Source organism: Vibrio sp. VP6, from assembly GCF_028823755.1.
GTDB classification, from domain to species: Bacteria; Pseudomonadota; Gammaproteobacteria; order Enterobacterales; family Vibrionaceae; genus Vibrio; species Vibrio parahaemolyticus.
Genome location: NZ_JAPEID010000006.1, coordinates 1 through 115,343, shown reverse-complemented (window position 1 = coordinate 115,343; position 115,343 = coordinate 1). Strand labels below are relative to the sequence as shown.

The following is a 115,343-nucleotide window of genomic DNA, read 5'->3' as shown; positions in this document are numbered from 1 at the left end:
GGCGTGGATTATACGGGCTTTTGCAGCAGGATTAAATGTTTGTATTGAAGGATAAGAAAATAAGTGCGCTGAATTATCATCATAGAATAGAAAAAGAACCGCGAATGCGGCTCTTTAGTGGAGATAGTGCTATTTCTTTGCTTGGGGCAAATAAGGAAGCACTCTCATCGTTGGTTCCGGTAACGTTATTGTTCCACCTTCGCCAATTTCACTCAAAGCAACCTGCACTTTACCGTTAATTATCGCCTTCTCTTGTCCATTTGAAAAAACGATCTTACCGTTAAGTTCGTTGGCAAACTCCATTGTGACGCCTTGTACTTCAGGTGTGAACCATCCAGCAAACATCCCCCCTAAATCCTCTAACATGCTCTGCATTTGAGGCATTAATGGCTTCAGTTGCTCGTAAGAAACGCTACCCTGTAACGGTTCTTTCGTCATAACAACTAAAGAATAATCACATCGGCTATCTTTAGGAGTGTGTACGAATACCAAAGGATTTGCAGATTTTAGATTTTTGTCGATCGGCAATGGTAGCTCTTTCGACGCTGGAATCACAAACTCTTCGTAGTGTTCTTCCTTTTCCATCCACGCTTTTTCAATCGTACACAGCTGCTTAGTTCTGGCATCAATGAAGAACACACCGACTTTAACGTCATCGTGCCCTTCTTTAGTGTTATTTTTTAACTGAGTATACAGTTTGGAATACGTAAACATATACTCTTGAGCATGCGTTATCGGTGACGAGAGCAAGAGTGCTGCACTTCCTAAAATTAAGCTTAACTTTTTCATTCGATTATTATTTTATTGAGTCCAGTAGGCGTTATTGTGACGAATCATCGAGCGTAAGTCATTAACGTATGCAATGCCCCTCTCTGAGTAAGACAACAGTCCATGAGTGAGTTCTGATGCTGTCGCCACGGATAACAAGTTTTTGTGCTTATCCGCCAACATAGCTCGAATATCACGTAAGTCAGCGTAAGCTGGATTGCGATTCACATTCATAAAGTAGCCATGAATTGACTGCTGAACTGAATCGAATTTTTGAACTTCGTGAGTTTTTCCAGCAGCACGCTGAGCAGGCACAATTCCGCAGCCCTGTTTATAACACCATTGGCCGAACAAGTTGTTTGCTTGAGTAGCAAAACGAGAGGTACCCCACGCGGATTCATTGGCCGCTTGAGTTAGCACTAATGCTTCTGGTAAAACATTGACTCGCTTTAACATTTCAGTCAGCCAAGCTTCATCAACATGACCATCATGAAGAGGAAAACCATATAACTGCGCTAATCTTTCTGCGTAAGCTTCTTCGTCCGGCGACACTTCTCCAATCTCAAGAGAGCTTAGAAAAGCACGTTCTTTTTCAATCCTGTGATTTTCTAGTGCGATTTTAGGCCGTAAGAAATCGAAAAATGCCGCCTTTTTTTCTTTGGCGTCTTTGATAGAGTTAAAGTCTGGAATGTCCCCAATGTAGGGCAAGTGCGACAAATCAGGATGTTTCACCGGACCTTGAACAGCATTAGGATCATTCGCGCTTTTGAACTGGCGGTCGTAATGCAAATATGGACCTACCGAAATAAAAGTGGCGGCTATACAGGCAGCCGCCACTCGTAAAGTCATTAATTTTAAAGATTTAGGCATTAAACACCTGAGATTTACCATCGTGATCGTTATCATTTTTTTGTGTTGCTACGATCTTAAGTTTGATGCCAAACATTTCTCGATAAAGGATGCCCTTCAAATGGAAGAAGAATGGCAAGACAAAAATAAAGCCAATACCGTAGAACATAGCCGCAACAATAAACATCAACATAACGCCCATGTAAAGCCCTGCCACAACAAAAATCTTCTTATTGATCGCACGTAGTGATAATAATAACGATTGCATAGGTGGCACTCTTTTCTCGCAAATCAGTAAGATAGAGTGACTAAACGCCATTGCTAAATATAATGAAAGCGGTGGAAGGATCATTCCCGCGACACCTTGCAACGTTAAACTGAACAGCGTTGCAATAATAACAGGAACGGTAAATTGCAGACCTTTACCGACATGACGAACTTTGGTTTTTAGCCCTGCTACGTGACTCATTGCCATCAAACTGATCCCAGCATAAATGGGGGCGCTGATCACTTCATAACTAAAGTTAGCGATATAAATAGCAGAAACGATATTAGCGGTGAATGCTTCCGGATTTTCTATCGCATCGAGAATGACACTTGGGTCGCCCAATTGAAGTTGAAGTGCAATGTAGAAAATCCCCAACTGGACAAAAAGCAAAAGAATAATCGCTGGTGAGAACGATAAAAAGTGTTGAATGGTTGCGCGCCAAGCTTCACTAAATACAGCACTCGCTTTTAGTTCGTAGTCGCCAGACAAAGCTCGCTCTACACTCCCCCCAAGATTGAAATCTTTTTCAAAATCGTTATTCATATATTATCCAAGACTAACTTGTGAATTTTTTACTGGTATACCAGTCAATTAAAGTGGCCAACATTATAAAGAAATCTTTCCACGTCTAAAATCAGAACTGACGTTCTATCCTTGCAATATCTACTATTTGGTTGATAATTGACCACTCACAAAACTATGAAATTGAAAGCAATTGTTGCTAATGACAAAGCCCTACCAAACTGTGTTTAAAAGGCAAATAACCTCTTAAAAACAGTATGGTAAGGAATGATTACTTTTGCCTGCAAAATTTTTTCTGTTTCAAGATAAGAAAATGCTTTAATTTCACAATTTTGGTGATTATGATGCGCGCCTCAAAAGTGAATGACTTATGTCACACTAATTGGCGTAAACCCAATTTTAACGTGGGAGAAATACAGACGTTGAACGCTAAACAGCAAGCAGGAAAGCCAGTTATTCGTTTATCTGGTATCAGCAAAAGTTTCGATGGAAAGGAAATCATCGGCAATTTAAATCTTGATGTTAATCATGGTGAGTTTCTGACGATTCTTGGTCCATCTGGTTGTGGTAAAACGACGGTTTTACGCATGATCGCTGGTTTCGAAACGGCAGATAACGGTCAAATCGTATTAGATGACCAAGATGTAACGCAAGTTCCTGCAGAGCATAGGCACGTCAACACGGTATTTCAGAGTTACGCATTATTCCCTCACATGACCGTATTCGATAATGTGGCATTTGGTCTACGCATGCAAAAAACGCCTGCGGCAGAAATCGAACCACGCGTAATGGAAGCGCTACGTATGGTCCGTCTAGAAAAAATGGCGCAGCGTAAGCCGCACCAACTTTCTGGTGGTCAGCAACAACGTATCGCGATCGCGCGTGCGGTTGTAAATAAGCCAAAAGTACTGCTACTTGATGAGTCGCTTTCTGCTCTTGATTACAAACTTCGTAAACAAATGCAGATTGAGTTGAAACAACTTCAGCGTCAACTTGGTATTACCTTTATCTTTGTTACTCACGATCAGGAAGAAGCTCTATCGATGTCTGACCGCATTATCGTTATGCGCGATGGTGTTATCGAACAAGATGGCTCACCACGTGAAATTTACGAAGAACCTAAAAACTTGTTTGTTGCTCGCTTTATCGGCGAGATTAATGTCTTCAACGCAACAATGCTTGAACGCATTGATGAAAAACGCATCCGTGCGGAAATCGAAGGTGTTGAGTCTGTCGTTTACTACGACAAAGAAGCACAAGCAGGTGACAAACTACAAGTGCTGCTTCGCCCTGAAGACTTACGTATCGAAGAGATCAAAGAGTCTGAAGAAAAAGGCATTGTTGGTCACGTCACTGAACGTACCTATAAAGGTATGACGCTAGACTCTGTTGTCCAACTGGACTCAGGCATGCGCGTGATGGTTAGCGAGTTCTTTAACGAAGATGATCCAGATGTGGACCACTCTCTCGGCCAAAAAGTCGCTATCACTTGGGTTGAGAGCTGGGAGGTAGTACTCAATGATAAGCAAGAAGATTAATCTTCAGAACGCAATCATTACCCTAATTGTTGGTTGGCTAACACTTTTCGTGTTGGTTCCAAACCTAATGATTATCGGTACAAGTTTTTTAACGCGTGATGAAGCGAACTTAATTGAACTGACTTTTACTTTCGACAACTACCTTCGTTTACTTGATCCATTGTACGCAAAAGTGCTGATGCACTCTTTCTACATGGCAATCATTGCGACGTTGTTGTGTTTAATCATCGGCTACCCATTTGCTTACATCGTGGCAAAAATGCCTGAGAAATGGCGCCCGTTTATGCTGTTTCTTGTGATTGTACCGTTTTGGACAAACTCACTTATCCGTACTTACGGTTTGAAGATTGTTCTTGGCACACAGGGCATCTTGAACAAGTCATTAATGGCAATGGATATTATCGATAAGCCATTGCGTCTTATGTATACCGAAACAGCGGTAATGATTGGTCTTGTCTACATTTTGCTTCCGTTTATGATTCTGCCTCTGTATTCGGCAATCGAGAAGCTAGACAATACCTACATTGAGGCTGCAAAAGACTTAGGCGCAAGCAAACTGCAAACCATCACAAAAGTGATCTTGCCGTTAACGATGCCTGGCATTATTGGTGGCTGTTTGTTGGTACTTCTTCCTGCGTTAGGTATGTTCTACATCTCCGACCTTCTAGGCGGAGCAAAGAACCTATTAATTGGTAACGTAATTAAGAGCCAAGTATTAAACGCTCGTGATTGGCCATTCGGTGCGGCAACCAGTATCGCACTTACTATTGCAATGGCAATCATGCTGTACGCCTACTACAGAGCAGGCAAACTATTGAATAAGAAGGTGGAGCTAGACTAATGGGACGTACAGTTAGATTTAGCTTTATGGCGCTGGTATATGCATTTTTGTATCTACCAATCATCGTATTGATCGTAAACTCATTTAATGCCAACAAATTTGGTATGAAATGGGGCGGGTTTACAACCAAATGGTACGAAACCCTAGTTAACAATGACAGCCTTATGCAAGCAGCGTGGCATTCACTTAATGTCGCGGTGTTTTCTGCAACAGCTGCTACTATTATTGGTAGTTTGACGGCCGTTGCCCTATTCCGTTACTCCTTTAAAGGTAAAGGTGCAGTAAACGGCATGCTGTTTGTTGTAATGATGTCACCAGACATCGTGATGGCAATTTCATTGTTGGCGCTGTTTTTAGTTTTAGGCGCGCAGCTTGGTTTCTTTACTCTATTGATTGCACACATCACATTCTGTTTACCGTTTGTTGTGGTAACCGTTTACAGCCGCTTGAACGGCTTTGATGTGAAAATGTTGGAAGCAGCAAAAGACCTTGGTGCAAGTGAATGGGTTATCTTAAAACAGATCATCCTTCCTCTTGCGAAGCCAGCGGTTGCTGCAGGTTGGTTACTAAGCTTTACTCTGTCTTTAGACGACGTAATTATCAGCTCGTTTGTAACAGGCCCAACATACGAAATCCTACCATTGAAAATTTACTCGATGGTTAAGGTGGGTATTTCACCGGAAGTGAATGCCTTAGCAACGGTCATGTTGATTGTATCTTTGGTTCTTGTAGTAATTTCTCAGTTGCTAGCAAGAGAAAAAGTAAAGTAAAATCCGCATCCGTTAACATCACGAAACAGAATGGTTACATGCCATTCTGTTTTTCTATCTACCGTCCAAAATGATTTGGACAACGTTTGGTTTGGAGCTAACGTCAATGAAAAAATGGGCTACTCTATTAGCTGGTAGTGCATGTGCGCTTTCTCTGTTCTCAGGTTCAGCGGCAGCGGACGATAAAGAATTAGTATTTATGAACTGGGGTCCTTACATCAACAGTAATATCCTAGAGCAATTTACTAAAGAAACAGGTATCAAAGTGATCTACTCGACTTACGAGTCGAACGAAACTTTGTACGCAAAGCTAAAAACTCATAACCAAGGTTATGACCTAGTCGTACCTTCAACTTACTTCGTAGCAAAAATGCGCGATGAAGGTATGCTACAAAAAATCGATAAGACTAAGCTGAAAAACTTCGGCAACCTAGATAAGAACTACCTAGATAAGCCTTACGATCCAAATAACGACTACTCTATTCCACACGTTGTTGCGATTACAGGTCTAGCAGTTAACGCTGATATGTACGATCCAAACGACTTCCAAAGCTGGGCAGACCTATGGAAGCCTGAGCTTGAAGGTCAAGTAATGTTAATGGACGATACTCGTGAAGTATTCCACATTGCACTACGTAAATTGGGTTACTCAGGTAACTCTACAGATCCAAAGCAAATCGACGAAGCATACGCTGAATTGCAACAGCTGATGCCAAACGTTCTAGTATTTAACTCTGATAACCCGGGTGCACCATACATGTCTGGCGAAGTTGGCGTTGGTATGCTTTGGAACGGCAGTGCGGCAGCAGCGCAAAACGAAGGTCTAAACCTTAAGCTAGTCTTCCCTAAAGAAGGCGGTATTGGCTGGGTTGATAACTTCGCAATCTCTTCTGGCGCGAAAAACGTAGAAGCAGCGCACAAAATGATCGACTTCCTACTACGCCCTGAAATCGCAGAGCAAATTTCTCGTGACACTGGCTACCTAACCGCCGTTACAGAATCAAACTCGAAGTTTAAAGACGTAGCGCCGCTGTTCCCTTCTCAAGAAGATCTTGACCGTGTTGAATGGCAAGACTCGGTTGGTGATATGACAGTGAAATATGAAGACTACTTCTTGAAGTTGAAAGCGGGTCAATAATCTGATCTTGCCTACTAAGGCATCGACAAACTGAAAATAGGCAGCGATACGCTGCCTATTTTTGTAATTGACTGATATAATTATGCGTTGCTAGGTTTATTTAGCTCAGTTTCACAGAATTATCGCTTCCCTAAAAAGGCTCGGTATAAATTGATTTAAATAAACGGGATTGTGCTTATTGCGATTTGGCTCAACTTAATAACTGCGACTAGTATTGATTTGTCCAATCGCTAAACAAAACGGAAAACAAATGAAAAGTAAATTCTACGCAAGCGCTCTATGTGCAGCGACGCTAATCGCTACCCCTGCAATGGCGGCTGATCAAGAACTGTATTTCTACAACTGGTCGGAATACATTCCAAACGAAGTTCTTGAAGACTTTACAAAAGAAACTGGCATCAAAGTTATCTACTCTACATACGAATCTAACGAAAGTATGTACGCGAAGCTAAAAACGCAAGGTTCTGGTTACGATTTGGTAGTACCGTCTACCTACTTCGTTTCTAAAATGCGTAAAGAAGGTATGCTGCAAGAGATCGACAAAAAGAAACTTTCTCACTTTAGCGATCTTGACACCAACTTCCTAGATAAACCATTTGATCCAAACAACAACTACTCTATCCCTTACATTTGGGGTGCGACGGGCATTGGTATCAACGCAGATATGTTAGATAAATCGTCTGTTTCTAAATGGGACGATTTCTGGGATAGCAAGTGGGAAGGCCAACTAATGCTGATGGATGACTCTCGTGAAGTCTTCCACATTGCATTAACAAAACTTGGTTACTCGCCAAATACAACGAACCCAGATGAAATCAAAGCTGCTTATGAAGAGCTGAAAAAGCTAATGCCAAACGTATTGGTATTCAACTCTGATTTCCCAGCAAACCCTTACCTTGCAGGTGAAGTGTCTCTTGGTATGCTTTGGAACGGCTCTGCTTACATGGCTCGTCAAGAAGGTGCGAATATCGACATCATCTGGCCTGAAAAAGGCACCATTTTCTGGATGGACAGCTTAGCAATTCCAGCTGGCGCGAAAAACGTAGACGCTGGTCATAAGATGATCGACTTCCTACTACGCCCTGAGAACGCCGCTAAGATTGCACTAGAGATTGGTTACCCTACTCCAGTTAAGACGGCACATGAACTGCTACCAAAAGAGTTTGCTAACGACCCAAGCATCTTCCCTCCGCAAGAAGTAATGGACAGCGGAACATGGCAAGATGAAGTTGGCGAAGCGAGCGTAATGTACGATGAGTACTTCCAAAAGCTAAAAGTAAACAACTAAATCGTTAGTTTTAAAGATGTGAAAAAGCGGCTCATGAGCCGCTTTTTTTTATCTAATAGTTAGTTTATGCTTTCGTGTCCAAAGCAAGGATTTCATCAACAAGCTTCGGTACTTCAACGCTTGCTTTACCATAGCGTTTTTCTTCAAATTCACTTTCAACCGCACTTGGCTCAAGGTTAATTTCTATAGTATGAGCGCCATGCATTTTAGCATCATGCACAAACCCAGCGGCCGGATAGACGACGCCCGAAGTGCCGATAGAGACAAACAAATCAGCTTCTTCCAGTGCTGCGTATATCTCTCCCATTCTCAGTGGCATTTCGCCAAACCACACAATGTGTGGGCGCATTTGTGATGGAATTTGACAACAATGGCAAAGCTCACCAGTTTTTATATCTTCGGTATGTTCAATAACTTGGTTAGATTCACTACATCGCGCCTTAAGTAACTCACCATGCATGTGAATCACATTTTGGCTGCCACCTCTTTCATGCAAGTTATCAATATTCTGCGTAATAACCGTCACCTTTCCCTTTAATTCCGCTTCAAGACGGCCAAGAGCAAGATGCGCAGCATTCGGTTTGATCGTTTCATCTTGAAGCTTTTGACGGCGTTGATTATAAAAACTCTGAACAAGGTCTGGATCTCGAGCAAAACCTTCAGGTGTTGCTACATCTTCAATTCGGTGATTCTCCCACAGGCCATCTTGGGCTCGAAATGTTTGAATACCAGATTCAGCCGAGATACCTGCTCCAGTAAGTACTACAATATTTCTATAAGGGAAATTCATAACTTATCCTTGTTGTTCTTTTTCATTAGCTTAACACTGAAAGAATAGCAACTGTAGTAGTATGGATTAGACCATGGTCGTAATGGTCACTATTAGAATTACATTTTGAGAGGAATCGCAATGAGACAAGTATCTCTGGCGCTTATATTACTTACGACTTTAGCAGGCTGTCAGCTGACAAATGTGGAAGGTGAAATTGACGACGTAAAAGTAAAAGTCAGCACAAATGATGACAATCATGGGCCGCATGGCAATGGTAGCTTTTGCCCTCCTGGTCAAGCTAAAAAAGGCAACTGTTAAAACGGCTTGTATATCGGTTTGAAGCAAATAGTTTAAAAAAGAGCGGTTTGATGCCGCTCTTTTTTCGATTAATTTAATCTTCGTTAGTAGACGATATTTTATGAATCGCTAAATCCGCACCATTAAACTCGTCTTCTTCTGAAAGCCTTAAACCTGTTAGAGCGTTAATTGCGCCATAGACTACAAGAGCACCTAAAACCGCAATGGAAATGCCAAGAAATGTCCCTAAAACTTGAACCGCGAAGCTAACACCGCCCATTCCACCAAATCCACTTTGACCAAAAACTCCTGCAGCGATCCCGCCCCAAGCACCACATACTCCATGCAAAGGCCACACACCCAGTACGTCATCGATTTTGGTTCGGTTTTGCAGATACGTGAACAGATACACAAACAAAACCCCAGCAACGGCACCTGTCACTAATGCACCAAGCGGATGCATTAAATCTGACCCCGCGCAAACCGCAACCAAACCGGCCAAAGGGCCATTGTGAATAAAGCCAGGGTCATTTTTACCCGCAAGTAATGAAGCTACGATACCTCCAACCATTGCCATCAACGAGTTCATCGCCACTAAGCCACTGATTCCAGAAAGAGTTTGAGCGGACATAACGTTGAAACCAAACCAGCCAACACAGAGAATCCAAGCCCCAAGTGCCAAAAATGGGATATTAGATGGAGCGAAGTTCGTATGCTTTCCTGCGCGGATACGACCTCTACGCATCCCTAAAAAAATAACAGCCACCAGCGCAATCCATCCACCAACGCCGTGCACAACGACCGAACCTGCAAAATCGTGAAAACCATAACCAAAGGTACTTTCAAACCAAGCTTGAACACCAAAGTTTCCATTCCAGATAATTCCTTCAAATAGCGGATATACTATGCCGACAGTGAAAAATGTTGCGATTAGAATAGGATAAAAACGAGCTCGCTCCGCGATACCACCAGAAACAATAGCAGGAATCGCCGCAGCGAAGGTCAGTAAGAAAAAGAACTTAACCAACTCGTAGCCATTATCTTGAGATAAGGTTTGAGCATCGGAAAAGAACGTGCCGCCATAAGCAACCCAATAACCAATAAAAAAGTAAGCAATCGCAGAAATACCAAAATCGGCAATAATTTTAACGAGTGCGTTTACTTGGTTCTTTTGGCGCACGGTTCCCACTTCAAGAAAAGCAAAACCAGCATGCATCAAAAAAACCATGATGGCACCCAACAATAGAAAAAGTGTATCGGAACTTTGTGTGAGAGCTTGTACAACGCCATGTACCTGATCGGCAGTTACACTCATTATGTTTATCTCCGTTATTTGTAGTGCACTCATCCTGTGCATCAAAGTTAAAGTCATCACCAATTTGGTGAATGAAATTCACAAAGCGTCTAATACAGCAATTACCGTTCCATAATTTACTCTTCTAACAATTAGGATTTAATTCATTGTTTTATAAAGCCTTAAATGAAATCAAAAACATTTATTTGTATTGATTTTATCTATTCAAATGCACCAATGTAGGGTCTATGCACCAATATAATGCGCACAACATGTACGCGTTTAATTAGTAAACTCTGACCATAAACGCAAAAAAGCCACCTCATATAGAGATGGCCCATACATTAAATTTCTAACTAAATGATAATTTATCGTGTGATCTTGCCTGCTTTTACATCTTCTAGCCAACGTCCTTCAACGAGATATGGAGGAAGCCAACCGGTTTCAACAGATAAACGATGACCTTTGTCGTACCACATACAAGCCATGCCAAGCAGAGGGAAATTAATGAAAGTGCGGATGCCTATCCTATCTGGTCCTAATTCTCGAAGATGATATTTCTCTTGGAGCTGTAGATTTTTGACTAGCACTTCCTCAAAGTCATAGCCAATGTTAGTAGTTAGCGCAGCGAAGGTTTCTAGGATCCCCATCGCAATTTCCAACGCCCAGTTATCTCCTTGAGCTACCGCTGCGTCCATTGCTGCAACCAGCTTATCAGGATAATCCGATGTGCGGTTGTGGAACGACTGAATGACGTCTACTAGCATATAAGACAGCTCACCCGCTTTGGTAGAGCTCTGTCTCATCAAAGAAATCGGAAAGTTTGCCAATACATCCATACTGGGTTTGTCACGGACGATGACAGAGGTAAAATAAGCATCTAGCCACATTGAGGGACAAATGAAGCCTGTTTTTAAAATACCTTCACCTTTCCAGGTTACTACTGGATAATCAGGTAGTTGAATACGTTGGGGCTCACTTGGTTTGATGGCAAGTTGATGATAGAAGGCACGCATTAATGATGCTTCATAAAGACAGAGTGTTCCTATTTTTTCAGTTTCTATTGCAGATGGAAAGCAAGTATACCACCTCACTTGTTCTGAAGCATCGTCGCTAAGAGCAACTAAATTCTCTCTACGGATTACAATTAGCTCTTTGCGCTCATCTAAATCCTCATTGATATACATTTGGTAGTCAGCGACATCATTTAGTGTTAGATGAGGTTCCGCCTTTCTCTCTACGTGATTTTTCTTATTGTTCTCAGGCATTTATTTCACTCCTAATCCTACGTTAAATTCTTTTACATTAACTGAAGAAACATCTCCAGCATCAGAAATAGCAGTTTGAGTATGAATATATCTAACGGGAATTTTCTTTCTCAATGCTTTATTTATACTTCGGGCCGCTTTCCATTCGGTAGTATCTTTACCCTTTTGAGCCATCAAATCCGTAATTGCACTTGCATACTTACTTGTACCTTGCTGATACGCTTCGTCTCCAATCTTACGACTGCCTAGCGGGCTGTTCCCCCCTTTGGCCTCAACAATGATAATTTCACCTGGTGGAGGCTCTTCCACCTCGTAAACCATATCAAAGTCGCCCGGCTTCGAAATTGAGGTTCCAATATCTTTGGGATGAAGCAGCTTAGCATTAGGACGTTTACTCCGGACAAAGTCATCCGCGGCCAACTCACCAATTTTTGCAGACTGTTGGTTAATATTGCCGATTTGAGCGTTATATCCCTCTTCGCCAGTTCGAGCGTCCATAGCCTTTTGACGCTCTTTCAAACATTCATCAATTTTTGCTTTGTTTCTTTCTGTTAGCTCATAACCACTCGTATTGAGTTCTGAGTTTTCTTTATACTCAGCTTTATTCAACACAAGATCTTCAGTGAAGATCGTGCAACCTTCTTCCCCGCCAACTTTCTCTAAGTCAAAAACATGCGCATTTACAAATTCCTCAATCCCAACAACATACTGCACTTCGTGTCTGCTGCCATCTGAATGATTGATATGACGATAAAAAGTAATCTCGTTTCTTTCACAATCAATATGGTCTAAATCGTATTCATATCGAATATGATTTTTACCTTTGGGTTTGCGGATTTTGACTTGCGAGCGAACGCCATCTTCTCCGACGGATGACTCTTTTGCCGCCTCTAAAATCTGATCGCAAACCTCTTGGGGAACGTTGTTTTGCGCCTGATACTCAGCCAGCATTTGCTGTAAGCGTTTTAGCCCTTCTTCACAAAGGAAACCTGTTGGGTCAATCCACTGGATAGGATTGACTGCATATTGGTAATGGTTAATACCACCAGCAATAGATATCGGGTCTTGTTGGATAAAACGTCCTAGCTTAGGGTCGTAATACCGAGCGAGGTTGTAATGTAAGTTGGTTTCTTGGTCGAAATACTGTCCCTGAAAACGAAGTGGATTTCTCACCTCTTCAACGTCTATAGAAGCAAATCCATGGACATCATAACTTGCACTCCAAACGATATTTCCGGCACTGTCTTTTAGTCGTTCCGGTTTACCAACCTGATCACATTCATACAAATAAATTGAGCCATTTTCTAACACAGCCAATGGGATGTAGGTTTCTGGTTGATATAGGTACCAACGGAAGCCATTGGCAGTGCGTTCTCCGAGCAAACGCTCACCTTCCCAAAGAAACTCCGTGATACCATGTTGAGTAATTTTCTTTGTTCTTCGGCCTAATGCATCATATTCATAGTGACTAATACTCGAATCACCATGTACTTCTACCAGTTGATTTAATGCGTCAAACACACGTTTTTGAACCGCGCCATCGCCTTCTCGTTTAACTTGATTACCTTGTTGGTCGTATTTGTAACGAACACCTGCATAAGCTTCAATGCGGTCACTCATTACCTTAGAATCAGCCAAAGCGGGATTTCCAAAGCTATCTGATTCAAATGTTGAAGTCGAACCGGCTTCACTAACCTTTGTAACGTACCCGAGGGTATCGTATTGATAGTGAGTTGCCCCTGCAGTATTATCTAAAATTGAAGAGATTCGGTTCTGTGCATTGTATATGTATTTTTTTTCTCTACCTGACCATTGCTGCTCGACTAATCGACCGACACCGTCATAAAGTTTGCTCTCTCTGAAACTCTCAGTTTCAGTGACAGAAAGCCTCCCCATAACATCATATTGGAACTCAATTTTTGGTAATGAGTCATCGCTAAACCGGATTTCGGAAAGCCTACCATTGGTGTCGTATGAAAAGTTAAGTGACGTCTTGTCTGGTAAGGTTTGCGAAACACGCTGTCCGACTCGGTTAAACTCTTCACCGATTTCAAATTGACCTTGAATACGCTTAGTTAAATGTCCAAATGAGGAATATTGATACTGTAGAGTTTGATGACGATTAGAGGCTAAAGTCAGTCTTCCACCTAACGTATAGTTAAAGTGATTCTCAACAATATTTTTTCCATTTCCCGCTTTAATATGCTGAAGAAAGCCAGCATCGTCATAGCGGTATAAAACGGTCCTATCTGCAACATCTTTTCGGATGATTCTTCCCATAGAGTCGTATTTGAATTGGCTGTGTAGCCCATCAAATCCAACGGTACCTGATAGTAAACCTTCACTGTCGTACAAAAACTCAAACGCTAGACCATCACTTCGAACTAATTTCGTTAGGTTACGTTGTTGATCGTACTCGTAGGAAATATGGCTGCCATCAGGGAAGATTACCGCTTCTTGTTGAGCCAAAGCTCCCCATTGATAAGACGTGACACCTTCTGGTGTCTGTATCTGTGCAACACGACTAAACTCGTCATAAGCGTACTCTTCACTGTAAGCGACTTGGTCTTCGTCGTTGAAATATCTTATCGATGTGCGGCGTCCGTAATCATCATAGGAAATCTGGGCAACACATCCATCGGGATACGCAATCCCATTAACTAAATCGGTAGCGCCATAACTGTAGCGAAGTAAAGTGCCATCTACTTCATGAGCGACTAATCTTTGTTGTTTATCCCACCACCAACGGCTCTTCTTACCATCTTCAGACTCTCTCTTTACGACTTGACCATGTTTATCGTATTCATACTCCGTTACGCAGCCTAGAGCATCGATATCCCACACTCGTTGGCCAAGACTGTTGTAATAGGCCTTTTCAAGATCACCATCAGGAGATACCGTTTTTACAAGCTTACCTAAGCTGTCATAACCATATTGAATTTGAGCACCGGAAGAGTGCAGTTTGGAAATTAATTGGCCTTGCTGATTGTACTGGTACTGTGTTGTCGAGTTATCTGGGAATACCGCTTTCTCTTTACGCCCTAAATGATCATAGTGCCATTGCCACGTTCTTCCTGTCGGGCTCGATTTTTCAAGCAGATGACCTTGCTCATCATGAATGAAAGTCCACTCATTATCTAAAGAGTCAGAATAAGAGGACTTTGCGCCCTCATAATGGAATCGATAATCGTAAATACCTGAGTCGCCAAAGTTTCTAATGCACTTAGCACTCGAGCCTTCTCCCGACCATTCAAAGTGATGCGTAAACCCTGTTGGTCGAACACGTTTGGCTATCAAATGTTGGTCTTGATACTCATATCGCTCAGTCAAACCCAAATCATTCGTCGCACTAACAAGATCGTCTTGCTCGTCATAGATATATGTTGTTAATACTTGTTCTGTCTTTGTGTTCAACAATTCAACAAGGCGCCCTTGTTTATCATATTGACACTCAAGAACTGGTCGCTTGTTATGTGCAACTTCAATTAGACGATGGTTTCTCGAATAATGGAGTTGGAACGTCGAAAAGATTCCATTGCGGATTTGTTTTAATAGCCAAATGTCTTCTACCAACTCAAAACGATATTGATCACCACTAGAAAGAGTGACAATTCGTGTATTTGGGTTTAGGAAATGACAGCTTGCTCCGACATAGACTTGATAACTTGTTGAACGATGCTCAACTGGTTCAAATTCAATCTCGTCAGCAGAATCGCTTATAAATTCCCATGAGGTGACGTTGTGCTTTTCATCTGTGACTTCTTTCAGTTCAAATTGAAAAGCATGTCGCCAACCGTAACCAAGACCTTGATTTCGGGAAGCTTTGGATGAACGATAGGTTCTTGACCAAACGAAGCCATTGGGAAGCTCTACATCATTGAGTGTTAATATTTCTTCGCCCGTTACTAGAGAAACCGGATCTCCCGCTTTTTCATGACATTCGCTGCCCGTCTGTAAAGGCTTTGCAGAGGCTGAATTCTTAGCTTGGGTTTTAGAAGATGTATGTGCTTTGTTCTGCTTAGACTTTGCTTTTACTTGCTTAGGTACCGGTGTTGGTTCACTGGATATTGTCGCGTTTTTCTTTGTTTTAGGGAAACTAGCGACATAAAGAGAACCATTCACAAGTGCTTTTGCAAATACAGGCGCATAAAGCTCTGGTGTCAGTTCTTCATCCGGTACGTTTGGGGGAAACTGACCAAGTAGATGATACAACTCTTCAACACGGCTTGAGCTAAGCGGTACGAAGTCATCTAGAAACGCCTTCGCACTCTGTTCTGAGTCAAACTTTTTGTGTTCACCTTTTGGGATTGGCTGACTGGAAAAATGAAAGCTTTGACCAAGGCAGTTGGTGAGAGGGATAACAAATTGAGGAATCATAGTTGTAACGAGTGTGTCCTTTCCTATTGCCTACCACTGACTTCACAAGTTTGCTTTGTTTTCATCTAGCAGGTACTGAGAATACAAAGCAAACGTGTGAAAGCCGGATCCTTTTCAGAATTCGACTATTCCTTGACTTGAATGCACTAAGGCGAATTTGATGCTCTTTAAAAAAGAATTGCTGAGCGTCGCGTACTCTAGCGGCTAAAAATGCCTTGAGTAAATGAACAATAGTGTGAGTGAGACTGAGGTCTCAGCGATTTGCCTTTTAGAGAGCAATTTCTTTTGTTAATTTGACTCGCTCCCCAGATAACAAAATTCACCAAGAAAATTCACAATAGTCGCATGACTGAGATACCGTGTCTCACACGAGAGAAGTTGACTCAAACTATAGAACGTTATGCTCATGTCCAGCGTGTCACGACAAGCTTCTAGCTCTCCATTGCATAACCGAAGCAATAAAAAAGCCGCCCTAAATAAGGCGGCTTTTGATGTTGTTAAGGTTCTATAGGTTTGGACCTGTAGAGGGAGTATGAGGTTGATTGTTACGCAGTTGCTGCATGCCTTGGAACATACGGATGAACCAGACAAGAATAGCTAACGCAGCGAATACCATTCCGACCCAAGGTATGAAGTAAGCGATGTCTTCGATCAACGTACTTTTCACCCAATAGTCACTCACCCCGACTAGCACACCGTTAGAGGTCGCTACAGTGACAATCAACACCACAAAAAACGTTAGGTAGAGAAAGAAAGTACGAATCAGACCGTAGTAATGAGAAATCACTACGTCGCTGTCCTCCCCCTTATCCAAACGGTAACCCGCATAGATAATTGCGATAACGCCTGAGATCAAAAACGTAAACGGGGTAAAACAACTCAGGATATACGCAATCCAAATCCCGTTATGATGTTTGTTCATTCGCTTTCGCTCCTTTCTCTGTCGTTGGTTTTGATTCTGCTTCGCCCATCGCTTCTTTAGACTTCACTTCTTCATACCAAAGATCGTGATGCTCTTTCGCCCATGTTTCATCGACTTCACCAGTCACCATGCCTTCTAACGCACCTTCCATACCGAATAGACCGATATAGATGTGGAAAATAAAGCCACAGATCAGAATCAGGGCTGAAATGGCATGAACTAGGTTAGAAAGTTCCATATCTCGGCGAGTTTGCCCAAAGATTGGGAAATCCAAAACTAAACCACTTACCGCGACAATAGCGCCAAAGAAAATCAACAACCAGTAGATGGCTTTCTCACCACCGTTTGAGAACCCTGCCGATGGATGCGTTCCTTTGTGCTTACCAACCATGCCGCCCATTTTCATGAACCAACGAATATCTGTCATGTTTGGAATCGACTTGCGCCACCATTTCAAGAGTACAAACATCAGCAAAATGAAGAACAGTGGTCCCATGTAGTTGTGGTACTGCTTCGCCAACATGACGATAAAGCCCCAAAACTCGGTAGGAACATACGGTTTTAAAAAGTGCTTACCGTAAACCAGCATCAAACCACTGAATGCAAGCGTTAAGAATGTAAACGCCATACTCCAGTGGAGAGCGCGATCCAAGCGAGACCAGCGCTTCATCTTTTTGCCTGTACGAGGCTTACTTAGCATCAAAGGGCCAACAAATACGTAAGCCATGATAACCATCGCGATACTGCCGAAAATCGCGACAGCACCAGCAGGAGACATCCATTTCTCTTTTAGAATGTACCAAGTCTCACCAGGTTTACTGATTAATACGCCATGTTCTGGCGATTTAGACGTGGTATAACCTTCTTGCCCCTCTCTGACTTCACGCCAATAATCTGCACCTGCAAGTTGCGTTATCTCCTGTTGAACCACTTTAGAAGATTGCTCCTCTGCTGAAGCAGGCATTGCGAAAGTCAGCAGCAATGCCGTCATCATTGACAGCATTGCTAGAGACGCACGTTTAAGAGTGTTTAACATGTGCCTCTCCTTACTTAGCTTTTCGTCGCATCGTAAGAAAGATCGTTTCCGTCTGTCCAACCTGCGTTTTTCGCGCCGCGCTCTACCACACGTTGGCGGAAAATATCAGAGACTTTCTCTGCGTCACCCGCAAGTAGTGCTTTTGTTGAACATAGCGATGCACACATCGGTAGTTTGCCTTCTGCGATACGGTTCGCACCGTATTTTTGGCGTTCTTCTTCTGAACCAGGTTCAGTGTTTGGACCGCCTGCGCAGAACGTACATTTGTCCATTTTGCCACGTTCACCGAACGCTTCTTGTTTCGGGAACTGCGGAGCGCCAAACGGACAAGCAAACAAGCAGTAACCACAGCCGATGCACAGATCTTTATTGTGAAGTACGATACCGTCTTCTGTATGCTCGAAACAGTCAGCTGGACAAACCGCCATACAAGGCGCATCTGTACAGTGCATACAAGCAACAGAGATCGAGTTTTCACCCGGTTCACCGTCATTAAGTGTCACAACGCGACGACGTTGGATACCCCATTCAAGCGCATCGTCGTTTTCGTTCTTACATGCAGTAACACAGCCGTTACACTCGATACAGCGTTTGGTGTCACATAGGAATTTCATTCGTGCCATTGTCAGACTCCTTACGCTTTACGAATGTTACATAGGGTTACTTTGGTTTCCTGCATCAAAGTAACAGGGTCGTAACCGTAAGTGGTTGCCGTGTTGGCGGCTTCGCCAACAACATAAGGTTGAGTGCCTTCTGGATATTTAGGACGTAGGTCTTCACCTTCGAACTTACCGCCAAAGTGGAATGGAATGAACGCCAAGCCAGGTTTCACACGACGTGTAACCATCGCTTTCACCTTGATTCGTCCCTTCTCTGCACCTTCAACCCAAACATCATCACCATCTCTAAAGCCAAGATCGTTCGCGTCTTTCGGGTTTACTTCAACAAACATTTCTTGTTGAAGCTCGGCAAGCCAAGGGTTTGAACGCGTCTCTTCACCACCACCTTCGTATTCGACCAGACGGCCAGAAGTCAGAACGATTGGGTACTCGCCCGATTTGTCTTGCTCTTGAATTGATTTATACAACGTAGGAACACGGAAGATTGCATCTTTGTCATCCCAAGTTGGGTAATCCGTTACAAGGTCACGACGTGGTGTGTACAGTGGTTCACGATGCAGTGGTACGCGGTCTGGGAACGTCCAAACAATCGCACGTGCTTTCGCGTTACCAAATGGGATACAACCGTGCTTGATCGCGACACGCTGAATACCGCCAGAAAGGTCTGTCTTCCAGTTTTTACCCTCTGCTGCCGCTTTCTCTTCAGCGGTTAGATCGTCCCACCAACCAAGTTGTTTCAACAACTTGTCAGTGAATTCTGGGTAACCGTCTTTGATTTCACAGCCTTTCGAGTAGCTGTCTTCCGCAAGAAGGCTCTTGCCTTCGAATTCCACACCAAAGCGCGTACGGAAGTTACCGCCACCTTCTGCAACCGTCTTAGACGTATCGTACAGAATGTGTGTGCCTGGATGTTTCATTTCCGGTGTACCCCAACATGGCCAAGGTAGACCGTAGGTTTCACCGTTTACAGGGCCACCTTCCGCTTCCAATGTGGTTTTGTGGAACGTATGCCAGTTTTGTTGGTGCGCTTTCAAACGCTCTGGGCTTTGGCCTGTGTAACCAATCGTCCACATGCCTTTGTTGAATTCACGCGTTAGGTCTTCAATCACCGGCTGGTTGTTTTCAACACGGATGTTTTTGAACAGAAGATCTGAATAGCCCAGTTTCTTCGAAAGCAGGTACATGATTTCATGGTCAGGTTTTGATTCGAACAAAGGTTCAATCACCTGATCACGCCATTGTAGAGAGCGGTTAGAAGCGGTAACACTGCCGTATGTTTCAAACTGCGTTGTTGCAGGAAGCAAGTAAACGCCGTCGGTACGGTCGTTCATTACCGCAGCAACAGTTGGGTATGGGTCCACAATCACCATCATGTCCAACTTCTGCATCGCTTTTTTCATCTCAACACCACGTGTTTGAGAGTTCACTGCGTGACCCCAGTAGAACATTGCACGGATGTTTTCGCGTTGACGAATGTTGTCTTTGTTTTCCAGTACGCCATCCACCCAACGAGATACAGGAATACCTGCACTGTTCATTGGTTTTTGACCACCGTAAGCGTTGTCATCGAAACGACCTTTAATCCATTCGTAATCGATTTCCCACACTTTTGACCAGTGACGCCAAGCACCTTCAGAAAGGCCGTAGTAGCCCGGTAGCGTGTCAGAAAGTACGCCTAGGTCGGTCGCGCCTTGTACGTTATCGTGACCACGGAAGATGTTTGCGCCGCCGCCTGATTTACCAATGTTACCAAGCGCTAGCTCAAGCACACAGTAAGCACGTGTGTTGTTGTTACCAGTAGTATGCTGAGTACCACCCATACACCAAACAATACAGCCCGGGCGATTTTCAGAAAGCAGTTTTGCTGTTTGGTAAACGTCTTCTTCGCTTACGCCTGTTACACGCTCAACTTCTGCTGGCGTCCACTTCGCTACTTCAGCACGGATTTCATCCATACCGAATACACGTTGCCGGATGAATTCTTTATCTTCCCATTGGTTTTCGAAGATGTGCCACAACACACCCCAAATGAATGCTACGTCAGAACCAGGACGAAGTGAGACATAGTGATCCGATTTTGCTGCCGTACGTGTACGACGAGGATCCGCTACGACGATCTTACAGTTGTTCTTCTCTTTCGCGATCAGAATGTGCTGCATCGCTACTGGGTGTGCTTCAGCTGGGTTTGAACCAATGAACAGCATCGACTTACAGTTGTGCATGTCATTGAAAGAGTTGGTCATCGCACCGTAACCCCAAGTGTTCGCTACACCCGCCACGGTTGTTGAGTGACAAATACGCGCTTGGTGGTCAACGTTGTTAGTGCCCCAAAGTGATGCCATTTTGCGGAACAAGTACGCTTGTTCGTTGCTGTGCTTTGCGCTTCCCAAGAAGTAAACCGAATCAGGGCCAGACTCTTTGCGGATGTCCATCACCTTGTTACCGATTTCTTCGATCGCTTGATCCCAAGAAAGCTTTTTCCACATACCGTTTTCAAGCTTCATTGGGTATTTAAGACGGCGCTCACCGTGGCCATGTTCACGCAGTGCTGCGCCTTTTGCACAGTGACCACCGGCGTTAAATGGGTGGTCGAATGCAGGCTCTTGACCCGTCCAAACACCATTTTGAACTTCTGCGTAAATACCACAACCCACTGAACAGTGAGAACAGATAGTACGTTTTACTTCTGTTTTCGCTTCTGGATCGACTGATTTTGCTTGCGCTTTTTTCATCATTCCCGGAGCGAATAGACTAGCACCAACCACTGCGCCACCAGCGGCAAGCGAAGTGTTTTTCATGAATGCACGACGAGATACGCCAAGCTGGTTCGTTTCTTTGCTCACACTGTCGGAGCGTTTGACAAGTTTCATCCGTTATCTCCTAAAGTGTGTCGTAGTAATCGCGAATGTGTTGAGTTTCACGATACCCTTTCTTCTTCACGTCTTTTTCAGAAGGCTCAACCGTTTCTGAAGCAACGGCCACTTTCGTGGTTCCCGCAACAACAGCACCAGCAACGGCAGCGGTTGTGAAGCCTTTTAGGAGATCCCTACGGCTTGTGTTTATTTCTTTATTATCTTTCATCATTGCTTCCTTACCTTACGGTAGATCTTTGGAGACTCATGCCTCTCTATCGATATGACCAAGTACTGCTCGATTACTCGTAATCAGTGACGTTTTTCACATCAATTTTTAATTTGCTCTTACTGCTTTTGGTGTTCACGCTAAAGCGCACTTGCTCTAACGTTAAAAATGCATCGCAAAGCTGTGCAGCTGGCTTGTAGAAGTTCACGCTTTCTGCGTTCTCTAGTTGGCGCGTAAAAGATTGGAACCAAGGGGCGATGTGTTTGTTAAACACCGCTTGTTGAAGTTCTTCCTCTTCACCCGTCAGCATTGCCATCACTTCGCACAGTGCAGAAATATGGTCTTCAGGCTCTTTCACGTTCTCTTCTCGTTCGATGCCTAAAAGATCCAGATCGCGACGAATTTCCGCTAATGGTTTTTCCATCATCGAGCCCGTACGATGCCAAGATCCGAATGGCACGACTTCACCACGGCCGATGCCAATAAACAGATCTTGATATTCTTCTTCTAATGCTTCTCGTTGCGCTTCGTTCGCGGCTTGTTGCAGTGCGAGCCAAGCTTTTTGCATCGCGCTCTCAGACGGTTCAATTTCTAGCGATTTCAAGAACGCCAGCATTTCCTCACTTGGCGCACTACGAAAAAGCGCGGATAGAACGAGATAAATGTCCGTTCTCAGTGTTTGTTCTTGTTGTGTATCCACTGCGAGCTCCTAGTATTTCAATTGATTCATTGGATCAGCAGCCATCGACTCAAACATGTCGATCACACGACAGTCTTCACACATGGCGATGCGATTAATGGCGGCTTCATCAGAGAAATGAGAATGACCACGAAGCTTGTTTTGCAGCATGTCGATCATCGATTGCGGAGCAAAAGGCTTGTGACAGCGAATGCACTCGGCTGCCTTTTCTTCATGAATCACAACCGCTTTCTGGCGTTCTTCTTTCACCCAGTTCATACGAGGAGTAAGCGTCAGCACTTTCTCTGGACACGCTTTCTCGCACAGCCCACATTGAATGCAGTCTTGCTCGACGAATTTAAGTGACGGAGATTGGCCGTCCGTATGCAATGCACGTGTTGGACACACCGCCACACAGCTCATGCACAACGTACAATCTTTACTTTCACAAGAAACCGTGCCGTAAGGTGCGTTCGCTGGCAGTTCAACAATGTTCTCAACTGGAATACGTGATGCTGACAACGCATCCAACGCCGTAAATAGACGCTGACGTTTGTTACCTTGCAAATCACCTAATGCCAAATCAAAAGACTCAGTACAAAGTGTCGGAGCACCTTCACGTAGTGACTCTAGGTACAAAATGTCGATGGTTTCTTTGGCGATACCAAGTTGGTCGAGCAGCTCTTGAGCAATACCTACTTCGCTATTAAGCACACGAATAATGGTTTGAGGCATAAAACGCGAAGCCGCAAACAGCACCTGAGTGGCACCGTTCACAAGCGCGGCAAACCAAGTATCTATACCAACCGAAGGCAGTTCTTCCACCACAATTGGAATCACATTATCTGGCAATGCTTTTAGTGCCATCACGTTGTAGCTCTCGTGGCGAGAACTACAAATCAATACGATAGGATCTAAACCACCCGCTTGCTCATAGTTGGCTAGCGTACGTTCAATAAACTTTTGCGTATCTTCGGGGTTTGGTAATGCGTAATGAATAGCTTCTGTCGGACACGCTGTAGCACAAGTACCCACGCCTTGACATAGGTATGGGTTGATCTCGATGCGATGGCCCGTTTTGTCGCTGCCTTCACTCGATAGTGCCCCTGCCGGACAAGCATCCACACAACGTTCGCAACCTTTTACGCCACGAGAGCTGTGTGCACATAGATCGGTATCTAAACGGAAGAATTTCGGTTTATCGAACGTCCCCATCAAGGTTGGAATTTCTTCCAACGCTTCAGCCAGTTTCGGATAGCCACGACCAACTGGGTAGTAGCCCGGTACTGGTACTTCTTCCGACATGCAGCTGTTTAGGCAAAGATCGAGTACGATATCGAAACAATCGCTATTGATCGCGACCTTGGCAAGATTGTTGGTCGAACCATGATTTTCAATCAGAACTTCAAACGTACCTAAGAACCCTGAAACCTGAACCGAATTGGCGTAGTAAAGCTCGGGATTTGTTCCCTTTTCGCCATCGGTAGAAAGCAGCGTTAGGCTGTTCATTTGCGACAATTGCGCTGCCGCACTTTCGATGATTGCCGTTGGACCCACAATCAAAGTATTACCGCCGCTTTCATAGCTTACGGTTGGTGGAATAAGATTGGTCAACTCTACGGTATTTTCGAAAGCGTACAGCCTCGCTTTACCGTTATTGGAAGTTGCTTGTTCTAATAATTGTTTCAGCATTGCTCAATTCCATTTATGAACATGGATAGTCTTTTCCATCTCTTAGTGTAGTTAGCGCCGGAGATTCTGCTGATTAACTTATCAATGAGCATTCTTATTCCGCCATCTATAGGCGATGAATACTACGCAGTGCGTCCGTGCTAACTTCAACCAGATTGGTATTGAGCAACAAATAGCAAATGTCATGCCAATAAAATATCAATTAAAATTCAATCACTTAGATATTTTACCGACAAATAGTAGGGATAAAAAAACCGGTTGAGACATTTTGTCCCAGCCGGTTCATTGAGTGTTTAGTCAAAATGTACCTATTCTTTGTGTGGTATATTTTGTCTCACCTCGTTAGGCGGTGATTCCTCAGCAAAAGTATCATCTTCACCAGGCACTGTATTTATATACAGTTCATTTTCATCTTGGGTAATTCCGGCACTTTTTTCGGCGTTTGGTTCTGCGTCTTCAACCACTTCAGATGCGATATCGTCAGCGTTAAGTTCAGATCCTTGCGTCGTTGCAGCGTCTGGTTCTTCTTCCACTTTTTCTTTAACCCAATCACGTAGCGTCTCTGCGACGTCTTTAGAAAGTGACTTTAAGTTACTGTAATCATCATCGTAATCGTCTAGGCCATCACGCACGTTAAATTCTTCGGACAAGAACATTTTGCGCAGCGCGGCTTTCTTAACGCTTTCTGAAGCTTCAGAAACCAGCAGTTGCGCCACAGACATTTCTTCGGGCTTTTCAGTCTCTACATTCGCGGTAATGTCTGGAGCCTGACTAACCTCATTGACGTTCAAAGCGTCTGAGCTTTCGTCAGCGTTTGAAAGCGCTGTGACACTATCTTCGGATTGCTCCGTCTCTGCTACCGGTGTGATCTCTTCATCCTGTTGGGAAGATTCTTCTAATTTACGTTTCGACCAACGGCTTAAAAAACTAGTTGCCATTTGCTCTGCCCGCTCCTTTGCGTTTCTTACGTCTTACTTCTAACAACTCACCGTGGCGACCGATAAAGGCTTCCATCCAAGCCTGAACGGCTAACGGCATATCGTTGGATAGTACAAGGTTGTCGCCATCCATATATTGCGCCGCGACAGATTGTGAAGCCGTTAGTAGCTGTATCGCTGGTTTTTCACCAGACTCGACGTTATCCATCACTAAAAAAAGTTTAGGTTGCTGAGAGCTTAAGTTAAAGCGGTAGTCTGTACGCTCGTCTTTGTGCAATTGCAACAGACAAACATCTGGAGTCTCTTCCGTCGGATTTAGCGCAAATCCCGTCAACTGCCATTGGGTTGTCACCCAAATCCCTGTACTGATCTCATGCTCAACAAGCTCTACGCCAATTGGCCATGCGTCTTCAGTCTTCTCGTAATTGTTCTCGAAATCTTTCTTATCCGACATAACTCACCCAGTTTTTCTATTTTGGTCTGAAAACTTACAGGACATTTTGACCTTGGCTTTCATCCATTTCATCGCTACAAAGCAATAACCGCGCCAAATCAATCCTATACACAGCGCTATACTCAAGTACCAAAGTAGTTGAAACTCAAATTTATTGATGTGTCATTACTGCGATATCGCAGTTTTAATGCATTGTTGACATAAAACCTCGCAATTTTTATGGGAACCGCTATTTTGGAACGAGATTTGCTTTGCTAACCACTTAGCAAGCTAAATGCGTAGCAACCTAACGCTCTTAATCACTAGGACACGACTGTGCTGAAACCAAATATTATTAAAACCAGTGAAAATCCCCTGCAAACCATTGAAGTCGATGTGTACGACGAGTACGGCGAAAAGCTCACGAAGCAAATCGCTTGCGAGCGTCCTCTTACGGTCATGCTGAACTGGAAAGAAGTGGTCACGCTCATGACGCTAGGTTCGCGTCCAGAAGCGCTAGTACTGGGTTATTTAAAAAACCAAAGCTTCCTGTCTGATCCAGCAGCGATTGAATCCGTCATTATTGACTGGGAAACGCATTCCGCAGCGGTGATTACTAAAGAAAATACCGAACATTTAGAAGGCGCTCTGAAAAAGAAAACCGTCACATCTGGCTGTGGTCAAGGCACCATGTATGGCAACGTGATGAAACAACTTGAGAACTACCAAGTGCCTCAAGTTCCGCTTAAGCAATCAGAAATCTACTCCGCACTTGAAGCGTTGACTCATTACAACGACACCTACAAAAAAGCGGGCGCGGTGCATGGCTGTGCGGTTTGCAAAGGCAATGAGGTATTGTCATTTGTGGAAGATGTCGGCCGTCACAACGCAGTGGATACGCTTGCAGGTGAGATGTGGCTCAAAGAAGAGACAGGTGAAGATAAAATTTTCTACACAACAGGTCGCCTTACATCAGAGATGGTGATTAAAGTAGCTCAAATGGGCATTCCTGTTCTACTTTCTCGCTCTGGCGTTACTCAAATGGGGTTAGATCTAGCGAAGCAATTTGGCATTACGACCATTGCGCGTGCGAAAGGTTTGCGATTCCAAGTATTTACCGGAGCGGACAAGATTGAGTTTGATGTGAAAGGCGAAAGCGCATCTCGTTAACGAGAACACATTACAAAACCGCCGATTAGTGTAAACTTATAACGATTGGGATAAGTAAATCATCACGTTATGAAGGCTTAACTAAGCGATATAAGCCAGAAATAGCAACGTTTGTTGTAGCAATAACAACACTTGTTTTAATTGATGCTAACTACAGCTCATTCACAAAGGATGTGAACTATGGACAATGACCAACTGTGGAATTTTTTGCTCACGCCCAGTGGCATTATGCTCTCAATGATCATTACATTTGGTGTCGTCGGCATATATGCGTATCTAACTGGTCAGTTTAAGGATTAAGACCAATTAAAAAAGCCTCGCTAAATAGCGAGGCTTTTACTTTTCAAGCGCTGTATGAGTAATTACGCGTCAACGCCACGAGATTTCAAGAACTCAGAGTAAGTACCTTTGAAGTCTGAAATCTTGCCATCGCGAATTTCGATAATACGCGTTGCTAGCGAGTCTACGAACACACGGTCGTGAGATACAAAGAACAACGTGCCTTTGTATTGCTCAAGCGCGGTGTTCAAAGATTCGATCGATTCCATGTCCATGTGGTTGGTTGGTTCGTCCATTAGCAACATGTTTGGCTTGTGCATCATCAGCTTGCCAAGCAGCATACGACCTTGCTCACCACCAGACAGTACTTTTACTGACTTCTTAATGTCGTCTTGGCCAAACAGCATACGACCTAGGAAACCACGAACTACTTGCTCGTCGTCGCCCTCTTGACGCCATTGACCCATCCAATCCGTTAAGTTCATGTCTTCTGCAAACTCATGCGCGTGGTCTTGCGCGTAGTAACCGATGTTTGCATTTTCAGACCATTTGAACTCACCCGCACGAGGTTCAAGTACACCAGCAAGCGTGTTTAGAAGAGTTGTTTTACCCACACCGTTCTCACCGATGATCGCAACGCGCTCACCCACTTCAAAAATTGCATTGAAGTCTGAGAACAAGTCCTCTTCAAAACCTTGGCTTAGGTTTTCAACAATCAGAGCGTTACGGAACAGTTCTTTTGACTGTTCGAAACGAATGAATGGGTTTTGACGGCTAGACGCTTTAACTTCGTCCAGTTTAATCTTGTCAATTTGCTTCGCACGAGACGTAGCTTGTTTTGCTTTCGATGCGTTTGCAGAGAAACGCGCAACGAAAGTTTGTAGCTCAGCGATTTGAGCTTTCTTCTTCGCGTTGTCGCTAAGTAGACGTTCGCGAGCTTGAGAAGCCGCGGTCATGTACTCGTCGTAGTTACCAGGGTAAACACGTAGTTCACCGTAATCCAAGTCAGCCATGTGCGTACATACTGAGTTTAGGAAGTGACGGTCGTGCGAGATGATGATCATCGTGCAGTTACGCGCGTTTAGCGTGTTTTCCAACCAACGGATCGTATCCATGTCCAAGTTGTTGGTTGGTTCGTCAAGTAGCATGATGTCTGGGTCAGCAAACAGGATTTGCGCTAGAAGCACACGCAGTTTCCAACCTGGAGCCACTTCGCTCATCAAACCGAAGTGTTGTTCCATTGGGATGCCTACAGCAAGAAGCAGTTCACCCGCTTTTGCTTCTGCCATGTAGCCGTCCATTTCCGCGAACTGAACTTCAAGGTCAGCCACTTTCATGCCGTCTTCTTCGCTCATTTCTGGCAAAGAGTAAATACGGTCACGCTCTTGCTTCACTTCCCAAAGCTCTTTGTGACCCATGATTACCGTGTCGATAACCGTGAATTCTTCGTACGCGAACTGATCCTGGTTTAGCTTTGCAACACGCTCGTTTGGATCGTAGCTTACGTTACCGCCTGTTGGCTCAAGCTCACCGCTTAAGATCTTCATAAAGGTTGATTTACCACAACCGTTAGCCCCGATTAAGCCGTAGCGGTTACCTTCGCCAAACTTAACTGAGATGTTTTCAAATAACGGCTTAGCGCCAAATTGTTGAGTGATATTCGCTGTGGAGATCAAAACCTTTACCTTAGCAATTTAAGTGTATTGAGAAAAAACCGGGCAACGGTACTGCTTCAAGCTACATACTTCAAGTTTTGTTTTTATTAATTAATGGGAAATATGTTTCGTTACCTGTGTTTTTCTGTACGAAAAGGCGAAAAATCCATGTCATTTGTCGTACTTAAAGTGGCAACGAAGGATAAGATGAGTAGATAAGAAAAAGGCCAGTCTTCACTGACCTTTTTTGATGGAACTGGCGTTGGTTTACGTTACGCGATGTTCGTCACTTCCAGCAGTAGCTCGGCTTTCTTCGGTAAATAGATGCTGAATGTACTTCCTTTACCCCACTCCGATTCGGCTTTCAGCTCGCCACCGGTTTGACTAAGAATACTTTGCGAAACCGACAAGCCTAATCCGGTGCCGTCGCGTTTCGTCGTGTAAAACGGTGAGAAAATTCGATTTAAGTTTTCTGGTTTGATACCACAACCATCGTCGATAACATGAATCGCTGCGCCCTTTATTTCACCTTCTTCAATCCAATCTTCACTCATTACGATCAGTTTTCCTTTGCCGTTCATCGCATGAATGGCGTTCATTTGCAGGTTAACCAAAATTTGTAGCAAGTGATGGCGATTAATTTCAACTGGCGTATGCGCTTGTAAATCGGTAATAAATTCGACGTCGCGCTTCTTAGTACCGGTTTTGACCAATGTGATGCTCTCATCAATGATCGGGTTGACATGTTGCCAAGTGATTTCATCTTGAACACCGCCTTGGCGACTGTATTGCAATAAACTGCGAGTGATATTGCGGATACGGTCAATTTGCGCGTGAATTGCATCAATTTCTTCTTGAACTCGACTCGCATCTTCACCCAACTCAAAGTGAATCAACTCAACGTTACCAAGAATTACCGCAGTTGGATTATTGATTTCGTGTGCAATCCCGGCGGTCAGCTCACCGAGTGCCGCCAGTTTTTCATGCACTACCAATTTATCGCGGGTTTGGTTGAGCAACTGAATGTGAAGTTCGAGTTCCTCAGTTTTTTCTCGCAAGCTAGCCGTTCGCTCTTGAACTTTACACTCCAACTGCGCCGCAGCATTTTTGAGTTCGATTTTGCGGTCTTCTAAGGCGTCAAGCATATTGTCGAACTGCCTAGCCAGCTGCGCCAACTCATGATGATCATCCAGCCCCAGCGGACCAATACGTTTCTCTTTGCCAAGTTGAACGAGCTTAACGACTTTATGAATGCGCTCTATTGGTCGGAACAAATCACGCGAACCGCGATAGACCATCACGCCAGAGACCAGTAATAGCATTAAGGTAATAAGGCTGATTTCGGCGATGTTGGTCATGTACGCTTTCACAAATGGCCACATCAGGTAGCCGGTATAAAGCATGCCAATGACGTTATCGTACTGATCTCTGATTGGTTGATAAGCGGTGATGTACCACGCGTCGTACACATACGCGCGGTCGACCCATTGCTGACCTTGAGAGAGCACTTGGTTATACACTTCAGCACTCACTCGCGTACCAATAGCGCGCCCTAGCCTATGGTCGCTGTCTAGAGGAACGTTGGTGCTCACACGCAAATCATCAAGAAACACGGTCAACGTACCCACAGGGCGAAGGCGGTCATTATCACTGAGATAAATGAGATCGCGGATTTGATCCACCAGCACAGTACTGTTGTTGAGGAGCAAGCCACCATCAAGGAAACCGATCAAATCGTTCGCTTGGCTGTATACCGGAATAACGGTACGGCTCACCAAGCCGCGCGCTTCCATTCCACCATCAGCCAGAATGGGCACTTCGGCCCGTTTGGCGAGTTCCGGATCGAGCTGTTCGAGCTCTTCCCGATTGAGTACATCAAAAAACGATTCGCGTTTGGTGAGATCCATAAAACGGAATTTGTTTTCCATCGAATTAACGCGTTGGAAAGAGAGAAAGTCTAGGGAGTAACGTTTTTTCTGTTCAGTAACCCACTTTTGTAGCTCGTCTTGTGGTGTCCCTTGATTGATTCGGGTTCGGAAGTCGTAGGAGTCAGCAAACGCTCGCACGTAATTGGCTTGCTTTTGTTGTAACAACGTCACGCTGTTATTTGCTACACCCAAACGCTCTGACACATCCAGCAGCGCGTTTTGCCACGTGTAATGGATAGACCAATAAATCGTAATACCGATCAGCGCTATCAACGTAAGGAAGATCGGTGCAGAGGTTAAAATCAATAAGCGATAACGCACCATGGTTTTAAAACGGTGCGTCCATTTCGACAATCCTTTGTGCTGCTGCCAGTTAGTCGGCATATCCCTCATCCTCAGAATCCCATTCTTTGTATTTGCGTTCTAACGTCTTGCGGGCAACGCCTAAGTCGCGCGCCGCTGCCGATTTATTGCCTTCATGCAAATTAACGACTTGTTTGATATGCGCTTTCTCGACTTCTTTTAAAGTCCAATTGTTTGGGTAGCCTTCGCCAGTAAATTCTTTGCCTTCTCTAAAAGTTGGTAACTCGGCGGAGTGAGAAACGGTAATCGATACATTAGGCAGAGAATGACCACCGTTCAGCTCTCGCCAGTAATGCGCTGGTGGTTTACCAAGTAAAATGCAGCGCTCGATGAGGTTCTTCAGCTCACGAATGTTGCCCGGCCAATCGTACTCACTCATGGCCTCCATGTCTTCGTGCGCCCATTTTGGCGCAGGCATACCGAGCTCGCGCGTCAGCATGTTGCTAAAAAATGGCACTAACTCAAATAAGTCGGTTTTGCGCTCTCGCAGCGGACACACTTCAATTTTCAGAACGTTTAAACGGTAATACAGGTCACTGCGAAAATTGCCTTGGTTAACCTCTTCTTGCAGATTACGGTTGGTTGCCGCCACGATACGGACATCAATGCTGATCTCTCTTTCTGAACCGACAGGACGAATTGTACGCTGCTCTAACACACGCAATAATGATGCCTGCATGGAAAGCGGCATTTCTCCTATTTCATCAAGGAATAAAGTGCCGCCATTCGCTACGCGGAACAAACCTTCGCGTGACTTTTTCGCTCCAGTAAACGCACCTGATGTGTGACCAAATAACTCACTTTCGAGTAGCTCTGGCGCAATCGCCCCACAGTTGATAGGCACAAATGGGCCCGTTCGCCCACTTGCTTGATGAATACCTCGCGCGACCAACTCTTTGCCCGTGCCTGATTCGCCTTCAACCAATACTGAGGCACGTGATGGAGCAAACTGTGTGATAAGTTGTTTGAGCTGACGCGTTTTTTCTGAACCACCAATGATCTCGGAAGTATTGTGACGCTGATAATCACGCTTCATGGCGTACTGCATGCGCTCGTTCAAACGGCGATCCATACAGCGGCTGACCGCTTTTAACATCTGCTCAAGGTTGAATGGTTTGAGGATAAAGTCGGAAGCACCGAGCTGCAGCGCTCGAATGGCAATTTCTAGATCCGCATAACCCGTCATGAAAATCACATCGGCGCGTTTTTCATCATCTTCAAACGCTTCTTCCCACTCAATCCCAGAACGCCCCGGCAGATTAATATCCAGCAAAATCAAATCATAATGGCGAGAATTGCGCAGTTGTTCTGCTTCTTCGATGCTGCCAGCGGTGTCGACATGTGAGAAAAGCTTTCCCAATGCCTTTTTTAAAATGGCTTGCATGCCCAATTCATCATCAACGACCAGTACGGAAAAGGCGTTATATTGTTGGTTTGTACTAATATGGGATTGAGTAGACATATTTACCCCAGATGGATTCGGATGGGACAGAGTGTACCAAGTTTGAAACGATATACCCTACAAAAAGTGCGACATTTTGTACCAACGCAAACTTTTGTGCAAATAACTCCATGAATCCGCGCATAAATCAAACATTTTTGGCTTGTAAAATGTTGGCATCTTGTTTGCTATAAGGGGTATCCAAGTGATCTCAGGATGTTGGAGAACTTGCTATTCCAACACCCTAAGGCAACTTGTGATTTGAGCAATCAAGATCGCTCCGGAGACTTCGCTGTCACCTAGACGGATAGAAGCCAAAGAATCATTGGAAAGGAAACACATAAAAATGAAAAAAATTGCGCTAACATTGGCCGCAACGTCAATCACGCTTGTAAGCTACTCTGCATTTTCTGCTCAAGACGCTGAACACGTCCGCCTAGCAACTACAACCAGTACTTACCACTCGGGCTTGCTTGATTACCTACTTCCACAATTTGAAAAAGACACTGGCTACAAAGTCGATGTTATTGCTGCAGGTACTGGCAAAGCGCTAAAAATGGGCGAAAACGGTGACGTAGATTTGGTGATGACTCACGCACCAAAAGCCGAAGGCACATTCGTTGAGAAAGGCTACGGCGTTCTACCTCGTAAGCTGATGTACAACGACTTTGTGATTGTTGGCCCTAAAGCAGATCCAGCAAAAATCAAAGATGACGAAAGCGTGTTAGACGTGTTCAAAGAGATCGCGAACAAAAACGCAACGTTCATCTCTCGCGGCGATGATTCTGGTACGCACAAAAAAGAAATGGGCTTTTGGGCTCAAACTAAAATCGAACCAAACTTTGGTGGCTACCGCAGCGTAGGTCAAGGTATGGGCCCAACTCTGAACATGGCGTCTGAAATGCAAGGCTACACAATGTCAGACCGCGGTACATGGTTGGCTTACCAAAACAAGTTGGATCTAGAAATTCTGTTCCAAGGCGATGAAAAACTGTTTAACCCGTACCAAGTTATTCTTGTTAACCCTGAGCGCTACCCAACAATCAACTACCAAGGCGCGAAAGCTTTCAGTGATTGGTTGGTGAACCCTCGCGGTCAGGAACTTATCAATGGTTTCCGCCTGAACGGTAAACAACTGTTTGTTGCGAATGCTGAGAGCAAATAACGCAATATGAATCTTGCTGATACAACACTGGAAGCGCTTCGCTTACTGGTGAATTTTGATGCAGACCTATGGGAGATCGTTGCGGTCTCCTTTAGTGTTTCTATCACGGCAATATCCTTAGTGGTCTTGCCGGCTATTTTGATGTCCTTTGTACTAGCGTATACCGACTTTCGCGGCAAATGGTTTTTGCTGTCGATCGTGAATACGCTACAAGCGGTTCCTACCGTCGTGATTGGCCTTTTACTGTATATGTTGCTATCACGCGCTGGCCCTTGGGGAGACTGGCAAATGCTGTTCACTCAGAAGGCGATGATCTTCGGCCAAATGGTGATCTGCTTCCCTGTTTTGGTATCGATGATGCATGGTGCATTGCAATCTAGCGACCGTCGCGCAGTGGAAACCGCCATCACCCTAGGCGTCTCCATTCCGCGCGTTGCTGCTACGATGATTTGGGAAACCCGCTTTCCTCTACTTGCAGCTATCATTGCCGGGTTCTCACGTATCGTAACCGAGGTGGGCTGCTCAATGATGGTGGGCGGAAACATTATGGGCGTGACGCGCAATATTCCGACCGCTATCGCAATGGAAAGCAGCAAAGGTGCTTTTGCGCAAGGAGTTGCATTAGGAATTGTATTACTATCTTTAGCGTTGGCACTAAACTTCTTCTTATCAAGCATGAGAGGCAAAGGCTACCTCAGAACATAAAACATGAAGCAAACAAACGACTCACCATTAACCCCATGTAGAGGCGCATTATGACTATAAAAATCACCGCCGAGCAGTTATCCATGCGCTTTAAAGAGCGTGTGCTTTTCCACATCCCTGAGTTAGCCATCGGCCCAAATGATGCCATTTATCTCAAGGGTGACAATGGTGTGGGCAAAACTACCCTACTCAAAATCCTTGCTGGCTTGCTAAAACCTTCTACTGGCGATGTTGTAGCGCCAAAAGATACGTGGCTAAAAAGACTGACGCGCCGCAACGGCCGTGTCGATGTGATTTATCTCCATCAATCTCCTTACCTTTTTGACGGCACTGTTTATGAGAACGTAGTCTATGGAGTGAAATATCAACAAGACACACCAAAAGATAAGCGAGCTCAAGTTATTCACGCACTACGCATGGTAGGTTTAGAAACATTAGCGGACGAACATATCTCCGTGTTGTCCGGCGGTGAAAAACAGCGTGTTGCCATGGCAAGAGCTTGGATCTTAAAACCGTCGATTTTATTGATGGATGAGCCAAGTGCGTCTTTAGACCAAGAGTCCATTGAACGATTGGTGGTGATGGCGAAAGATCTTTTGGATCGTGGTTCCAGTATCGTGGTGACAAGCCATCAAACCAACGCACTGACCGACTTATGTAAAAAACAGTGGTGGATTAAAGACAAGACTTTGATAGAGTCTCCTCTGTTGTATGTCATACCAAAAGAAACATCCCAAGAGAATGCATATGCTTCAACCAACACAAACTAGTTGGGTCATTTTGGCTGGTGGCCAAGCCAGCCGTATGGGTGGAAAAGATAAAGGTCTGATTGAATTAAATCAGAAGCCACTCATCGAACACGTTATTGAACGTTTATCTCCACAAACACCACGCATTTTAATTAATGCCAATCGAAACCAAGATGCGTACAGCAAATTTGGTTTCGTATTTAGTGATCAATTCAAAGATTTCCCTGGACCTATGGGCGGTATTCACGCGGGTTTGATGCATGCTGAAACTGACTGGGTCGGATTTGTACCTTGCGATAGCCCTCAAATTAACACCGACCTTGTCGAGCGTTTCTGCCAGGCCGTCAAAGAAGACAGTGATATTTTAGTCGCGCATGATGGTGACCATCAGCAACCTGTTTTCACGCTCTACCACAAACGCGTACTGCCAAAACTCACCGCATTTTTAGAACGTGGCGACCGCAAAATCATTCTGCTCTACAAAGAGTGCAACACCAGTTACGTTGACTTTAGCGACTCACCAAACTGTTTCGTCAACTTGAACACTCCGGAAGAACTGGCGCAATTTGGACAATTAGAATCATGAAACACACGCTAAACATTCCTATTCTTGGTTTTGCAGCTTATTCAGGCACAGGCAAAACCACGCTACTTGAAGCCCTATTGCCAAAGCTGACTGAAGCAGGTTTACGCATTGGCATGCTAAAACATGCGCACCACAACTTCGATGTCGATAATCCGGGTAAAGACAGCTACCGTTTACGCAAAGCTGGCGCGTCTCAAATGCTGATTGCTTCTCGCAACCGTTTTGCGTTAATGACAGAAACGCCAGAAGCCGAAGCGGAGTTTGAATACCTCTTAACTCGTTTTGATGAAGACAAGCTCGATGTGGTTTTGGTTGAAGGCTGTAAAAACATCGCGTTTCCTAAAATTGAATTGCACCGTGAAGAAGTGGGTAAACCTTGGCTTTACCCTCACGATGAAAACATCATTGCCATCGCTTCCGACAGTGCGGAGTTAGATTCTGAGCTCCCTCAAATGAACATCAATGATTTGGATGCCATCGCTCAATTTGTTCTTCAATACGTTCAAGATGCAAAAGCACCAAAATCTAAAGAGAAAGACGCCGCATGTTGCGACACTCTTTCTCCGGCTTTCCTTTCTGTGGTTCAAGGCCAAGAAAAAATCCTTTCTTTGGTGAACACGGTTTCGGAAATAGAAGCATGCAAGATTGAAAACGCCTATGGCCGCGTTCTCGCGGAAGATATCATTTCACCAGTAAACGTGCCGCAGTACACCAACTCCGCGATGGACGGTTACGCCATCCGCAGTGATGATGTAGACCGCGATAGCTACCAAGTGGTTGCTGAAGTGATGGCAGGCCATGCTTACGATCAGCCTCTTCAAGTTGGTCAAGCGGTGAAAATCATGACAGGCGCACCAACACCACGTAACGGCGACACAGTGGTCATGCGTGAGCAAGCCTCTCAAGAAGGTGACAAGGTCACCTTTAACGGTGCGCATATCAAAGCAGGCCAAAACGTTCGTCAAGCAGGTGAAGATCTCGCTATCGGCAGTGACGTCTTTACCGCAGGCACTCGCCTAGCCTCTCCAGAAATGGGCATGATTGCTTCGCTTGGTTTTGGTGAAGCGAATGTGTTCCGCAAATTGAAAGTTGCCGTGTTCTCCACCGGTGACGAAGTACAAGCGCCGGGAACAGAGCAAAAAGCGAATTCTATCTACGATTCCAACCGTTTTACCATCATGGGCATGCTTGAAAAGCTCGGCTGCGAGATCTTGGATTTCGGTATTCTGGAAGACAACGAACAGTTAATGATTGAAGCGTTGGAAAACGCATCGGTGCAAGCAGACGTGGTTATGACTTCTGGTGGCGTATCCGTTGGTGATGCGGATTACATCAAACTTGCCTTGGATAAACTTGGTCAAATCGATTTTTGGCGAATCAACATGCGTCCGGGACGTCCACTAGCGTTTGGTCAAATCAACAACAAGCCGTTCTTTGGTCTGCCGGGCAACCCTGTTGCCGTGATGGTCTCTTTCATTAATTTTGTTGAGCCTGCACTGCGTAAGATGCAAGGCGAACAAGGCTGGAAGCCTCTGAAAGTGAATGCCATCGCGACTGAGAATCTTCGCTCTCGCCAAGGTCGTACCGAGTTTAGTCGAGGAATCTATGAACTGGATAACACTGGCCGTTTAACCGTTCGTACAACAGGCAAGCAAGGCTCTGGTATTTTGCGCTCAATGAGTGAAGCAAACTGTTTAATCGAAATCTCCCCAGCTATTGATACAGTAAAAGCGGGAGAAAGCGTGACAATTATCCCACTTCAAGGCAGAATCTAGCCCAAACTAGAAATTCAAAGGTCAGCGAGTCTGGCCTTTTGTTTAATACAGAAACCTTTTCAGAGAGACAGCTATGGCTCGCACCATTCTTTACACTTACAAAGACCAAGACAAAGAACTGACGTTCTCATACCAGCAGCACCGCAACATTCAAGAAGCGGTTGCAGAAGCAGAAGGTATCGATATCACTGAGTTCCTAAAGATGGAGCAACAAATCGAAGCAGTGTCTGACACTAAAGCAGTGCGCAACTACCGCGACAACTACTTCAGAAAATTAGGCTTTAGCAAAATCACCCTAGCTCAAAAAGAAAACCTAGGCGTAGGCAAAAAGAACAAATAAGCTTAGCTACAAACAGAAAACTCGCGATTCGTCGCGAGTTTTTTTATACATGCTATTTTTGTTCGTGCTCTATACCCGAGCATACCGAAATTACTTAGGTATATCAGTTACTTGGGTATATGAGTTACTTCGATATATAAGTAAAAAGCCCCGTTTTACCTTGATGGTCTAAACGGGGCTTTAAATTTCTTCTTACTTTATATCGAGTAAGGTTTCAGTCACTACTTGATGTTTAGGAACGCAGCGCCACGTACACCACCTGAATCACCGTGTTTTGCTTTGATGATCTTCGGACACTTAGCAACAGAAAGCAGGTACTTAGGAATACGTTTTGGCATCTCTTCGTAAATCAATTCGAAGTTGGAAAGACCACCACCCAGCACAACAACATGTGGGTCAGTCGCTGTAAAGATGTTTGCAAAACAGATAGCCAGCAACTCCATAAAACGCTCAACGTGCTCAACAGCTTTCGCCTCACCTTCTGCGTGCGCTTTAATGATGTCGATCGCTTTCTTCTCTTCACCGTAGTAATGGGCATAAAGAAGTTCGAAGCCTCGGCCAGAAAGGTAACTGTCTAAACAACCTTTCTTGTCACAACCACAGCCCAATAGAGGTGCGTTTTCGCCTAAGTGGAACCAAGCATCGATAGGTAAACGAGTATGGCCCACCTCACCTGCTACGTGGTTACGACCAGAGAAAACTTTACCATCGTAGATAAAACCGCCACCAAAACCAGTGCCTAGGATCAAACCAAGTACAGAAGGCTCATCTTGAAGCTCTTCGTCCCATGCTTCTGATAGCGCAAAACAGTTCGCATCGTTTTCAATCTTTACGCTGCGACCGATTTTCGCTTCAAGATCCGCGCGCAGTGGTTTGCCTTTCGCCGCAGGAACGTTAACTGTTAATACCGTTGCATCGTCTGCGTCTTCCATGCCTGGTAGACCAAGACCAATGGTGCCTTCGCAACCAAACTCTGCATCGTATTTGTTAACCAATTCCGCAATGGTATCAACCAGCAGTTCGTAGTTGTCTGTTGGTGTAGGTACACGTTCCGTCGCTACACGCTCAAGCTTCTCGTTAAATGCACCAAATTCAATTTTAGTGCCGCCGACATCAAAGCCGTAATACATGTATTTCTCTCCTAAAAAATGCTTAAACGACTCCAAAAATGGCTGGAGTCAAAAGTATAAACTAGTGGCATTATCCATATCTGTACGCCTGCAAACCGTGACCGAATGCAGATTTATCCCCTCGCTGAAGTCAGTTGAACAACATGCCATCAACAAAAGTTCATTCCTTAGAGTCAGCTCTCGGTTTTCACCCACTCTTTGAAACGTTTCAAATGCGGTCGATTAGGATCGTTTTTGACTCGGGTCTTGGTTAGCATGTAGGTTTCTCTAAAGGCTTCAAACCACAATTGAAGGCATTCCGATGCTTTGTTCTCACCGGCTTGTTTCAAAACTAAAGTCGCGACTTCAGCTGTCGAAAGATGCTGCTCGTTCTCAGAACGACGCATGATGTATTCTGATAAACACTCCGGCTCGATAGATAAGACTGGTAGAGACTGTAAAAACTCAGAGCGACGGAAGATTTTTCGCGCCTCACGCCAACTACCATCGATAAAAATCAACAACCACTTTTTGCTATTACCATCAGTGCGATGTAAGTACTCAGTGTTTAATCCATCTAGCAATCGCTCAGGTTGATCAACATAATCGGCAGGAAAAACAATGACCGGCTGGTAGTCATCGTTGGACAAAAGATCAAGCATCTCTTGTGAAGGTTCAGTGCGATTCCATTGATACACGTAAGTCTCTTTCACCGTATCAGCAATCAAACGGCCTGTATTGCTTGGCTTAAACACTTCGTTCTCAGACACAATCAGCATGCACGCGACATTGCTATCGATATCAGGTTGCAATTCACATAAACAATGCTGCTCTGAAACCTGACAGAATGGGCAGCGCTGAACTTTGCATCCACGAGCATTGAAAGGCTTCGTTGAGATGGATTGACGATACTGATATAAACGATGGAAAGCGTGGATTCTCATGAAGGAAATGCCAAATAAAAACGAGAGCGCGATTCTACTGGTATAACCGCTCGCTCACAAGGCGGCAGCGTTATTACTCTAAAGACCAAACATTGAAAGAATCTCACGTTAGTTAAGGTCTATTGCGACAAATGCGTAGAAGAAGGAAAGATCAGTGACTGAAAACACGTTTACCGACCCATCTTGGTTGCGACTTAGCTGTTTTATTGGCGTATTGTTGCTGTGTACTCTTTGGGAAAACAAGCTCCCAAGAAAGACGCTCACCGTCAAACGTTCCTTTCGCTGGTTAAACAACCTCTCTTTGGTCGCCCTAAACAGCGCGATCATTGCATTAGTGATGCCTATCGCTGCGTTTCAAGCTGCGGCCATTGCTCATGATCAGCAATGGGGACTATTCAATCTTCTGTCCCTGCCCGGTTGGTTAAATGTGTTGCTTGCTGTGATTGTTCTCGATCTCATCATCTATGTTCAGCACTTGGTTTTTCATCGCGTTAAACCGCTATGGAAAATTCATCGTATGCACCATGCCGATTTGGATATCGATGTCACAACTGGCGCGCGTTTTCATCCAATTGAAATCATCATATCGATGGTCGTCAAAATCGCCTCGGTATTCATTCTTGGTGTTTCACCTCTCGCGATTGTGGTTTTTGAGATCATTCTAAATGCGAGTGCGATGTTCAATCACAGTAACGCAAAGCTTGCGTTATCTATCGATAAAAAACTGCGAAAAGTCATTGTGACACCAGACATGCACCGCGTGCACCATTCGGTGATTGTGAAGGAAACCCATTCGAACTTAGGTTTTTTCCTTTCCGTTTGGGATAGATGGTTTGGAACGTATCGCGCACAACCAGCGCTTGGACATAACGATGTCGTGATTGGTGTGCCTGAGATCAGGGAAGCGAGCGAGCAAAGATTGGATAAGCTGCTGACACAGCCTTTTCGTTATCGCGAAGGCAAGGGCAAGAACGATGATTAAAAGAAAAACGTAGATGGAGTAACCAACAAAAACAAATCACAGAGTTCATTATAGAGTTTTGGAGACCCCATCCACCGAAAGACTTGCCGAATTAACTTTCGACTAATTGGCGTTTTTTATTTAATTGCGTAATGCCAACAACCAAGCCTATGACACCAAAAACAGCACAAATTAACGCGCTAGTGTTGACGTGTTGCTGCGTTTCGAAGGAGCTGTACACAAAAGCGAGACTGAAAAAAATGGTGCCAAAACTCAAACCTGTTAACGCACTAAAACCGGCAAAACTCGCCAAGTCTTTAAAATCGTTCATAACGAATCCCTGTTGATAATCCTTAAATGTGTGAGTAGATAAAGTTAACGAAATATCTGACGCGATTGCTGGTGCTTTCGCGCATTCCAAAGCCAGATGGAAACGCCCAACGAAAAGCCCAAGAACAGCGTTTTCATTTGCAGAGCCACATTGTTGTCCAATATTTCTAATGTATAGTGAGCGTGTGAACTAAAAATAACGTTTGTCATCAAAATCAATAGCATCAACACCAAGCCCACTCTGCGATGTTTCACTAATAAGTACACCGCTAACAAATCTAAAAGACCTAATGCGCTCCAATAAATGTTTAGCCAACGCGGAGCAAAATCGTAAGGCAAAAAGCCATCAACGATGTTGTCATACAGGTGAACCACGCCACCTATCATCATAAAAAGGCATAAGAGAAACACTACGAATTTATCCATTATCGTTTCCTTATCTGAAAGAATGCGCAAAGCATATAGAAGTCAGTTAAACATTTGTAATCCCATAGCCATTTTTGAGATCGACAGTGCCTTTAAACCGTACACGAGGCGTGCGAAAGAAAAGTAACGGATGCTCTTCCTTATCTATTCGCTTCTGATAGAAGCATAGTGTTTGCTTTGGCACTTCGCTCAAATCCGCTAGTTTTCCCTCGAGATTAGGTGAGAAAGGTTGTCGGGCTAGCGATGATAAAGATATGTCACACTCAACACTCTTTCTCTATTTCAGACACAAAAACAAACTTTTTCGACGGCGGAAAGATACAATCGTCCGAACATCTAAAGCCTCGTAGCCAGAATCCGTCGTCGAGATCCCGTAGATACAAACCACGTGGATAAGCTTTGTCATTCGAAAGCGGGGAAGACACCACAGTAAGGTACTCTCCCTTCACCAAGTCAATTTCTTGTAAACGGAGGTATGGCGCAACAACTAAAGGGCAAGGTGATAGATTTTGTGTCGACGCCGCTTCAATCATTTCTCCAAGGGTCGCACCAAAATAAAGCCCGAAGTCAAACGGTGTTTTTATCGTTAAAAAGAACGATTGAATGTCATCTGAGCACTCGACTTTGTCATCATCGAATAGTTGTTGGGCGAAGACATTCAATTGAACACCTTTTTGACTCAACTGCTTTAACAAGTTCTTCTTTGTTAAACCTCCAACTTGCAACCTCACTTACACCACCCCTTGGTCTATGAGTTTTCGAACTTTTTCCAGTGCGTTCTGAAAAACGGTATGCGACTGTGAGGAAATATCGCTCCCTATATCGTGCCAAAAAAACGCAAAATCATGTCCGCCATCGTCTTGCGTATGAAACGTCCATGAATCCTCTAGGTCTGCACACTCACACAAAACAAAATGCCATGCTTGATTTTGAAAGCCACTGTCCCATGAACATAAATACCGAGCGGAGATAACGTGCGTAATCCCAGATTCTTCAGCCAGCTCCCGTTTTGCAGCCGTGATGTAACTTTCATCAAACGTCTCAACCGTTCCCTTGACTAGTTGAATACCCGCTAAGGGGTGCTGAAAAAGTAGGATCTCTTGGTTTTGCTTACGCAGAACGACGGGACAGACTTTATCGATCATAAAACCACTCCTCGTTGTCTAAACAGAAGACTTTGGCTTGCTCTGGATATAAAGGAATCGTATGAAGTTGATCTAAACGCACCCACTTTAAATGATACTGGTTAACGTCTGACTGTCTGGTTTGTTCCGGCCCTACCCCCAGTTTCACTTTTGAGCTCCCTACATAAGAAAGAAAATAGGTTTCTAAGCGACCTTGGTTTTCGATCTCAAAAACCTTTTGGACTCGATTGAGTTCCAATGAGGTTTCTTCCAGCGCTTCTCTTTTCGCAGCTTCAACAGGCTGCTCTCCAACCTCAACACTACCGCCTGGAAAAGCCCAATAATGTCTATCGTTTTGAAAACGCTGGATAAGCAAAAGTTCTTGCTGATGATTAACCAGTATAAGGCTGGCTCTTTGTAATAGTTGCATGATTCATTCCTTTGAATTCGGACAACATTCTAGCCATCTTGTTTTACCGACATAGCATTAACACCACGTAGTGATAACTCAGCCCTTAAGAAATGAGCAAGATGCGATATAGCTCACTTTTGCGATTTGAATAGCAATGAGAAGGTACGTAGAAGCAACAAAAAAGCAGAACCGAAGTTCTGCTTATAGAAGATAAAAACATGTCACTTAGGCGGACTGATGTAGCTCGTATTTATGCAACATCGCTTGTTGATGCCCTGCAATTTCTGCCACTTGTTCAGAGCTTTCAACCATGGATTCAAGTTGTAGCTTTGTACGCTCTCCAAGCTCGGAAACATTATTGATGGATTGAGACACATCCGCCGTCGCACGTTCTTGCTCTTCCGTGGCAACAGAGATCTGCTCAACACGCTCTTGAATATGCTTAACCGCGAGGTTGATGTCAGAGAACGTCGATTTCACTTCATTGCTGGAATGCAGCGCGTGGGTCATTTCTTCTCGCGAATCGTTTACCGCTTGGCGAGAACGCTCTGCCGCAATAATAAGCTCACTCATCATTTCACGAATATTGGTCGTTTGCTGGGAGGTATCCTTTGCCAGTTTTCGGACTTCATCCGCGACAACCGCAAACCCGCGCCCTTGTTCACCTGCACGAGCAGCTTCGATGGCTGCATTCAGCGCAAGTAAATTGGTGTTTTCCGCGATACCACTGATCATATCGACCATTTCACGAATCTGCTTAACACGCTGGTCTAGCTCTAACATTGATTGTTCATTCATATCCAAAGAGCTTTCTAACGATTCCAACCGCTTGCGGTTTTGCTCGACAACTTGGACACCTTTTTCGGTATGTCGTGTAGCAAGTAATGAATCTTCTGACGAAGCATTCGTTACTGTCGCAATTTCACGTATGGACGCCTCTAGCTGAGTAATCGTAGTCACCATGCTCGCTAACGCTTCGTTTTGCGTCGTTAGACCGTCATTGGTTTGCTCAGCTGCATCGTGGCTGATTTCTGCGGTTTGATAAAGCGTCTCACAGTTACGTGTAACCGTTTGGATAGAGTCGTGTGTTGAATCGATCACCTGATTCAATTTGCGTGCGACCTCTTTTAGCTCAAAGGGGCCCATCTCATCTGCTTTGGCACGAAAATCGTGGTCAGTTAATGCGGATAAACGTACCAGCACATTCTTCAAGCCTCGGTTTGTCCACGTTTTTAGCCCGAACCAAGAGACCAAAATAACCAGAGAGATAACACACGCCGCGACAAGAACCATCATGCTGACGCTGCCTATGGTGTTATTGACCATGGCTTCGCGTTCATCAATCAAGTTCGATGCCGACTGCGAAATGCTATCCAAGAGCCTCATGGTTTCATCAGCTAATAACGACGCTTGATGAAACTCACGCTGTTGTTGTTCGCTTTGGGCCAACTTGGCAAGAATGAGTTGCAAAATGCCCTCTTCGTCAAAGCCTGATTTCACCATCTCATAAGGCGCTGTTAAGCTGGCGTAATCACTGACTTCAGGGTGTAGGGCTTTGAAATCTTCGTAAGCAAGGTTAATCCCCGCAATTCGATTTCGCATCTCCCGATATTCTTTCTCCGCTTTAGGTAAATCGGTATGCATCATCATTACAAGGAAAGTGCTTTCCATCGAACTCGCAGATGCAATAAAACGGTTTGCCGCGTCACTCGACTCAGGATCATCCAGGCTTAAAAATGAGCTAATTCTGTTCATCTCTGGGCCGATGGAACTCAGTCCATAGCGAAAACCACCAACATTCGCATCGATGTGCCCTTGCATCTGAATCACTGCGGATTGCTTGAGTAAAATGGAGTTTGTGATTTGGTGCAACGTCTCCACTTTATCTTTTAGCTCATTGGAAAGCTGTGGGGCGACTTCGGATGTTTTTTCGATCAGACCTTCTGTCTGTTTTGCCAGTGCTTCAATTTGCGCTTCTACAAGCGGTAACTCTTTCGCTTCCGTTACCTGCATTCCATAGTTGAGCAGTTTCACCATCTCCAACACATTTCTGGTCAGAGTCGCATTGGCCATCGCAATCGGTAATGCTTTTTGAGACAAATCTTCAAATTGTTCTCCAACCTGCCCCATTCCTTTGAAACTTGAGACAGAAAGGGCTATAACAAGTGCGATGATAGTTAAAAATGTTGCGCTGATAGTCTGAATCAGTGAAAGCGATGTGCGTGAGCGTTTGCGCGTTGCCATAATCAATTTTTATTCTTTCTTGAGGTTGAGTCGGCTTTATCGTGAATCCGTCACACATGTGAGACAAAACCGTGATTTTCAGCCCATACTATGGATTGGTTATGACATTAATATTTCAGTTATGAGTCATACAGATGACAGGTGAAGATTTGCGTCGTATATATTTTCCTTTGATAATCAGTGCTCTACTTTCAGCTTGTTCGTCTGGCCCAGAGCCGAGTGAGCAGGTTGAAGTAACTGTACCCACCAATCAGTTATTGTCTAATAACCCTGACTTGTTTCAGTTTTACAACGAGTGGCACGGCACGCCCTATCGACTTGGTGGAACGCAAAAATCGGGAATCGACTGTTCGGCGTTCGTTCAAAGAGCCTTTGTCGAAGCGTATCAACTCGCCCTACCAAGGACGACAAAGCAGCAATCCACACAAGGCGTTGAGCTGAGTTGGACGGATGCCAAACAAGGGGATTTGGTGTTTTTTAAAACTCGACGAAGCACCTATCACGTTGGAATCTACTTGGGGAACAAGCAGTTTATGCACGCATCAACGTCTAAAGGGGTAATTATTTCTAGAATAGACAACCCTTACTGGGCGTCCAAGTTTTGGCAAGTAAGAAGAGTTACCTTGTAACCCTTCTTATTGTTGGAATAGTGTTTAGCTGAATATTAGGGGGCATACTCGGCATTTGAACATTAGTCGTAAGTGGCGACTGCGGTATCAAATAGGTTTTTCACTAACGCAATGTATTCATCTAGAAAAGCAATCTGTTCGTTCGTTGCTTTCTTGCTCCACACACCCGCTAGCACTTCACCAAGGTCTTCTACAACGGCATCTGCTTCTTTTAGCAGTTTAAAACGTACGCTTGAGTGAAGCTCAGGGTTTTGCTCAAAGATCGCCATGATGTTTGAAGCAACCATGTCAGTAACCACATCTTCGATGCTTTCGGAACCTGTATCGCCAATTTCCGTTGTGAAAATATCTAGATTAAGCGACAAATGCTCAATGAGAGCGAGATACCCATCGGTTTCTACAACCACTGTTTTTCTCCGTTTATTGCAAGCCTTCGTAGCTGAAAGCGAATTAGTTTCAATAGTAAGACATGCCGAGAAAATTTCATTAACTTATTTCATATTAATAAACATTCATGCGCTAACTGGATGCTTTTCAACCAATTAGGTTAATCGCATTCATGCAAACAAGTTTGGTTTCGCCCATTTTCTTTTGCGCGGTATAACGCCGCATCAGCACTCTTTAACCATTGAGTGTGACTTTCAAAATAAGGCTTATACTCGCAAACACCAATACTTATCGTGTAATTAATCAAAAAATCTTCTACTTTCACGATCTCTTGCTCAATTCTCTTACGTAATCGCTCAGCAAAATAGCATGCTTGCTCTTGGTTGGTATGCGGTAATAGCACAGTAAACTCTTCGCCACCAAAGCGGCCACAAATGTCACTGCTGCGCGCGGTTTTACGAAGTAAAGCAGAAGTACGACGAATTACCTCGTCACCCGTTGGGTGGCCATAGGTGTCGTTTACTTTTTTAAAGTGGTCAATATCGAAGATAACCAGAGAACATGGTCCGTCGATCACTTTGAGGTGCGCAAACTCATCTTTTAATGATTGCTCCCAAAATGCTCGATTAAACAAACCTGTTAAACCATCCTTTCTGCTGATCTCAGACAAATGCTGATTGGTTTCTCGCAAATGGATTCGGTTTCTCGCCGTTTCGGAAACATCGTTCACTTGAATCGCAATATGGCTTACTTCGCCAGAAAGTGAACGCAATGGCGTGATAACGATGTCTTGAAACATAAAATCACAGCTGTTGGAAACCGGTGAAAAGTTGTTGAATTTAAAAAGGTATGGTCGGTTTTCCCAACTGGAGAAGGAACGAGTCTCAAGATCAGCAGAGGCCTTTAGTTTCGTTTCCAACCACGTTCGTGGTAGTTCGTCGAAATGATCGAACAAGCATTGACCTAAAATATCTTGAGACAGCACACCGCTGTAAGACTGCATAAAGCTGTTCCAGACACACACGTTATATTCTGGATCAAGAACAATGAGCCCAGAATCCATGGTATCTAAAATTTGTGTGACCCAATGAAAGTCTGCTATGTCCAGCGTGATATCGGACATCAGATTAACTCCATGATTTCATAAATAATTTCTACTGATGGTTTGTCTATTAGAAATAATACTTCACACTCAAAATCGAGCGCTTCCGCCATGTAGGTATATTCGATGGTAAAGAGTTCGCCTGATTCTCCTTGTTCTTCATTGTAAGGAGTGATTGTATCGACGATGCCCGGCTGACGAAGTGAAAACTGCTTATCAAGTTGGTTCCCTAAAGAGGTTAGGAATGACGAAACCAGCAAGTTAGAGACATTTAAAATAATTTCATTATGAGGCGTAAATTCGAGCAGATACCCCAACCTTTCGCCAATTTGATTGATATCTTTCCCACGTAGGCAAACCAACGCCTCTCCGTGTATACCGCCGCCAACAAAGCGCTGCGAAACCGCTACAGAGCTATCTCGCCCAATCACGTCCACCAGCGTCATATGCAATTCACCATAGGACAATGGCCCGACATGCGGAACTGGCAACTGGATAAACTCATGCAAGTGATCAGCCATAATGGCCGCCCCTTTGCCTAGCGCAATATTGGCAATTTCACGAAACTTGGCAAGGGATGAAAGCTCTTCTTGGCTTTGTGCAGAATTAAGCTCAATTGATGTTCGCTGTGCATAATGCAACCCAAGACGCTCGTACAGCGGGACGACTTGTTCTTCTGACAACGGCTTTGCGATAAAATCCATTGCCCCTAACTCTAGGCAGCGCTGCTTTGCTTCTTGTTGTACATCACCCGACACGATCACGATCTGAGTTGGATAATGACTGACGGGTAAAGACTCAAGAACCTCGAAACCGTCCATAATGGGCATCGTTAAATCGAGGAACAAAACGTCAATATTTTGTTCGGCTAAGATTTTCAGCGCCTCATTCCCGTCTTGGGCTTCGATAAGGTGCAATGAGGTATCTTGTACGATGGTTCGAGCGATAAGCTTACGAGCAACCGCCGAGTCATCACATATCAGTATTTTCATGCCACCAATGGAACTAAAGTCAAAAAAATAATCATACCTGTTGTAAACAAATTGCTCCATATGTTAAGCCGACAAATCATAGGCTTATAGGAGATTTGATTCACACTTATAAAAAATAGGTGTTTTTAATCAAAGTTTTCTTGCCGAAGTATGCTCAACTCCGCGCCAATCTCTTGTCGTTTATCCTAAACTATTGGTGGTCAAATAGATTCGCGAGGTTTTGTATGTGGCAAGCAATATCGCAACAACTTTCTGATACTTTACTGTTTGAATATCAGATCACCGAAAAAGTTCGACTATCCGGCGGAGACATTAGCGAAAGCTATATGATAAACGACGGTGAGCAACGCTATTTTGTCAAAATCAACGACCGAGAATTCTTGCACAAGTTTGAAGTTGAGGCCGAGAGCCTGCACTTGTTACGCGAAACTTCGACAATATTTGTCCCTGAAGTGGTATTGGTCGGTAAGACCAAAAACAACGCTTTCATTATTTTAAACTACCTTCCTACCAAACCCTTAGATGACCCTGAAAACAGCTTTAAATTTGGTCAGCAATTAGCTCAACTGCATCAATGGGGAGAACAGAAAGAGTTTGGTTTCGATACCGACAATTATCTCGGTTCCACCCTGCAGCCGAATCAATGGCACAAAAAATGGTGCATGTTCTTCGCTGAGCAACGTATTGGTTGGCAACTGCAGTTATTAAAAGAGAAAGGCGTGACGCTAGTTGATATCGACGACTTTATTGACGTTGTAAAACAGCTTCTTGCGAACCATACGCCAGAACCGTCTCTTCTACATGGTGATTTATGGAATGGTAATGTCGCTCTCACCGCGTTTGGCCCGATTTGTTTCGATCCTGCATGCTATTGGGGGGACCGAGAATGCGACATCGCGATGACTGAATTGTTTGGAGGGTTCCAACCTGAGTTCTATCAAGGGTATGAATCGGTGATGCCATTGCTGCCTGGCTATCATGAACGAAAAGATATCTACAACCTCTATCACATCCTCAATCATTGTAATTTGTTCGGTGGGCATTATTTGGAGCAAGCTCAGCTCACTATCAATAAAATTATTTCTTACTGATTTGGAAGGCACAAGCCACTGCTTTGTGTCAATTTTCGAGGCACATCACTCAAGCTACAGACCCCAGATTCAAGGTTGAGTTTGGGGTCAAGTTTTGTACTTATTTCGAATCAATTAGCAACAAGTCCACCTAATATCTAAGTAACTTATCTTTAGATTGTGCCTGAGCCGTTGGCATAAATGGCGTTTACGCGATTTGTGAATGGTCAGGCAAAGTAAGTGAAAGGGCTGTACTTCCTTAAATATCGAGTTTTAAAAGCCCTGCAATACTAGGAGTTGTTGTATGAAAAATTATACTGAAAGGCATGTTAAGTGCCCGCATTGTGGGCACTCAATAGGCATAACATTGGATGCAAGTAATGGGGATCAAGAGTTTTATGATGATTGCCCGGCTTGTTGCCATGCGATTCATTTAAATATGCGCGTGGACGAACTTCAAGATAAAGTCGAGTTGTTTATTGATGACAACTACGAGTAGCTACCCTCGGTATTGTTTCAAATCCATTTAAAATAGAAAAAGGAGCCTCTTTGCTCCTTTTTCTTCATCTATATGAGGCCAATCTATAAGGCCAAATCTGCGTTCCAACTACAACTGTTTAGCCGCCAGTACGCGCTCAACAGTATCCACGATCGCTTGAGTTTGGGGATCGAATTCAATGTTCACCTTGTCACCCACCTGTCGACTGCCAAACAAGGTTCTTTGTAAAGTTTCAGGAATCAAATGCACAGAGAAACGGTTTGCTTCAACTTCTCCAATGGTTAGCGAGCAACCGTCGATACCGATGTAACCTTTCGCAAGAACATATTTCATCGACTCTTGTGGCAACTCAAACCAAATTGTGCGGTTGTTCGGCGTATCAATCACATCCACAATGTTTGCCATTAAGCTAATGTGACCAGACATACTGTGCCCACCGATTTCGTCACCAAATTTAGCAGCGCGCTCAACGTTAACGGCGCTTCCTTCTTCGATAAGCCCCAAGTTGGTCAACGCAAGCGTAGCCTGCATCAAGTCAAAGCTGACTCGATTTCCATCGATGTTCGTCACAGTTAAACAGCAGCCATTGTGCGCTACAGACGCACCAATTTCTAACCCTTCGATTAACGCGCCATCAAGTTCAATGACGTGAGTTTGAAAACGCTCTTTCTTATCAATCTGAACAACCTTCGCTGTTCCTTGCACTATTCCTGTAAACATGTCTTTTACCTACTGATGCAATACAAACGTTGGCTATCCGCACAGACACTGAAGTCCCGCGGCATTTTGCCTGCTATACCTAAACAATCCTTCGAAGAAAGCCAAAATGAGAATCGCTTAGGTATAGCATATGCACATACAATTGTTTATCATTTGCGCGGAGTTTCTCCGAGGCATTTTTTCACCTTATCGTGACTAAAATCAACCATCAGATCAGTTCATCACATCTTTTGTCCTCGAGCACTCCCTTTCTTTCAATCTTATTGTTCCGCTCTGGAGTATTTTTCGTGCATCGCTATAAAGAAGAAGCATCGAGTCTAATTAAATTGGCTACCCCTGTATTGATCGCGTCTGTCGCTCAAACGGGCATGGGTTTTGTCGATACCGTAATGGCAGGTGGCGTTAGCGCAACTGACATGGCTGCGGTATCTGTCGCTTCAAGCATTTGGCTGCCATCTATTTTGTTTGGTATTGGCCTGCTTATGGCTTTGGTTCCTGTTGTGGCGCAGCTTAACGGATCTGCGCGTCGCGAAAAGATCCCATTTGAAATTCAGCAAGGTGTTGTCCTTGCGTTGTTAATCAGTATCCCGATCATTGGTGTGTTACTGCAAACACAGTTCATTCTACAATTGATGGACGTAGAAGCTGTGATGGCAGATAAAACCGTCGGCTACATTCATGCTGTGATTTTCGCTGTGCCAGCTTTTCTTCTCTTCCAAACTCTGCGCAGCTTCACTGATGGTATGTCATTAACCAAGCCAGCGATGGTGATTGGATTTATTGGTTTACTGCTGAACATCCCGCTTAACTGGATTTTCGTTTACGGTAAATTTGGTGCGCCTGAGTTGGGTGGCGTAGGCTGTGGCGTAGCAACCACCATCGTATATTGGGTTATGTTCGCGTTGCTGTTGGCGTATGTGATGACGTCATCACGACTAAAAAGCATCAATGTGTTTGGCGAATACCATAAACCACAATGGAAAGCGCAAGTTCGCCTGTTTAAACTGGGTTTCCCTGTTGCAGCGGCACTGTTCTTTGAAGTGACACTGTTTGCTGTAGTGGCGCTGTTGGTATCACCACTTGGCCCAATCATCGTTGCGGCGCACCAAGTTGCGATTAACTTCTCTTCGTTGGTATTTATGTTGCCAATGAGTGTAGGTGCTGCGGTAAGTATTCGCGTTGGCCACCGTTTGGGTGAAGAAAATGTCGACGGAGCACGCGTTGCATCTCGCGTCGGTATTATGGTTGGTCTTGCTTTAGCAACGATTACAGCGATCATCACAGTACTGTCTCGAGAACTGATTGCTGAGCTTTACACCAATAACCCAGAAGTAATCACACTAGCGATGCAGTTATTGCTGTTTGCCGCGGTTTACCAATGCACAGACGCCGTTCAAGTCATCGCAGCCGGTGCACTTCGTGGCTACAAAGACATGCGCGCGATCTTCAACCGCACGTTCATCGCGTATTGGATTCTTGGCCTTCCTACTGGTTACATTCTTGGTCGTACAGATTGGATTGTTGAACCAATGGGCGCGCAAGGTTTCTGGCTTGGCTTTATCATCGGCCTGACCGCAGCTGCGTTAATGCTTGGTGTTCGCCTTCGTTGGATGCACCGTCAAGAGCCCGATGTACAACTTAACTTTTCTCTGCAGTAATTCTGCTCACCATTGGTGACGGTTTACAACAGAACGTAAAAGCCAGCATTCGCTGGCTTTTTTGATCTTCATGGCAAGTTGTTAGGTATACTTTTTGACAACGTATTAATTGAGTAACACAAGCAAACAGACAAGGAAGTTCGTGAAAATCCTATTCTTCGCATTACTCGCTTTGCTCAGCGGTTGCAACGGTTGGATGAATCCAGAGCGCGCAATCTTTGAAAAGTACCATCAACGTTTAGCGAACGTACTCGACGTTCCCCCGAGAGAGCTTAACGAGGTTTCCGCTATCACGATTCCTGATAAAAGGGCTTTGTATCAAGAGTTACCAAGATTGTCGCTAGGGTTACTAGAGAGTTACCAGCTGCGTCAATGCGGCCTGTTCAACCTGATTGCGGAAAAGAACTCCCAATTGGGCAAAGTACAAGACCCTTTCCATGACCTGGATTACCAAACCACTTTGCTCAACACGCTCAATAGTTGTTTGACTGAATACCCCTTGAGCGAAGACGAACGCACGACGTTAACTCGCCTGTATGAACAAAAATGGCAGCATCTTCCCGTTCATCTTGATAACGTTCTCCTCACAAGCGAAACCATGCGCAAGCAACTCACTGCTTCAAGTTGGTTATCAGCCAAAAGCCGCAATCAAACTGCTCATGTCAGTAAAACCTTTCATGCGTTAAATGCCATGTATGAGACGCCTAAAGGGGTCATTTCGCGCTTACCCTCTTTCTCCTTCGTGCAATATCAAGAGGAAATGGAAAAGTCTCGCTTGATGGGTAAGGTTTACTTCACTTTGAACAGCACTTCTGAGTGGCTTGATGTCACCACAAAATTGCTAGAAGAAAATCAGGAGCGCATTGTGTGTGGAAAGAATCGAGACACCACACAATTTCGCTATTTGAAAAATGTTTTCCAGTCAATTTATGTTGAAGAAGTACAGCCATACCTCGCCTTTGTCGACAGTACATATCAGCAGTTGAATGATGGTGCAATACTCATTGAGCAGAGAATGGAACTTCATGGGGAAAGTTATGGCGTGATAAAAGCGCATGAGCAATTTAGAACAAAGACCCTCGAACATGTTAAGTTCTGGCAGGGTCTTTTTAAACGTTGTGGCGTGGTAGTGGGAAACTCACCTACTCCTTGAATCGTTCTCTCAAAAAGCGAGCAAATCTTGGTTTCCCCGTTTGGGTAAACCCGTTGTATCTAAACGTAATGGTAGAGCCGATTTTCGGCGGATGGCGACGAACTTCATCCGTAAAACCGCTGCCGATGTAAAACTCTGTACCATCTGGCAAACGCACGAGCATTGCGCCCATCATCCCAAGCAAACGCCCCGTTCCCGGTTTGTAGCCAACCACTTGAGCTTCCGTGTCGGCGTAGCGCTTTAGCTTAAGTAAGTCGCTTCCTCTGCCCGCTTGGTAACGGCTCGACACTTTACGCAGCATCACGCCTTCGCCATCGGACAAGGAAATTTTATCCAGTTGAGCAAACAAATGTTGCTCATTTTGGATGGCTCGGTGCTCAACATATTTGATGTGGTGCTCATCAATATCAAACACTAAATCCTGAATGTTGTAATAACGTTTTCGGTAATCTCCTGCGGAATACGGCATGTCAAACACCATAAAATCGATTTCGCGCCACGCGCTATCAATTGGTGTTTTATCAAGAACGGTTTGCTGAACAATGTGAAAATTTCCGCGTCCGGCCCAAAGCTCACCATCCAATGGATAGTTCGGAAGTGACTCAGTGAACCACTCGGGCGCATAAATTCGGTTTCCGTTTCGGGTCACGAGGTGTTGACCTGTCCAGTAGGCTCGAATTCCATCGAGTTTCTCACTGTACCAATACTCAGAAACATCTATTCCATCTTGATAGGTTTCAGCAAGAGAGACGGGCGGAGCTATAGGTGTATTCGCTTGGGGCTGCGCAGATGCCATAACGGCAAGGGCAATCAATGTCATTTTTAATGGCATGGGGGAACCTTGTACAAAAAAGCATCTTTATTGAAACGTAACTCCACCGATTTACCTATTTGTCAGTGTTAATTATTCGACTCAGAACAATCAACATAAGTAATGGTTTGCAATGTAAATCATAAAGTTTAGACAGGTATTGCATTTGTTTTTTCAGCTCACGTTAATGGCACGGTTATAAAGCCAAACTCTCCTCTTCAATTTTCAATCTGCATCTAAATCATCGTTCATTTTTGATTCTCAAATTGAGAACTGGGCGTTTCTCAATTTGAACATCACACTGCCATCACTTTAATTGATTGAAATTATTGAATTTAAATTTTGGCACGCTCCCTGCTCTACGAGATTAGGAAAGAACCTAAATGGAGATAGGATCATGGAACTACGCAAACTTGAAATCACCCAAGACAAACTAGCGATTGAGATTTTTGGTGACTTGGATGCAAACGGCTGTCGTCAAGCCCAACATCACATTGATGAAGTAATTCACAACAATCATCACAAAGAAGTCGAAATCAACCTCCAGCACGTCCAATTTCTTGATTCCTCAGGGATTGGTGCCATTGTTTACTTATATAAGCGCCTAGTTGAACGTGAACGAAGCATGAGTATTGAAAACGTATCAGGTCAGCCATTAGAAATCATGAGCTTGTTACGTATCAACCATGCCATTCCCGTCAATTCAAAAGGACACTAAAAATACCGGTTTAAACGGAGGTTGGCATGGTAAATCTAATACGACGAAGTGTAGTTAGCGGTCTCGTTGTCGGCATGTTTGGTTGTTCGTCATTTGATTATCCCGATCATGGTCAGGGTGGATTGGCGGAAAGCTATCAAGATATTTCGATTGAGAACTATCAGTTCTCGCCTGTGATGCCAGATGAACCATTGGGCCCAGAGCATGGATTGCGATTCGATTGGCAGTTGACCAAGCTTCATCTCGACGCTTTGATTCAAGAAGGCGCTCGTTGGTGCTTCCCTGCTGCAGTGGTGCAAGCACTCGAGAAGCAAAATCGCATTGCTCGTGAACTAGAAGGCGGTTTACTGCTTGATGCCGCCAATGATCTAGTCATCCAGCGTCGTCGATTAAACCAGCTTGAGCAGCAACTCGACTACGTACTTACGCAAACCACTTGCACGCCGCCGGACGACATCGATGCGCTAAGGAATGACTTAAACATCGTCGCCGATATTTATGCACTGCTCAACGTCGATAATCAGTTTGCCATTGATTCTGCGGAGATCAATCCGAAGTACATGGGACACTTGGCAGAAGCCGCTTATATTCTGCGCGACCACCCTGCTCTGTCTCTGGTTGTCACTGGCCATGCGGACGTCACGGGTACGCCTGAGCACAATAAAAAACTAGCACAGGAACGAGCCGAGCAAGTTAAACGATACTTAAGTGTGTTCGGAGTAACGTCAGACCGTGTACAAACCAAATCTGTTGGCGACACATTGCCTTTGTATGAGGGACAAACGCCAGCCGTGCGCCTAACCAACCGTCGTGTGAGCATCGAAGTTCTCAGCGCAAACTCTGATAGCAATGCGCCAAGTAATCACAATTTACCTAACAAAGGCAACATGCCAACGAGCGCGAGCGGTTCGATAGGAGGCGCGTTATGAGCATTTTCAAAACGTTTTTTGCCTTGTTCGCGATGTGCGTACTCGCTTGGGTAACCCCTCTGCATGCCGCAGATAACGACACAGTAAAAGTTGGTGACTTAGTACAGATCAACCTGCCCGGCGAAGCATCGCTAAACCAAGGTTTTCAAGTGGACCGCCGCGGACGAATCAACTTACCGGAAATTGGTCCGGTGTTTGTTGCTGGTTATAACGAGCAGCAATTGCAAGATGTCATTATTGAAACGCTGAAAACCGTCTATCGAGACGTGAATAACGCTCGCGTGTTCATTAAACAGCAACAACTGCTTGTCTCCGTGCAAGGCTACGTTGTTAAGCCGGGTGAATACACGTTGCCCGCAGGTTCTAACATCCAAATGTTTGTTTACGAAGCTGGCGGACTCCGTGCTGGCGCGCAGCTCGACAAAATGATCGTCAAACGTGGCAATCAGAACATCGAGTTCGATTACAAACGCTTTTTGGATACAGGCGACAACAGCCAGCTACCAAAACTGGAATCGTTAGACGTGTTATTTGTGCCTGCTTCCCCATTGGTCGGCAACATTGAGCAAGAGTTCGATGCAGCCAAACTCGCCAACTCTGGTGACAGTGCCGACTCCGCTCGCGCAATCAAAGTGTTCGGTGAAGTGAACGCCCCGGGCTCATTTACTTACAAGCCAAACACCACACTTGTCGATGTGGTCATGCGCGCTGGCGGTGTTACTCGCTACGCGAGCGTTGAGCAAATTCGCGTGATTACGAACAACACACCAACCATGTTCAACTTGAAAACCTACCTAGATACTGGCGATCAAAGCTTGCTGCCTGAGATATTGCCTGGTGCAACCATCTTTGTGCCTAAGCAGGAAGAAGAGATAAAAGCTGGCGCGAACGTAGTTTATATCATGGGTGAAGTTGCGCACCCGGGAGCTTACGAAGGTAAACAAGGCGCGAGCTTTATGGACATTCTGGCAAACGCAGGGGGCCCAACTCGTTACGCAGAATCACGCCAAATACGAGTGATAAAAGCCGACGGTCAGGTGATCAAATTCGACTTAACGGCGCATACTGAAGGGCTCTCTTCCGTGGCGCCACCAAAAGTGAGCGCCGGCGACGCGATATTCGTACCGGAAAAGACCGATTTTAATGAAAAGTCATGGTTGAAAGTCGCACCAAGTCGCGCCGTTGCCGTAATGGGTGAAGTCGTTCGTCCAGGCCGAATCGAATGGTCGGATGAAATGGACCTCATTGATTTGCTGGCTCACGTTGGCGGCCCGACTCGCCGTGCCGACACCTCCAAAATTGAAGTGGCCAACAACGGTCAAATGACGAATTTCGATTTAGACCAGTACATTTTAGATGGTTCGCCAGCGTCTAACTTGCCACGCGTTTCTGCTGGCACGGTCGTGCGCGTTCACGCACTGCCAGACGACCCTTCCGACAACAAATCTCAATGGGTCAGCCAAAGCTCAGACGCGTCCATTTACGTGTTTGGTCAAATCAACGCACCTGGTCGCTATCGCTTCACGGACGAAATGCACTTTCTCGATATTCTTTCGGCCGCCGACGGCCCGACGATGGATGCCGATATCCACAATATTCGCGTGACTCATCGCGGCTTAGGCTACGCAAAAGTGAGCAAACTAAATCTGTCGATGTATTTCGAAACGGGAGATGAATCTATCCTGCCAGACGTGCGCCCTGGCGACACTATTTACATTCCGGAGAAAAACAAAAACTGGCTCGACCGTTCTAAAGAATCCACCGTGCGCGTACTGGGTGAAGTACGAGATCCGGGACGCTACGTGTTCAACGACAACATGACGGTTTTAGACTTATTGGCAGAAGCTGGCGGCCCAACAAACAGCGCTTACCTTGAGAAAATTAGCATCGTCAATATGTCGTGCTGCCAAGGCCAAGCGAGAACGTTCGACCTCGTAAACTTCAGCAAAACCGCCAACATTTACGATCTGCCTGTCATTCGAGCTGGGGATACGATTTACATTCCTCATAAAGATGAAAGCTTTGCAGAAAAAGCGCGCGCTGGTTTGAGAGACATTCTTCAAATCACCACCACCATCGTGTTAATAGGAGCGCTGTAATGACCATTCCTGCGACTCATGCCGAAATCGAGCAAATCTATCTGCAAAGTGAACAAAAGGGTCACAGATCGATTTGCGTGGTGGGCTGTAAATCTGAAGAAGGCGTTACGTCTGTCGCCTCTTCTCTTGCCGAGCGCCTTATCTTGGCAGGTTACAGCACATTATATGTGGACTTGAACTTATTCAAACCCGCGTATCACACGGTGCACGAGTTTGATGATGACGCAAATGTCGGTCATTTAATTACGCGCGAAGATGCGCACCAAACGCTGGTGGGATTGCCTGCCCCGTCCTTGGCAAGCACCAAACTGGCGTATCGAGATCCAACCGCACTGAGGAAAAACATCGAGACATGGTTATCTCAGTATGATCGCATTGTCATCGACACCTCTCCGTTGCTCAGTGTGAATAAGAGTAACATTCCACCGCAAGTCATCGCGGGAGTTTGTGATGCAACGCTTCTGGTTGCTCATTACGGGTCTACGACGACCACGCAACTTGAGCAAGCCAAAAAGCTGCTTGAAGCAAGCGATGCCAATCTGATTGGCTCGGTACTAAACATGAAACACACTCCGAGCCTAAAAGACGAGCTGATTCGCCAAGTCGAAAAGCTGCGTTTTTTACCGAAAAAATGGAAAGACAAACTGGCCCAGCAGATTAAAAAAAGTGAACTGTTTATGTTATAGGGAGCGCTTATTATGAATTCCAATACTGCACAACACATTGAACAAGAGTTGGTTGATGAGCTCATTCTCCAGCAAATGATTAAAGACACCTGCGCGGAGATCATTCCCACGTTGATTGAACACTATATCGAAGAGTCTCGTGAACGGATGCAAAAAATTGAGCGGGCGTTGGGTGAGCATGACCTAGAAAAACTCGAGTTTGAAGTCCATACACTCGGCAGTTCTGCACTGGCATTAGGCAATCGCCCATTATCTCGTCAAGCCAGAAGCATCGAGAAACATTGCGTCGAAGGTAAAACCCAACAAGCATTGGAGCTGTGTGCAGCATTGCCTTTACTGGCTGAACGTTCGTTTGAAGCGCTCAACCTGCGCAAGGCTCAAGGTTTTGAGTAACAAGAAGAAAACCCGCAAAACCATATGAACCATCGCACTTATTCAAGTGCGATTTGGTCTTCATCTTTTAAAATCCATACCGTGCTTAATCAATTAAAAAGTAAAGAATTTTCGCAATATCCCTGCCCTGTGCTAATACTTAACTATAACTTTTCTCAAATTGAGAATCTTCTAGCGACTTGAGGATGCTTATCTATTTTTTCTTTCTCATTAATCTCCAAGTGAGCTGGCAGAATCATAACAATGAATCAGATTAAGTTGGGATAGGACTATGAGACCAAGGGTGTTACTGGTAGAAGACTCTACCTCATTAGCCATACTTTATAAGCAATATGTGAAAGATGAGCCTTACGACATTTTCCATGTCGAGACAGGTCGTGATGCCATTCAATTCATTGAACGCAGCAAGCCTCAACTGATCATTTTGGATTTAAAACTTCCAGACATGTCGGGTGAAGACGTGTTGGATTGGATCAATCAAAATGATATTCCCACTTCGGTCATCATCGCCACCGCACACGGCAGCGTCGACTTAGCTGTAAACTTGATACAAAAAGGCGCTGAAGACTTCTTAGAAAAACCCATCAATGCCGACCGTCTTAAAACCTCTGTGGCACTGCATCTAAAGCGAGCCAAATTGGAAGACTTGGTAGAAAACATTCAGTCTACCTTCGATCGCCACAACTATCATGGCTTCATTGGCTCAAGCCTACCGATGCAAGCGGTATACAAAACGATAGATGCCGTCGCACCAACCTCGGCCAGCGTCTTTATCGTCGGTGAAAGTGGCACGGGTAAAGAAGTGTGCGCCGAAGCCGTTCATCGCCAAAGTGATCGCAGAGACAAACCTTTCATCGCCATAAACTGTGGTGCGATACCACGAGATTTGATGGAAAGTGAGATTTTCGGTCACGTTAAAGGGGCGTTTACTGGCGCAACCACAGACAGAAAAGGCGCAGCAACATTGGCCCACGGTGGGACGCTATTTCTCGACGAGCTGTGTGAAATGGAACTGGAAATGCAGAAAAAGCTACTGCGCTTTTTACAAACGGGCACTTACACCCCACTTGGCGGCACGAAAGAGATGAAAGTCGATGTACGTATCATTTGCGCCACCAACCGAGATCCACTTACAGAAGTGGAAGAAGGACGCTTCCGCGAAGACTTGTATTACCGTGTTCACGTTGTGCCGATTGATATGCCACCTTTGAGAGAAAGAGGAAGTGACATCGTCACGTTAGCCAAGCATTTTCTCACGACTTACGCCAAAGAGGACAAGAAGAAATTCTCTAACATTGATACCGAAGCGCAGCACGTGATCAAACATTACGAATGGCCTGGCAACGTAAGGCAGCTACAAAACATCATTCGTAATATCGTGGTACTCAACAATGATGAAAAAGTCACGGTGGCTCACCTACCCGCTCAGTTAACTCAAAAGAAAACGCAGGCAAGAACCGTAACCCCTGTGCACGTCGAATCATCAAGCCCGAGCAACAATCTCAACGGACATAATGCTCCAGCGATGCAAACACCACCCATTGAACCAGTGCAACCTGTTCAAGAGGCGCCTGCGCAACAAACACAGCCTACTGTCGGCGTTGAAACACCGAGTCATTCCTTATCGCCGTACTTTAATGCAGACGGAAGTATCCGACCAATGTGGCAAGTCGAACGTGAAGCGATTCAAAACGCGATCGCTTATTGTGATGGTAACGTGCTCAATGCCGCGGTGATGCTGGAGCTAAGCCCTTCAACGGTCTATCGTAAAAAACAAGCGTGGGAAGCGGATGAAGTTAATCTCGAACAATCCTGATTTACCCATTGTGGGCGAAGTTTGGATTTTTGTTGATAGCCGCATTTTTGGCGGCATCGAAAGCCACATATTAGAGCTGGCAAAAGGCATTCTCGCGTTTGGACACTCAGTGCGTATTGTGTTGCCAACGGAGTACACACCTCAAGCGCACCTTGTAGAGAAAGCGCAAGCGGCAAACATTCCCACCAGCTATTTACCACAAATATCTGGCGTTCCGTTGAATACAATTGCGATCAAGCACCTCACCAGTGCTGTCGCGCATCACCAACCGAGTGTACTGCACACTCACGGCTACAAGGCGAGCTTACTGGCTCGCACCGCCAAACTGCTCACTCGCACTTTTCCGCGTTTGGTTTCAACTTATCATGCCGGTGAGTCGTCATCTGGCAAACTGTGGCTTTACGACGGGTTGGACAGATGCTCAGGCTATCTCTCCGATCACTGCTTTGCAGTAAGCAAAAGTATTCAAGATAAAGTGCTCTGCCCCTCGCAACTGCTCAACAACTTTGTCGCGCTACCAAGCATGAACAGCCACTATCAAGAGATCTCGTTTGTTGGTCGCTTAAGCCATGAAAAAGGCGCAGATCAATTTATCGAGTTAGCGAAAGCCTGCCCCGATTATCGCTTCTCTATCTATGGCGATGGGCCTGAGCGACAAACCTTAGAGACAACCGCACCAGCGAATGTCATTTTTCATGGTCATCAAACCGATATGAACGCGGTATGGGAAAATATCAGCGTATTGATCATCTCTTCTCGCTTCGAAGGACTACCCATGGCGGCACTTGAGGCAATGGCACGCGGCATTGTGGTGATCAGTCTAAAGGTCGGACGTTTACCCGACATCATTCAAACAGGCAACAATGGCTTTATTGCCGATGATGTCCCCGCTCTCGCGCTCAATCTGCAATACTGGATGGCGATGGAGAAAAGCCAACAAGAACGAATCCGTAAAAACGCACGCCAAACGATCGTAGAGCAGTTCTCAACAGAGAGCGTTATTCCCGTATTGCTAACGCAATATCAAATTGAGATGGATAACTAACCCATATTGGTTCTCAAATTGAGAATTTGTCTCGCTGCCTCTTTGTTTTCATTTCCTCATCTATACATTTCAATCACTTAAACCAATAGCATATTTTGGCATCTCGGTTGCAGTAGTCGAATTAGATTAACGATAAGACCGAGGTGACTTATGACTACTCCAAAACGCATTCTTTACGTTCATTATGGTGATAACTGGATTCGCGGCAGTGAAGTGGTACTACTCGATCTTATCTTGGGTATCGACCGAGACAAGTTCGAGCCAATTGTCTGGTCGAACTGCCAACCTCTGATTGAGAAATGCCAAGATCTTGGTATCAAAGCAGAGCACTCTACGTTCAATCTCGTCGGTGGCTGGTGTGCACCTCGTTGGGACATCACGGGTTGGAATAACCTAATCAAACAAGGTTCAGCGCTCATCGAGAAGCACAATATCGACCTCGTTCATGTCAACAGCGGTGGCCCTTGCCAATGGATGTCCTTAGCCGCGCGCATGAATCATGTACCTCTAGTCACGCAATTGCATTGTCACTACACGTTGCGCGATCGTTTTTCGCTTGGCTTGCACCTTTCGCCAAAATTGATCTGTGTGAGCAAAGATGTAGGCCGTGAAATTCTGCGCGATGGTTATCCAGAAGAGCAACTGCACGTAGTGCACAACGGCGTCTCTTTGGATGACTCTGAAGCGCCTATCGACATCAAAGCGCGCTTGGGGATTCCTGCTAATGCATTCACCTTCCTTTCGGTTGGTTCGCTGATCAAACGCAAAGGGTTTGACCGCCTCATTCATGCTATGCGAATGCACAACTACCATCAAACCAATCCACATCTCGTGATTGTCGGCGACGGTGAAGAGCGCGAAAACTTGAAGCAATTAGTTACCGTTCTTGGTATGCAAGACCGCGTGCACTTCGTCGGAGAACAGACCAATGCAGGCGCTTGGATGTCGGGCAATGCTGACGCTTTCATTAGCGGCGCATACGAAGAGGCTTTTGGTCTAGTCGTAGGAGAAGCGGCATTAGCAAAACTGCCAATCGTAGCACCTAAAACTGGCGGTATTCCCGAATTGTTCGAGCACAACCATAGCGCCCTTCTTTATCCAAACCAGGGCATGGCTGGACTGCTGAATGCGATTCAATTGGTCATGCAAGATGCCGACTTGCGAGAAAAACTGGCTGAAAATGCCTACCTACATGCTAGCCAAAACTTGACCACGACCGCTTCCGTCAAAGCGATTGAAACAATTTATGAAACCGAGCTGGAAAACAAAACTGTTGTACCGATGCCAATGGCGCAGTGCATGAAACCCATTTCCCGCTGGTTGAGCATCAACTGAGGAACAGATCATGAAACGTGTATTGATGTTCGATGCGATTCCAATGCAAGGCGGCTCAAAAATCGCCAATGCAGAGCTACTCAAACAGTGCAATAAGCTCAACGTTGTTGGTTATTTGGTGACAACAAAGCCCGAGCATTGGACGCCACTTTTGGAAGACACGCCGCGTATTCAGATTCTCAACATAAAAGCAGCGCCATTTTGCTCCACTCACGGTCTCATCTATTGGTTGATGAACGCGTTTTATCTAATTCAACTGCTCAAGGTGTGCATGAAGCTGCCAAAAATCGATTGGTATCTGGGGCTGTCTTGCCCGAGTAATGACATGCCTTTGTACTTGATGAGACTGTTCAGCCGCAAACCGGTGGTACAAATGATTCACGGACCTGTTGGCGTCGCAAGATCATCCGGCTACTGCTTAGTAAAAGCCAGCGCTATCTACTATCTGTCAAACACTCGCGAATCCTTGATTAACGCATTGCAAGCCTATTTGAAAACACCAAAACCTGCGACGGAAAGATATTGGAGCACATTGAACGCCTCCACATTTGTGAACGGCCTTTCTCGCGAACGCTGGCCGAAACAAGCTAACCCAATCTCCAATCGCGTGTTTTGGGCAGCGAGTTTGTTGAAATGGAAAAACGTGGATTTACTGCTGGATGCCCTAACGTTAGAAAACACCACCACCATTCAATCTACCATTTGTTACATCAAACCGAATGTACCAGGCGTTGAATATTCCACTCCGGATTTTAATACCAAAGGGGTCGATTGGTATGAATCTCCAAACAACCTCAACGAATTGCGTGCACAGTGTGGTGTTTTTGTTTCCACCAGCGTGAACGAACCTTTCGGGCTTTCCATTTTAGAAGCACTGGCGTCCGGTATGTGTGTGGTTATCCCTCACGATGATAGCTATTGGGATCGCGTATTGACTCATGGAAAGAACTGCATCAAATACACACCGAATAATGCGGCTTCTCTGCACAACGCGATTCGTCTGCTTAATGAGTCACCGTGGATGAAGGTCACAATGGGACTTGAAGCCTTAAATGTCGCACAGCTATACAGCGCGGAACGCTGCTACATGCCAATCGCTCAATATTTATGTTCAGAGCATGCGCCAACCAGTCATCACAATGCCAAAGCGCGAAACAACGTCAAAGGATATGACCATGTCTAAAGCAATGACCAACATGTCACTTTTCGCGATTGCGTTAGTGATCAACAAAAGCATCAGCTTACTCATGTTGCCTGTGCTCCCACACTTTTTAACGCCAGAGCAAATGGGCAAACTCGAGCTACTGACCACTTTTGGCGTAGTGACAACCTTGTTGGTCAGCTTTGCTTTGCACGAAGCACTCTATCGTTTTGTCGGCGTGGAGAAAGACGCACAAAAAAGAACCGTTTCTCTCAACCAACTTTATTCATTGTCGGTGCTGATCGCCGGCACGGTGGCTGCGATTCTCCTGTTACTGATTGCGTTGCTCCCTATTCCTGAACCTTTTACGCGCATCGAATTTGCTGTTGTCACGCTTGCCATTGTTTTGGAGGGCAGCATTGCGATTGGCACGGCTTGGCTGCGCACTCAAGATGACAAAGCCAAAACGCTGCTTCAAGTGATGGTGACGACTACTCTACTGCAAGTCACGTTTATCGTCGCGGCGCTTGCGCTGCACCCGCATGTCATCTCGGTGCTGATTGGCGGTCTTATCGCTGCGGTCATGCAATTTGTTTGGTTGCACATCATCAACCGTTACACCCTCGCTCTGCCTCAGATTGCCTTAGCCAAGCAGTATTTGAATTACTGCCTACCAGTAATGCTGTCTGCGCTTGTCGCGTTTTGTTTGAATGGTGCCGAACGCTGGTTCATCGGTGCAAATGCTTCGTTGGCGACGTTAGGCATTTATGCGATTGCGGTTAAGTTCGCAGTGGGTATGTGTATTTTGGTGCAGCCATTTGGCATGTGGTGGATGCCACGACGCTTTGCATACCTCGAAAATGGTCGAGATAATGAAGCCGTGCGTGTTTCCCATTTAGGGATGATTTATGTTTCTGCGCTCAGCGTGGTTGTAGCGACACTAGCAATGGTCATGATCACGAACTTCTTGCCAGAGACCTACCATGAAGCGGTACTTTACACTCTGTTCTTGCTACCGATTGCGATGCTCAAGGAATGGAGCGAATTGTTAAACATCGCCATTCTTTTCAAACGCAGAACCCGATGGTTGCTTGGTATTAATGTGGTTTCTGCCTTCGTTGCGATTGGGTTGCTATTTGGGTTGTCTTCTCTCGGTATTTTTGGCGTGTTCATTGCGTTGTACTACGCGCAGCTTTGTAAACTCGGCTTAACTTACGCGGTTGGCCAACAGTGTATGACTCTACCATTCCATTTGAGTTTGATGGTTTTACTGCAAATTATCTCAGGTGTGGCACTGTTCCTGCTTCACTCTTCACAATCGATAGGAATCGCCATCGCAATTTGCATTTTGACATGCAGCCTGCTTGCAGGACTCGCCGTTCGTTACGTGAGTAAAGAAACCCGCAGCGCATTAAGTCAGCAATTCATTCGATGGCGCGGACAAGTGAAGAGATATTCGATATGAGCTCAACCGATGTGAGAACAAAACAATCCATTGCAGCGCTGACGATCACCGTCGTGATTGCGCTGCTTTGGATCGTGATGCCTCACCCCATTTTGATTGTGGCAGTGTGCTTTGCACCGTTGGCATTGCTATTCGTCCTCAATCAAACCTTTTGGCTCGTGACACTGTTCGTTATCTTTTCCTTTTTCCGTATTCACGAAGCGTTTCCTGCCATTTACAGTTTTAAAATCCCATTGCTTTTATCCCTTGGCGCGTTAGCTGCGCTAGCTTTTCATCTACTGCTGAGTCGCCAACTTACGGCATTCTGGCACCCTTCACTCAAGTGGCTGTGCATTTTCTGGGGGCTAGTTATCATCGGGATTGTGTTCGCCTCTAGCCGAGATATTGCCATCACGGTATTTAAAAATACGTATTGGAAAATCATTGTGATGACCTTGGCGATCACTTGGCTGATCACCAAACCTCAGCAGCTTGCTCAAATGTCCAAAGCGATCATCGTCGCCGGCATGTTGATTGGGTTAGTCGCGCTTAACAACGCAGCGAACGGCATTGATTTAGTCGAAGGCACTCGCGTGTCGATTGGGCGTTCCATTGGTTCAGTGCTGGGCGACCCTAACGATTTGGCACTCGTGTTGATGTTTCCTCTCGCCTTTACCGTTAGTCAATTGATGGAAAAGCGCTCGCCAACCCTATTACGACTCTTCGCGCTTATCACCTGCTTTATCCTGTTTTTCGCAGTGATACAAACACAAAGCCGTGGCGGTTTGTTGGGGTCGCTCTCCGTGTTTGCTTACTTCGCCTTTAAACACATCAAAAGCAAAACCTTGGTTTTGGTTCTTGGGGCAGTTGCGGCTTTAGCCTTGTATGCTTTTGCTGGGATTTCGGGGCGTGAATCCGGCGGCGCAGCAGAAGATGGTATCGACGCATCAGCGATGGGTCGTTTGTACGCATGGGAAGCGGCTTTCAAAATGGCACTCCACCACCCGTTTACTGGAGTGGGACTGGATAACTTCTACTTCAACTACTACTTCTACAGCCCACATTGGGATGGCATCAACCACGCGGTGCACAGTACATGGTTTGGCGTGTTAGCGGAAACCGGATTTGTCGGGCTAGCGGTATTCATCACGCTGATCGTCTCGTTGATTCGCACCTCTTTAAAATCCATTTCGCTGCTCACACCCGATTCCGATTACGCACTGACTGTTGGCGCAAACGCGGTATTGAGCGGCCTTATCGGCACCATTGTCTCGGGTACGTTTCTTACTCAAGGCTTTACTTGGCCAATCTACATCCTTGCCGCGCTCACCGTGGTGGTCAGTCGTATCGTTCAATCTGATTGTCAAAATGAGAAATCCTAATCCTTTCATTTTGACGACAATACAACCAGCTGTTTTTAAAGGCTAAAATCCTTGGCACGCATTGTGATTACTCCTTCTATCAGAAACCCAATCTTAAGAGCTCAAGGAGAAACACATGACGGATATCGTAGTATTTGGCGAAGACTTCGGCGGCCTACCATCATCAACGCAGCACATCGTTCAGCGACTTGCCACCAACCATCGCATTCTTTGGGTTAATTCCATCGGTTTAAGACAACCAAAACCGACGGGTAAAGACATTCAACGTTTAGTGAGCAAGATTTCCCGCGTTATCAGCAATACTGGCTCAGATAAGCCAAGCATGCATTGTGATGCGGTAGACAACATTTTCACGTTAAATTTGCTGACAATACCGGCTCCCCACTCTGCTTTCTCAAGAAAAGTGGCAGCGAAGATGATGCAGCACCAACTAGAAAAACACTTAAAAGCGTTGAACTTCGACAACCCACTGTTTTGGACATCCCTACCAACCGCCGCTGACGTGTGTAATGCCATGAAAAAACGCGGGCTAATTTACTATTGTGGAGATGATTTTGGCGCGTTAGCGGGCGTTGATCATCAAACCGTTTTGGAGCATGAACGCACACTGGTTGATAACGCCGATTTTATTCTTGCTGCAAGCGACAAGCTGGCCGCTCGATTTCCGGATAATAAAACCACAACGCTGCCACACGGGGTCGATTTCAGTCTATTTTCAACGCCTGCAGAAAAGGCAAGCGACTTGCCGAACAATGGCCGTAAAATATTGGGTTTTTATGGCAGTTTGTCTGACTGGCTGGACTATCGTTTGATCGATCAAGTCGCCCAACACGCACCGGATTGGGATTTGGTTTTTATTGGGCCGAATGAGTTTGCCCACAATCCATTACCACAGCGAGACAACGTTCATTACTTGGGGCCTCGCGCGCATCATTTATTGCCAAGCTATTCACAACACTGGGACGCAAGTTGGCTACCGTTTGTCGACAACGCACAAATCAAAGCGTGTAACCCGCTCAAACTTTTGGAGTATTTGGCAACGGGCACGCCCGTGATTAGCACGCCATTTCCGGCTCTGATGCCTTACAAACACATGTTACACATCGTCGCCGACGTCGAAGACGTGTGTGCCAGCCTAAGTCACCTGCTGCCACCACCAAACGGCTCTACATCTTATGTCCAACAACAAAGCTGGGAAGCAAGAGCAGACCAAGTTGAGAAATTAGTGAGGGCACTATGAGCGATTTACGAGAAAACATCAGCGTATTACTGCATGGCGCGTGGCGACGTCGCTATATGATTGTCATTCCGATGCTTGTGCTACCTATCCTTGGTTTTGGCGTAAGCAAGCTCGTTCCAACAACGTACGTCGCACACACCAGCATGTTGATTCAAGAAACGGCAAAGATGAATCCGTTTCTGCAAGATATTGCCGTATCAACCATGCTTAAAGACCGTTTGAGTGCGTTGAGTACTTTGCTGAAAAGCCGTCACGTGCTCTACTCTGTCGCAAAAGAGCAAGGGCTGATTGACGATGACATGGGCGCGAAAGAACAAGAATTCATCATCAAAGATCTTGCTTCGCGCTTGTCTGTTCAACAACTGGGTAAAGACTTTATCCAAATTCAGCTAAGAAGCGGTAAAGCACAAGGAATGGAGTCAATGTTAACGTCGGTGAGTAACCGATTTGTTGAGCAACTGTTGGCACCGGAACGCTCGTCGATTAAGGATTCCAGTCATTTTTTGACCATCCATATCAATAAGCGAAGAGAAGAACTCGACAAAGCCGAGCACGCTTTTGCCGAGTATAAAAACACCTACTCACACGCAACACCAGAAATGCAAGCCCAAAGCTTGACCCGCCTAGCCAGCTTAAAGCAAACCTTGGCGGAGAAAGAAGCCGAGCTTGCCGGTGTGACTCGCAGTTTGGGGAGCTTGGACCAACAGCTTTCCAAAACCAATCCCGTCATCGGTAAGATTGAAGAACAAATTATCGAGATCCGAAGCGAGCTTACTCTGCTCCGCGCCAAATACACCGAAGCGCACAGCCTAGTACAAGGAAAATTGCGCGAATTAAAACGCTTAGAGCAAGAACGCACAGTTCTGCTCAGTTCAAAACAGCCAGAGCTGAACAGTAACCAATTGTGGGACATTGCGAGTAACGCCACCGTAAGTAGTTTTGGGGAAGCGCAGCCATTGCTTGTGTCTCAACTTCATCAACTGCAAATTATGCGTAGCCGTTTTGAATCACTCACCGAAGAAACCGTCAGTTTGCAAAAGATGATTCAAGAGTTAGAAAGCAATGCCCATCGCTTTGGTAGCACCGCGACAGAAATCAACCGTTTAGCACGTGATGTCGCCGTAAAACGTGAAATGTACGACGACCTCGTCGAGCGTTACGAAATGGCGCAATTGACAGGCTCGCTTGGTGTGTTTGAAGAAAACAAACGCGTGAAGATCATTGATGCGCCATTCACTCCGACAATTCCGTCTAATCTACCAAGCATTGTATTTATCATTCTAGGGTTTCTCGGTGGTGCCGGCCTTGGCGTTGGTCTAGCCACCATACTTGAACTGGCAGATAACTCGGTGCGCTCTCGCCGAGCATTAGAAAAACACTTGGGCGTTCCGGTGATCACCACCTTGCCTAAAGTGACGTTCGCCAGTTAACTCTCCTAATCACCATGACGATAAAGCACTCGTTGACCCGAGTGCTTTTTCTTTGCTACGCAACGTTAACGTACCGCATGGTTTTGTCTTCTCATTAATATGAATCTCAAATTGAGAATGTTGATTTTCAGATTTGACATTCAGGCCTAACTGGTTGTTTTTATTTTAAATAAATAATGGCACGTAGCGTGCAATACGTTGTTCAGAGTAGATACACACTACTGAGGGCGTAAAGATGGAACGCAGAGAAAATAAAAACACCAAACGGAATCATAAAAAAGTGGTGTTGCATGTGGTGCAACACTTGGCACCGGGTGGATTAGAAACGCTAGTGCTGGATATGCTTCGCTTCGCAGAACCTCGTCACGATGTGTTTGTGGTGAGCTTAGAAGGCGCCAAATCGCAATCCTTAGCGAAATGGGCTAAGTTGACCGAATACAAAAGCCAGCTTCATTTTCTCAATAAACAGCCGGGGTTCAGCGTTAAAACCTTAGGCACACTTACGGCGATGATCAAAGGCATGAAGCCAGATGTTGTACACACACATCATATTGGTCCTTTGCTTTACGGTGGCATTGCCTCACGTTTGGCTGGCGTTCCTGTCATCATTCACACCGAACATGATGCCTGGCATTTGAACAATAAAAAAGCTGCGCGCTTACAGTCTGTGCTGCTAAAAACCGTTCGACCACATGTGGTTGCCGATGCGCACTTTGTTGCGGACCAAATCACAACCAAACTCAACTATCGCGATGTGTGCACCATTCACAACGGTATTGATTGTCAAAAGTTTCAGTGCGGTGATCGCCAAGCTAAAAGAAATCACTTTGGACTACCTGAGGATAAAACCGTAATTGGCGTAGCAGGCCGATTAGAAACCGTGAAAGGACATAAAGTGCTGATAGAGGCCTTCTCTCACCTTGAATCTCATACCCACCTTGCGATTGCAGGTGACGGTAGCCAACGCGAGCAACTTGAACATTTGGTACGCACACTCAAACTTGAGCAACGCGTCACCTTTCTCGGTTTAGTCGACGACATGCCAAGCTTCTACCAAAGCTTAGACTTGTTTTGTTTACCGTCTCTGCAAGAAGGGTTTCCGCTTTCAACACTCGAAGCGCAAGCGTGTGACATCCCTTGCGTCGCGACGGATGTTGGCGGCGTGAAAGAAACACTGTGCCCGAAAAGCAGCGCTTTGGTAGAACCTAACCGCGTATTTTCACTCGCGGAGGCTCTATCTAAACAATTGGATTCAAACATCCATTCGCCTCGAGCTTACATTCTTCAACATTTCGATATTCGTGACATGGTTGGTCGCTACACTCGTTTGGCTAAGGAGTCGACTTATGAATGATCTCATTTGGATTGCTGGTTTTGGTTTGTCTGCGTTTTTGATCATCTACCATCATGTGGGTTATCCGTTACTACTGAAATGGCTGCCACTCAAACCAAAATCTAACGACGAAGGCGAACACTTTGCAGAGCGTCATTACAAAGCCTCGGCCAGTGATAACAAACTTCCTTCAGTGACCATCATCATCCCCGCTTACAACGAAGAGCAGTGGATTGCTGAGAAAATTCGCAACTTGGCGAGTTTGGACTACCCAAGGGATAAGCTGAAAGTGGTAATCGCGTGTGATGGTTGTACCGATAAAACCGCGGAAATCGCACAAGATACCATTCAAGAAGCGATTTGCTCTGATACTCTGTTTATTGTAAACGACCACCCTATCAATCGTGGCAAAGTCGCGTTGATTAATGAAGAGATGAAACACGTCACGTCCGACATCACGGCGCTGAGTGATACGTCTGCGCTAGTTTCTTGCGACTCTATTCTTTTGGCGAGCCAGCATTATCAAAATGAGAAAGTGGGCGTCGTTAACGCGACATACCAAATTATGCGTACAAACAATCAAGGCGAAGCCGCTTACTGGCAGTACCAGTCTCGCGTTAAACACCAAGAATCCCTGCTGGGTTCAACCATTGGTTCTCACGGCGCGTTTTACACGTTCAGGACTAAGCTGTTTGAACCACTCGAAGCTGGCACCATCAATGACGATTTCATTCTCCCTATGAGAATCGTTTTGCGAGGCTTCACTTCGGTTTACGAACCTAAGATGCTCGCGCTCGAACTGGAACAAAGCTCAGACGACGCAGACTTCAAGCGCCGCCTACGAATCTCAGCCGGAAACATGCAGCAGCTGATGCAATTGAAAAAATTGTTGCTGCCTCGCTATCGTGGCACCGCCTTTGCATTTCTATCAGGAAAGGTTCTGCGTTTAGCAACGCCGTATTTGATGATTGTGTGCTTAGTGTGCTCATTGTTACTTGCTCAACATCCGGTGTTTCTATTGTTGCTGTTGGCGCAGGTTGGCATTTACGGCATTGCGTTAATGACTTATCTGATACCAGCCCTTAACACAGTGAAACCTTTCAAACTGATTAGCTATATCGTCATTGGCCATATCGCAAACTTTGTCGGCGGTATGAAGTACCTACTAGGCATGGAAAACGGGCGTTGGAAACGCGTCAACCAATAAGGAAAGCATCATGAAAAACTCACGTTACGACTCAAATGTATGCCACGCGAAAAGAACGTTTGATGTACTGGTTGCGCTGTTGATTCTGCTAGTAACCGCACCACTGTTTCCGTTCATTGCTCTTGCCATCAAGGTCAGCTCAAAAGGCCCAGTAATTTATCGTCAACTGCGTGTTGGTCGCTGCACACCCGAGAAGATGGATCTGTTTCAAATCATGAAGTTTCGCACGATGTACATCGATGCAGAACAACGCTCAGGTGCGGTTTGGGCAACCGAAAATGATCCACGCATTACCCCGGTCGGCCGATTTTTACGTAAGACTCGTCTCGATGAGTTACCGCAGCTATTCAATGTATTGAAAGGTGAAATGTCTATGATTGGCCCTCGCCCTGAGCGACCTGCCTTTTATCAAAAGTTGGAAGATGAAATTCCATATTTTGTAGAGCGTACATACGGCGTACTGCCAGGTATTACAGGCTTGGCGCAAGTAAACCAAGGTTACGATGCTTGCATTGAAGACGTGAGAAGAAAAGTTGGTTTTGACCACAGCTATGCACTAAGCCTCGGCTCGTTTTACTCGTGGATCACGATGGATCTTTCTATCATGAGCAAAACGCTTATCGTAATGATTGATGGACGCGGCCAGTAATGCTTCGAGTCTATTTTATTACTCTTGCCACTGGCGACGCATCTTCTCGATTGTCGCTGGTGGCACATTATGAATGCTCTGATATTCGCCCGAGCACACCTTCACTTCCACCTCGATAGATTTCTTTCGGCAGTAATCTAAATACCGCTTCATTTCCCAATGTTTTACAAAGGTATTACTTACAATCACGATTTTCCCTTTGTTCAACCATTTTCGCGTTTGTTCAAAACACCATTCGTGCGCTTGCGGAAGCAAAGACGGATTGAAGTGGTACTCGCCTTTCTCATTCTCAAAATACATGTCGGCTTCGAAATGCTTCGCATCGAAATCTTTCACCAATTGTTTCGCCAAGGTTGTTTTTCCTGAGCCGGGAAGACCACGAATGAGAATAAGTTTAGCAAGCGACATAATGCAGTTGAGTGATGAAAAAGAAGCCCAAACTGTAACGGAATTTCTTAAAAAGAAAAGCAGAAATAAAAATGCCGAGCAAATGAATGCTCGGCATTGAGTATTAATTTATCAACATCGATTAGCGGTAAGCGGAAAGCTCGGTACGTAAACCTTTCACCAAACTCACGCACATCAACAGCAGAACAAAGGTAAATGGCAAGCCGGTCGCAACCACACCAGACTGTAGCGCTTGTAAGGCTTCTTTACCGCCAACCCAGAGCATAACAGCGGCAATTGAACCCTCAATACACGCCCAAAAGATTCGCTGTGGAACGGGAGCATCAATCTTACCGCCCGCAGTGATACTGTCGATAACCAATGAACCGGAGTCAGATGAGGTGATAAAGAACACCAAAATCAAAACAATCGACAGAATAGAAATCACTGAGCTGTATGGTAATACATCGTAAACATGGAATAGTGTCAGTGAAATATCCGTTAAACCATTCGCACCCAATTCACCAACTTTGTTCACGACCTGATCAAGCGCAATACCACCAAATACTGACATCCAAACCAATGTTACCAACGTCGGAATCACGATGACTGCGAACAAAAATTCTCGAACGGTGCGGCCTTTCGATACACGAGCGATAAACATACCCACAAACGGAGACCAAGATACCCACCAAGCCCAGTAGAACACTGTCCAACCGTGCATCCACGTTTCGTCTTCACGGCCATGCGGGTTACTCAATGGAATGATGTTTTGGATGTATGCCATTGTCGTGTCGACTAATGAACCCATCGCAGTATCAAAGGTAATGAACGTAATAAAAATAAGCAGAGCAAACGCAACGATCATATTGACGTTACTTAGGAGTTTGACACCACCGTCAATACCACGAACAACAGAAAGCACAGCAATAAAGGTTACAAACGCAATCACCACCATTTGTGTACCGATGCCGCCGTTTAAACCAAATACATGGTTAATACCACTGGTTGCCTGCTGAGCACCCAAACCAAGAGAAGTCGCAAGACCGAACAACGTCGAAAGTACAGCAAGGATATCAATAACGTGACCTAACCAGCCCCATGCACGGTCACCAAAAATTGGGTAAAACGCCGCGCGCAATGAAAGCGGTAAACCTTTGTTAAAGGCGAAAAAAGCAAGCGCCAACGCAACAAGGGCGTAAATACTCCAACCGTGAACACCCCAGTGAAACATGGTCGCGCCCATCGCGAGTGATTTGGCATCGGCTGAATACGCTTCTGCGTTTAGCGGCGTGCCCCACCAATCCGTGAAATAGGCCGTTGGTTCAGCCACACTCCAAAAGAGAAGACCAATACCCATACCTGCAGCAAACAGCATTGACAGCCATGAAACGGTTGAATGATCCGGCGTCGCCTCTTTACCGCCTAAACGAATCTTACCTAATGGCGAGAAAAGCAGACCAACAGCGAACAATAAGAAGAAATTGGTAGACCACATAAAGAATGCATCAAACTGTTCAATAATTCCGTTTTTGATCCCGTTTAATGCGTCGCGAGCGGTGACTGGCTCGACAAGAAGAAGTGAAATAAGACAGAAAACAACGAGACCAGCACTGATGCCGAATACGGGATTGTGTATATCGAATCCCCATTTTTGAACGTTGTCTTGGCCAACCTGATAGTCTGTTGTGTCGATACTATATTTTTTAAATGCATTATCCATAAATACAAATTTAACGTAATTTGAAACGCTTCTCAGGGGAGAAGAACTCCAATACCGCCCTCCATTAATTTGAACTCTAAACTTTAAAAACGATGCGAAGTTTATCACCAATCACAAATTTATGCAAAAATGACACTTTTATTGCATATTTACAGCAAATAAACGCCAAACAAGCATCTTCAACTCACAGAAATAAACTACGACATCTAACTATTTTTCAAAATTGGAATACACAGAGGAAAACCTTCAATCAACAAGGTCAAACGGTATTCAGAACAAAAGAAATGGCTTCGCACATAAGTGCGAGACCATTTTGAGGTAGGTGGAGTTTTTCGACCAACTGTGAAGGGTGAGTTGGATAAAGAAGATCGGGAAGTTTGCGGTTTACAAGAAATGGAAAGTCACGTTGCCCGTAAAACTGCTTAGGTTATCGCTGTCCCCATTGATATCCACGCCAAATGATTGGTAACTTGCACCAACAGAGATATTGTCTAACAAGAAATATTCTGCGCCGACGCCATACATGTAAGACACGCCATCATCTTTGCTGACCGAGCTTAATCCGCCATTGTAATCGACATTGAATGCATTAATGCCGCCTTTGGCATACACATGTAGCGGACCAAAATCGATGCTTGGTTTCGCCGCTAAATAGAACGAAGTGAAATCCGCATCCCCTTTGTTGCCACCGAAAGACAAGTCGACTTTACCGTGGTTGAAATAACCGACTTCGATACCGATTAATGGCAGAATCCCCGTTCCGACATGCACGCCATACGTTGTGTCGTTTTCGCCATCAATATCTGATTGACCAATTTGGCCGCCTGCATAAATCCATGAGTCAGCAAGCACTGATGTTGAACACAACGCCAAAGCCAATAACGAGAGTTTTGTTTTCATAGTTATACCTTCCTGTTCGATTCCTGAACGGAACATTACGCATACATGCGCACCTACTCGTCACTATATATTGGAAGGCATGGCGAATTTAAGATCAAAAAGTGAATAATTTATGTTCAGATTTTGTTTGTGTGATATCAATTCAGGTGAATAGTAGAATTAAGAGCAGTTAGGATTATCAATAGACAAAAAAAACACCGGCGCAATGCCGGTGTTCAGAATTTGCATCATCTTGAATGGATGATTATAGGAAGTGCAATGTCGCGTTAACAGAGAACGTACCGATGTCGTCTTTGCCCGCAGTGTAGTTCATGTAGCTAGCACCAACAGACATTGGACCAAAAATGAAGTACTCAGCGCCTACACCGTACATTAGATCGAAATCATCATCGTCTTTGCCGCCTTTTACTTTCTTATCCCACTGGTGGATACCACCTTTCGCGTAAACGTGCAGTGGGCCAAAATCGATGCTTGGCTTAAGTGCAGCGTAGTAAGAAGTCAGCTTAGTATCTTGGCCGTTTACGTTAAACTCACCGTGTTGAGTTACACCCGCTTCAATACCGATGATAGGTAGAATACCTGTACCTACGTGCACAGAGTAAGACGTATCTGTCTCGCCTTTGTAGTCAGATTGACCAACAGTTGCACCGCCGTAAATCCAAGAATCTGCCATTGCCGCAGAAGATGCGCCAAGTAGCGCCACTGCTAATAGAGTTTTTTTCATCATCTACCTTTACTCTTTATTATTCCCCACGTCTTGCAAATCAGACGTTGGTACTGCAAATACAAGGGAGGCGAACCATTGCCTCCCGAGAACTAAAAACAACACGTGACAAGTTACTAGCAATTACTGTACCAGTAACTTATTCATCGTTTACAACAAACCACAGCGCCATTTTACTTGTTGATTAACAAGCATCAATCGCGTTTTTGATTCGTTTATCAGAAACCGGATATGGAGTGCCTAATTGTTGAGCAAAGTAGCTCACTCGAAGCTCCTCAATCATCCAGCGGATTTCTTTCACATTTTCTGGAATCACCATCCCTTTCGGGATCTTATTCAGCAACTCTTTGTAATCCTTGGTGACAGATTCCACTTTCAGCATGTGCAAACGGTCTTTGTTCGGATCGATCGGCAATTTCTCCATGCGGCGCTCAATTGCACGCATGTAGCGAAGAATATCAGGCAGACGTTTCCAGCCACATTCCGTTGCAAAGCCTTTAAAAATCAAGCTTTCGATTTGCGCTTTGATGTCCGACAACGCAAACGCCATGGTGAAATCAATCTTGCCTTTCAGCTTTTTGTTGATGTTGAAAGCCGTCGTCAGAATGGTTTCTACCTGTTTGGCAATTTCTACCACGGTATCACCCAGTTCAGCGCGAACGTGTTCTTTCAACGCTTCAAACTTCTCAGGCTCCCAAACCAAACCGCCCTGCTCTTCAATAAGCTTATCGACACCACAGGCAATACAGTCATCAATCAGATCAAGCACTTTGCCGTAAGGGTTAAAGTACAGACCCAGCTTCGATTTGTTCGGCAAGTTTGCGTGCAAATATTTAATTGGCGACGGTACGTTCAACAAAATTAAGCGGCGCTGACCAGCGCGCATTGCGGTGATCTGCTCAAATTCGGTTTCGTAGAGTTTGATCTCAACGCTGTCTTTAGTATCAACAAGCGCCGGATACGCTTTTACATCGTAGCCGCCACGTTTTTGTTGATACACTTTCGGCAGTTCGCCAAAGCTCCACGTATGCAGGCCTTGTTGTTCGATATCGTCATCCGCGACTTTGGAAAGCGTTTCTTGAACTTTGTCTTTCAAGCTTTCTTTCAGTTCATGAAGATCTTTGTTTTCCTTCAGCTTGCGATTTCGATGATCAACCGCGCGGAACGTGACTTTCAAGTGCTCAGGCACTTGTTCTAAGTTCCAATCTTCACGCAGCACTTCTACGCCCGTCATACGGCGCAGTTCTTTTTCTAGCGAGTCCAGCAGCGGCGCTTCCATTGGTGTTACGCGTGCTAAAAACGCATCCGCATAGTTCGGTGCCGGCACAAAGTTCTTACGAATTGTCTTCGGCAGAGACTTAATCAAACTCACCACAAGCTCATGGCGTAACCCCGGGATCTGCCAGTCAAAACCTGCTGGTTCGACTTGGTTTAAAATCGGCAACGGCAAGTGTACGGTTACACCGTCACTATCATCACCCGGTTCAAACTGGTAACTCAACTTGAGCTTCAAACCATTCTGATGCCAGAAGTTCGGGTAATCCAAATCGGTGACATGACTAGCATCGCCCTTGAATAGCATCTCTTTTTCAAAGTTCAGCAGTTCCGGATTTTCTTTCGATGCCTTTTTCCACCATGTATCGAAATGCTTACCAGACACCACTTCGGTACCAACGCGTTGGTCATAAAAATCAAATAGCTCATCATCATCCACCAAGATGTCACGACGACGAGATTTGTGTTCAAGCTCTTCCACTTCTTGCAAAAGCTTACGGTTTTGCTTGAAGAACGCGTGTTTGGTTTCCCACTCACCTTCAACCAATGCACTACGAATAAAGATTTCGCGGCTAACGGTAGGATCGATACTGCCGTAGTTCACCAAACGTTTCGGTACGATTGGTACGCCGTAAAGCATGACTTTTTCATGCGCCATCACCGCCGCGCGTTTCTTCGACCAATGCGGTTCGCTGTAACTGCGCTTGATAAGGTGCTTGGCTAATGGCTCGATCCACTCCGGTTGAATCTTGGCGATGATACGACCCCAAAGTTTTGAGGTTTCCACCAGCTCAGCCGACATAATCCACTTAGGTTGCTTCTTGAACAGCCCCGATGCCGGGAAGATATGAAAACGAGCGTTACGCGCGCCTTGGTATTCATTCTTCTCTTGGTCTTTCATACCAATGTGCGACAACAAACCAACCAGAATCGCACTGTGTACGCCATGGTAAGACGCAGGCTCATCGTTAAGTTTGAATTCCATTTCACGCATAGATTGGTGAATCTGGAAGTACACATCTTGCCACTCACGTACGCGCAAGTAGTTCAAGTAATCTTGCTTACATTGTTTGCGGAATTGGTTACCCGTCAACGCTTTCTGCTGCTTCTGGATGTAATCCCACAAGTTCACAAATGTCAGGAAATCCGACTCTTCATGGAAGAAACGACGATGTTTATCATCTGACGATTGTTGTTTGTCTGAAGGACGCTCGCGCGGATCTTGAATCGACAATGCCGCTGCGATGATCATCACTTCTTTTAGTGCACCATATTTTGGTGCTTCCAAAACCATGCGCGCGAGACGCGGGTCGATAGGCAAGCGAGCCAATTGGCGACCAATGCTGGTTAAGCGTTTTTTCGCGTCCTTCGCTTCGGCGTTAATCGCACCAAGCTCTTCCAACAAGCGAACACCGTCTTGGATGTTGCGTTTATCCGGCGCTTCCACAAATGGAAACGCTTGAATGTCGCCCAAGCCAAGTGCCGTCATCTGCAAGATAACCGATGCTAGGTTAGTACGCAGGATCTCAGGATCAGTAAACTCCGGACGTGACTCAAAATCTTCCTCTGAGTACAGACGGATACAGATACCCTCTTCCACACGACCACAACGACCTTTACGTTGGTTCGCGCTCGCCTGAGAAATTGGCTCAATTGGTAGACGCTGTACTTTAGTACGGTAACTGTAACGGCTAATACGCGCTGTACCCGGATCGATAACGTACTTGATGCCCGGAACCGTTAACGAGGTTTCGGCAACGTTGGTTGCCAGTACAATTCGACGACCAGCATGAGGTTGGAAAATCTTGTTCTGCTCACCCGCCGACAAGCGCGCGTAAAGCGGCACGATTTCCGTGCTCTTCAGGTTACGTTTAGACAGTGCATCAGCGGTATCACGGATTTCACGCTCACCGTTCATGAAGATCAGGATGTCACCTAGACCTTCATCACACAGTTCGTCTACCGCTTCGAAAATACCTTCAAGCTGGTCACGATCGTTGTCGTCATCACCACTTAGTGGGCGGTAACGCGTTTCTACTGGGTAAGTACGACCTGACACTTCAATAATTGGTGCATTGTTGAAGTGTTTTGAAAAACGCTCTGGGTCGATGGTTGCCGACGTGATGATCACTTTCAAATCAGGACGACGTGGTAGCAACTCTTTCAAGTAACCCAAGATGAAATCGATGTTAAGGCTGCGCTCGTGCGCTTCATCGATAATGATGGTGTCGTATTGATTCAAGAAACGGTCGTGTTGAATCTCAGCCAGTAAGATACCGTCTGTCATCAATTTGATTTGGGTGTTTTCAGAGATCTGGTCGTTGAATCGAACCTTGTAACCAACAAACTCACCCAGCTTGGTTTCCATCTCTTCGGCAATACGGTTCGCAACCGAACGCGCCGCAAGACGACGAGGCTGAGTGTGGCCAATCAGACCAAACTTACCGCGACCAAGCTCAGCACAGATTTTTGGTAGCTGAGTGGTTTTACCTGAGCCGGTTTCACCCGCAACGATAACCACTTGGTTTTCTTCGATCGCTTTCGCAATGTCGTCGCGTTTTTGGCTGACTGGCAGGATTTCTGGGTATTCAATCGTTGGCTTGTAGCTGCTGCGTTGTTCCGCAACCATCATCGATTTAGCAATGTCTAATGCGATTTCATCAAACACAGCGTTACGCGCTGCGTCCTTCTTAATTTTGCTTGCACCAGAGATTCTTTTACTCAAACGAAAACGGTCGCGCATCATGCACTGATTCAGTGCTTTACGCAGAGATGCCGCGCTGTTCACTTGAGCCTGAGGTGTTTGAGCTTGTTTCGCTGTCGCCTTTTGCGCACCATTTGACGGTGTCGCTTGCTCTTCAGCGGGGGTCTTTTTTGGGGGCTGTGACGAAGTCAAAGCGTTTCCTATTCTTTTCATTACAAAAACTGCGCGGATTGTATCACACAAGGTCTGCAACAAGATAACCGAAAGCTCATTCAATTTTTTCGAACATGTTAAGCGAATCGCTAGGCTTTTGAACTCACTTACCTTGCTTATAATGGCTCCCGTAGTCGAAAGCACTTATTTAAGGAATAACCATTATGTCTCGTGTACTAGCTCTAAAATCAAGCATCCTTGGCGATTACTCTCAATCAAACAAATTGGTTGAAGACTTCATCAAAAATGTAGACCAAGACAAACTGACCGTTCGTGATTTGGCTGCAAACCCACTGCCAGTTTTGGACTTCGCCGTTGCCACTGCACTTCGCGCAACGGAAGATCTTTCACAAGAACAACAAGTGGTTGTCGACTTGTCTGATACCTTGATTGAAGAAGTAAAGGCCGCAGACACTTTGGTTATCGCTGCACCAATGTACAACTTCACCATTCCGACTCAGCTTAAAAACTGGATTGATTTGATTGCTCGTGCAGGCGTGACATTCAAATACACAGAAAACGGCGTTCAAGGTTTGATTGAAGGTAAGAAAGCGATCGTAGTAACGACGCGCGGTGGTATCCATAAAGATTCACCAACCGACAACGTGACGCCATACCTACGCACTGTACTGGGTTTTGTAGGAATCACTGATGTGGAATTTGTTTACGCAGAGGCGCTGAACATGGGTGAGGATGCAGCATCGAAAGGCATTTTAGAAGCGCAAAGCCAACTTGCCACAATGGCATAAGTTCAACGACAAAAAGAATACAAACGAAAAGGGATTGGTTTACGCCAATCCCTTTTTTATCGTTTTAAGTCAAAGCTGATCATGCTGGTGTAACAGCTTTGCGCACATTGCCCACAACCTTTGCATTTGGCAGCATCAATTTTGGGTTTGGCATCGTCTTGCCATTGCAATGCATCGTAAGGGCAACTGTCCTCGCAACTGCCGCAATAACCGTATAAGTTTTCGCAGCTGTTCGAGATAGTTGCAATCAAGCCTGTAGACTCTGTTTGGTTTGAAAGCGCCAATGTAGGACACGCCGACTTACACTCACCGCATAAATCACATGCCGAGTAACTGATGTCTAACGCGGCAACGCCATCAACCATTTCTATGATTTGGCTTGGACATGCAGAAGCGCACTTTCCGCATCCATCACAAAGCCGAGTGAACATCGACTCTTCCACCGCATACGGCGGTCTCGCTTTAACACGAGGCTCTTGAGCTTGTTCAACTGGCGCACGACGGAACGAAAACAAACGCCGCTTGCTTAGATCAACCGATTCAGACTGGCGCATCCGAGTAATCTCTCTTTGCAGGCACAACGACTTGGTATTGTTCACTCAGGGATTGAAGTAACTCTTCAGTAAGGTTCGACAGTTTTGAGTAAGGCGTGAGAGTCACCGCTTTTTTGAAGCGCTTATTGAAAAAGCCAAACCATGTCATCAAGTGTTCGCGTAGCATTTCAGCCGCCAGTTTTTGCTGTTCAGTTTCAATCAACATGCCTAACACCATCAGCATCAAGCCGATTTGATCTTCTGGTTCACGTTGGTCAGATTCCAAAGAAAAACCACAACGCTGCAAAAAGTAACGATATTCAATGGTTGATTCACCAAACAACACCGCCTCTTTATCTAGATAAGCCGATCCCCAAGGTGGCGCTTGCATCTCACCAATACCAGCAAACATGCGATCGTGCTCCATTTGCAGTGCCTCTTCGCTCTCGTTTTGGAAGCTGCGTAACATGTCATTAAGCGCTTCGATTGGTGTATCTGTATTGCTCAGCAACGTATTGAGATTTGCCGCTGGGTAATCTTTAGGCTGGTAGTAAAACAGTGCTCCAAACAGCTTAAGAACGATGCTGGTATCTTGTGGTTCAAGTTGAGAAATTTGCATGAAGTACCTTTGATGACTGGTGTTTTTATTCTTCGATTAAATGAAACGGAAAAGAGGTGGGACGAACACTCGCCCCACTCTATTCATGGTTATCAGTACAAATAACGGTTATTAGTACAAACCAGATGTAAAGTGCATGCCGTAAAACACGTTGCGACCTAGAATCTCTGCAACGAACAAGGCAACGAATGCCACGATAACCAGCAAGTTCTTCTGACGACCTTCTGCGGTAAACAACTCAACGAATACCCAAAGAGCAGCAGCAACCACAAGCAACAGCACATGACCGGCAACATAGCCAGATAGCATGGTAATTTGATCTAAGCCACTGTGAATCGCGGTTGAGATACCTGCGAAGTGAATGGTTTGCATCACTGTGAAAGCTAGGTTCAACGCAATCAAACTCACACCTGCCCACATTAGGCGACGGTTAGTTTTCTCAGCCGTCACGTCCAATACGTTGATCAGCGTGTAACCAAACATCAGGCCCGAAGTCACAACCGTGAACCAAAACGCAACCGTTGTCATTGGTGAGTACCATGCTGGAACCGTTTCGATTTGGTAAACATTTGCCATCGCGAACATGAAAATCACGCCAACCGCGATAGACAACCAGTTCACAATTTTGCGAACGCCTTCGCTACCGATTTTTAGAATCGTAAGCAACCAGTACAAACCCGCTAAAGACAGAAAACTTGCACCCGTTAAGATCTCGTTAGATAGCGCCGCACTACCAACACGGTTTAATGCGTTGAAGGCACGAAGTGGGCTACCCAAGTGCGTAGTTGAGAACAAGAAACCCAATCCCATTACAACCAAAATAGCGAAACGAGCGATGTTCATACGAGGTTCTGTCACGCGTGGTGGCTTACCGAATTTCTCGAACGCGTTAACCGTTAAGTGCGCGCCAACCGCTGTTTGAGCAAGAACCGTAAAGGCAACTAATGGTGCTTCGTATAACATTATTTCACCTCTCTTGGATTCTGTAGGAAACCAGTGCGGTCATTGGTTGGTCGACCATTTGGATTTAGCTTCACGATCAGGTTTGGGCTAGTAATGCGAGAATCTGGCAGTGGTGCCACATCCGCATTTGAACCGTATTTCGCACGCAGCTCATCAATTGGACCAAACTCAATCGCACGTAATGGACAGCTATCAACACACACTGGCATTAAGCCTTCTGCGACACGTTCGTAACAGCCATCACACTTGGTCATGTGACCTTTTTCTTCGCTGTATTGAGGCGCGCCGTAAGGACATGCCATATGACAAGATTTACAGCCGATACACACGCTTTCATCGACAACGACAAAGCCGTCTTCTTCACGCTTGTGCATTGCACCAGATGGACAAACCTTGGTACACGCTGGGTTAGTACAGTGGTTACAAGAGATCGATAAGTAGTACGCAAACACGTTTTGACGGAACGCGCCGTTTTCTTCTGTCCAGTTGCCGCCTACGTATTCGTAAACACGACGGAAGTTACGGTCGACCCCCAGATCTTTATTGTCTTTACAAGAGAGCTGACATGTTTTGCAGCCAGTACATTTGCTTGAATCAATGTAAAAGCCATACTGTTTCGCTGTGCTCATTATTTAGCCCCCATTTTCTTAATTAGCGTCACTTCAACGAGGTTGGTATGGCTCGGGTTCGATTTTGCCAACGGGCTCGGACGTTGTGTTGTCAGCACGTTGATTGAACCCGCTTGGTCAACACCTTTTGCGTTTGGTGCGTACCATGCCCCCTCACCTAAGCCAACAACATGCGGCATGATGCGTGGGGTCACTTTTACGCGAACGTTCATTTCGCCGAACTTGCTACGAACGCTCACCAAATCGCCGTTATCAATGTTGCGAGAAGCGGCATCGACTGGGTTGATCCAAAGCTCTTGTGGAGCTGCTGCTTTTAGGATGTCCACGTTGCCGTACGTTGAGTGCGCGCGCGATTTGTAGTGGAAGCCCGTTAGTTGAAGTGGGAACTCTTTACGATCTGGCGAATCCCAGCCGTTGAATGTCGAAACATATTCTGGCAACGGTGTGATGGATTCATCTTCGTCCAGTTCCCATTCTTCGTTGATCTTCGCGAGGGTCTCTGAGTAGATCTCAATCTTACCTGACGGTGAAGGCAACGGATTCGCTTCTGGGTCACGACGGAAGTCTTCAAACGCCACATGTGGACGATCGAACTGCTTCTTGTAGATACCCTGTTTTCTCATCTCATCGTAAGACGGCAGGTTTGGATCGTTGTTTTGTTTGACGGTCTGAGCGTACATCCATTGCAGCCACTCTTCTTGAGTGCGACCTTCAGTAAATTCATCAAACACGCCCATACGCTTCGCCACGCCAGACATGATGTCGTAGATTGGCTTACATTCGAAACGAGGTTGAATCGCTTGGCTTGCAAAGATGAAGTAAGGCATTGACGCTGCCGCACCATCCATACAGAAATCTGATTGCTCGGACGTTGTACAGTCTGGCAGTACGATATCGGCATACTTCGCAGAAGACGTCATGTGGTTGTCGATCACCACAATCATTTCACACGCTTTTTCATCTTGAAGAATGTCGTGTGTGCGGTTGATGTCTGAGTGTTGGTTAATCAGACAGTTACCCGCGTAGTTCCAGATGAACTTGATGTTATTTTGCAGCTTCTGAACACCTTTGATGCCATCAGTAAGCTCGGTCATCTCAGTGCCACGGAAAATCGCGTCTGTCCAAAGGAACATTGGGATAGAAGCGCTGATTGGGTTTGGCACTTTCGGGAAGCGTTGGAATGGGTAAGAGTGGTTACCCTCACGCGCACCAGTACCACCGCCTTGTAGACCAACCTGACCACGAAGCAGAGACAGCATCATGATCGCTTTACATGCTTGCTCACCGTTTGCAGAGCGTTGTAGACCCCAACCTTGCGTGATGTAAATACGTTTTGCATCGCCGATTTCACGCGCAAGTTTCAAGATCACATCAGCAGGAATACCTGTGATTGGTTGTGCCCACTCCGGCGTTTTCTCGATACCATCCGGACCTGTGCCCATGATGTAATCTTTGTAGCTGCCATTTTCTGGCGCTGATGCTGGCAGAGTTTTACGGTCGTAACCCACACAGTAGCGGTCAAGGAAGTCTTGGTCGACTCTATCTTCGCTGATCAGTACATGGGCGATAGCAGCGACAAGGGCCGCATCGGTACCGTGTTTGATAGGAATCCATTGGTCTTCACGGCCAGCGGCAGTATCGGTGTAACGAGGGTCGATACAGATCGTACGTGTGTGGCTAATATTTTTTGCGTCCACGTAGTTGTGGATTTGACCACCGCCCGACATACGCGTCTCGGCGGGGTTGTTACCAAACATCAGACAAAGATCTGCGTTTTGCACGTCGTCAATCGAGTTGTTGTCTACCCAAGTGCCGTAGAAGTACTCAGACATACATTCGATGTTCGCTGCTGAGTAGTCGCCGTAGTGATTCAGGTAACCACCACAAAGGTTCATCATACGTGCAACCAATGTCGCGCTCGGATCCCAGCTCTTAGTTACCGTACCACCCAAGGTACCCGTACCGTAGTTTAAGTAAACCGCGTCATTACCGTAGTCTTTAATGATGCGTTTTAGGTTGTCACCGATGAGGTCAAAGGCTTCGTCCCAAGTAATGCGTTTGAACTTACCTTCACCACGTTTACCAACGCGAAGAAGTGGGTATTTCAAACGGTCTGGCGAGTAAACACGGCGACGCATAGAGCGACCACGCAAACAAGCACGAACTTGATGATTGTGGTTATACACATCATCACCCGTGTTATCGGTTTCTACCCATTTAATTTCACCATCGACCACGTGCATACGAAGCGGACAACGAGAACCACAGTTTACGGTACATGCCGACCAGACAATTTTTTCATTGGGTTTTGCTGGCGTTTCTTTGGCAACCGCTTTAGTTGCAAACGGGAGAGAAAGCGCGTTTCCTGCTAACGCTAAAGCGCCAAGTGCAGAACCGCCCTTTAAAGCATCACGCCGAGTAATATTAAACTTACCATTTTGACTCATGGTTTTTTCCTAAGTGCATTTAAAATTGGGAGTGGCGCTTAATTAATAACAAGTGGGGAAAGAACACTAATTAGAAACAAATAAGATATAGAGATCGTATTTTCAAAATAGGCATGATTTGAAAATATCTAAAACACTTTGAGGTCAAAGTGACATTTCTAAGATCTATTAATCAAGCTTTACTTATCAGGCCTTGAGCAACTAAAGCCCGACAAGAAACCACTATCGATATCCTTGTAGATTTAATGGTTAATAAGTTTGACCACTATCAATTTATAAATGGCACGATGCGTAATCTTATATTTCATTTTACGATTTTTTATTAATGAAATATGAATAGGTCAGAGCTAGGTAAAATAGATAATATTTACTAATTCAAGTTGAATATATAAATAAAAAAATAGAATACAGAAGAATAAAAATAGTAATTGTTATCAATTATTGGATAATAAAAAGCCCTGTAGGATTACAGGGCTTAATAATGTATTTAGAACTCGTATTGGAAATAAATCGTGTTGTAGTTACTTCCGCCTTTAATTCTGCCAAATTGAGAAGCGTTTTCAAAGATCGCAGAGCGGTGGTGTAACGAATACCCCACCCACATGTTCTCCCAATCATTTTGGTTAAACAGGTCACCAACGTTCACATCCAATGAAAAGTCCAGATAGTTAAGCAAGTTACTTGGCGTGTAACCCTTCTCTTCCATTTCTGTACCTTCGATATAGGTAATGTTGTCGATGTAAGACATCCCTTCCGCAACACCAAAACGCCATTGAGTCGGCCAGTTAAAGGTGTAATACGCTTTAATCGCCATGACATATTCGGTACTAGATGACTGAACATCCGACGACCAATGATGAACCAAACCAGGCGTTAAATAGATATCAAGAGGCAAACCAAACAGTTCATCAGTTAACGGATGTCCGTAGAAAAACGAAGTGAGCTGATTATCGTATTCATCCTTTTCTGCGTTGAACTTGAAAATGTCGCCTATATTGGAAGGCGTCGCCCAGCCGTGCGCAATTCGCAAATATGGACGATTGTGAAGGTCAGATTTTCGCTCTTTGCCTTTGTCGTTAAAGAAGCCGAAACCGACAAACACTTCACCTTGGTAACGATCTTCGACAATTCCACTCTTGTAAGCTTCGTTGTCTAAGCGCGTCACGCTGGTTTCGCCCAACAAATAGAGGTTAGAAATCACGTGATAACGCGCTTTGATGCCAAGATTAGCATCTGCGCCAGCACCGATTCTTTCCCCTGTCACATCTTTGAAAGCGTAATACTCGCTGTTGAAATCAGAGTCCTTATAACGGATGGTAAAAGATGGTTCGAACTCCCAATCACCCAGCTCGTAATTTGCTGCAATTCTGTAGTTTGAGTGGAACTGAAACTCGTCATCCGTCATCAATTCCACTTCAGCGCGCCAGTTTTCATTGAAGTCATAACGCAGTTGGCCACCAAAATCGACGCGATCACCTTCAAACGCGTTTTGAACGGATTTAGGAATGTCGACAAAACGAAGACGCGTAATCGCGCTCACTCGCCAGTCAGAATCCTCTTCGTTAAACAGAAAAGCGCCGCCCTCGAGTCCGTTAATGTACAAATGTTCATTTTCAAAAAACATCATCGGCACGAAGGTGCTCACCGTAGAGTCATCGTTAGCAGTGTAAAAAGGAATCGAGGCCGTGCGATACATGGCAGCAATGCCCCACGTTTGCTCATCTGTTGCATAAGCCGTTGATACAGCCGCAGCGAGCGGGAGCATCATAGTGGCTTGTTTCAATCTCTTCATGGGTTTTAATCAAAGTTGATGGAGAAAATCAGTGAATTAAGCTTATGTTCTTTCGATATTAGCCGTTACAATACTTAACGTTGTCATGTGCGTGACAGTTCGCGTCATGCACTTTGATACGTTGGCATGAACATAATCTCAGTGCGTTGTTAACCTAACAACGAACTATGCCAGTAATCTAGGCATGTCGTCATCAAAAATCATTAAAAGCAGCCACTTATGGGTTTAGCTTGAACTTAAACATAACGAAGTAAACGTGAAAGCATCAGAACTTATCTCTATCCTCAATAATTTGCCGTCTAACTCCAACCCAGACATCGTGATGGGAGAAGAGTGGCTACCTGAAAGATTAGTGGATACCAAGCTCGATGGTGAGCTCCTGTTTTTGCACTTCGATAACGCACCTGAAGATGGACAAGGTGACGAAGAAGGCCGTGGTTTTGTCGATCATGAAATAGATTTGATACGCACTCGCCTACAACAAATTCTGGATGAAGACAGTGACAACGCATCAAAAGCGGATGCGATGTTAGGTTTGTTTTTAATGGGACATGAACTTAGCAGCTCTCAAGTCATCGAAGTATTAGAAGAAGAATCAGATACATAAGGAAGCGCTTTGCCAACAACGTTGACCAATACTGAACCTACTCCCCTTCCTCTTATTATTGCCGGGCCTGTCCTACGCAAAGTTACCGCGTCTGAAATCAACATTTGGCTAGTGACGACCAAGCCTCTTAAAGGCGTGGTTGAAATAATGAATGCAAGTACTCACAACGTATACACATCACAATCACTTGATGAACTTCAGCAGCTCCAAATAGGTCAGAGAGCGTGGGTAAGCTTACTCACCATTAAAGGTGATTACCCAACTCATCAACCGCTTCGCTACCAAATTCAAACTCAAGATGGTCTATTGACTAAGCTGTTGCCACATCTGAGCTATGAACAAGACCAACATCCACATCAAGGATTGGAGTTTGTGATCAGCGAGAAAGCCGATTACGTTCTTCATGGCTCTTGTCGAAATCCTCACCATTTTAGTAAAGACACTTTAGTCACTGCAGACGAAAAGGTCGCTAGCTTACGTGTTGATGAGCGACCAGACATGCTGATCATGAGTGGTGACCAAATTTATGCAGACCACGTAGCGGGGCCGACTTTGGACGCCATAGAGCAAGTCGTTAAGCTACTAGGGTTACCAGACGAGCAATTTGAGCAAGCGCCCGTTGCAGATACAAAAGCACTGTATAAACACCCAGATTGCTACTATGGACGCGATAAGCTTCTGCCACATTATGTCGATGATGGTAGTTTGTTAACTAAGCTGTTCCCTCATCGTGGCACACCCATTTTTAGTGCGAAAGAGTGTGAAAACCACCTGATCAGTTTCGCTGAATGCTTTGCGATGTATCTGCTAGTTTGGTCACCTACCCTTTGGGATCTAATCCAACGCGACCGATTGCTGGAAACTGCATTCACGGTTGGTGGAAAAACTCTCGAACCAAAATGGCAACAGCAATGGCGCGATGAAAAAGTCCAAATTGATAACTTTGTTGCAGGTTTGGCGAAGGTACAAAGACTACTCGCGCATATACCTACCTATATGATCTTTGATGATCACGACGTAACCGACGATTGGAACTTAACCATCGGCTGGGAACAAGCGGCTTACAGCAACGCTTTCTCAAAACGCATTATCGGCAACAGTTTGATCGCGTACTGGCTTTGCCAAGGCTGGGGAAATGCGCCAGAAAAGTTTAACGAGACGTTTTGGCGACACGCGAACCACTTTTTCGACGCGCCCTCTTCGCAAGCTCAAGATGCCTTTATTCAACATCTCTATCGCTTCGAAGAATGGCATTACACTATCCCTACTTCACCAAAGGTCGTGGTACTCGACACACGAACTCGCCGCTGGCGGTCTGAATCTCGCATGAATAAACCATCGGGTTTGATGGATTGGGAAGCGATGATTGACTTCCACCAAGAGCTGGTGCATCAAGACAAAGTGATTATTGTTTCTGCCGCTCCCATGTTTGGTGTGAAATTCATTGAAGCCTTGCAGCGTGTGGTAACAATGCTTGGCAAACCGTTGATGGTCGATGCCGAAAACTGGATGGCGCATCCGGGCAGTGCCAATACGCTCATCAGTATTTTTACGCATACCAAAACACCAACCAACTTTGTGATTTTGTCTGGTGACGTTCACTACTCGTTCGCCTATGACATCAAATTGCGTTATCGAAAAAACAGCCCGAATATTTATCAAATCACCTGTAGCGGCATTAAAAACCAGTTCCCTACGCAACTGCTCACGATCTGCGATGGCCTAGACAGAATGCTTTACAGTCCGCGTTCACCTCTCAACTGGTTTACGAAACGTAAACGCTTGAAGATCTACAAACGCGCGCCAAGCACTCACAATTTTTATCGCTTGGTTAATCACAGTGCTATCGGAGAGTTACGCTTGGACGATGAAGGAAAACCGAGTCACATAGGCATTCTGACTAGCGACGGAGAGGAGATTAACTTCCCTCCAACTCGCGCAGAAGATAAAGGAAAATAACCTGTCAGTGCGGTGCTAAATTTGATACGACACCTTGAGATTTACCGTATCTATTACCATCTTAAAAGAAAACAGCTTGGTGCTTACTATGTTTAATTCTCTTACTTCGTTGTTCAAACAACTTATCGACGGCTCGGATTTGAGCAAAACCAATGCACTGTCGCCAAACATGGCGATCGCATGTCTGCTGTGTGAAGTGTCTGGTGCGGATCATCTAATTGATGAAAAAGAAGAAAGCACAAAGCGTTCTTTACTGATGAAGTTGCTCGAGTTAAACGAGCAAGAATCGGAGCAGTTACTTGCTCAGGCAAAAGAAAAAACGCAAGACGCTACCTCTTTGTACGATTTTACTTCCCAGCTTCGAGAACTCACACAAGAGACTCGCTACAACTTGATTAAGAGCATGTGGGAAGTCGCTTATGCCGATGGACAAATCGACCCACTTGAGGATGCCGTAATTCGCAAAACCGCAGAACTCTTGTACGTTGACCACAGCGATTTTATCCGAGCAAAACTGCAATCACAGTAACGCTGTGGCAATAAAATTTGTGCTCAATGCTCATTTTCTACCAATAAAAAAACGCGCATTACGCGCGTTTTTTCTTCAGCCAACGACATTGTTATTAAAATACTGGTCAAGGTATGAATGTGTTTGACAGCTTCTACACTAAGCTACATCCATGACAAAACAACAATGATTGGATGACGAATTAATTACAGCATGGTGAGCGCAAGCTTCGCTAGGTTGTGCGCGTCCACGTAGCCCGAGTGCTGACGCCCTTCCCACTCAATCCCTTTTGCTTCTTGCGCAGCTCGATGGCCAATCCGCTTGTCTTTTAAACGGTTTTGAATACGGTACAGCGTCGCGAGATTGATGAATTCCGTAAACGGCGCTTCAATGCCTTTTTGTTTACACTCTTCAAGAAGAATGACATCGTCACGTCCCCAAGAAGCATAAATCTTGTTGCGACCACCAAAGTTCTTAATCATAGATTTGATTACTTCGGCCAATGGTCTGCCTTGCTTTTCGATTTTACGCGGCGTGATGCCCGTCAGCTCGGCACAAAACAGTGACACTTCATCATGTTCTGGCTTCACGTAGTATTGAGCACGCTTGACGATCTCGCCTTTAGACAAATCTATTTCAGCTAACCCTACTTCGATGATCTCTCCCGTGCGGCCGACGCCATTCTCGCTCCAGCAGCACATTTCTAAATCGAAGCAGACGATACGGTTATGGTTCATAGCTTGTCTTGGTTCCTAGCGTAAATTTGAAAGGGTGCGATTCTACCGCAACACTATGAAAAACTCGAATTTGCGCGCTGATTTAATCACCGATCGACACGGTATTGCGGCCATTTTCCTTACTTAAGTACAGTTGAGCATCCATTTTGTGGTACAAGTTTTCCGGATCTTCGTCGTGATGAACTACCGCACCAATACTCAATGTGCAAATTATAGACGCCTCTTCATAGTCAAATGACGAGCTCGCCACGATGCCGCGTAATTTTTCAAGATACGCTTCTAGCTCTTCTGTGTCCGTCACCGTGGAAAGAATACAAAATTCATCTCCACCTGCGCGATAGAATCGGTCACCCGCATTTAAGTTGGCATTAACCAATTTCGTGACATGAAGTAACGCTTCATCACCCGCCAAATGGCCGTGCTTATCATTAATCACTTTAAAGTGGTCAATATCGAAACCAACCAAAGAGAACGGTTTACCGCTATTAATTTGATTGAGCAAATTGTCGTTAAACACGCGACGGTTCAACAATTGCGTCAGAGGGTCTAACTCGGCCATGCGTTTTAGTTCAACCGTCTTAATATCAAGCATTTCGGCTAAACGTTCTTTTTCTCGTGACTGTAAGTTAACGATGTAGCTGATCAAAAACGCAATCAGAAGACCTGCGATGGTCGTTCCCGTCAAAATGGAGCGCTCCCAAGCAGACACGGCATCTGAAAGTTTGAAATCAATTCGCCATTGTCGATTAGGCAGCTGAATCGTTCGGCTGATCACTTTACCGCTGATCCGGTCCCAGTTTTCACTTTGAAACAAAAACGGGTCATCAGAGGCATCAAAACCTAAGTCTTCCACTCTGACCGACATCTCAAGTTCCGTCGCTGTCTTGGTGATCAGCTCTTCGAAATAAACAGTGCTACGAATCACACCTGTAACCACGCCCAACAGGTTTTTATTCTCGGAGTCAAAAACCGGGTGATACACCAGCAAGCCCGATTTGGGGATGGATTTGTCGTAGCCGTCTTGAAGCAGACGAACTTTATCGGAAACATTTGCGCGTTTGTGTGTCGAGATGTCGTCAAAGATCAAATCAAAACGCTTTCGAGAGAAGTAAAAACCAAGTAAAGATAAGTTGGCTTGGGTTCTTGGGTAGATGTCCGTTGCAACGTAAACAGGAGTGTTGTTTTCTAGAATGTAGCCAAAGGTTTTGGGCTGATCTTTTGGAACGGTAAAGATTTGGTAATTTGGGTATGTTTGACGCATTTTAGCAATGTGCGCGTCTAAATCTTCTCGCTCTACTCGTTGCATCCACTGCAAACCAATCAAACTGTGAGAGCTATTGATAACCTGCTCTGCATAAACGGGAAATGCTGACCAATAAGAACTGTCTATAGAATGATAAAAATTGGCCCCCGCTCCGATAAATTTCAAATCATTTTCAACATTTGCTTTTAGAGATTCAGCTTGTCGATCTGCAAGGGTTGCAAAAGTAGCGAGGGTATATCGTTGCTGAATTTGGTAGGCCACACCAACTACGCCTGCAGTGACGAGGAGCGCCGCTACAAAAGCAGAAATGGAATCAGAGTGTCTCTTTATAAAGCTCTTTTGAGCAGTGCTTGTGGTCATCTCGTCTACTGATATTTCCGTAAGTTAAACTTCGGTATTTAGGGAAATACTGCGTTACCAGCGAATAAACATCAAGCAGCAACCTACCAAGCTTAGTCCAATCGTTGATTTTTCACGCTGATCGTACGGTATATTCACGAATTATTACAGCCTTAGGCCTTGAATATGCTACCATCCGTCATCATTTTAATGTCTAAACTTGGTGCAAGATCGCAAAGACGATCGCTTTTAGTCAATAAATTGAGCCAACACTGAGCACCGAGCAATCAATAAAAAGAGAAAAAACGTCATGAACATTGATTTGAACCTAATTCCTCAAACGTTCGATATGCTGCACGCAGGCCTTGCGGCTTCGAGCGTATTGCTTCTTCTGATCGCAGTATCACGCAAATCAAAAGTGATTGAGAAAGTGGTAGAGAAACCTGTCGAGAAAATCGTCGAGGTTGAAAAGCCAGTCGAGAAGATCGTAGAAGTGGAAAAGGTTGTAGAAGTAGAGAAAGTCGTAGAAAAAGTGGTGGAAGTTGAATCAAAACTTGCAACAGCTTCTACTGATTCTGCAATGCAGCTGCTTTCTATCATGCAGCAAGAAGCGCGTCTAATCGACTTCTTGAAAGAAGACCTAACTTCGTTCTCTGATGAAGAAGTAGGCGCTGCGGCTCGTGTTATCCACACTGGCGGTCAAAAAGTATTGAACGATTACGTGACACTTGCGCACGTTCGTAACGAAGAAGAAGAAACTCGTATTACGGTTGAAGAAGGCTTCAACCCACAAGAAATCCGCCTAACTGGTAACGTGACAGGCAGCGCGCCGTTCCACGGCACTCTAGTTCACAAAGGTTGGAAGGCAACGTCTATGAACCTGCCTAAACTGGCTGAGAACTACGATGCTTCTGTGATTGCTCCAGCTGAGGTTGAGCTGTAATGGAACACATGAACCAAGAAAACCTTTCTCAAGAGACAGCGCAAGAGCAACAGTCTCCTAAATTCAGTGTTGGTATCGACTTAGGTACCACTCACTGCGTAATGTCTTACGTTGATACTCAAGACGAAGACGCTCGTGTACAAGTCATGCCTATCCCGCAGCTAACAGCGCCGGGTACTGTAGAAACTCGCAGCCAATTAGGCTCGTTCCTATACCAGCCGCATGAGCATGAAATGAACCCGCAATCACGCGTTCTTCCATGGTCGAGCGAGCCAAAGGCACTTGTCGGTGCGATTGCTCGTAACCTAGGTTCAAAAACACCAATTCGTTTAGTTGCTAGTGCAAAATCTTGGCTTTGCCACGCTGGTGTAAACCGTCGTGACGCATTCCTACCAGCAGGTAGCCCAGAAGAAGTGGAAAAAGTATCCCCTCTTCGCGCAACCGAGTTATACCTTGAGCACCTAAAGGACGCTTGGAATCACGCGAATCCAAACCACAAACTTGCCGATCAAGACGTTACCATTACGGTTCCAGCTTCTTTCGATCCTGCGGCTCGTGACCTGACAGCCGAAGCTGCACGCAACGTTGGTTTTGTGCACCTAACGCTTCTAGAAGAGCCTCAAGCTGCGCTTTACAACTGGATTGATAACAGCAACGACAAATGGCGCGACGAAGTTGAAGTTGGCGACATCGTGCTTGTGGTCGATATCGGTGGTGGTACAACCGACCTTTCTTTAGTTGAAGTAACAGAAGACGAAGGCAACCTAACTTTGAATCGTATCGCGGTAGGTGAACATATCCTACTTGGCGGTGACAACATGGACCTTGCACTTGCGTACCGCTTGAAGATGAAGCTAGCGCAAGAAGGCAAAGAGCTACAGCCATGGCAAGTTCAGGCGATGACGCACGCATGTCGTGACGCTAAAGAAGCGCTATTGAACGACAGCGAGCTTCAGTCAGTGCCAATCGTTGTACCAAGTCGCGGTTCTAAACTGCTTGGTGCAACGCTGAAAACTGAACTGACTCAAGAAGAAGTACAACAAACATTAGTTGACGGTTTCTTCCCTCAAGTTGCGATTACCGACCACCCTGTTCAACGTAACCGTGGTGCACTAACACAAATGGGGCTGCCTTACGCACAAGATGCGGGTATTACTCGCCACATTGCAGCATTCTTGTCTAAGCAAGCACACGCGCAAAGCGGTGGTGAATCAGCGCAAGCTCAAGATTTCAACCCATTTGCAAACATGCCAGGTATGCCTGGCGCGGATGCAGCGCAATCGGCTGACTTCATCAAGCCAACAGCAATCCTATTCAACGGCGGTGTTCTGAAATCGAAACTTCTAGCAACTCGTCTAGAAGACACGATCAACGAATGGCTACTAGAAGCAGATGCTGAAATGGCGAAACGCCTAACAGGTGTGGATCTAGACCTTGCAGTTGCTAGCGGTGCGGCTTACTACGGCTCTGTGCGTCGTGGTCAAGGTGTTCGTATCCGTGGCGGTATTGCTTCAGCGTACTACGTGGGTATCGAAAGTGCGATGCCAGCGATTCCGGGCATGGCGCCTCCAATGGAAGCACTTTGTGTCGCACCATTTGGTATGGAAGAAGGCTCAAGCGTTGACGTACCAAGCCAAGAGTTTGGTTTGATCATCGGTCAGCCAGTTAACTTCCAATTCTTCGGCTCAACCGTTCGTCGTGATGACCTAGCAGGTACTCACCTTGACTACTGGGCACCTGAAGAGCTTGAAGAGCTACCAGAAATCCAAGTAACGCTGCCTGTATCTGAAGGTCGTCGTGAAGGTGAAGTGGTTCCAGTAACTCTTGCTTCTCGCGTCACAGAGCTTGGCACGCTTTACTTAGAAGCCATCGCCGCAGATAACGGGCAAAAATGGCATGTTGAGTTCGATGTGCGCGAAGACGCGAAAAGTGACTCAAACGAAGAACAATAATTAGAAGTCAAACGGCATCCAATCGGGTGCCGTTTTTAAATACACGAAGGTTTGGTTTTGTATGGCATCTCCTCGTTTCCTTGTTGGCATTGACCTTGGCACCACAAACACTGTGGTGGCCTACTGTGAAATAACCGACAACCTTGAACAATCCGAAGTATCCCTATTTGACATTGACCAACTGATTGGTCCGGGCGAAGTCGTTCGTAAACCACTTCTGCCCTCTTTCCGCTATCATCCAGCTGTAGGTCAAATCTCCCCTTCTGACCTCACTCTTCCTTGGGACAACGAACCTGTTGCCGGCGACATTAACAATGTCATCGTTGGTGAATGGGCTCGCGAATTAGGCGCGAAAGTAGAAGGCCGTCAGGTATCCAGCGCGAAAAGCTGGCTCTCACACCAAGCGGTTGATCGTAACTCAGATATTCTTCCTTGGGCTGGTGCGCAAGACGTGGATAAAGTCTCGCCAGTTATTGCCAGCGCAAGTTACCTCAATCATATTCGTCAAGCATGGAACTACCGTCATCCAAGTAACAAACTCGAAGACCAAGACGTAGTTGTCACCGTTCCTGCATCATTTGATGAAACCGCGCGTAAACTGACACTTGAAGCCGCCGAGCTTGCTGGCTTGAAAAAAATCGTCTTGCTCGAAGAGCCACAGGCGGTGTGTTACGACTGGTATGCACGCCACCAGCAAACCGCGGCTGACGAATTAAAAGGTCTGCCACTAATCCTTGTTTGCGATGTGGGTGGTGGTACAACAGACTTAAGTCTTATCGAAGCTAAGTTCACTCATGACAACTTAGCACTTGATCGTATTGGCGTTGGTGAACACTTAATGCTAGGTGGTGATAACCTCGACTTAGCATTAGCACACCTTGCTGAAAGTCGCTTCAATCAAAACAAAAAACTCACTGCTGCAAGCCTGACTAAGCTGATTCAACAAACTCGTAAAGCCAAAGAAAACCTGCTCTCAACAAGCGCGCCTGACGAAGTAAAGATCACCATGCTAGGCAGTGGTTCTAAGCTGCTTGGGGGCACAAAGAGTATTGCTCTAAGCAAACAAGAAGTGCACCAAATCGCATTAGATGGCTTCTTCCCGCTTTCTGATTTCAGTGAAGTACCAGACAAACGCCGCAGCGCGGTTGTCGAGTTTGGTCTTCCATACGTTGCTGACCCAGCCGTCAGTAAGCACGTTGCCGAGTTCTTAACTCAACATCAGCAAGTGTCTCGCGCCGCTCTTGGCATTGAAGACGACAAACAAAACGCGATCCCAGTTGGCTTATTGCTGAACGGTGGCGTGTTCAACAGTGATCTGGTAACTGAACGTGTCACTACCCTACTTTCTGACTGGCGCGGCGCACCAGTTACGGTATTAGATAACCCACATCCAGATTGGTCGGTCGCACTAGGTGCGGTTGCGTTTGGTAAAGCGCGTCGTGGCGCACAACTGAAAATTGGCGGTGGTGCTGCACGCTCTTACTTCTTGCATCTACAAGAAAAAAACAAAATGGGTAAAGCCCTCTGTTTACTTGCAAAAGGCACAGAAGAAGGTCACGAGATCCGCTTAAGTGGTCGTCGTTTCTCGCTTACCCTAGGTGAGCCAGTCCGCTTTAACCTGCTGACTTCTACCCACGATACCTTAACCAACAACACGGCGATTCAAAACGGTGTGATGGTTGACGTTGACCCAGACTTGTTTGCTCCGCTACCGCCTTACATCACCACACTTGAAGGTGAAGGCGCAGAGCTACAAGCCAACCAGAAAGAGCGCGTAGAAGTGCAACTGGCGTGTCAGTTAACCGAAGTCGGCACTCTTAAGATGGAGTGTGTCAGTGCCGAAGACGACAACAAACGTTGGGAACTGGAATTTGAAGTTCGCAATAAACAAGCCGATGACGGTGAAGAAATTCAGCTTCATCCAAGATTGAACGAATGCAAGGAGCTGATTGCTCGTCTATACAGCGGCAACAAGAAAAGTGCTGAAGGCAAAGAAATCAAAACCTTAGCAAAAGATCTTGAGAAGAAACTCGGCAAACGCGATGAGTGGGACTTCACCACACTCCGTCAACTTTTCGATACTTTTGCGCAAGGTCGTAAGCGTCGTCGTCGCTCTGAACAACATGAGAAAAACTGGCTTCGTTTGGCTGGCTTTGCACTGCGTCCGGGCTTTGGCGATCCAACAGATTCTTGGCGTATTGAGCAAGTTTGGGGACTGTATCAACAAAATGTTCAGTTCAAAAACCATCAAGGCTGGACAGACTGGTGGGTATTCTGGCGACGTATCGCGGGCGGTCTAAGCCAAGAACAACAAGAAACCATTTTGGCAGACATCGCTAAATATCTGCATCCCGGCGCGATGAAAAATCCGCAGTCAGCAAAAGCGGCTCAGGAGATGGGTTACGAATCCATGGTGCGTCTTTCAGCCTCTCTGGAGCATCTAGAAGTGGAAGATAAAGTCCTGCTGGCGACGTGGTTCTTAAGCAAAGCCATCAACCAAAACCAGTTTGAACAAGCACACTGGTGGGCGATGGGACGTTTGGCTTCTCGCACACCGCTTTATGGCAGTCAGCACAACGTCATTCCTCGTGAACAAGCTGAGCAATGGTTACCTAAGCTTTTGGAACAAAATTGGCTGAAAGAACCAATGATCGCTTTCGCAGCCGTAATGATTTGTCGTAAGACGGGTGACCGATTATTCGATATTTCTGACGACTACCGGGAACAAGTTCTAACAAAACTCAAACAGAGCAAAGTACCTGAGTCGTGGGTATCGCTGGTTGAAGAAGTGAAAGAGCTTTCAGAAAGCGAGTCAAAACGTGTCTTCGGTGATGCTTTACCAAGCGGTTTAACGCTGGTTCATCATTAAATCCACTTTACAAAAGAAGACGAGTTAAACGTACAAAGCCCTTCCGACGAAGGGCTTTGTGTATCGCATTCTTTTGGTTTTGACCGCGCACAACGCGCTAATTCATTTCTGTCGTAATCACCACATCGCGCGTTTCGTTATCCATATCACTAATACCGACCACCGACACTTCTCTATCCGATAGAGTCTCAATTAGGCTGTCTTCTAATCCACCATCAGCAAGCCAAGAATAGAATTTATCCGCAATACGCTCCGAACCTTCTCCAACAAACGTTAATGTGACCTTCTTCATTTGTGATACTCCATCAATTTACGATTCAGCCACTTAAGCGTAGTATGTTTCCTAAATATCGACATACACTAAGGTTAACTTCTTTTATGAGTATCGAAAAATTTGACGCCATCTATCAACGTGCCGCCGAACGAAAAGGTGGAGAAGATCAGCTCGAAGCACTGCTGTCGCATCCATTAAGTAGAGAAGAGTTAGCAGCCATTCCAAACGACCGTTGGTTAGCGGCATTTTCGATGAAGGTATTTCAAAGTGGCATCTCGTGGAGCGTAGTTCGTAAGAAATGGCCGAACTTCGAAGAGGTCTTTTTCGGCTTTAAGATTGAACCATTGCTGATGCTGTCTGACGAACAATGGGAAACCAAAGCAACCGATGAGCGCATTATTCGCCACCTAACGAAAGTGATGTCGATTCCTGCCAATGCTCGAATGATCCACGAAGCATCAATCCAGCATGGGTCATTTGGCAAAATGGTCGCAGATTGGCCTCAGGAGAAAATCACTGAGCTTTGGGCGTATCTAAAAAAACATGGCAGCCGTTTGGGCGGTAATACAGGGCCATATACTTTACGTCAAATGGGTGCTGATACGTTTATTTTGTCTAACGATGTGGAAGCATACTTGCGCAATTGCAAAATCATCGAAGGCGGAAAAGACACCAAAAAATCTCACGATGCAGCAACCCTAGCGTTTATGCAATGGCAAAAGGAGAGCGGTCGTAGCCTCACCGAAATCAGTCAAATCATTGCATTTAGTACCGGTGATAATCGACTCTAACGACAAGTTGATAAGCACATTGGCTCTTATCACAGTGTGCTTTTTCTGGCCATATCTCTAGCTCCACTCTTGGCTTCATTAAACTTCAACCACCTTCCCATCTTGATAATTACAAATAATTGTCGTATCGATAAAATTAATTTTTCATACAATATTTTTATTTATCAAACACCTACCTATGATTGATGTTTTATTAGGCTTATTTTATTGATTCTGCTCAATTGCATTGCCTATTCAAACTGACTAGGATACACGCCCTTCCTGAGTGAACTATCAAAAATAAAATCGAGAAACTTGCTCGAGTTTCTCAACAGTTCACGAACATTCTCGACAATTATATTCATTTCATGATTTTTAGCGCACTTGAGCGCTGATTGAAACGACCATTGCTCCGCACTCGAAAGATTTCGTATTCGCGCTTTCTTACGTGGAGTTATTTATTTCATCAAGGTTGGTCAAAAGGATGATGCCCCTTGAATGCATTTACTGGAGGACAAAAAATGCCAAAAGGTCTAATGCTGACTGACTTAGCCATCGCAGGCTTACTTTTGATTGTAGCGAAAGTGATTCGCGTGCATACGCCATTGCTACAACGCATGTACATTCCATCTGCTGTATTGGCAGGTTTATTTGGTCTCGTGTTTGGCCCTGCCATGCTCGATCTATTACCGTGGACAGACACGTTTACCGCTAACGCAAGCCTATTAACCGCTGCACTTTTTTCTGCGTTAGGGTTAGCAACGGATGTTCCATCCCCAAAAGTTGTCGCACAACGTGCAGGCTCGTTATGGGCATTTAACCAAATTGCTTCTGTCTCACAGTGGTTATTTGCTGCAATGTTTGGCCTGCTCTTAACTACATTTTTCTGGCCAGAAATCAATCCTGGTTTTGGCGTAACAATGTCGGCGGGTTTCATGGGTGGTCACGGTTCAGCCTCAGTTGTGGGAGATATTTTCACGGGTCTTGGCTGGGAAGATGGCTTCACGCTTGGTTTGACCTTTGCGACAGTCGGTATCTTCATCTCAATTTCCATCGGCATGCTGATGCTTCAATTTGCTCTAAAAATGGGTTGGATTCGAAGCTTTACAACTTTTGACAGCATGGATGAACATGAACGAAAAGGTCTTGTAAAACCAACAGAACAAGAACCAGTGATGAAAGACACAATGTCTTCACTCTCTGTGGATTCATTTGCTATTCACGCAGCCCTTGTCGTCGTCGTTACGGCTTTCTCTTATGTCGCAGCAAACTACTTATCGTCGTTCCACGACAAAGTACAAATTCCGACATTTGTAACGGGCTTTTTGGGCGGAATGCTCGTGCGAATTGTCGCGAAACAAACCAAAGCGTCACGATACCTTTGTGATGGAGCATTTAAGCATGCAGCTGGTATCAGCACCGACTACCTGATCATATTTGGTATTTCGGCAATCAAAATTACTGTTCTTGCTCAGTACCTTGCGCCAATGATCGTACTCGCCATTGGTGGCATCGCATTTACGTTGTGGCTGATCTTCTGGGTTGCGCCTCGAATTATGGGCGATGATTGGTTTGAAAAAGGCATATTCTCCTGGGGCTGGCTAACAGGCACAGTTGCAATGGGCATCGCGCTATTGCGCATTGTTGACCCTAAAATGCGTAGCAAAGTTCTGGATGACTACGCCATTGCTTATGTGCCTGGTTCAATTACCGATATCTTTATCATCTCTCTGATGCCTATCGCGATGTATAACGGTATGGAGTGGCAAGCACTTGGTGTCGGCTTAGCTTATATCGCAGTAGTCCTGTTTATCTGGCGATTTGTATTTAAACGCAGTGGCCAAACGGTAACGGACGCATCTTAAATACTCCGGCTCGGGAGATTTTTCCTCCCGAGCACATCTTTATTCATTTTTTTTCCTTTTCCCTCCTCTCTTTAAAATCCCAATTGAGAAACCGCTTCAATCTCTAATGAATAAATAGGCAACTTGTTTTATATATGAGATTTGCAATGGCAGTCACACCTTCTCATTCTTTTTTAATACCGATATAACCCTATTTTTATTCCAGAATAGCAGCCTATAAAATGACAAAGCTGGAGGCTGGTTGTGTGTGGTTCACGAGGATTTACCCTTATCGAGTTAATAATGTGCATCATCATTCTTGGTGTTGTTGGCGTTGTTGCCCTACCCAAGTTCCTCGGAATACAAAAAGACGCACGAATTGCCGTTTTGTATGGCGCAAGAGAAGCGCTAATGACAGCCAACAACCTTGTTTACACTAAAGCCGTTATTCAGTCTCAAGAGAACATCAACTCAGAAGACACGCGAAACATCGACTTAGATAACGACGGAGTAAACGATCTTATTGGTTACTTTGGGTTAATCAAAAACGTGATTCCAGCAAAAGAGCTTGCCGGTTTTGACCCACAACTCACCATCAACAAATGGTACGGCGCCGATTCAGAGACTGAACCCTACTTCCTTATCGGCTTTGCCAACAAACCCGTGAGCATCCATCACCTGTGTTATGTCGAAGTGTACTACCCTAAAACACCAGGCGGACAACTTCGCTATGGAATTCAAACTGAAGACTGCTAAAAACCCTCCCAAACAAGCTTCAAAATTGTACATTTTGAAGCTTTCTACTTTTAGCGCTCACTTATGCGCCAAAACCTCAACTTAACATAGATTTCACATAATTTTGTTGCATGGTTTTCTTGCAGCGAGAAAGCAAGTAATTCCTGAGTGCATATATTCAAAATCGACACAATCTGTTGTTTTCTTCTTCGCTCAAAAATTGTGCTTGTAAACTCATCATTTCGCTCAATAATAGTTCCATAACAAATTCAATAATTTAAAGCAGGAGGCGTAATGAGAATTTTCTGGCAGCTGCGTTGGTATTTCCGACAAAAATGGAAACATTATGTGGGTTCCATTCTTTTATTTGCAGTAATCTCTGCCCTTCAGCTGGTTCCACCCAAGGCAGTCGGAGTGATTGTCGATGGCGTTGTTGATAACACATTAGAAACAAACACGTTAATCATGTGGTTGTTAGGCCTTATTGTTCTACTTTTCACCATCTACGGGTGCAGAATCCTCTGGCGTATATGGCTATTTGGTGCGAGTTGGGAACTTGGAACCATTTTACGCAACCGCCTTTACCGCCACCTTTCGACTCAACCTCCCCGCTTTTTTGAACGATACAAAACTGGCGATTTGATGGCGCGCGGCACGAACGACGTAAGAAACATCGTTATGACAGCTGGCGAAGGGGTATTAACGGCAGCCGACTCGGTTATCACAGGCATAGCAGTATTGATCATCATGGTCACGCAAGTCAGTTGGAAACTGACCGTTGTGGCCCTGTTGCCAATGCCATTTCTCGCGGTAATTATTTTCTTTATCGTCCGCATTCTTCACCAACGTTTTCGTGTCGCGCAGGAAGCATTCTCTTCGATGTCCGATATGACGCAAGAATCCCTAAATGGTGTGCGAATGCTGCGTGCTTTTGGTTTAGAAAACCAAGAGCAACAACGATTTGAAGATGTCGTTGACGATACTGGTGCTAAAAACATCGCGGTAGCAAGAGTAGATGCGCGCTTTGACCCTGCGATTCAGTTGACGATTGGTCTTTCGTTTCTTCTTAGTGTGGCGGCAGGCGCGTATCTGGTCGACAAAGGCGAAATCACTCTTGGTGATTTGACAGCCTTCACCATGTACTTGGGTTTGATGATTTGGCCAATGCTGGCGTTCGCATTCTTGTTTAACATCTTAGAGCGCGGTTCTGCCGCATGGAATCGGATACAAGAAATCTTCGATGAACAACCAGAGATCATCGGTGGCACACAGCCTTTAGATGAAAAACCATTACCGCTGCACATCAAGATTGACGCGTTCCATTGGAGTAAAGAACTCCCACCAGCTCTTGCCGTTGTGGACGTAACGTTAGAGCCAGGGAAAATGCTCGGAATTGCTGGCCCAGTAGGCAGTGGTAAATCGACGTTACTCACCCTGCTATTGCGTCAACATGATTTAGAAAATGGCACCATTCAGTTTGGTGATGTCAAAATCAAAGACGCTATCTTACCTCAATGGCGTAATCGCTTTGCGGTTGTGAATCAGAGTCCATTTTTGTTCTCAAAATCGATCTTTGACAACATCGCCCTTGGCAATCCTCAAGCAACAAAGGAGCAAGTTTATCAAGCAGCGAAATTGGCGTGTATCCACGACGATATAGAGAAATTCCCTGACGGATACCAAACCGAAGTTGGCGAAAAAGGCATTACTCTTTCTGGCGGTCAGAAGCAGCGCATTGCGATTGCACGCGCCATGCTTCTCAACGCTCAAGTGTTAGTTTTAGATGATGCCCTATCCGCCGTAGATGGTCGAACCGAACACCAGATTCTCAAGAACCTTGAAACACACTACCGTGATCAAGCGTTGATCGTTATCGCACACCGATTAACCGCATTGGAAGCGGCTGATGAAATCATCGTTCTTAATCATGGCCATGTCACCGAGCGAGGAAAACATCATTCTCTACTCGAACACCAAGGCTGGTACGCAGAAATGTTCCAGTACCAAAAACTCGAACAAGCAATGGAGGAGTAATCAATGAAACAAACCAGTACATTTAAGCGGTTGTTGTCTTATCCATTGTCTCAGCCGAAGCCAATGATAAAAGGCTTAGCTTTGCTGTTTATCGCGGCGTTAGCGAGTGCGAGTGGCCCTTGGTTGATCCAGTATTTTATTGATGAACACATTGCCAAAGGCGACTACTCTCGTAACGTATTGATTGCTTTAGCGTTGGGCTACGTGTCACTTCAAGTCATTTCAGCAACGTTCCAATATCTTCAATCGTTGCAATTTAGCATGGTGGCAACGAACACGATCAAAACCATTCGCAAGCAAGTGTTTTCGGGAGTGATCAAACAGCCACTTTCTGCGTTTGACTACACGCCTGCCGGTAAGCTTGTTTCTCGAATCACGAATGATACAGAATCACTTCAGCAGTTTTACGAGTTGTTAATCGCGACCGTGGTTAAGAACGTTGTGATGATCGTGGTGATGTTGGGTGTCATGTTCTTCATGAGTTGGAAGTTGACGCTGGTTGTTCTCGTCCTGTTACCGATCGTAATTGGCTTTATGTATCTGTTTAAACAACTCAGTACCGAGAGTTATCGCAGAATGCGTGACTTGCTCACGGACATTAACGCCAACTTAAGCGAATCAATCCAAGGGATGAGCGTGATTCAGCTGATGCAACAAGAAGAGCGCTTTAACAAACAATTTAACGAACTCACTGCTGAGCATTTGGTCGCGTCCAAAAAAGTGATTCGCTTAAACGGGTATCTGCTGCGGCCTCTCATGGATCTGTTGGCTGGCCTTGCCCTACTCTGCTTAGTTGCCATCTTTGGCTTTAATGGTGTCGAGTTGATTGGTGTCGGTGTACTTTATGCGTTCATCAGTTATTTGGCGCGTGTGACCGAACCTCTGATTGAAATGACCCAACAACTTGCACTTTTACAACAAGCGTTGGTGTCGAGTGAACGTGTTTTTGAGTTGATTGATGCGAAGCCACAAACTTACGGTGACGATCATAAACCACTTAAAACGGGCTCAATTGAGCTAAGTAATCTGACGTTCAGTTATGATGGCAAGCAAGATGTATTGAAAGACATCTCCTTGAAAGCCGCTCATCAAGATTTTATCGCGCTGGTCGGCCATACTGGCAGCGGCAAGAGCACGTTAGCATCTTTGCTCATGGGCTTTTATCCAACCAATGTGGGCGAGTTATTGATTGATGGGCGGCCACTTAATACATTGGGTAAAGACGTACTTCGCAAAGACGTAGCAATGGTTCAACAAGATCCGCACATTCTCCCAGCCTCTGTACGAGAGAACATTTCTCTTAGCCGAGCAGTGAGCGATGAGCAGATATGGGATGCGTTAGATAAGGTAGGTTTGTCGGAGCAAATTCACCGCTATCCAAACGGCTTAGACACTCAACTCGGCCAAGGTGAAACCAACCTTTCGGCAGGTCAAAAGCAATTACTTGCGTTAGCCCGAGTGTTAGTGGCGAAACCAAAAATCTTAATTTTGGATGAGGCAACGGCGAACATCGATTCCGGAACTGAGGCTCTCATTCAAAAAAGCTTAAAAGTTTTGCGCCAGAACATGACGTTGGTGGTCATTGCTCACCGACTGTCCACCATATTGGATGCAGACCAAATTGTGGTTCTACACCATGGTGACTTGGTCGAACAAGGCACGCATAAAGCCTTATTGCAACAAAATGGTCGCTACGCTCAAATGTACCAATTACAACAAGCGAATAGACACCTTCAACAGATTGAGCAAGAAGATGCTAAACAACTAGAAGAAGCTGTTTAAGCACTGTACAAGCCACCTGAAAATCGCAATGCAGGTGGCTCCATTTAGTTAAATCCATTCACAATTTAAACTAATTTTTTATTTCTTACCTATTATTGACATAACCCCTCGCTATATAACGCAAGGTCGTTGTAAAATCGTAACGAACTTCAGCTCAACTTCTTACCGATGACTCGGTGAGCTGATTACCTATTTCTCATATTGCATATTAATTTCATGACACAAGTCCATGGACAAAGATAAGTTTACTAACATCTATCGCTTGCCTGGTTCGATTCAAATTCGTATCGGTAAATGGCAAAAAACGTTCCGCGGCACCTCTGATTTGGTTTTACATCAGGCGCTAATGGAGCGTAATAAACAGTTTAAAAAACCAGACTTTCTACCTAAAGGCTGGTGTGTTACTCCTATTGACGAAAACGACATCACCATTACGCACCACGGTAAGTACATCCAAACAGTCATGCGTACCATGTTAGATAGAAAGGTATCGTATAAGCGGCTGTTCATGTCGCGTATGAATGCAGAAGATGGTGAAAAGGCACTTCGAAAATACAAATTGGAGTGGGTTCAAAAACACAATCAGATTGCGAAAAAATACAACCAAATCAAGAAAAAGCAGTACATGAATTTTGCGAGGGAAGAAGAAGAAACACTCTACCCTTCCATTCCAAAAGGCGAGTTCGACAAAACACTGTGGAACAAATTGGTTATATCCACTTTTGGTCCAGAGAAGAAATACAAAAATCCTCACTTTGTACGCAAAGCAGACATCTAATTAAACACCCCTAAATTTAGGGGTGTTTATCTACACGTTAATACAATAAAAATGCAAGACTGATATTCAACCCAAGTAAACTCGAGATACTTGAGTTCTCGTTTTTGACCTATGGCGTTGAAGGATTGAAATGACGCCATAGCGGTTAATTTAATGACGAGCGTCAGCGCCAAATTCTACTTCTTTATAGATATCGGCCAGCGACTTCTTACCTTGTTTGTCTTTAGCTGAACGCTTTTTCTTTGCATGATAATGATATTCTTGCTCCTGAAGTGCTTCTTCGTGCTCTTTCGCTGACTGCACAAACTCAGGGTTCGCAAGTGCTTGTTGGCGTAAGCGGTTTACTCTCTCAAGGGTTTCCCACAACATACTTCACCTCCAAACTAAATACTGTATATAAAAACAGTATTGTTTATAATTTCCTCCTAGTCAATATTTGTGCTCCTTCGTTTACGGGGATTACATCAGCCCTAAGCCTGTGTAGTGCTCAGGATATTTATGGATGATTTGTTTTAGATAATTTTGATGCTCACGCAGCGCGTTGACACATTCTCTGGACAACAATCCTTGATACACCCATTTCTCCAACTCCAGCAAGGCGTAAGGTATCGACCAAGCTTGGCGATATGGGTGGTGAGTCGTAAGCACATCGAATGCGTTAGCCACTGCAACGATTTGCGCTGCAATTGGGATCGCCTCTTTCTTCAAACCGTACGGATAACCAGAACCATTAAGGTTTTCGTATTGGTACGTAATCATCTGCAAAAACAGCGTCACGCTTGGGTGAACTGGATTACCAATACGCGCCACTATATCGTCTGCAGATTCGATACACTGCTCGATATGTTGAAGAAGAATCGCCTCCTGCTCTCTCGTGTAACGTGTTCTACTACAGGCTATCTCTATCGGCAGTTGAATATCGCTCAATGCATGAAACTGCGCAAACGTACCAATATGCTCAACCGTTTCGTCATTAAAATGATGATGATCCGCGAGTTGTGTGGCGATTAACTGGCTGTAATATTTCATCCGTTTAGTATGGGCATAATATTCTGGCGAATAACTCGGCATCATACCCAGCATTCGATCGGCAAGCGTTTCGATGGCATGAACGACATGATCCTCAGACTCAACAGCAAATTGAACCATCTCAAAATAAGGCTTAAGTCCATTCAATGCTTCAAGCTTAAAAGCTTGGGGCTGGGTAGAATTTAAAAAGACAAATCCGGTAAAGGCTTTGTTGTCATAGCAAGGAATCGCGACTGATGACTGATAGCCTTCTTTAAGCAGGGTTTGTATGCGGGAACAATGATTGATGTCGTGAAGATCATCGACAATACGTGGTATTGCATTTTCAGCGGAGATAGTAAGGTTGTGGAGCTTTCTAAACGGCGCTTCATGATGGGCCAAGCACCAAGTATCAAATTCACTTTCGGCGAAAGATTTGAGCATGTCTTGGTGAGGGTGATATTTCGCAAACGACACCCTATCGATGCACGGCAAATGTGCCTGCATTCTATTCTTCAACGTTTGCAGTTGCTCATTAAGCGGTTTAGCAAACGGGTAAAAACTCCGGTGCGCCATACTTCACCTCCACACCCAAGTAGAGAAACCAGAAGAAAAAGCTCCTTTCTGTCAGAAATTTTGATGATCTTAGAGCGGCTTTTCCCCACTTAAATAATTGATATACCACAACCTAAGTGTACGAAATAAAAACAGTTTTCCGCCAATTTTTTCACCGAATATCTTACGGTAATTTGATCCAGATTAAAAAAGCCAACAGGTTTCCCTATTGGCTTTTCACGTTCAATTTAAGCAGTGGAACTAACCTAGAGCAGGTAATACACCTAAAGTAATGAGCACTTGCGCTAAAACGATGCCCGTACCCGCTATACCAGTGACGACTAGCGCTCCTTGCCCACCAGCGACACGGTATTCACCAGAGAAATTATCGGAACGACGAACCTTGATCACCATGACAAGAGGAAGGAAAATCGCAAGAATAGCCAATGCAATCGCCGCGTAACCCAGCGCCATAATGAAGCCTTGTGGATAGAAAAGCGCAAAACCAAGTGGTGGAGTAAACGTAATCACTGCAGCTAACAAGCGATTTGGTTTCTCACTTTTGCCTTTGATCGTATCACCTAAAAATTCGAACAAACCTAAGCTCACACCTAAAAACGAGGTGAGAAGTGCAAGGTCGGCAAATACACCTACAATGCTGCTCAAGTTGGATTTGTGAACAGTTTGAGATAATTGACCAATAAGTGCACTCAAGCCACCGTTTTCAATAAGCGCATCTTGGCTTACTACGCCTAAGGTAACGATTTGCCAGAAAATGTAGATAACTAAAGGAATCGTCGAACCAACAATAACCGCTTTGCGCAAAGATGACGTATCGCCATCTAGGTAGTTTACGATTGCAGGAATACTTCCGTGGAAACCAAACGATGTGAAAATCACTGGAATCGCCGCAACAATAAGTCCCTGTTCGATAGGCATGCTTAGCAAGTATGACTCGGTAACGTTTGGCGCTAAAAATGACAGTACCGCAACCATTGCGACTAGCTTTAACGCAAACAACACACGGTTTACTTTATCAACTGTTCCTGTACCAATAGTCACCACTAAAGTAACGATCAGAGTGAAAATCACTGTCGCTGTCGGACCAGAAATGTCTAACTCAAACCACTGAGATAAGCGGTCACCAAATTGTGCACCGCCCCCAGCGATGTATGCCGCACACAATGAGTAGAACAAAAATAGCATCGCAAAACTGGCAACCCACTTACCCTTTTGACCAAGGATTTGTTTCGCCAAGGTATGAAGTGTTGCACTACTTTCAGCATATTGGTGAAGTTCAAGCATCAGTAACGCAGTAAAGGCCATTAACGCCCACAAACTCAACATGATGACCAGTGATGTAGTAAAACCAATGCCAGCGGAGGCAAGAGGAAGAGCTAGCATACCAGCCCCAATTGTAGTACCAGCAATAATTAGGGTACTACCAAACACTTTAGAACGACTCATTGTATATTTATCTTTACATCTTATTGGAAGATATCAGCATCAGATCGGGCAACGGCGCACCAAAACTGACACCATATTTGTAATAAACACGATATTGTAGGATCTTTGAGAGAAGATCAAGCAAAGTGTAAGGATAAAAAACCACGGCCGTAAAATTATATTTACACAAACAATCTAAGCGCTTATTTCTATCAATAAGCGAGCGCATTCTTCAGAATTCATAAACTTGGGAACGGGGTAATTCCAATGTGCCTCTTTCAGAATCAGGTCAACCAAGTCTTCGATATCATCTTGTTTTATGGCTGTTGTACATTTTTCGATACCAATAGCATCGTACAAGGATTCAATCTGTTCCAAGAAATGCTCAGCACTTGGTTTGTCTTTCGTATTGATATTGGTCTTCTCGGCAAGCGTTCTTAGCTCATCTTCAATTTCAGGCAAAGAGAACTTTAAGACGGGTAGCAACGCTAATCCATTTGCCATGCCATGTGGCAAACCATACCTTGCCCCTAAGTTGTGCGCGAAAGCATGCACGTACCCAAGACTTGCCTTGGTAAAAGCTAGCCCTGCGTAGTAAGACGCCATGGCCATTTTGTATCGAGCTTCAATATCTCCCCCCTGAGCCACTGCTTTGGGTAAATAACGAAATATCAATTTGATTGCAGCGACTGAATACGCTTGAGTTTCTGGTGTCGCATTGCGCGAAATGTAGGCTTCTACCGCATGAGTTAACGCATCAATCCCTGTGTCAGCAGTGATTTTGGCTGGCAAACCGATAAGCAAGTCAGGATCGAGCGCGGCCATAATCGGCACCAGTTTCGGGTCCATCAAGGGCGTTTTTAAATGTGTGTCTGGGTCTGAAACCACTGCCGCGATCGTCACTTCAGAACCAGTGCCAGAAGTGGTTGGAATAACAAACAGAGGCGCTGGGGTTCGCCATACTTTGAAAAGTCCTGAGAGCTTTTTGATTGAGCGCTTGTTACTTACTCTTGCAGCAATCACTTTTGCACAGTCAATGGCAGATCCGCCACCTAACGCCAAAATGGCTTCCGATTGAGAGGCGTTGTAAATACGTAATCCATCTTCCACTTGATCGTAAGTTGGGTCTGGTTTTACTTCAGAAAACACGCCCACCTGTAAACCCAACCCCTGCGTTTGCTCCAAGACTTTACCTACCATACCGATTCGAACTAATCCCTCATCGGTCACTAGCAACAAACGTCGAAAACCTAGATCAGATATCGCCTCCAACAACTCAGATACGGCTCCCGAACCAGAAAACAGCGTCGGCCGTGGAAGTGGCAGCACATGCGCGGCGATTTTTAGCCCTTTGGTGTAACTGCGATACAAACAATGTTTCAACATACAAATTCCTTTTGAGTTGGAGCATTTAGTCTAGTAGTTTTTTCAGGCAACTCTTCTTTGCGGCTTCACAAATTCGCAATCGAGTCGTTTACCTTTTCTTCCTTTAACTCATTGAGCTAATTAAGAAACAAAATGGGGATGTTTTCTTTCCTACAGTGACCACCACAATAGGTATTCCATCTGCACCGTCCTTACGAATTACATTGAGAGTGGCAGCAAAACGTGCACCGTCACTTTGAGGCCGAAAACCCTAAAGTCGTCTCTCCCCCTTTGTTTGCTGATGTTTTAGTCAAAAGTAGAAATAAGAATACGTTGCATCATGATTTATTGTCGTTTTCAAAGAAGTCAACCAAAGCAACAAGAATCTTTTAAAACCAATACTCAGCTCAAAGAACTGACGTTAAACAGTGAGCTTCGAGTGATATTCTTATGCAACTAGGATTATTATCTACGCCATAATTAAAATTACGTCCAAATAGCCCACCTTTAAGGGTTCTTTTCGCTGTCGCGCCCTTTCTCTAAATATCAGGCCATGATGTCGGTTTGCGTGGGCTTAAAAACATGTCGGTATAAATAATGAAGCATTCTTCCTCTCCCGATGCTATTGCGGGTTTTGAAGTCGATCTAAAACAAGCACTTATCTGGGTCGCCCGTGCACTCGACTATGTAGGTGTCGATGACACTCACCACAGTCACCGTGTCGCATACATCGCCTACCAATGCGCTCTAGCCTTAAATTGGGATTTAAAGAAAGCAGAGTTTTGTTACTTTGCAGGCATGATTCACGATTGTGGCGTCTCTGAAACGCAAGAACATAAAATGTTGCTGGACGAGCTCATCCCTCAAGATGCTAAAGCGCACTGTCTGCGCGGCTACCAAACGCTCAAACAATGTCGCCTTTTAAGTCAATTTGCCGTTCCAGTGCTTTATCACCACACCCATTGGGATGAGCTGCAACATCTCGACCTGCCTGAATTCGAAAAAGACGTTGCGGCCCTACTCTACCTTTCTGATCGACTAGACTTCATGCGTGCGCGCTATGTAATGAACTGCCACTGTGACATTGTCACGCTGCATGAGGAATTGATTGCAGAATGTGTATTGGCGAATGCTGGTACCTTGTTTAATCCCGTTATGTGCGAAGCTATGGTTAAGCTCATCATGACCGACGGATTTTGGTTCGCAATGGAATCAGAAAACATCGAAACCATTGGTCTGAATTTTAAGAGCATTGATTGGTTACAAAAACAGTTAACCATTTGGGACATGAACAGCCTTGGATTATTTCTGGCGCGCATTGTCGATGCGAAAAGCCCATTTACTTATCAACACTCGCAGAAAGTTGCTGAGTTATCGCGCTATTTGGCGGGCAAATTAGGACTCGATGAACACGACCAAGAAATGCTGTTTATTGCCGGTTTGGTTCACGACATAGGTAAGCTAAAGACGCCGGATGAAATTCTACATAAGGAAGGCGCGCTCAGTAAGCAGGAATACACGCGAATCAAACGACATACGATAGATACTCAACTTGCGCTGCATAAGGTGTTCCCAAACGCCAAAATCGCAGAATGGGCTTCAAATCACCATGAACGCTTGGACGGTTCTGGCTACCCTTACCACAAAACAGCAGAAGAACTCGACATCCCTTCTCGTATTATTGCCGTTGCCGATGTGTTTCAGGCACTATCGCAAGATCGCCCTTATCGAGGACGAATGAGTCAAACACAAATTGCTGAGATCATGGATGACCTAATTGAGCAGAATAAACTCTGCGCTCACGTCTATGAGGTGTTAGAGCAGAATATGACGGCTTGCTACAACATATCTATTTGTCATTAAAAGCCGATTTCTGGACATTAAAAAGGGCGCATCACGCGCCCTTTTTAGTATTTAGTGTCTAGATGTTAACTCGCGATGTCCAGAAGGTTATCTCTCACACCATTAATTCTGAACCAGCCTGCGATACTGAAACGCTCCGCGTTAGTCGGTAGCACTTCATGAGGAAACTGTTCAGATAAGAACACCAGTAGACGCCCCCCACGAGGCGGTATTGTCGCGATTTCTTTGTCATTGAGGTCATAGACGACCAGTTCGCCCGCGTCCTCTTCACTCCAAGATTCATTCATGTAGAACACCGTGGTTAAGCGACGGTTTTCGTTCCCTTTAAAGCAATCGAGGTGTTTTTGGTAAAAATCGCCTTTTTCGTACTTTGCAAAGTGTGCTTCATACTCAAACAAACCCAAGAAGAAATGGCGGTTCACCTCTTGTCGAATCTCTTCCATTTTGCTCAAATAATTCGCGATTGGCTGGCCCATAGCTGGTTTTAACCATTGAATTTTGTCACTACGAATTGATTCAATTCGGGTCACATCATCATTTCGACCAATGCGTGCTTTCTTCCAATTATCCGGTATGCAATCACGTAATTGGGTTACTTCGTCTTCAGAAAGAAAGTCATCCCAAATGTAGTAACCATCCGTTGCTAACGCATCGATCAGCTTGTTCATTTATTTTATTCACTCGTGTGGATTGGGCGGTTTATATAAAAAATTCAATCCAATGCAACAAATGCAACTTTTTGTCGAAACGACAAATTCTGAATCAGCAAATAAAATTGAAAGAAAAGCACACAAAAAAGCCGCTCTCTTGAGCGGCTTTTTTAGTAAGTTATCGGACACCATAAACCACGGTTGGTTGATGCATCGGCCTGATTCGCTGGATAGTTCGGCGCTGTTTGTTCTTTAGTTGGATGTGACACAGTTCCAACACCAAACCAAACGCCATCGCAAAGTATACATACCCTTTATTGATATGGATTGCGAAGCCTTCGGCCATCAGCAAGCCACCCAGCAATACTAGGAACAGTAGCGCTAAGGTTTTGAAACCAGGGTAACAGGTAACTAGGTTATTGATCTTTTCAGCAGTCA

101 protein-coding genes are annotated in these 115,343 nt (G+C 45.1%); 49 read left to right on the top strand and 52 right to left on the bottom strand.

The genetic code is table 11. The annotated features are described in order from the left end of the window. Positions 1-129: 129 nt before the first annotated feature. Genes OU793_RS06100 through OU793_RS06090 form a run of 3 tightly spaced genes read right to left on the bottom strand, consistent with a single transcriptional unit; the run spans position 130 to position 2,428 of the window. Complete coding sequence (locus OU793_RS06100; RefSeq protein WP_029806838.1) at positions 130-789, bottom strand: DUF2987 domain-containing protein; 660 nt, start codon at positions 787-789, stop codon at positions 130-132. 12 nt (positions 790-801) lie between these two features. Continuing rightward, on the bottom strand, positions 802-1,638 hold the full coding sequence (locus OU793_RS06095) for a glucosaminidase domain-containing protein (RefSeq protein WP_140103959.1): 837 nt from the start codon (positions 1,636-1,638) through the stop codon (positions 802-804). Then, on the bottom strand, positions 1,631-2,428 hold the full coding sequence (locus tag OU793_RS06090; protein WP_005457395.1) for a hypothetical protein: 798 nt from the start codon (positions 2,426-2,428) through the stop codon (positions 1,631-1,633). The genes OU793_RS06095 and OU793_RS06090 overlap by 8 nt, the downstream gene beginning before the upstream one ends. Before the next feature lie 383 nt (positions 2,429-2,811). Here OU793_RS06090 and potA point away from each other — a divergent pair, with 383 nt between their 5' ends. From potA to OU793_RS06065, 5 genes are all read left to right on the top strand, one after another. Continuing rightward, on the top strand, positions 2,812-3,945 hold the full coding sequence (gene potA, locus OU793_RS06085; protein WP_005495030.1) for a spermidine/putrescine ABC transporter ATP-binding protein PotA: 1,134 nt from the start codon (positions 2,812-2,814) through the stop codon (positions 3,943-3,945). Further along, positions 3,926-4,786: a spermidine/putrescine ABC transporter permease PotB gene (gene potB, locus OU793_RS06080; protein ID WP_005457403.1), complete on the top strand. Its 861-nt coding sequence runs from the start codon at positions 3,926-3,928 to the stop codon at positions 4,784-4,786. Before potA ends, potB begins: the two co-directional genes overlap by 20 nt. Then, the gene (gene potC, locus OU793_RS06075) at positions 4,786-5,556 is read left to right on the top strand and encodes a spermidine/putrescine ABC transporter permease PotC (RefSeq protein ID WP_005389180.1); all 771 of its coding nucleotides are present in this window, start codon (positions 4,786-4,788) and stop codon (positions 5,554-5,556) included. Before potB ends, potC begins: the two co-directional genes overlap by 1 nt. A gap of 106 nt (positions 5,557-5,662) precedes the next feature. After that, complete coding sequence (locus tag OU793_RS06070; protein ID WP_025554990.1) at positions 5,663-6,694, top strand: extracellular solute-binding protein; 1,032 nt, start codon at positions 5,663-5,665, stop codon at positions 6,692-6,694. Between the two features lie 250 nt (positions 6,695-6,944). After that, positions 6,945-7,982, top strand: coding sequence for an extracellular solute-binding protein (locus tag OU793_RS06065; protein WP_140104112.1), 1,038 nt, complete (start codon positions 6,945-6,947; stop codon positions 7,980-7,982). A 64-nt stretch (positions 7,983-8,046) separates the two neighbouring features. On the opposite strand, the gene cobB is transcribed toward OU793_RS06065, so the two are convergent. Beyond that, the gene (cobB, locus tag OU793_RS06060) at positions 8,047-8,772 is read right to left on the bottom strand and encodes a Sir2 family NAD+-dependent deacetylase (protein WP_015296744.1); all 726 of its coding nucleotides are present in this window, start codon (positions 8,770-8,772) and stop codon (positions 8,047-8,049) included. A 120-nt stretch (positions 8,773-8,892) separates the two neighbouring features. Here cobB and OU793_RS06055 point away from each other — a divergent pair, with 120 nt between their 5' ends. Beyond that, positions 8,893-9,072: a hypothetical protein gene (locus OU793_RS06055; RefSeq protein ID WP_005453881.1), complete on the top strand. Its 180-nt coding sequence runs from the start codon at positions 8,893-8,895 to the stop codon at positions 9,070-9,072. Between the two features lie 73 nt (positions 9,073-9,145). On the opposite strand, the gene OU793_RS06050 is transcribed toward OU793_RS06055, so the two are convergent. From OU793_RS06050 to OU793_RS05995, 12 genes are all read right to left on the bottom strand, one after another. Beyond that, on the bottom strand, positions 9,146-10,366 hold the full coding sequence (locus OU793_RS06050) for an ammonium transporter (RefSeq protein ID WP_180793967.1): 1,221 nt from the start codon (positions 10,364-10,366) through the stop codon (positions 9,146-9,148). A 347-nt stretch (positions 10,367-10,713) separates the two neighbouring features. Next, entirely contained in the window at positions 10,714-11,613 is a 900-nt protein-coding gene (locus OU793_RS06045; RefSeq protein WP_140103151.1) for an immunity 49 family protein, read from the bottom strand. Next, the gene (locus OU793_RS06040) at positions 11,614-15,990 is read right to left on the bottom strand and encodes an RHS repeat-associated core domain-containing protein (protein WP_140103152.1); all 4,377 of its coding nucleotides are present in this window, start codon (positions 15,988-15,990) and stop codon (positions 11,614-11,616) included. A 505-nt stretch (positions 15,991-16,495) separates the two neighbouring features. Continuing rightward, complete coding sequence (locus OU793_RS06035; RefSeq protein ID WP_005479430.1) at positions 16,496-16,912, bottom strand: membrane protein; 417 nt, start codon at positions 16,910-16,912, stop codon at positions 16,496-16,498. Next, complete coding sequence (locus OU793_RS06030) at positions 16,896-17,948, bottom strand: formate dehydrogenase subunit gamma (protein ID WP_005495045.1); 1,053 nt, start codon at positions 17,946-17,948, stop codon at positions 16,896-16,898. Before OU793_RS06030 ends, OU793_RS06035 begins: the two co-directional genes overlap by 17 nt. Positions 17,949-17,962: 14 nt before the next feature. Next, positions 17,963-18,571, bottom strand: coding sequence for a formate dehydrogenase FDH3 subunit beta (fdh3B, locus tag OU793_RS06025; protein ID WP_005453840.1), 609 nt, complete (start codon positions 18,569-18,571; stop codon positions 17,963-17,965). Between the two features lie 11 nt (positions 18,572-18,582). Next, positions 18,583-21,438, bottom strand: a complete 2,856-nt coding sequence (locus OU793_RS06020; protein ID WP_140103154.1) for a formate dehydrogenase subunit alpha — start codon at positions 21,436-21,438, stop codon at positions 18,583-18,585. Positions 21,439-21,448: 10 nt separating this feature from the next. Next, entirely contained in the window at positions 21,449-21,649 is a 201-nt protein-coding gene (locus OU793_RS06015) for a twin-arginine translocation signal domain-containing protein (protein WP_005396171.1), read from the bottom strand. 73 nt (positions 21,650-21,722) lie between these two features. After that, complete coding sequence (locus OU793_RS06010) at positions 21,723-22,349, bottom strand: molecular chaperone (RefSeq protein ID WP_015296733.1); 627 nt, start codon at positions 22,347-22,349, stop codon at positions 21,723-21,725. Between the two features lie 9 nt (positions 22,350-22,358). After that, on the bottom strand, positions 22,359-24,020 hold the full coding sequence (locus tag OU793_RS06005; protein WP_005396174.1) for a 4Fe-4S dicluster domain-containing protein: 1,662 nt from the start codon (positions 24,018-24,020) through the stop codon (positions 22,359-22,361). Positions 24,021-24,328: 308 nt separating this feature from the next. Further along, positions 24,329-24,958 (bottom strand): DUF3306 domain-containing protein, encoded by a 630-nt coding sequence (locus tag OU793_RS06000; RefSeq protein WP_025574808.1) that lies wholly within the window; start codon positions 24,956-24,958, stop codon positions 24,329-24,331. Next, positions 24,948-25,412, bottom strand: a complete 465-nt coding sequence (locus tag OU793_RS05995; RefSeq protein ID WP_005396177.1) for a DUF3305 domain-containing protein — start codon at positions 25,410-25,412, stop codon at positions 24,948-24,950. Before OU793_RS05995 ends, OU793_RS06000 begins: the two co-directional genes overlap by 11 nt. Positions 25,413-25,727: 315 nt before the next feature. On the opposite strand from OU793_RS05995, the gene OU793_RS05990 reads away from it, so the two are divergent. Next, positions 25,728-26,561, top strand: a complete 834-nt coding sequence (locus OU793_RS05990; protein ID WP_005396179.1) for a formate dehydrogenase accessory sulfurtransferase FdhD — start codon at positions 25,728-25,730, stop codon at positions 26,559-26,561. 362 nt (positions 26,562-26,923) lie between these two features. Here the strand turns inward: OU793_RS05990 and OU793_RS05985 are convergent, their stop codons facing one another. From OU793_RS05985 to OU793_RS05975, 3 genes are all read right to left on the bottom strand, one after another. Beyond that, a complete protein-coding gene (locus tag OU793_RS05985; RefSeq protein WP_274647738.1) occupies positions 26,924-28,516 on the bottom strand; it encodes an ABC-F family ATPase in 1,593 nt (530 codons plus the stop codon). A gap of 251 nt (positions 28,517-28,767) precedes the next feature. Further along, positions 28,768-30,807 carry a cache domain-containing protein gene (locus tag OU793_RS05980; protein ID WP_025788724.1) on the bottom strand — a complete coding sequence of 680 codons (2,040 nt, stop codon included), beginning with the start codon at positions 30,805-30,807 and terminating at the stop codon, positions 28,768-28,770. Beyond that, a complete protein-coding gene (locus OU793_RS05975; RefSeq protein WP_005453875.1) occupies positions 30,797-32,248 on the bottom strand; it encodes a sigma-54 dependent transcriptional regulator in 1,452 nt (483 codons plus the stop codon). The genes OU793_RS05980 and OU793_RS05975 overlap by 11 nt, the downstream gene beginning before the upstream one ends. A 325-nt stretch (positions 32,249-32,573) precedes the next feature. Here OU793_RS05975 and OU793_RS05970 point away from each other — a divergent pair, with 325 nt between their 5' ends. The 6 genes from OU793_RS05970 (at position 32,574) to OU793_RS05945 (ending at position 37,547) form a co-directional block, all read left to right on the top strand. Continuing rightward, positions 32,574-33,392: a substrate-binding domain-containing protein gene (locus tag OU793_RS05970; RefSeq protein ID WP_005479446.1), complete on the top strand. Its 819-nt coding sequence runs from the start codon at positions 32,574-32,576 to the stop codon at positions 33,390-33,392. A 6-nt stretch (positions 33,393-33,398) separates the two neighbouring features. Further along, positions 33,399-34,097 carry an ABC transporter permease gene (locus tag OU793_RS05965; protein ID WP_005396188.1) on the top strand — a complete coding sequence of 233 codons (699 nt, stop codon included), beginning with the start codon at positions 33,399-33,401 and terminating at the stop codon, positions 34,095-34,097. Positions 34,098-34,147: 50 nt separating this feature from the next. Further along, positions 34,148-34,867, top strand: coding sequence for an energy-coupling factor ABC transporter ATP-binding protein (locus OU793_RS05960; RefSeq protein ID WP_005396189.1), 720 nt, complete (start codon positions 34,148-34,150; stop codon positions 34,865-34,867). Beyond that, positions 34,845-35,432 carry a molybdenum cofactor guanylyltransferase MobA gene (gene mobA / locus OU793_RS05955; RefSeq protein ID WP_005453897.1) on the top strand — a complete coding sequence of 196 codons (588 nt, stop codon included), beginning with the start codon at positions 34,845-34,847 and terminating at the stop codon, positions 35,430-35,432. The genes OU793_RS05960 and mobA overlap by 23 nt, the downstream gene beginning before the upstream one ends. Further along, on the top strand, positions 35,429-37,207 hold the full coding sequence (locus OU793_RS05950; RefSeq protein WP_140103157.1) for a bifunctional molybdopterin-guanine dinucleotide biosynthesis adaptor protein MobB/molybdopterin molybdotransferase MoeA: 1,779 nt from the start codon (positions 35,429-35,431) through the stop codon (positions 37,205-37,207). The genes mobA and OU793_RS05950 overlap by 4 nt, the downstream gene beginning before the upstream one ends. Before the next feature lie 73 nt (positions 37,208-37,280). After that, complete coding sequence (locus OU793_RS05945; RefSeq protein ID WP_005377584.1) at positions 37,281-37,547, top strand: DUF2960 domain-containing protein; 267 nt, start codon at positions 37,281-37,283, stop codon at positions 37,545-37,547. Positions 37,548-37,768: 221 nt separating this feature from the next. On the opposite strand, the gene nagK is transcribed toward OU793_RS05945, so the two are convergent. After that, the gene (nagK, locus tag OU793_RS05940; RefSeq protein WP_005495063.1) at positions 37,769-38,677 is read right to left on the bottom strand and encodes an N-acetylglucosamine kinase; all 909 of its coding nucleotides are present in this window, start codon (positions 38,675-38,677) and stop codon (positions 37,769-37,771) included. 173 nt (positions 38,678-38,850) lie between these two features. After that, on the bottom strand, positions 38,851-39,600 hold the full coding sequence (locus OU793_RS05935; protein ID WP_025556418.1) for a tRNA-uridine aminocarboxypropyltransferase: 750 nt from the start codon (positions 39,598-39,600) through the stop codon (positions 38,851-38,853). Positions 39,601-39,754: 154 nt separating this feature from the next. On the opposite strand from OU793_RS05935, the gene OU793_RS05930 reads away from it, so the two are divergent. Further along, positions 39,755-40,582, top strand: coding sequence for a sterol desaturase family protein (locus OU793_RS05930; RefSeq protein WP_159404118.1), 828 nt, complete (start codon positions 39,755-39,757; stop codon positions 40,580-40,582). A 91-nt stretch (positions 40,583-40,673) separates the two neighbouring features. Here the strand turns inward: OU793_RS05930 and OU793_RS05925 are convergent, their stop codons facing one another. From OU793_RS05925 to OU793_RS05900, 6 genes are all read right to left on the bottom strand, one after another. Then, complete coding sequence (locus OU793_RS05925) at positions 40,674-40,892, bottom strand: membrane protein (RefSeq protein ID WP_005495068.1); 219 nt, start codon at positions 40,890-40,892, stop codon at positions 40,674-40,676. Between the two features lie 44 nt (positions 40,893-40,936). Beyond that, positions 40,937-41,317: a hypothetical protein gene (locus OU793_RS05920; protein ID WP_005453855.1), complete on the bottom strand. Its 381-nt coding sequence runs from the start codon at positions 41,315-41,317 to the stop codon at positions 40,937-40,939. Positions 41,318-41,580: 263 nt separating this feature from the next. After that, positions 41,581-41,979 (bottom strand): hypothetical protein, encoded by a 399-nt coding sequence (locus tag OU793_RS05915; RefSeq protein ID WP_227746280.1) that lies wholly within the window; start codon positions 41,977-41,979, stop codon positions 41,581-41,583. Positions 41,980-42,048: 69 nt separating this feature from the next. Further along, on the bottom strand, positions 42,049-42,462 hold the full coding sequence (locus OU793_RS05910; protein WP_159404119.1) for an NUDIX domain-containing protein: 414 nt from the start codon (positions 42,460-42,462) through the stop codon (positions 42,049-42,051). Further along, positions 42,452-42,871: an NUDIX domain-containing protein gene (locus tag OU793_RS05905; protein WP_025534427.1), complete on the bottom strand. Its 420-nt coding sequence runs from the start codon at positions 42,869-42,871 to the stop codon at positions 42,452-42,454. Before OU793_RS05905 ends, OU793_RS05910 begins: the two co-directional genes overlap by 11 nt. 207 nt (positions 42,872-43,078) lie before the next feature. Next, the gene (locus tag OU793_RS05900; protein ID WP_159404120.1) at positions 43,079-45,097 is read right to left on the bottom strand and encodes a methyl-accepting chemotaxis protein; all 2,019 of its coding nucleotides are present in this window, start codon (positions 45,095-45,097) and stop codon (positions 43,079-43,081) included. Between the two features lie 134 nt (positions 45,098-45,231). On the opposite strand from OU793_RS05900, the gene OU793_RS05895 reads away from it, so the two are divergent. Continuing rightward, positions 45,232-45,726, top strand: a complete 495-nt coding sequence (locus OU793_RS05895) for an NlpC/P60 family protein (RefSeq protein ID WP_015296721.1) — start codon at positions 45,232-45,234, stop codon at positions 45,724-45,726. Between the two features lie 62 nt (positions 45,727-45,788). On the opposite strand, the gene OU793_RS05890 is transcribed toward OU793_RS05895, so the two are convergent. The 3 genes from OU793_RS05890 to OU793_RS05880 form a co-directional block, all read right to left on the bottom strand. After that, positions 45,789-46,133, bottom strand: a complete 345-nt coding sequence (locus OU793_RS05890; protein WP_005453925.1) for a DUF3802 family protein — start codon at positions 46,131-46,133, stop codon at positions 45,789-45,791. Positions 46,134-46,273: 140 nt separating this feature from the next. Continuing rightward, complete coding sequence (locus OU793_RS05885; RefSeq protein WP_005453915.1) at positions 46,274-47,236, bottom strand: sensor domain-containing diguanylate cyclase; 963 nt, start codon at positions 47,234-47,236, stop codon at positions 46,274-46,276. Further along, positions 47,236-48,207 carry a response regulator gene (locus tag OU793_RS05880; protein ID WP_159404223.1) on the bottom strand — a complete coding sequence of 324 codons (972 nt, stop codon included), beginning with the start codon at positions 48,205-48,207 and terminating at the stop codon, positions 47,236-47,238. The genes OU793_RS05885 and OU793_RS05880 overlap by 1 nt, the downstream gene beginning before the upstream one ends. Before the next feature lie 224 nt (positions 48,208-48,431). Between OU793_RS05880 and OU793_RS05875 the strand changes: the two genes are divergently transcribed. Both OU793_RS05875 and OU793_RS05870 read left to right on the top strand, forming a co-directional pair. Next, positions 48,432-49,298: a fructosamine kinase family protein gene (locus OU793_RS05875; RefSeq protein ID WP_005455078.1), complete on the top strand. Its 867-nt coding sequence runs from the start codon at positions 48,432-48,434 to the stop codon at positions 49,296-49,298. A gap of 283 nt (positions 49,299-49,581) precedes the next feature. Continuing rightward, on the top strand, positions 49,582-49,776 hold the full coding sequence (locus tag OU793_RS05870; RefSeq protein WP_005396219.1) for a CPXCG motif-containing cysteine-rich protein: 195 nt from the start codon (positions 49,582-49,584) through the stop codon (positions 49,774-49,776). Positions 49,777-49,884: 108 nt separating this feature from the next. Here the strand turns inward: OU793_RS05870 and OU793_RS05865 are convergent, their stop codons facing one another. Continuing rightward, a complete protein-coding gene (locus OU793_RS05865) occupies positions 49,885-50,496 on the bottom strand; it encodes a riboflavin synthase (protein ID WP_005483431.1) in 612 nt (203 codons plus the stop codon). A 287-nt stretch (positions 50,497-50,783) separates the two neighbouring features. Between OU793_RS05865 and OU793_RS05860 the strand changes: the two genes are divergently transcribed. Both OU793_RS05860 and OU793_RS05855 read left to right on the top strand, forming a co-directional pair. Beyond that, on the top strand, positions 50,784-52,154 hold the full coding sequence (locus tag OU793_RS05860; RefSeq protein ID WP_015296717.1) for an MATE family efflux transporter: 1,371 nt from the start codon (positions 50,784-50,786) through the stop codon (positions 52,152-52,154). A 142-nt stretch (positions 52,155-52,296) separates the two neighbouring features. Then, positions 52,297-53,307 (top strand): DUF3080 domain-containing protein, encoded by a 1,011-nt coding sequence (locus OU793_RS05855; RefSeq protein ID WP_193234416.1) that lies wholly within the window; start codon positions 52,297-52,299, stop codon positions 53,305-53,307. Here the strand turns inward: OU793_RS05855 and OU793_RS05850 are convergent. After that, positions 53,297-54,139: a DNA ligase gene (locus OU793_RS05850; RefSeq protein WP_017448527.1), complete on the bottom strand. Its 843-nt coding sequence runs from the start codon at positions 54,137-54,139 to the stop codon at positions 53,297-53,299. The two genes, OU793_RS05855 and OU793_RS05850, sit on opposite strands and share 11 nt — an antisense overlap. Positions 54,140-54,515: 376 nt before the next feature. Here OU793_RS05850 and OU793_RS05845 point away from each other — a divergent pair, with 376 nt between their 5' ends. From OU793_RS05845 to OU793_RS05770, 16 genes are all read left to right on the top strand, one after another. Continuing rightward, the gene (locus OU793_RS05845; RefSeq protein ID WP_005454817.1) at positions 54,516-54,836 is read left to right on the top strand and encodes an STAS domain-containing protein; all 321 of its coding nucleotides are present in this window, start codon (positions 54,516-54,518) and stop codon (positions 54,834-54,836) included. Positions 54,837-54,862: 26 nt separating this feature from the next. Then, a complete protein-coding gene (locus OU793_RS05840; protein WP_005491469.1) occupies positions 54,863-55,765 on the top strand; it encodes an OmpA family protein in 903 nt (300 codons plus the stop codon). A gap of 32 nt (positions 55,766-55,797) precedes the next feature. Beyond that, positions 55,798-57,864, top strand: a complete 2,067-nt coding sequence (locus OU793_RS05835; RefSeq protein ID WP_229614932.1) for an SLBB domain-containing protein — start codon at positions 55,798-55,800, stop codon at positions 57,862-57,864. Then, a complete protein-coding gene (locus OU793_RS05830) occupies positions 57,864-58,550 on the top strand; it encodes a CpsD/CapB family tyrosine-protein kinase (RefSeq protein WP_005454821.1) in 687 nt (228 codons plus the stop codon). The genes OU793_RS05835 and OU793_RS05830 overlap by 1 nt, the downstream gene beginning before the upstream one ends. Positions 58,551-58,562: 12 nt before the next feature. Further along, positions 58,563-58,943: an Hpt domain-containing protein gene (locus tag OU793_RS05825; protein ID WP_005454845.1), complete on the top strand. Its 381-nt coding sequence runs from the start codon at positions 58,563-58,565 to the stop codon at positions 58,941-58,943. A gap of 271 nt (positions 58,944-59,214) precedes the next feature. Then, positions 59,215-60,759 carry a sigma-54 dependent transcriptional regulator gene (locus OU793_RS05820; protein ID WP_005455006.1) on the top strand — a complete coding sequence of 515 codons (1,545 nt, stop codon included), beginning with the start codon at positions 59,215-59,217 and terminating at the stop codon, positions 60,757-60,759. Beyond that, positions 60,734-61,804, top strand: coding sequence for a glycosyltransferase family 4 protein (locus OU793_RS05815; protein ID WP_047733617.1), 1,071 nt, complete (start codon positions 60,734-60,736; stop codon positions 61,802-61,804). Before OU793_RS05820 ends, OU793_RS05815 begins: the two co-directional genes overlap by 26 nt. A gap of 150 nt (positions 61,805-61,954) precedes the next feature. Then, positions 61,955-63,139, top strand: a complete 1,185-nt coding sequence (locus OU793_RS05810) for a glycosyltransferase (protein WP_025524677.1) — start codon at positions 61,955-61,957, stop codon at positions 63,137-63,139. Between the two features lie 10 nt (positions 63,140-63,149). Further along, on the top strand, positions 63,150-64,322 hold the full coding sequence (locus OU793_RS05805) for a glycosyltransferase family 4 protein (RefSeq protein ID WP_024699474.1): 1,173 nt from the start codon (positions 63,150-63,152) through the stop codon (positions 64,320-64,322). Further along, positions 64,315-65,745, top strand: a complete 1,431-nt coding sequence (locus tag OU793_RS05800; RefSeq protein WP_065767966.1) for a lipopolysaccharide biosynthesis protein — start codon at positions 64,315-64,317, stop codon at positions 65,743-65,745. The genes OU793_RS05805 and OU793_RS05800 overlap by 8 nt, the downstream gene beginning before the upstream one ends. Then, entirely contained in the window at positions 65,742-67,106 is a 1,365-nt protein-coding gene (locus OU793_RS05795) for an O-antigen ligase family protein (RefSeq protein WP_021486645.1), read from the top strand. Before OU793_RS05800 ends, OU793_RS05795 begins: the two co-directional genes overlap by 4 nt. Before the next feature lie 115 nt (positions 67,107-67,221). Continuing rightward, a complete protein-coding gene (locus OU793_RS05790; RefSeq protein ID WP_140103160.1) occupies positions 67,222-68,346 on the top strand; it encodes a glycosyltransferase in 1,125 nt (374 codons plus the stop codon). Then, on the top strand, positions 68,343-69,776 hold the full coding sequence (locus tag OU793_RS05785) for a chain-length determining protein (protein WP_069537024.1): 1,434 nt from the start codon (positions 68,343-68,345) through the stop codon (positions 69,774-69,776). The genes OU793_RS05790 and OU793_RS05785 overlap by 4 nt, the downstream gene beginning before the upstream one ends. Positions 69,777-70,011: 235 nt before the next feature. Continuing rightward, positions 70,012-71,130 carry a glycosyltransferase gene (locus tag OU793_RS05780; protein ID WP_025508291.1) on the top strand — a complete coding sequence of 373 codons (1,119 nt, stop codon included), beginning with the start codon at positions 70,012-70,014 and terminating at the stop codon, positions 71,128-71,130. Continuing rightward, positions 71,123-72,316, top strand: a complete 1,194-nt coding sequence (locus OU793_RS05775) for a glycosyltransferase family 2 protein (protein ID WP_180793855.1) — start codon at positions 71,123-71,125, stop codon at positions 72,314-72,316. The genes OU793_RS05780 and OU793_RS05775 overlap by 8 nt, the downstream gene beginning before the upstream one ends. Before the next feature lie 10 nt (positions 72,317-72,326). Continuing rightward, complete coding sequence (locus OU793_RS05770) at positions 72,327-72,965, top strand: sugar transferase (protein ID WP_005495117.1); 639 nt, start codon at positions 72,327-72,329, stop codon at positions 72,963-72,965. Between the two features lie 18 nt (positions 72,966-72,983). Here the strand turns inward: OU793_RS05770 and OU793_RS05765 are convergent, their stop codons facing one another. The 5 genes from OU793_RS05765 to hrpA all read right to left on the bottom strand — a co-directional run bounded on the left by OU793_RS05765 (position 72,984) and on the right by hrpA (position 80,870). After that, entirely contained in the window at positions 72,984-73,373 is a 390-nt protein-coding gene (locus OU793_RS05765) for an AAA family ATPase (protein WP_053815628.1), read from the bottom strand. Positions 73,374-73,494: 121 nt separating this feature from the next. Further along, a complete protein-coding gene (locus OU793_RS05760; protein WP_005483430.1) occupies positions 73,495-75,075 on the bottom strand; it encodes a BCCT family transporter in 1,581 nt (526 codons plus the stop codon). Positions 75,076-75,459: 384 nt separating this feature from the next. After that, positions 75,460-75,975, bottom strand: a complete 516-nt coding sequence (locus OU793_RS05755; RefSeq protein ID WP_005454858.1) for an outer membrane beta-barrel protein — start codon at positions 75,973-75,975, stop codon at positions 75,460-75,462. A 244-nt stretch (positions 75,976-76,219) separates the two neighbouring features. After that, complete coding sequence (locus OU793_RS05750; RefSeq protein WP_005483427.1) at positions 76,220-76,699, bottom strand: outer membrane beta-barrel protein; 480 nt, start codon at positions 76,697-76,699, stop codon at positions 76,220-76,222. A gap of 184 nt (positions 76,700-76,883) precedes the next feature. Next, positions 76,884-80,870, bottom strand: coding sequence for an ATP-dependent RNA helicase HrpA (gene hrpA, locus OU793_RS05745; RefSeq protein ID WP_025499062.1), 3,987 nt, complete (start codon positions 80,868-80,870; stop codon positions 76,884-76,886). Positions 80,871-81,055: 185 nt separating this feature from the next. Between hrpA and OU793_RS05740 the strand changes: the two genes are divergently transcribed. Beyond that, on the top strand, positions 81,056-81,640 hold the full coding sequence (locus tag OU793_RS05740; protein WP_005495130.1) for an FMN-dependent NADH-azoreductase: 585 nt from the start codon (positions 81,056-81,058) through the stop codon (positions 81,638-81,640). Between the two features lie 56 nt (positions 81,641-81,696). On the opposite strand, the gene OU793_RS05735 is transcribed toward OU793_RS05740, so the two are convergent. The 6 genes from OU793_RS05735 to OU793_RS05710 form a co-directional block, all read right to left on the bottom strand. Further along, on the bottom strand, positions 81,697-82,194 hold the full coding sequence (locus tag OU793_RS05735; protein WP_045545146.1) for a 4Fe-4S binding protein: 498 nt from the start codon (positions 82,192-82,194) through the stop codon (positions 81,697-81,699). Continuing rightward, positions 82,181-82,792 (bottom strand): molecular chaperone, encoded by a 612-nt coding sequence (locus OU793_RS05730; RefSeq protein ID WP_029832456.1) that lies wholly within the window; start codon positions 82,790-82,792, stop codon positions 82,181-82,183. Before OU793_RS05730 ends, OU793_RS05735 begins: the two co-directional genes overlap by 14 nt. A gap of 111 nt (positions 82,793-82,903) precedes the next feature. Further along, positions 82,904-83,755 (bottom strand): DmsC/YnfH family molybdoenzyme membrane anchor subunit, encoded by an 852-nt coding sequence (locus tag OU793_RS05725; RefSeq protein ID WP_021486709.1) that lies wholly within the window; start codon positions 83,753-83,755, stop codon positions 82,904-82,906. After that, positions 83,755-84,384, bottom strand: coding sequence for a DMSO/selenate family reductase complex B subunit (locus OU793_RS05720; protein WP_005454919.1), 630 nt, complete (start codon positions 84,382-84,384; stop codon positions 83,755-83,757). Before OU793_RS05720 ends, OU793_RS05725 begins: the two co-directional genes overlap by 1 nt. Further along, entirely contained in the window at positions 84,384-86,831 is a 2,448-nt protein-coding gene (locus OU793_RS05715; protein ID WP_140103162.1) for a DmsA/YnfE/YnfF family dimethyl sulfoxide reductase, read from the bottom strand. The genes OU793_RS05720 and OU793_RS05715 overlap by 1 nt, the downstream gene beginning before the upstream one ends. A gap of 487 nt (positions 86,832-87,318) precedes the next feature. Beyond that, complete coding sequence (locus tag OU793_RS05710; protein ID WP_236578046.1) at positions 87,319-88,599, bottom strand: MipA/OmpV family protein; 1,281 nt, start codon at positions 88,597-88,599, stop codon at positions 87,319-87,321. Between the two features lie 280 nt (positions 88,600-88,879). Between OU793_RS05710 and OU793_RS05705 the strand changes: the two genes are divergently transcribed. The 3 genes from OU793_RS05705 (at position 88,880) to OU793_RS05695 (ending at position 91,718) form a co-directional block, all read left to right on the top strand. Further along, positions 88,880-89,230 carry a hypothetical protein gene (locus OU793_RS05705; protein ID WP_015296697.1) on the top strand — a complete coding sequence of 117 codons (351 nt, stop codon included), beginning with the start codon at positions 88,880-88,882 and terminating at the stop codon, positions 89,228-89,230. Between the two features lie 9 nt (positions 89,231-89,239). Further along, positions 89,240-91,189, top strand: a complete 1,950-nt coding sequence (locus tag OU793_RS05700) for an alkaline phosphatase D family protein (RefSeq protein ID WP_140103724.1) — start codon at positions 89,240-89,242, stop codon at positions 91,187-91,189. 88 nt (positions 91,190-91,277) lie between these two features. Further along, a complete protein-coding gene (locus OU793_RS05695; RefSeq protein ID WP_005454910.1) occupies positions 91,278-91,718 on the top strand; it encodes a TerB family tellurite resistance protein in 441 nt (146 codons plus the stop codon). 185 nt (positions 91,719-91,903) lie between these two features. Here OU793_RS05695 and OU793_RS05690 read toward each other — a convergent pair whose 3' ends face one another. Both OU793_RS05690 and OU793_RS05685 read right to left on the bottom strand, forming a co-directional pair. Continuing rightward, positions 91,904-92,434: a 3'-5' exonuclease gene (locus tag OU793_RS05690; protein WP_005454828.1), complete on the bottom strand. Its 531-nt coding sequence runs from the start codon at positions 92,432-92,434 to the stop codon at positions 91,904-91,906. 82 nt (positions 92,435-92,516) lie between these two features. Beyond that, the gene (locus tag OU793_RS05685) at positions 92,517-94,058 is read right to left on the bottom strand and encodes a sensor domain-containing diguanylate cyclase (RefSeq protein WP_140103723.1); all 1,542 of its coding nucleotides are present in this window, start codon (positions 94,056-94,058) and stop codon (positions 92,517-92,519) included. A gap of 289 nt (positions 94,059-94,347) precedes the next feature. Between OU793_RS05685 and OU793_RS05680 the strand changes: the two genes are divergently transcribed. From OU793_RS05680 to OU793_RS05670, 3 genes are all read left to right on the top strand, one after another. Continuing rightward, positions 94,348-94,980, top strand: coding sequence for a DUF2760 domain-containing protein (locus tag OU793_RS05680; RefSeq protein WP_005454971.1), 633 nt, complete (start codon positions 94,348-94,350; stop codon positions 94,978-94,980). Further along, positions 94,980-96,932, top strand: coding sequence for an Hsp70 family protein (locus OU793_RS05675; RefSeq protein WP_017448505.1), 1,953 nt, complete (start codon positions 94,980-94,982; stop codon positions 96,930-96,932). Before OU793_RS05680 ends, OU793_RS05675 begins: the two co-directional genes overlap by 1 nt. Before the next feature lie 61 nt (positions 96,933-96,993). Beyond that, on the top strand, positions 96,994-99,801 hold the full coding sequence (locus OU793_RS05670) for an Hsp70 family protein (RefSeq protein ID WP_140103722.1): 2,808 nt from the start codon (positions 96,994-96,996) through the stop codon (positions 99,799-99,801). 97 nt (positions 99,802-99,898) lie between these two features. Here OU793_RS05670 and OU793_RS05665 read toward each other — a convergent pair whose 3' ends face one another. Then, entirely contained in the window at positions 99,899-100,093 is a 195-nt protein-coding gene (locus OU793_RS05665) for a hypothetical protein (RefSeq protein WP_005455030.1), read from the bottom strand. A gap of 86 nt (positions 100,094-100,179) precedes the next feature. On the opposite strand from OU793_RS05665, the gene OU793_RS05660 reads away from it, so the two are divergent. From OU793_RS05660 to OU793_RS05635, 6 genes are all read left to right on the top strand, one after another. Next, positions 100,180-100,866 carry a DNA-3-methyladenine glycosylase I gene (locus OU793_RS05660; RefSeq protein ID WP_180793911.1) on the top strand — a complete coding sequence of 229 codons (687 nt, stop codon included), beginning with the start codon at positions 100,180-100,182 and terminating at the stop codon, positions 100,864-100,866. A gap of 500 nt (positions 100,867-101,366) precedes the next feature. Beyond that, on the top strand, positions 101,367-102,710 hold the full coding sequence (locus OU793_RS05655) for a sodium/glutamate symporter (protein WP_005454913.1): 1,344 nt from the start codon (positions 101,367-101,369) through the stop codon (positions 102,708-102,710). Between the two features lie 243 nt (positions 102,711-102,953). After that, entirely contained in the window at positions 102,954-103,445 is a 492-nt protein-coding gene (locus OU793_RS05650; protein ID WP_140103720.1) for a type II secretion system protein, read from the top strand. A gap of 273 nt (positions 103,446-103,718) precedes the next feature. Next, a complete protein-coding gene (locus OU793_RS05645) occupies positions 103,719-105,458 on the top strand; it encodes an ABC transporter transmembrane domain-containing protein (protein ID WP_159404122.1) in 1,740 nt (579 codons plus the stop codon). Positions 105,459-105,461: 3 nt separating this feature from the next. Then, positions 105,462-107,240 (top strand): ABC transporter transmembrane domain-containing protein, encoded by a 1,779-nt coding sequence (locus OU793_RS05640; protein ID WP_025520887.1) that lies wholly within the window; start codon positions 105,462-105,464, stop codon positions 107,238-107,240. A gap of 229 nt (positions 107,241-107,469) precedes the next feature. Then, a complete protein-coding gene (locus tag OU793_RS05635; RefSeq protein ID WP_015296689.1) occupies positions 107,470-108,018 on the top strand; it encodes a hypothetical protein in 549 nt (182 codons plus the stop codon). A gap of 150 nt (positions 108,019-108,168) precedes the next feature. On the opposite strand, the gene OU793_RS05630 is transcribed toward OU793_RS05635, so the two are convergent. The 4 genes from OU793_RS05630 to OU793_RS05615 form a co-directional block, all read right to left on the bottom strand. Beyond that, positions 108,169-108,387 carry a hypothetical protein gene (locus OU793_RS05630; RefSeq protein WP_005455055.1) on the bottom strand — a complete coding sequence of 73 codons (219 nt, stop codon included), beginning with the start codon at positions 108,385-108,387 and terminating at the stop codon, positions 108,169-108,171. Between the two features lie 90 nt (positions 108,388-108,477). Continuing rightward, on the bottom strand, positions 108,478-109,602 hold the full coding sequence (locus tag OU793_RS05625) for an HD-GYP domain-containing protein (protein WP_159404123.1): 1,125 nt from the start codon (positions 109,600-109,602) through the stop codon (positions 108,478-108,480). A gap of 240 nt (positions 109,603-109,842) precedes the next feature. Continuing rightward, complete coding sequence (locus OU793_RS05620; RefSeq protein ID WP_025441825.1) at positions 109,843-111,048, bottom strand: aromatic amino acid transport family protein; 1,206 nt, start codon at positions 111,046-111,048, stop codon at positions 109,843-109,845. A 174-nt stretch (positions 111,049-111,222) separates the two neighbouring features. After that, positions 111,223-112,413 carry an iron-containing alcohol dehydrogenase gene (locus OU793_RS05615; protein WP_029833960.1) on the bottom strand — a complete coding sequence of 397 codons (1,191 nt, stop codon included), beginning with the start codon at positions 112,411-112,413 and terminating at the stop codon, positions 111,223-111,225. A gap of 576 nt (positions 112,414-112,989) precedes the next feature. Between OU793_RS05615 and OU793_RS05610 the strand changes: the two genes are divergently transcribed. Further along, positions 112,990-114,255 (top strand): HD-GYP domain-containing protein, encoded by a 1,266-nt coding sequence (locus OU793_RS05610; protein ID WP_005480753.1) that lies wholly within the window; start codon positions 112,990-112,992, stop codon positions 114,253-114,255. Positions 114,256-114,320: 65 nt separating this feature from the next. Here OU793_RS05610 and OU793_RS05605 read toward each other — a convergent pair whose 3' ends face one another. After that, complete coding sequence (locus OU793_RS05605) at positions 114,321-114,923, bottom strand: 2OG-Fe(II) oxygenase (protein ID WP_005454888.1); 603 nt, start codon at positions 114,921-114,923, stop codon at positions 114,321-114,323. A 160-nt stretch (positions 114,924-115,083) separates the two neighbouring features. Beyond that, positions 115,084-115,343 (bottom strand): hypothetical protein (locus tag OU793_RS05600; RefSeq protein WP_274647737.1); only part of this gene is annotated, 260 nt, incomplete at its 5' end.

Bases quoted from the DNA above. Each gene is read 5' to 3' on its own strand.
- OU793_RS05815 (WP_047733617.1), top strand. From the start codon at position 60,734: ATGAAGTTAATCTCGAACAATCCTGATTTACCCATTGTGGGCGAAGTT.
- OU793_RS05690 (WP_005454828.1), bottom strand. From the start codon at position 92,434: ATGAACCATAACCGTATCGTCTGCTTCGATTTAGAAATGTGCTGCTGG.
- OU793_RS05875 (WP_005455078.1), top strand. From the start codon at position 48,432: ATGTGGCAAGCAATATCGCAACAACTTTCTGATACTTTACTGTTTGAA.
- OU793_RS06050 (WP_180793967.1), bottom strand. From the start codon at position 10,366: ATGAGTGTAACTGCCGATCAGGTACATGGCGTTGTACAAGCTCTCACA.
- OU793_RS05735 (WP_045545146.1), bottom strand. From the start codon at position 82,194: ATGCGCCAGTCTGAATCGGTTGATCTAAGCAAGCGGCGTTTGTTTTCG.
- OU793_RS05935 (WP_025556418.1), bottom strand. From the start codon at position 39,600: ATGAGAATCCACGCTTTCCATCGTTTATATCAGTATCGTCAATCCATC.
- OU793_RS06030 (WP_005495045.1), bottom strand. From the start codon at position 17,948: ATGTTAAACACTCTTAAACGTGCGTCTCTAGCAATGCTGTCAATGATG.
- OU793_RS06090 (WP_005457395.1), bottom strand. From the start codon at position 2,428: ATGAATAACGATTTTGAAAAAGATTTCAATCTTGGGGGGAGTGTAGAG.
- OU793_RS05610 (WP_005480753.1), top strand. From the start codon at position 112,990: ATGAAGCATTCTTCCTCTCCCGATGCTATTGCGGGTTTTGAAGTCGAT.
- OU793_RS05925 (WP_005495068.1), bottom strand. From the start codon at position 40,892: ATGAACGATTTTAAAGACTTGGCGAGTTTTGCCGGTTTTAGTGCGTTA.
- OU793_RS05910 (WP_159404119.1), bottom strand. From the start codon at position 42,462: ATGATCGATAAAGTCTGTCCCGTCGTTCTGCGTAAGCAAAACCAAGAG.
- OU793_RS05740 (WP_005495130.1), top strand. From the start codon at position 81,056: ATGTCTCGTGTACTAGCTCTAAAATCAAGCATCCTTGGCGATTACTCT.
- OU793_RS05835 (WP_229614932.1), top strand. From the start codon at position 55,798: ATGTGCGTACTCGCTTGGGTAACCCCTCTGCATGCCGCAGATAACGAC.
- OU793_RS05825 (WP_005454845.1), top strand. From the start codon at position 58,563: ATGAATTCCAATACTGCACAACACATTGAACAAGAGTTGGTTGATGAG.
- cobB (WP_015296744.1), bottom strand. From the start codon at position 8,772: ATGAATTTCCCTTATAGAAATATTGTAGTACTTACTGGAGCAGGTATC.
- potC (WP_005389180.1), top strand. From the start codon at position 4,786: ATGGGACGTACAGTTAGATTTAGCTTTATGGCGCTGGTATATGCATTT.
- OU793_RS05845 (WP_005454817.1), top strand. From the start codon at position 54,516: ATGGAACTACGCAAACTTGAAATCACCCAAGACAAACTAGCGATTGAG.
- OU793_RS06005 (WP_005396174.1), bottom strand. From the start codon at position 24,020: ATGCTGAAACAATTATTAGAACAAGCAACTTCCAATAACGGTAAAGCG.
- OU793_RS05975 (WP_005453875.1), bottom strand. From the start codon at position 32,248: ATGTCTACTCAATCCCATATTAGTACAAACCAACAATATAACGCCTTT.
- OU793_RS05710 (WP_236578046.1), bottom strand. From the start codon at position 88,599: ATGATGCTCCCGCTCGCTGCGGCTGTATCAACGGCTTATGCAACAGAT.
- OU793_RS06020 (WP_140103154.1), bottom strand. From the start codon at position 21,438: ATGAAACTTGTCAAACGCTCCGACAGTGTGAGCAAAGAAACGAACCAG.
- OU793_RS05820 (WP_005455006.1), top strand. From the start codon at position 59,215: ATGAGACCAAGGGTGTTACTGGTAGAAGACTCTACCTCATTAGCCATA.
- OU793_RS05685 (WP_140103723.1), bottom strand. From the start codon at position 94,058: ATGACCACAAGCACTGCTCAAAAGAGCTTTATAAAGAGACACTCTGAT.
- OU793_RS05675 (WP_017448505.1), top strand. From the start codon at position 94,980: ATGGAACACATGAACCAAGAAAACCTTTCTCAAGAGACAGCGCAAGAG.
- OU793_RS05950 (WP_140103157.1), top strand. From the start codon at position 35,429: ATGAAACACACGCTAAACATTCCTATTCTTGGTTTTGCAGCTTATTCA.
- OU793_RS05660 (WP_180793911.1), top strand. From the start codon at position 100,180: ATGAGTATCGAAAAATTTGACGCCATCTATCAACGTGCCGCCGAACGA.
- OU793_RS05830 (WP_005454821.1), top strand. From the start codon at position 57,864: ATGACCATTCCTGCGACTCATGCCGAAATCGAGCAAATCTATCTGCAA.
- mobA (WP_005453897.1), top strand. From the start codon at position 34,845: ATGCTTCAACCAACACAAACTAGTTGGGTCATTTTGGCTGGTGGCCAA.
- OU793_RS05810 (WP_025524677.1), top strand. From the start codon at position 61,955: ATGACTACTCCAAAACGCATTCTTTACGTTCATTATGGTGATAACTGG.
- OU793_RS05905 (WP_025534427.1), bottom strand. From the start codon at position 42,871: ATGCAACTATTACAAAGAGCCAGCCTTATACTGGTTAATCATCAGCAA.
- OU793_RS05840 (WP_005491469.1), top strand. From the start codon at position 54,863: ATGGTAAATCTAATACGACGAAGTGTAGTTAGCGGTCTCGTTGTCGGC.
- OU793_RS05790 (WP_140103160.1), top strand. From the start codon at position 67,222: ATGACGGATATCGTAGTATTTGGCGAAGACTTCGGCGGCCTACCATCA.
- OU793_RS05755 (WP_005454858.1), bottom strand. From the start codon at position 75,975: ATGAAAACAAAACTCTCGTTATTGGCTTTGGCGTTGTGTTCAACATCA.
- OU793_RS05880 (WP_159404223.1), bottom strand. From the start codon at position 48,207: ATGAAAATACTGATATGTGATGACTCGGCGGTTGCTCGTAAGCTTATC.
- OU793_RS05780 (WP_025508291.1), top strand. From the start codon at position 70,012: ATGGAACGCAGAGAAAATAAAAACACCAAACGGAATCATAAAAAAGTG.
- OU793_RS05630 (WP_005455055.1), bottom strand. From the start codon at position 108,387: ATGTTGTGGGAAACCCTTGAGAGAGTAAACCGCTTACGCCAACAAGCA.
- OU793_RS05795 (WP_021486645.1), top strand. From the start codon at position 65,742: ATGAGCTCAACCGATGTGAGAACAAAACAATCCATTGCAGCGCTGACG.
- OU793_RS05920 (WP_005453855.1), bottom strand. From the start codon at position 41,317: ATGGATAAATTCGTAGTGTTTCTCTTATGCCTTTTTATGATGATAGGT.
- potB (WP_005457403.1), top strand. From the start codon at position 3,926: ATGATAAGCAAGAAGATTAATCTTCAGAACGCAATCATTACCCTAATT.
- OU793_RS05635 (WP_015296689.1), top strand. From the start codon at position 107,470: ATGGACAAAGATAAGTTTACTAACATCTATCGCTTGCCTGGTTCGATT.
- OU793_RS05670 (WP_140103722.1), top strand. From the start codon at position 96,994: ATGGCATCTCCTCGTTTCCTTGTTGGCATTGACCTTGGCACCACAAAC.
- OU793_RS06045 (WP_140103151.1), bottom strand. From the start codon at position 11,613: ATGCCTGAGAACAATAAGAAAAATCACGTAGAGAGAAAGGCGGAACCT.
- OU793_RS05865 (WP_005483431.1), bottom strand. From the start codon at position 50,496: ATGTTTACAGGAATAGTGCAAGGAACAGCGAAGGTTGTTCAGATTGAT.
- nagK (WP_005495063.1), bottom strand. From the start codon at position 38,677: ATGTATTACGGCTTTGATGTCGGCGGCACTAAAATTGAATTTGGTGCA.
- OU793_RS05965 (WP_005396188.1), top strand. From the start codon at position 33,399: ATGAATCTTGCTGATACAACACTGGAAGCGCTTCGCTTACTGGTGAAT.
- OU793_RS05800 (WP_065767966.1), top strand. From the start codon at position 64,315: ATGTCTAAAGCAATGACCAACATGTCACTTTTCGCGATTGCGTTAGTG.
- fdh3B (WP_005453840.1), bottom strand. From the start codon at position 18,571: ATGGCACGAATGAAATTCCTATGTGACACCAAACGCTGTATCGAGTGT.
- OU793_RS05665 (WP_005455030.1), bottom strand. From the start codon at position 100,093: ATGAAGAAGGTCACATTAACGTTTGTTGGAGAAGGTTCGGAGCGTATT.
- OU793_RS05775 (WP_180793855.1), top strand. From the start codon at position 71,123: ATGAATGATCTCATTTGGATTGCTGGTTTTGGTTTGTCTGCGTTTTTG.
- OU793_RS05655 (WP_005454913.1), top strand. From the start codon at position 101,367: ATGCCAAAAGGTCTAATGCTGACTGACTTAGCCATCGCAGGCTTACTT.
- OU793_RS05970 (WP_005479446.1), top strand. From the start codon at position 32,574: ATGAAAAAAATTGCGCTAACATTGGCCGCAACGTCAATCACGCTTGTA.
- OU793_RS05945 (WP_005377584.1), top strand. From the start codon at position 37,281: ATGGCTCGCACCATTCTTTACACTTACAAAGACCAAGACAAAGAACTG.
- OU793_RS05620 (WP_025441825.1), bottom strand. From the start codon at position 111,048: ATGAGTCGTTCTAAAGTGTTTGGTAGTACCCTAATTATTGCTGGTACT.
- OU793_RS05980 (WP_025788724.1), bottom strand. From the start codon at position 30,807: ATGCCGACTAACTGGCAGCAGCACAAAGGATTGTCGAAATGGACGCAC.
- OU793_RS06035 (WP_005479430.1), bottom strand. From the start codon at position 16,912: ATGAACAAACATCATAACGGGATTTGGATTGCGTATATCCTGAGTTGT.
- OU793_RS05695 (WP_005454910.1), top strand. From the start codon at position 91,278: ATGTTTAATTCTCTTACTTCGTTGTTCAAACAACTTATCGACGGCTCG.
- OU793_RS05805 (WP_024699474.1), top strand. From the start codon at position 63,150: ATGAAACGTGTATTGATGTTCGATGCGATTCCAATGCAAGGCGGCTCA.
- OU793_RS05765 (WP_053815628.1), bottom strand. From the start codon at position 73,373: ATGTCGCTTGCTAAACTTATTCTCATTCGTGGTCTTCCCGGCTCAGGA.
- OU793_RS05760 (WP_005483430.1), bottom strand. From the start codon at position 75,075: ATGGATAATGCATTTAAAAAATATAGTATCGACACAACAGACTATCAG.
- OU793_RS05750 (WP_005483427.1), bottom strand. From the start codon at position 76,699: ATGAAAAAAACTCTATTAGCAGTGGCGCTACTTGGCGCATCTTCTGCG.
- OU793_RS05850 (WP_017448527.1), bottom strand. From the start codon at position 54,139: ATGCCATTAAAAATGACATTGATTGCCCTTGCCGTTATGGCATCTGCG.
- OU793_RS05605 (WP_005454888.1), bottom strand. From the start codon at position 114,923: ATGAACAAGCTGATCGATGCGTTAGCAACGGATGGTTACTACATTTGG.
- OU793_RS05715 (WP_140103162.1), bottom strand. From the start codon at position 86,831: ATGAGTCAAAATGGTAAGTTTAATATTACTCGGCGTGATGCTTTAAAG.
- OU793_RS05625 (WP_159404123.1), bottom strand. From the start codon at position 109,602: ATGGCGCACCGGAGTTTTTACCCGTTTGCTAAACCGCTTAATGAGCAA.
- OU793_RS05725 (WP_021486709.1), bottom strand. From the start codon at position 83,755: ATGTTATACGAAGCACCATTAGTTGCCTTTACGGTTCTTGCTCAAACA.
- OU793_RS05770 (WP_005495117.1), top strand. From the start codon at position 72,327: ATGAAAAACTCACGTTACGACTCAAATGTATGCCACGCGAAAAGAACG.
- OU793_RS05640 (WP_025520887.1), top strand. From the start codon at position 105,462: ATGAAACAAACCAGTACATTTAAGCGGTTGTTGTCTTATCCATTGTCT.
- OU793_RS06055 (WP_005453881.1), top strand. From the start codon at position 8,893: ATGAGACAAGTATCTCTGGCGCTTATATTACTTACGACTTTAGCAGGC.
- OU793_RS05885 (WP_005453915.1), bottom strand. From the start codon at position 47,236: ATGTCCGATATCACGCTGGACATAGCAGACTTTCATTGGGTCACACAA.
- OU793_RS06065 (WP_140104112.1), top strand. From the start codon at position 6,945: ATGAAAAGTAAATTCTACGCAAGCGCTCTATGTGCAGCGACGCTAATC.
- OU793_RS06095 (WP_140103959.1), bottom strand. From the start codon at position 1,638: ATGCCTAAATCTTTAAAATTAATGACTTTACGAGTGGCGGCTGCCTGT.
- OU793_RS05960 (WP_005396189.1), top strand. From the start codon at position 34,148: ATGACTATAAAAATCACCGCCGAGCAGTTATCCATGCGCTTTAAAGAG.
- OU793_RS06100 (WP_029806838.1), bottom strand. From the start codon at position 789: ATGAAAAAGTTAAGCTTAATTTTAGGAAGTGCAGCACTCTTGCTCTCG.
- OU793_RS05615 (WP_029833960.1), bottom strand. From the start codon at position 112,413: ATGTTGAAACATTGTTTGTATCGCAGTTACACCAAAGGGCTAAAAATC.
- OU793_RS05900 (WP_159404120.1), bottom strand. From the start codon at position 45,097: ATGGCAACGCGCAAACGCTCACGCACATCGCTTTCACTGATTCAGACT.
- OU793_RS06015 (WP_005396171.1), bottom strand. From the start codon at position 21,649: ATGAAAGATAATAAAGAAATAAACACAAGCCGTAGGGATCTCCTAAAA.
- OU793_RS05730 (WP_029832456.1), bottom strand. From the start codon at position 82,792: ATGCAAATTTCTCAACTTGAACCACAAGATACCAGCATCGTTCTTAAG.
- OU793_RS05870 (WP_005396219.1), top strand. From the start codon at position 49,582: ATGAAAAATTATACTGAAAGGCATGTTAAGTGCCCGCATTGTGGGCAC.
- OU793_RS06070 (WP_025554990.1), top strand. From the start codon at position 5,663: ATGAAAAAATGGGCTACTCTATTAGCTGGTAGTGCATGTGCGCTTTCT.
- OU793_RS05895 (WP_015296721.1), top strand. From the start codon at position 45,232: ATGACAGGTGAAGATTTGCGTCGTATATATTTTCCTTTGATAATCAGT.
- OU793_RS05995 (WP_005396177.1), bottom strand. From the start codon at position 25,412: ATGTCGGATAAGAAAGATTTCGAGAACAATTACGAGAAGACTGAAGAC.
- OU793_RS05645 (WP_159404122.1), top strand. From the start codon at position 103,719: ATGAGAATTTTCTGGCAGCTGCGTTGGTATTTCCGACAAAAATGGAAA.
- OU793_RS05720 (WP_005454919.1), bottom strand. From the start codon at position 84,384: ATGAGCACAGCGAAACAGTATGGCTTTTACATTGATTCAAGCAAATGT.
- OU793_RS05680 (WP_005454971.1), top strand. From the start codon at position 94,348: ATGAACATTGATTTGAACCTAATTCCTCAAACGTTCGATATGCTGCAC.
- OU793_RS05785 (WP_069537024.1), top strand. From the start codon at position 68,343: ATGAGCGATTTACGAGAAAACATCAGCGTATTACTGCATGGCGCGTGG.
- OU793_RS06000 (WP_025574808.1), bottom strand. From the start codon at position 24,958: ATGGCAACTAGTTTTTTAAGCCGTTGGTCGAAACGTAAATTAGAAGAA.
- OU793_RS06040 (WP_140103152.1), bottom strand. From the start codon at position 15,990: ATGATTCCTCAATTTGTTATCCCTCTCACCAACTGCCTTGGTCAAAGC.